98 protein-coding genes, 2 tRNA genes and 3 riboswitches (1 of these 103 cut by a window edge) are annotated in these 115,343 nt (G+C 55.0%); of the genes, 37 read left to right on the top strand and 63 right to left on the bottom strand.

All coding sequences use genetic code 11. The features are described 5' to 3' along the window. The 3 genes in view from leuB to leuC are tightly spaced (at most 23 nt apart) and all read right to left on the bottom strand, a layout consistent with a single transcriptional unit that may run on beyond the window. Nucleotides 1–111 carry the start of a 3-isopropylmalate dehydrogenase gene (gene leuB, locus ACQKLP_RS07160; RefSeq protein WP_427321427.1) on the bottom strand. 969 nt of this gene lie to the left of the window's left edge, so the window shows 111 of its 1,080 coding nt (coding positions 1–111); the start codon lies at nucleotides 109–111; its stop codon lies off the left edge, out of view. Between the two features lie 8 nt (nucleotides 112–119). Continuing rightward, nucleotides 120–719, bottom strand: coding sequence for a 3-isopropylmalate dehydratase small subunit (leuD, locus tag ACQKLP_RS07155; RefSeq protein ID WP_427321425.1), 600 nt, complete (start codon nucleotides 717–719; stop codon nucleotides 120–122). Nucleotides 720–742: 23 nt separating this feature from the next. After that, nucleotides 743–2,140 (bottom strand): 3-isopropylmalate dehydratase large subunit, encoded by a 1,398-nt coding sequence (gene leuC / locus ACQKLP_RS07150; protein WP_427321423.1) that lies wholly within the window; start codon nucleotides 2,138–2,140, stop codon nucleotides 743–745. Nucleotides 2,141–2,384: 244 nt separating this feature from the next. Here leuC and ACQKLP_RS07145 point away from each other — a divergent pair, with 244 nt between their 5' ends. Further along, nucleotides 2,385–3,938, top strand: coding sequence for a hypothetical protein (locus ACQKLP_RS07145; RefSeq protein ID WP_427321421.1), 1,554 nt, complete (start codon nucleotides 2,385–2,387; stop codon nucleotides 3,936–3,938). Between the two features lie 61 nt (nucleotides 3,939–3,999). On the opposite strand, the gene ACQKLP_RS07140 is transcribed toward ACQKLP_RS07145, so the two are convergent. The 5 genes from ACQKLP_RS07140 to ACQKLP_RS07120 form a co-directional block, all read right to left on the bottom strand. After that, a complete protein-coding gene (locus ACQKLP_RS07140) occupies nucleotides 4,000–5,664 on the bottom strand; it encodes a RagB/SusD family nutrient uptake outer membrane protein (RefSeq protein WP_427321419.1) in 1,665 nt (554 codons plus the stop codon). 36 nt (nucleotides 5,665–5,700) lie between these two features. After that, nucleotides 5,701–9,135 carry a TonB-dependent receptor gene (locus ACQKLP_RS07135; protein WP_427321417.1) on the bottom strand — a complete coding sequence of 1,145 codons (3,435 nt, stop codon included), beginning with the start codon at nucleotides 9,133–9,135 and terminating at the stop codon, nucleotides 5,701–5,703. Between the two features lie 178 nt (nucleotides 9,136–9,313). Further along, nucleotides 9,314–10,369, bottom strand: coding sequence for a FecR family protein (locus tag ACQKLP_RS07130; RefSeq protein WP_427321415.1), 1,056 nt, complete (start codon nucleotides 10,367–10,369; stop codon nucleotides 9,314–9,316). Nucleotides 10,370–10,455: 86 nt separating this feature from the next. Then, a complete protein-coding gene (locus ACQKLP_RS07125) occupies nucleotides 10,456–11,016 on the bottom strand; it encodes an RNA polymerase sigma-70 factor (protein WP_427321413.1) in 561 nt (186 codons plus the stop codon). 26 nt (nucleotides 11,017–11,042) lie between these two features. Then, entirely contained in the window at nucleotides 11,043–11,441 is a 399-nt protein-coding gene (locus tag ACQKLP_RS07120; protein WP_427321411.1) for a hypothetical protein, read from the bottom strand. A gap of 55 nt (nucleotides 11,442–11,496) precedes the next feature. Continuing rightward, nucleotides 11,497–11,698: riboswitch (cobalamin riboswitch) on the top strand. 139 nt (nucleotides 11,699–11,837) lie between these two features. On the opposite strand from ACQKLP_RS07120, the gene ACQKLP_RS07115 reads away from it, so the two are divergent. From ACQKLP_RS07115 to ACQKLP_RS07105, 3 genes are all read left to right on the top strand, one after another. After that, complete coding sequence (locus tag ACQKLP_RS07115) at nucleotides 11,838–12,809, top strand: ribonucleoside-diphosphate reductase small subunit (protein ID WP_427321409.1); 972 nt, start codon at nucleotides 11,838–11,840, stop codon at nucleotides 12,807–12,809. A 59-nt stretch (nucleotides 12,810–12,868) separates the two neighbouring features. Next, on the top strand, nucleotides 12,869–15,241 hold the full coding sequence (locus ACQKLP_RS07110) for a ribonucleoside-diphosphate reductase subunit alpha (protein ID WP_427321407.1): 2,373 nt from the start codon (nucleotides 12,869–12,871) through the stop codon (nucleotides 15,239–15,241). Between the two features lie 201 nt (nucleotides 15,242–15,442). Continuing rightward, nucleotides 15,443–16,051 carry a hypothetical protein gene (locus ACQKLP_RS07105; protein ID WP_427321405.1) on the top strand — a complete coding sequence of 203 codons (609 nt, stop codon included), beginning with the start codon at nucleotides 15,443–15,445 and terminating at the stop codon, nucleotides 16,049–16,051. Between the two features lie 5 nt (nucleotides 16,052–16,056). Here the strand turns inward: ACQKLP_RS07105 and ACQKLP_RS07100 are convergent, their stop codons facing one another. Both ACQKLP_RS07100 and ACQKLP_RS07095 read right to left on the bottom strand, forming a co-directional pair. Next, the gene (locus ACQKLP_RS07100) at nucleotides 16,057–16,512 is read right to left on the bottom strand and encodes a thioredoxin domain-containing protein (RefSeq protein WP_427321403.1); all 456 of its coding nucleotides are present in this window, start codon (nucleotides 16,510–16,512) and stop codon (nucleotides 16,057–16,059) included. Beyond that, the gene (locus ACQKLP_RS07095) at nucleotides 16,512–17,102 is read right to left on the bottom strand and encodes a TrmH family RNA methyltransferase (RefSeq protein ID WP_427321401.1); all 591 of its coding nucleotides are present in this window, start codon (nucleotides 17,100–17,102) and stop codon (nucleotides 16,512–16,514) included. The genes ACQKLP_RS07100 and ACQKLP_RS07095 overlap by 1 nt, the downstream gene beginning before the upstream one ends. 95 nt (nucleotides 17,103–17,197) lie before the next feature. Here ACQKLP_RS07095 and ACQKLP_RS07090 point away from each other — a divergent pair, with 95 nt between their 5' ends. Together ACQKLP_RS07090 and ACQKLP_RS07085 are read left to right on the top strand one after the other, a co-directional pair. Beyond that, nucleotides 17,198–19,903, top strand: a complete 2,706-nt coding sequence (locus ACQKLP_RS07090; RefSeq protein ID WP_427321399.1) for an AsmA family protein — start codon at nucleotides 17,198–17,200, stop codon at nucleotides 19,901–19,903. Nucleotides 19,904–19,951: 48 nt separating this feature from the next. After that, nucleotides 19,952–20,356 carry an SdpI family protein gene (locus ACQKLP_RS07085; RefSeq protein WP_427321397.1) on the top strand — a complete coding sequence of 135 codons (405 nt, stop codon included), beginning with the start codon at nucleotides 19,952–19,954 and terminating at the stop codon, nucleotides 20,354–20,356. 3 nt (nucleotides 20,357–20,359) lie between these two features. Here ACQKLP_RS07085 and ACQKLP_RS07080 read toward each other — a convergent pair whose 3' ends face one another. After that, on the bottom strand, nucleotides 20,360–21,265 hold the full coding sequence (locus tag ACQKLP_RS07080; protein ID WP_427321395.1) for a phosphodiester glycosidase family protein: 906 nt from the start codon (nucleotides 21,263–21,265) through the stop codon (nucleotides 20,360–20,362). Between the two features lie 97 nt (nucleotides 21,266–21,362). On the opposite strand from ACQKLP_RS07080, the gene ACQKLP_RS07075 reads away from it, so the two are divergent. Beyond that, complete coding sequence (locus tag ACQKLP_RS07075) at nucleotides 21,363–22,082, top strand: hypothetical protein (protein WP_427321393.1); 720 nt, start codon at nucleotides 21,363–21,365, stop codon at nucleotides 22,080–22,082. Between the two features lie 20 nt (nucleotides 22,083–22,102). On the opposite strand, the gene ACQKLP_RS07070 is transcribed toward ACQKLP_RS07075, so the two are convergent. The 3 genes from ACQKLP_RS07070 to ACQKLP_RS07060 all read right to left on the bottom strand — a co-directional run bounded on the left by ACQKLP_RS07070 (nucleotide 22,103) and on the right by ACQKLP_RS07060 (nucleotide 24,886). Then, nucleotides 22,103–22,993: a hypothetical protein gene (locus ACQKLP_RS07070; protein ID WP_427321391.1), complete on the bottom strand. Its 891-nt coding sequence runs from the start codon at nucleotides 22,991–22,993 to the stop codon at nucleotides 22,103–22,105. Between the two features lie 141 nt (nucleotides 22,994–23,134). Continuing rightward, a complete protein-coding gene (lipA, locus tag ACQKLP_RS07065; protein WP_126247268.1) occupies nucleotides 23,135–24,028 on the bottom strand; it encodes a lipoyl synthase in 894 nt (297 codons plus the stop codon). 30 nt (nucleotides 24,029–24,058) lie between these two features. Further along, nucleotides 24,059–24,886, bottom strand: coding sequence for a hypothetical protein (locus ACQKLP_RS07060; RefSeq protein ID WP_427321389.1), 828 nt, complete (start codon nucleotides 24,884–24,886; stop codon nucleotides 24,059–24,061). A gap of 164 nt (nucleotides 24,887–25,050) precedes the next feature. Between ACQKLP_RS07060 and ACQKLP_RS07055 the strand changes: the two genes are divergently transcribed. Then, on the top strand, nucleotides 25,051–25,458 hold the full coding sequence (locus ACQKLP_RS07055) for an OsmC family protein (RefSeq protein ID WP_427321387.1): 408 nt from the start codon (nucleotides 25,051–25,053) through the stop codon (nucleotides 25,456–25,458). A 96-nt stretch (nucleotides 25,459–25,554) separates the two neighbouring features. Here the strand turns inward: ACQKLP_RS07055 and ACQKLP_RS07050 are convergent, their stop codons facing one another. Continuing rightward, the gene (locus tag ACQKLP_RS07050; RefSeq protein ID WP_427321385.1) at nucleotides 25,555–26,907 is read right to left on the bottom strand and encodes a DUF2851 family protein; all 1,353 of its coding nucleotides are present in this window, start codon (nucleotides 26,905–26,907) and stop codon (nucleotides 25,555–25,557) included. A gap of 121 nt (nucleotides 26,908–27,028) precedes the next feature. Beyond that, nucleotides 27,029–27,141: riboswitch (SAM riboswitch) on the top strand. Between the two features lie 210 nt (nucleotides 27,142–27,351). Here ACQKLP_RS07050 and ACQKLP_RS07045 point away from each other — a divergent pair. The 4 genes from ACQKLP_RS07045 (at nucleotide 27,352) to ACQKLP_RS07030 (ending at nucleotide 31,424) form a co-directional block, all read left to right on the top strand. Further along, nucleotides 27,352–28,530 carry a trans-sulfuration enzyme family protein gene (locus ACQKLP_RS07045; RefSeq protein ID WP_427321383.1) on the top strand — a complete coding sequence of 393 codons (1,179 nt, stop codon included), beginning with the start codon at nucleotides 27,352–27,354 and terminating at the stop codon, nucleotides 28,528–28,530. Nucleotides 28,531–28,532: 2 nt separating this feature from the next. Then, on the top strand, nucleotides 28,533–29,717 hold the full coding sequence (locus tag ACQKLP_RS07040) for a homoserine dehydrogenase (protein ID WP_126247278.1): 1,185 nt from the start codon (nucleotides 28,533–28,535) through the stop codon (nucleotides 29,715–29,717). A gap of 107 nt (nucleotides 29,718–29,824) precedes the next feature. Then, on the top strand, nucleotides 29,825–30,727 hold the full coding sequence (locus tag ACQKLP_RS07035) for a hypothetical protein (RefSeq protein ID WP_427321381.1): 903 nt from the start codon (nucleotides 29,825–29,827) through the stop codon (nucleotides 30,725–30,727). A 241-nt stretch (nucleotides 30,728–30,968) separates the two neighbouring features. After that, nucleotides 30,969–31,424 (top strand): hypothetical protein, encoded by a 456-nt coding sequence (locus tag ACQKLP_RS07030; RefSeq protein WP_427321379.1) that lies wholly within the window; start codon nucleotides 30,969–30,971, stop codon nucleotides 31,422–31,424. Nucleotides 31,425–31,500: 76 nt separating this feature from the next. Here ACQKLP_RS07030 and ACQKLP_RS07025 read toward each other — a convergent pair whose 3' ends face one another. The 7 genes from ACQKLP_RS07025 to ACQKLP_RS06995 form a co-directional block, all read right to left on the bottom strand. Continuing rightward, nucleotides 31,501–32,298 carry a hypothetical protein gene (locus tag ACQKLP_RS07025; RefSeq protein ID WP_427321377.1) on the bottom strand — a complete coding sequence of 266 codons (798 nt, stop codon included), beginning with the start codon at nucleotides 32,296–32,298 and terminating at the stop codon, nucleotides 31,501–31,503. A gap of 156 nt (nucleotides 32,299–32,454) precedes the next feature. Continuing rightward, nucleotides 32,455–33,324: a hypothetical protein gene (locus ACQKLP_RS07020; protein ID WP_427321375.1), complete on the bottom strand. Its 870-nt coding sequence runs from the start codon at nucleotides 33,322–33,324 to the stop codon at nucleotides 32,455–32,457. A 279-nt stretch (nucleotides 33,325–33,603) separates the two neighbouring features. Next, on the bottom strand, nucleotides 33,604–34,503 hold the full coding sequence (locus ACQKLP_RS07015; protein ID WP_427321373.1) for a hypothetical protein: 900 nt from the start codon (nucleotides 34,501–34,503) through the stop codon (nucleotides 33,604–33,606). Nucleotides 34,504–34,556: 53 nt separating this feature from the next. Then, a complete protein-coding gene (locus ACQKLP_RS07010) occupies nucleotides 34,557–35,126 on the bottom strand; it encodes a Maf family protein (protein WP_126247284.1) in 570 nt (189 codons plus the stop codon). Between the two features lies 1 nt (nucleotide 35,127). Then, nucleotides 35,128–36,069: a geranylgeranylglycerol-phosphate geranylgeranyltransferase gene (locus tag ACQKLP_RS07005; protein ID WP_427321371.1), complete on the bottom strand. Its 942-nt coding sequence runs from the start codon at nucleotides 36,067–36,069 to the stop codon at nucleotides 35,128–35,130. A 34-nt stretch (nucleotides 36,070–36,103) separates the two neighbouring features. Beyond that, a complete protein-coding gene (locus ACQKLP_RS07000) occupies nucleotides 36,104–36,625 on the bottom strand; it encodes a KdsC family phosphatase (protein ID WP_427321369.1) in 522 nt (173 codons plus the stop codon). A 78-nt stretch (nucleotides 36,626–36,703) separates the two neighbouring features. Then, nucleotides 36,704–37,465: a Rossmann-like and DUF2520 domain-containing protein gene (locus ACQKLP_RS06995; protein WP_427321367.1), complete on the bottom strand. Its 762-nt coding sequence runs from the start codon at nucleotides 37,463–37,465 to the stop codon at nucleotides 36,704–36,706. Between the two features lie 210 nt (nucleotides 37,466–37,675). On the opposite strand from ACQKLP_RS06995, the gene topA reads away from it, so the two are divergent. Both topA and ACQKLP_RS06985 read left to right on the top strand, forming a co-directional pair. Further along, a complete protein-coding gene (gene topA / locus ACQKLP_RS06990; RefSeq protein WP_427321365.1) occupies nucleotides 37,676–40,027 on the top strand; it encodes a type I DNA topoisomerase in 2,352 nt (783 codons plus the stop codon). A 44-nt stretch (nucleotides 40,028–40,071) separates the two neighbouring features. After that, nucleotides 40,072–40,941: a transglutaminase-like domain-containing protein gene (locus ACQKLP_RS06985; protein ID WP_427321363.1), complete on the top strand. Its 870-nt coding sequence runs from the start codon at nucleotides 40,072–40,074 to the stop codon at nucleotides 40,939–40,941. Between the two features lie 72 nt (nucleotides 40,942–41,013). Here ACQKLP_RS06985 and ACQKLP_RS06980 read toward each other — a convergent pair whose 3' ends face one another. The 3 genes from ACQKLP_RS06980 to prmA form a co-directional block, all read right to left on the bottom strand. Continuing rightward, nucleotides 41,014–41,820, bottom strand: a complete 807-nt coding sequence (locus tag ACQKLP_RS06980; protein WP_427321362.1) for a M48 family metallopeptidase — start codon at nucleotides 41,818–41,820, stop codon at nucleotides 41,014–41,016. A 140-nt stretch (nucleotides 41,821–41,960) separates the two neighbouring features. After that, nucleotides 41,961–42,602, bottom strand: a complete 642-nt coding sequence (plsY, locus tag ACQKLP_RS06975; RefSeq protein ID WP_341843327.1) for a glycerol-3-phosphate 1-O-acyltransferase PlsY — start codon at nucleotides 42,600–42,602, stop codon at nucleotides 41,961–41,963. A 118-nt stretch (nucleotides 42,603–42,720) separates the two neighbouring features. Then, the gene (gene prmA / locus ACQKLP_RS06970; RefSeq protein ID WP_427321360.1) at nucleotides 42,721–43,542 is read right to left on the bottom strand and encodes a 50S ribosomal protein L11 methyltransferase; all 822 of its coding nucleotides are present in this window, start codon (nucleotides 43,540–43,542) and stop codon (nucleotides 42,721–42,723) included. Nucleotides 43,543–43,638: 96 nt separating this feature from the next. Between prmA and ACQKLP_RS06965 the strand changes: the two genes are divergently transcribed. Together ACQKLP_RS06965 and ACQKLP_RS06960 are read left to right on the top strand one after the other, a co-directional pair. Continuing rightward, complete coding sequence (locus ACQKLP_RS06965; protein ID WP_427321358.1) at nucleotides 43,639–44,214, top strand: hypothetical protein; 576 nt, start codon at nucleotides 43,639–43,641, stop codon at nucleotides 44,212–44,214. Between the two features lie 86 nt (nucleotides 44,215–44,300). Next, nucleotides 44,301–44,975: a DUF6624 domain-containing protein gene (locus tag ACQKLP_RS06960; RefSeq protein ID WP_427321356.1), complete on the top strand. Its 675-nt coding sequence runs from the start codon at nucleotides 44,301–44,303 to the stop codon at nucleotides 44,973–44,975. A gap of 193 nt (nucleotides 44,976–45,168) precedes the next feature. On the opposite strand, the gene ACQKLP_RS06955 is transcribed toward ACQKLP_RS06960, so the two are convergent. The 3 genes from ACQKLP_RS06955 to ACQKLP_RS06945 all read right to left on the bottom strand — a co-directional run bounded on the left by ACQKLP_RS06955 (nucleotide 45,169) and on the right by ACQKLP_RS06945 (nucleotide 48,691). Further along, a complete protein-coding gene (locus ACQKLP_RS06955; RefSeq protein ID WP_427321354.1) occupies nucleotides 45,169–47,526 on the bottom strand; it encodes a polyribonucleotide nucleotidyltransferase in 2,358 nt (785 codons plus the stop codon). An 86-nt stretch (nucleotides 47,527–47,612) separates the two neighbouring features. Next, nucleotides 47,613–47,885, bottom strand: coding sequence for a 30S ribosomal protein S15 (gene rpsO, locus ACQKLP_RS06950; protein WP_341843323.1), 273 nt, complete (start codon nucleotides 47,883–47,885; stop codon nucleotides 47,613–47,615). A 113-nt stretch (nucleotides 47,886–47,998) separates the two neighbouring features. Beyond that, a complete protein-coding gene (locus ACQKLP_RS06945; protein ID WP_126247308.1) occupies nucleotides 47,999–48,691 on the bottom strand; it encodes a cell division ATP-binding protein FtsE in 693 nt (230 codons plus the stop codon). A gap of 379 nt (nucleotides 48,692–49,070) precedes the next feature. Here ACQKLP_RS06945 and ACQKLP_RS06940 point away from each other — a divergent pair, with 379 nt between their 5' ends. The 4 genes from ACQKLP_RS06940 to ACQKLP_RS06925 all read left to right on the top strand — a co-directional run bounded on the left by ACQKLP_RS06940 (nucleotide 49,071) and on the right by ACQKLP_RS06925 (nucleotide 52,152). Then, complete coding sequence (locus ACQKLP_RS06940; protein ID WP_341843322.1) at nucleotides 49,071–49,460, top strand: BlaI/MecI/CopY family transcriptional regulator; 390 nt, start codon at nucleotides 49,071–49,073, stop codon at nucleotides 49,458–49,460. Then, a complete protein-coding gene (locus tag ACQKLP_RS06935; RefSeq protein ID WP_427321351.1) occupies nucleotides 49,457–50,782 on the top strand; it encodes a M56 family metallopeptidase in 1,326 nt (441 codons plus the stop codon). The genes ACQKLP_RS06940 and ACQKLP_RS06935 overlap by 4 nt, the downstream gene beginning before the upstream one ends. A gap of 106 nt (nucleotides 50,783–50,888) precedes the next feature. Continuing rightward, nucleotides 50,889–51,380: an energy transducer TonB gene (locus tag ACQKLP_RS06930; protein WP_427321349.1), complete on the top strand. Its 492-nt coding sequence runs from the start codon at nucleotides 50,889–50,891 to the stop codon at nucleotides 51,378–51,380. A gap of 25 nt (nucleotides 51,381–51,405) precedes the next feature. Continuing rightward, nucleotides 51,406–52,152 (top strand): TonB family protein, encoded by a 747-nt coding sequence (locus ACQKLP_RS06925; protein ID WP_427321347.1) that lies wholly within the window; start codon nucleotides 51,406–51,408, stop codon nucleotides 52,150–52,152. A 65-nt stretch (nucleotides 52,153–52,217) separates the two neighbouring features. Here ACQKLP_RS06925 and ACQKLP_RS06920 read toward each other — a convergent pair whose 3' ends face one another. Further along, a complete protein-coding gene (locus tag ACQKLP_RS06920) occupies nucleotides 52,218–53,396 on the bottom strand; it encodes an AIR synthase related protein (protein WP_427321345.1) in 1,179 nt (392 codons plus the stop codon). A 98-nt stretch (nucleotides 53,397–53,494) separates the two neighbouring features. Here ACQKLP_RS06920 and ACQKLP_RS06915 point away from each other — a divergent pair, with 98 nt between their 5' ends. After that, entirely contained in the window at nucleotides 53,495–54,430 is a 936-nt protein-coding gene (locus tag ACQKLP_RS06915; RefSeq protein ID WP_427321343.1) for a bifunctional riboflavin kinase/FAD synthetase, read from the top strand. Here the strand turns inward: ACQKLP_RS06915 and holA are convergent. Both holA and ACQKLP_RS06905 read right to left on the bottom strand, forming a co-directional pair. Then, a complete protein-coding gene (gene holA, locus ACQKLP_RS06910) occupies nucleotides 54,419–55,417 on the bottom strand; it encodes a DNA polymerase III subunit delta (RefSeq protein WP_427321341.1) in 999 nt (332 codons plus the stop codon). The two genes, ACQKLP_RS06915 and holA, sit on opposite strands and share 12 nt — an antisense overlap. 30 nt (nucleotides 55,418–55,447) lie before the next feature. Further along, nucleotides 55,448–56,047 (bottom strand): ribonuclease H-like domain-containing protein, encoded by a 600-nt coding sequence (locus ACQKLP_RS06905; protein WP_427321339.1) that lies wholly within the window; start codon nucleotides 56,045–56,047, stop codon nucleotides 55,448–55,450. A gap of 233 nt (nucleotides 56,048–56,280) precedes the next feature. Between ACQKLP_RS06905 and ACQKLP_RS06900 the strand changes: the two genes are divergently transcribed. Both ACQKLP_RS06900 and ACQKLP_RS06895 read left to right on the top strand, forming a co-directional pair. Continuing rightward, nucleotides 56,281–57,240, top strand: a complete 960-nt coding sequence (locus ACQKLP_RS06900; protein WP_427321338.1) for a hypothetical protein — start codon at nucleotides 56,281–56,283, stop codon at nucleotides 57,238–57,240. A gap of 270 nt (nucleotides 57,241–57,510) precedes the next feature. After that, complete coding sequence (locus tag ACQKLP_RS06895) at nucleotides 57,511–57,903, top strand: response regulator (protein ID WP_341843314.1); 393 nt, start codon at nucleotides 57,511–57,513, stop codon at nucleotides 57,901–57,903. 101 nt (nucleotides 57,904–58,004) lie between these two features. On the opposite strand, the gene ACQKLP_RS06890 is transcribed toward ACQKLP_RS06895, so the two are convergent. Next, nucleotides 58,005–59,645: an ABC-F family ATP-binding cassette domain-containing protein gene (locus tag ACQKLP_RS06890; protein ID WP_427321335.1), complete on the bottom strand. Its 1,641-nt coding sequence runs from the start codon at nucleotides 59,643–59,645 to the stop codon at nucleotides 58,005–58,007. Between the two features lie 140 nt (nucleotides 59,646–59,785). Between ACQKLP_RS06890 and ACQKLP_RS06885 the strand changes: the two genes are divergently transcribed. Beyond that, on the top strand, nucleotides 59,786–60,352 hold the full coding sequence (locus tag ACQKLP_RS06885) for an HdeD family acid-resistance protein (RefSeq protein ID WP_427321334.1): 567 nt from the start codon (nucleotides 59,786–59,788) through the stop codon (nucleotides 60,350–60,352). An 88-nt stretch (nucleotides 60,353–60,440) separates the two neighbouring features. On the opposite strand, the gene ACQKLP_RS06880 is transcribed toward ACQKLP_RS06885, so the two are convergent. The 8 genes from ACQKLP_RS06880 to ACQKLP_RS06845 all read right to left on the bottom strand — a co-directional run bounded on the left by ACQKLP_RS06880 (nucleotide 60,441) and on the right by ACQKLP_RS06845 (nucleotide 70,050). Continuing rightward, nucleotides 60,441–62,564: a S9 family peptidase gene (locus ACQKLP_RS06880; protein WP_427321332.1), complete on the bottom strand. Its 2,124-nt coding sequence runs from the start codon at nucleotides 62,562–62,564 to the stop codon at nucleotides 60,441–60,443. Nucleotides 62,565–62,640: 76 nt separating this feature from the next. Beyond that, on the bottom strand, nucleotides 62,641–64,029 hold the full coding sequence (locus ACQKLP_RS06875; RefSeq protein ID WP_427321330.1) for a Gfo/Idh/MocA family protein: 1,389 nt from the start codon (nucleotides 64,027–64,029) through the stop codon (nucleotides 62,641–62,643). Between the two features lie 208 nt (nucleotides 64,030–64,237). After that, nucleotides 64,238–64,981: a succinate dehydrogenase/fumarate reductase iron-sulfur subunit gene (locus tag ACQKLP_RS06870; protein WP_427321328.1), complete on the bottom strand. Its 744-nt coding sequence runs from the start codon at nucleotides 64,979–64,981 to the stop codon at nucleotides 64,238–64,240. A gap of 29 nt (nucleotides 64,982–65,010) precedes the next feature. Then, nucleotides 65,011–66,984, bottom strand: a complete 1,974-nt coding sequence (locus tag ACQKLP_RS06865) for a fumarate reductase/succinate dehydrogenase flavoprotein subunit (protein WP_427321326.1) — start codon at nucleotides 66,982–66,984, stop codon at nucleotides 65,011–65,013. Nucleotides 66,985–67,005: 21 nt separating this feature from the next. Continuing rightward, nucleotides 67,006–67,689, bottom strand: a complete 684-nt coding sequence (locus tag ACQKLP_RS06860) for a succinate dehydrogenase cytochrome b subunit (RefSeq protein ID WP_427321324.1) — start codon at nucleotides 67,687–67,689, stop codon at nucleotides 67,006–67,008. 104 nt (nucleotides 67,690–67,793) lie between these two features. Beyond that, nucleotides 67,794–68,357 (bottom strand): hypothetical protein, encoded by a 564-nt coding sequence (locus tag ACQKLP_RS06855; protein WP_427321322.1) that lies wholly within the window; start codon nucleotides 68,355–68,357, stop codon nucleotides 67,794–67,796. A gap of 21 nt (nucleotides 68,358–68,378) precedes the next feature. Next, complete coding sequence (gene murQ / locus ACQKLP_RS06850) at nucleotides 68,379–69,191, bottom strand: N-acetylmuramic acid 6-phosphate etherase (RefSeq protein WP_427321320.1); 813 nt, start codon at nucleotides 69,189–69,191, stop codon at nucleotides 68,379–68,381. Between the two features lie 4 nt (nucleotides 69,192–69,195). Next, a complete protein-coding gene (locus ACQKLP_RS06845; RefSeq protein WP_427321318.1) occupies nucleotides 69,196–70,050 on the bottom strand; it encodes an N-acetylglucosamine kinase in 855 nt (284 codons plus the stop codon). A gap of 114 nt (nucleotides 70,051–70,164) precedes the next feature. Between ACQKLP_RS06845 and ACQKLP_RS06840 the strand changes: the two genes are divergently transcribed. Further along, entirely contained in the window at nucleotides 70,165–71,778 is a 1,614-nt protein-coding gene (locus ACQKLP_RS06840; protein ID WP_427321316.1) for a S41 family peptidase, read from the top strand. A gap of 149 nt (nucleotides 71,779–71,927) precedes the next feature. After that, on the top strand, nucleotides 71,928–72,209 hold the full coding sequence (locus ACQKLP_RS06835; RefSeq protein ID WP_427321314.1) for a GldL-related protein: 282 nt from the start codon (nucleotides 71,928–71,930) through the stop codon (nucleotides 72,207–72,209). A 192-nt stretch (nucleotides 72,210–72,401) separates the two neighbouring features. On the opposite strand, the gene ACQKLP_RS06830 is transcribed toward ACQKLP_RS06835, so the two are convergent. The 10 genes from ACQKLP_RS06830 to ACQKLP_RS06785 all read right to left on the bottom strand — a co-directional run bounded on the left by ACQKLP_RS06830 (nucleotide 72,402) and on the right by ACQKLP_RS06785 (nucleotide 79,294). Beyond that, a complete protein-coding gene (locus ACQKLP_RS06830) occupies nucleotides 72,402–72,821 on the bottom strand; it encodes a hypothetical protein (RefSeq protein ID WP_427321312.1) in 420 nt (139 codons plus the stop codon). Between the two features lie 81 nt (nucleotides 72,822–72,902). Next, nucleotides 72,903–73,445, bottom strand: a complete 543-nt coding sequence (locus ACQKLP_RS06825; RefSeq protein ID WP_427321310.1) for a hypothetical protein — start codon at nucleotides 73,443–73,445, stop codon at nucleotides 72,903–72,905. Nucleotides 73,446–73,555: 110 nt separating this feature from the next. Then, nucleotides 73,556–73,771 carry a hypothetical protein gene (locus ACQKLP_RS06820; protein WP_427321309.1) on the bottom strand — a complete coding sequence of 72 codons (216 nt, stop codon included), beginning with the start codon at nucleotides 73,769–73,771 and terminating at the stop codon, nucleotides 73,556–73,558. Nucleotides 73,772–73,885: 114 nt separating this feature from the next. Beyond that, nucleotides 73,886–74,089 carry a hypothetical protein gene (locus ACQKLP_RS06815; protein ID WP_427321307.1) on the bottom strand — a complete coding sequence of 68 codons (204 nt, stop codon included), beginning with the start codon at nucleotides 74,087–74,089 and terminating at the stop codon, nucleotides 73,886–73,888. A gap of 80 nt (nucleotides 74,090–74,169) precedes the next feature. Further along, nucleotides 74,170–75,483, bottom strand: coding sequence for a ribosome biogenesis GTPase Der (gene der / locus ACQKLP_RS06810; protein ID WP_427321305.1), 1,314 nt, complete (start codon nucleotides 75,481–75,483; stop codon nucleotides 74,170–74,172). A 25-nt stretch (nucleotides 75,484–75,508) separates the two neighbouring features. Then, nucleotides 75,509–76,384, bottom strand: coding sequence for a GTPase Era (gene era / locus ACQKLP_RS06805; protein ID WP_427321303.1), 876 nt, complete (start codon nucleotides 76,382–76,384; stop codon nucleotides 75,509–75,511). Nucleotides 76,385–76,583: 199 nt separating this feature from the next. Beyond that, nucleotides 76,584–76,655: transfer RNA gene (locus ACQKLP_RS06800), tRNA-Met, on the bottom strand. A gap of 547 nt (nucleotides 76,656–77,202) precedes the next feature. Further along, nucleotides 77,203–77,274 (bottom strand) — tRNA-Met (locus tag ACQKLP_RS06795). Nucleotides 77,275–78,138: 864 nt separating this feature from the next. After that, the gene (locus ACQKLP_RS06790) at nucleotides 78,139–78,372 is read right to left on the bottom strand and encodes a YgiT-type zinc finger protein (RefSeq protein ID WP_427321301.1); all 234 of its coding nucleotides are present in this window, start codon (nucleotides 78,370–78,372) and stop codon (nucleotides 78,139–78,141) included. A 514-nt stretch (nucleotides 78,373–78,886) separates the two neighbouring features. Next, a complete protein-coding gene (locus ACQKLP_RS06785) occupies nucleotides 78,887–79,294 on the bottom strand; it encodes a single-stranded DNA-binding protein (protein ID WP_427321299.1) in 408 nt (135 codons plus the stop codon). 175 nt (nucleotides 79,295–79,469) lie between these two features. Then, nucleotides 79,470–79,562: riboswitch (TPP riboswitch) on the top strand. A gap of 105 nt (nucleotides 79,563–79,667) precedes the next feature. On the opposite strand from ACQKLP_RS06785, the gene ACQKLP_RS06780 reads away from it, so the two are divergent. Further along, on the top strand, nucleotides 79,668–82,040 hold the full coding sequence (locus ACQKLP_RS06780) for a TonB-dependent receptor (protein ID WP_427321297.1): 2,373 nt from the start codon (nucleotides 79,668–79,670) through the stop codon (nucleotides 82,038–82,040). Nucleotides 82,041–82,103: 63 nt separating this feature from the next. Here the strand turns inward: ACQKLP_RS06780 and ACQKLP_RS06775 are convergent, their stop codons facing one another. After that, nucleotides 82,104–83,111, bottom strand: coding sequence for an AraC family transcriptional regulator ligand-binding domain-containing protein (locus ACQKLP_RS06775; protein ID WP_427321295.1), 1,008 nt, complete (start codon nucleotides 83,109–83,111; stop codon nucleotides 82,104–82,106). A 153-nt stretch (nucleotides 83,112–83,264) separates the two neighbouring features. Between ACQKLP_RS06775 and ACQKLP_RS06770 the strand changes: the two genes are divergently transcribed. Beyond that, nucleotides 83,265–83,639: a hypothetical protein gene (locus ACQKLP_RS06770; protein WP_427321293.1), complete on the top strand. Its 375-nt coding sequence runs from the start codon at nucleotides 83,265–83,267 to the stop codon at nucleotides 83,637–83,639. A gap of 75 nt (nucleotides 83,640–83,714) precedes the next feature. On the opposite strand, the gene argH is transcribed toward ACQKLP_RS06770, so the two are convergent. The 10 genes from argH to ACQKLP_RS06720 all read right to left on the bottom strand — a co-directional run bounded on the left by argH (nucleotide 83,715) and on the right by ACQKLP_RS06720 (nucleotide 95,118). Then, nucleotides 83,715–85,046, bottom strand: coding sequence for an argininosuccinate lyase (gene argH, locus ACQKLP_RS06765; RefSeq protein ID WP_427321291.1), 1,332 nt, complete (start codon nucleotides 85,044–85,046; stop codon nucleotides 83,715–83,717). Between the two features lie 11 nt (nucleotides 85,047–85,057). Continuing rightward, nucleotides 85,058–85,636, bottom strand: a complete 579-nt coding sequence (locus tag ACQKLP_RS06760; protein ID WP_427321289.1) for a GNAT family N-acetyltransferase — start codon at nucleotides 85,634–85,636, stop codon at nucleotides 85,058–85,060. Nucleotides 85,637–85,641: 5 nt separating this feature from the next. Further along, complete coding sequence (locus ACQKLP_RS06755; RefSeq protein WP_427321287.1) at nucleotides 85,642–86,715, bottom strand: M20 family metallo-hydrolase; 1,074 nt, start codon at nucleotides 86,713–86,715, stop codon at nucleotides 85,642–85,644. Nucleotides 86,716–86,719: 4 nt separating this feature from the next. Beyond that, entirely contained in the window at nucleotides 86,720–87,517 is a 798-nt protein-coding gene (gene argB / locus ACQKLP_RS06750) for an acetylglutamate kinase (protein WP_427321285.1), read from the bottom strand. After that, entirely contained in the window at nucleotides 87,517–88,470 is a 954-nt protein-coding gene (locus tag ACQKLP_RS06745) for an acetylornithine carbamoyltransferase (RefSeq protein WP_427321283.1), read from the bottom strand. The genes argB and ACQKLP_RS06745 overlap by 1 nt, the downstream gene beginning before the upstream one ends. After that, complete coding sequence (locus ACQKLP_RS06740) at nucleotides 88,470–89,606, bottom strand: aspartate aminotransferase family protein (RefSeq protein WP_427321281.1); 1,137 nt, start codon at nucleotides 89,604–89,606, stop codon at nucleotides 88,470–88,472. The genes ACQKLP_RS06745 and ACQKLP_RS06740 overlap by 1 nt, the downstream gene beginning before the upstream one ends. 75 nt (nucleotides 89,607–89,681) lie before the next feature. Beyond that, nucleotides 89,682–90,656, bottom strand: a complete 975-nt coding sequence (gene argC, locus ACQKLP_RS06735) for an N-acetyl-gamma-glutamyl-phosphate reductase (RefSeq protein ID WP_427321279.1) — start codon at nucleotides 90,654–90,656, stop codon at nucleotides 89,682–89,684. Nucleotides 90,657–90,660: 4 nt separating this feature from the next. Next, on the bottom strand, nucleotides 90,661–91,857 hold the full coding sequence (gene argG, locus ACQKLP_RS06730) for an argininosuccinate synthase (protein WP_427321277.1): 1,197 nt from the start codon (nucleotides 91,855–91,857) through the stop codon (nucleotides 90,661–90,663). A gap of 49 nt (nucleotides 91,858–91,906) precedes the next feature. After that, nucleotides 91,907–92,692, bottom strand: a complete 786-nt coding sequence (locus ACQKLP_RS06725; RefSeq protein WP_427321275.1) for a GNAT family N-acetyltransferase — start codon at nucleotides 92,690–92,692, stop codon at nucleotides 91,907–91,909. A 398-nt stretch (nucleotides 92,693–93,090) separates the two neighbouring features. After that, nucleotides 93,091–95,118 (bottom strand): alpha-L-fucosidase, encoded by a 2,028-nt coding sequence (locus ACQKLP_RS06720; RefSeq protein ID WP_427321273.1) that lies wholly within the window; start codon nucleotides 95,116–95,118, stop codon nucleotides 93,091–93,093. A 224-nt stretch (nucleotides 95,119–95,342) separates the two neighbouring features. Between ACQKLP_RS06720 and ACQKLP_RS06715 the strand changes: the two genes are divergently transcribed. The 5 genes from ACQKLP_RS06715 to porV all read left to right on the top strand — a co-directional run bounded on the left by ACQKLP_RS06715 (nucleotide 95,343) and on the right by porV (nucleotide 108,014). Further along, nucleotides 95,343–96,740, top strand: coding sequence for a Gfo/Idh/MocA family protein (locus tag ACQKLP_RS06715; RefSeq protein ID WP_427321271.1), 1,398 nt, complete (start codon nucleotides 95,343–95,345; stop codon nucleotides 96,738–96,740). 430 nt (nucleotides 96,741–97,170) lie between these two features. Beyond that, complete coding sequence (locus tag ACQKLP_RS06710; RefSeq protein WP_427321269.1) at nucleotides 97,171–100,023, top strand: SusC/RagA family TonB-linked outer membrane protein; 2,853 nt, start codon at nucleotides 97,171–97,173, stop codon at nucleotides 100,021–100,023. Nucleotides 100,024–100,044: 21 nt separating this feature from the next. After that, nucleotides 100,045–101,364 (top strand): RagB/SusD family nutrient uptake outer membrane protein, encoded by a 1,320-nt coding sequence (locus ACQKLP_RS06705; protein WP_427321267.1) that lies wholly within the window; start codon nucleotides 100,045–100,047, stop codon nucleotides 101,362–101,364. Between the two features lie 78 nt (nucleotides 101,365–101,442). Then, on the top strand, nucleotides 101,443–106,866 hold the full coding sequence (locus ACQKLP_RS06700) for an MBG domain-containing protein (protein ID WP_427321265.1): 5,424 nt from the start codon (nucleotides 101,443–101,445) through the stop codon (nucleotides 106,864–106,866). A 44-nt stretch (nucleotides 106,867–106,910) separates the two neighbouring features. Then, entirely contained in the window at nucleotides 106,911–108,014 is a 1,104-nt protein-coding gene (gene porV, locus ACQKLP_RS06695) for a type IX secretion system outer membrane channel protein PorV (RefSeq protein ID WP_427321263.1), read from the top strand. A 70-nt stretch (nucleotides 108,015–108,084) separates the two neighbouring features. Here porV and galK read toward each other — a convergent pair whose 3' ends face one another. Continuing rightward, nucleotides 108,085–109,251, bottom strand: a complete 1,167-nt coding sequence (gene galK / locus ACQKLP_RS06690) for a galactokinase (RefSeq protein ID WP_427321261.1) — start codon at nucleotides 109,249–109,251, stop codon at nucleotides 108,085–108,087. 140 nt (nucleotides 109,252–109,391) lie between these two features. Then, the gene (locus ACQKLP_RS06685) at nucleotides 109,392–110,693 is read right to left on the bottom strand and encodes a sugar MFS transporter (RefSeq protein ID WP_427321259.1); all 1,302 of its coding nucleotides are present in this window, start codon (nucleotides 110,691–110,693) and stop codon (nucleotides 109,392–109,394) included. A 184-nt stretch (nucleotides 110,694–110,877) separates the two neighbouring features. Between ACQKLP_RS06685 and ACQKLP_RS06680 the strand changes: the two genes are divergently transcribed. The 4 genes from ACQKLP_RS06680 (at nucleotide 110,878) to ACQKLP_RS06665 (ending at nucleotide 115,342) form a co-directional block, all read left to right on the top strand. Then, complete coding sequence (locus ACQKLP_RS06680; RefSeq protein WP_427321257.1) at nucleotides 110,878–112,506, top strand: MFS transporter; 1,629 nt, start codon at nucleotides 110,878–110,880, stop codon at nucleotides 112,504–112,506. Next, entirely contained in the window at nucleotides 112,478–113,443 is a 966-nt protein-coding gene (locus ACQKLP_RS06675) for an ROK family protein (protein ID WP_427321255.1), read from the top strand. The genes ACQKLP_RS06680 and ACQKLP_RS06675 overlap by 29 nt, the downstream gene beginning before the upstream one ends. A gap of 24 nt (nucleotides 113,444–113,467) precedes the next feature. Then, nucleotides 113,468–114,508, top strand: coding sequence for a N(4)-(beta-N-acetylglucosaminyl)-L-asparaginase (locus tag ACQKLP_RS06670; RefSeq protein ID WP_427321253.1), 1,041 nt, complete (start codon nucleotides 113,468–113,470; stop codon nucleotides 114,506–114,508). Between the two features lie 75 nt (nucleotides 114,509–114,583). Further along, on the top strand, nucleotides 114,584–115,342 hold the full coding sequence (locus ACQKLP_RS06665) for a copper homeostasis protein CutC (protein ID WP_427321251.1): 759 nt from the start codon (nucleotides 114,584–114,586) through the stop codon (nucleotides 115,340–115,342). Nucleotide 115,343: the final 1 nt, after the last annotated feature.

Genomic DNA, 115,343 nt, shown 5'->3' with positions numbered 1-115,343 from the left:
TGTATGATTGAAATTCACCGCAATCGTTTCCAGCACTTTCTTACCCCACGCGGTTACTTCCTGTCCGATCCCGTCTCCGGGTATTACCAGTATTTTCTTTGAAACTCCCATAGATTGTTTTAGAAATTAAAAGGTCTTGTTGTTTCGTATGCTTCGATCTCGTTGCGGAGACTGAGGAGATAATCGATATCGTCGTACCCGTTGAGCAGGCATGTTTTTTTGTAGGGATTGATGTCGAAGTTTTCCTTCTCCCCCGTTGCCTTGATTTCGATGAACTGCTCTTCCAGGTTCACTTCGATGGCGGCGGAAGGCACTTTCTCGACGGCGCGGAAGATCTTCTGCAGAAAATCTTCGCTCACCTGCACGGGCAGGATGAAGTTGTTGAGCGCGTTGTTCTTGAAAATATCGGCGAAGAAGCTGCTCACCACTACTTTGAAGCCGTAGTCGCCCAGCGCCCAGGCCGCATGTTCGCGGGAGGAGCCGCAGCCGAAGTTCTTGCCGGCCACCAGCACTTTGCCTTTGTAGATATCGTTATTGAGCACGAAGCCGGCCTTCGGCGTATTGTCTTCATTGAAACGCCAGTCGCGGAAAAGGTTTTCACCGAAACCGTCGCGGGTGGTGGCTTTCAGGAAACGGGCCGGGATGATCTGGTCCGTATCGATGTTTTCTATCGGTAAGGGTACCACGGAGGATACCAGGTTTGCGAATTTTTTGTCCATGTTGATGGTGCTGTTTCAGGGAATTAAATCATTGCGCGCACGTCTGCCACTTTGCCGGTGATGGCCGCTGCGGCGGCGGTCAGCGGACTTGCCAGGAAGGTCCGGGCGTTGGGGCCCTGCCTGCCTTCGAAGTTGCGGTTGGAGGTGGCGATGCAATATTTTCCTGCCGGGATTTTGTCTTCGTTCATGGCCAGGCAAGCGGAGCATCCGGGCTGGCGCAGCTGGAAGCCTGCGGCTTCGAAGATCTTGTCGATCCCTTCTGCGATGGCCTGTGCTTCTACCTGCTTGGAGCCTGGCACGATCCAGACGGTTACGTCGTCGGCCTTTTGCTTTCCTTTCACGAATTCGGCCACCATACGGAGGTCTTCGATGCGGGAATTGGTGCAGCTGCCGATGAACACATAATCCACTTTTTTGCCGAGGAGCTGGCTGCCCGGCTGAAGGTCCATGTACTGGAGGGATTTGGAGAACGAAAGCTGTTCTTTCTCTTCGATATCCGCCAGCGCAGGGATGTTGCCGGTAACGCCCATGCCCATGCCGGGATTGGTGCCATAAGTGATCTGCGGCTCGATGTCGGCGGCGTCGAAGGTCAGTTCGGCGTCGAACACGGCATCATCGTCGGTACGGAGGGTGTTCCAGTACGCGAGGGATTTTTCCCAGTCTTCGCCTTTGGGGGCGAATTCCCGGCCTTTGATATATTCGAAAGTAGTGTTGTCGGGAGCGATGAGGCCGCCGCGGGCGCCCATTTCGATAGACATGTTGCAGATGGTCATGCGGGCTTCCATGCTGAGGCTCCGGATGGCTTCGCCGGCGTATTCCACGAAATAGCCCGTGCCGCCTGCGGCCGTGATCTGCGAAATGATGTAGAGAATGATGTCTTTGGATACGACGCCTTTCTTCAGCTGGCCGTTTACAGTTATGCGCATCCTTTTGGGTTTGTACTGCAGAATGCACTGGGTGGCCAGTACCTGTTCCACTTCGCTCGTGCCGATCCCGAAGGCTACGGCACCGAAGGCGCCGTGGGTGGAGGTGTGGGAGTCGCCGCAGACGATGGTCATCCCCGGCAGGGTGATCCCCAGTTCGGGGCCGATCACGTGAACGATGCCCTGGTAAGGATGGCCGAGGCCGTATAATTCCACGCCGAACTCGGCGGTGTTTTGCGTGAGCATTTCCACCTGCTTGCGGCTCAGGGCTTCCTTGATGGGCAGGTGCTGATCGAGGGTGGGAACGTTATGGTCTGCCGTGGCCCGCGTTTTTGCCGGACGGAACACGGGAACGCCCCGCTTCCGCAATCCGTCGAACGCCTGGGGGCTCGTTACTTCATGTATGAAATGCGTGTTGATGTACACCGCGTCCGGATGGCCCGGCCGGCTCGCCACAATGTGGCTGTCCCAGATCTTGTCGAATAATGTTTTCCCCATGCGAATTTGACTTTATAAACCGGGTGCCAATACATGCATTTTGACAATTATATGTTAAATATTAACTCTCAACATGCATTTATCTTCAAACCCTTATATTTGCTTTTCCTATCACTTTACATCTTCAAATCTAATTGACACTTTTAAACCTCAGTTCGTTAAATTTGTCAATATTACGATTAGCAACTGTCGCCTGAGGCCATTAACTTATTGAAAGTCAAATTATTATAATCCAATAACAACGATGTCCAACACGCAGAACGATGCCTTGTTCATACTTATAAAAACGCTCACCAAAGCAGAAAAAAGGAACTTCCAGCTGGCTTTTAACCGGGACAATACGAAAGAAGACGTTCTTTTCATACAGTTGTTCAATGCGCTCGACAAGATGAAGGAGTACGACGACGAGCAGATCCTCCGCCGTGTGCCCGACATCAAGAAGCAGCAGCTGAGCAATATCAAGGCACATCTGTACAAGCATCTCCTTACCACCCTGCGGCTGCTCTACAAAACGAAGGATGCGCTCATCGAGCTCCGGGAGCAGCTGGATTACGCAAGGGTATTGTATAACAAGGGTTTATACAATCAGAGCCTGAAAATCCTCGCCAAAGCGAAAGTGTCTGCCCGCGAGCAGGAAGAAGTGATGCTGTACTTCGAGATCGTGGAGTTCGAAAAGCTCATCGAAACCCGTCACATCACCCGCAGCCTCGACAACCGCGCGGAAGAACTGTCCGAAGAAAGCCGCCTCATCAACGAACAGCTCAACAACGTATCGCGCCTCTCTACCCTGGCGCTCCGCATGTACGGGCTCTATCTCAAACTCGGCCACGCGCGCGACGAGAAAGATACCCTCATGCTCAAATCGTTCTTCGACACCAACCTCCCGCCCGTCCATCAGCAGCAGATGAGCTTTTACGAGCGCATCTACCTGTACCAGGCGTATTGCTGGTATTATTACATCCTGCAGGATTTCGTCATGTATTACAGGTACACGCAGAAGTGGGTGGACCTTTTCAGCGAATACCCCACTCTGAAGGATACGGACATGGACTTGTACATCAAGGCCATGCATAACCTGCTGACGGCGCACTTCCATACCATGAACCACGACAAGTTCACCGAAGTGCTCCAGGAGATGGAAAATTTCATCACCGAAAAAGAGGAAAGCCTCAACGAGAACACGCGCACCAACGCGTTCGTGTACCTCTACACCGGCAAGATCAACCGCCATTTCCTCGACGGTACTTTCTCGGAGGGCTTGAAGCTGGTGGAGGAAGTGGAGGAAAAGATCAGCGAGCATCAGTTGACGGTAGACCAGCATCGCGTGCTCGTTTTCTACTATAAGATCGCGTGTTTGTATTTCGGCAGCGGCGATAACGACAACGCCATCATTTATCTCAATAAGATCATCCAGCTGAAGATCGGGAACCTCCGGGCCGATATCCAGTGCTTCGCGCGGATCCTGCACCTGATCGCGCATTACGAGCTGGAGAACTACAGCCTGGTGGAATATCTCATCAAATCGGTGTATCACTTCATCGCCAAGAACAAAGACCTTAGCCAGGTGATGGAGGAAATCCTGAAGTTCCTCCGCAAAAACATGTACGCCAATCCGCGCGCGCTGCGCACCGCTTTCCGCGACCTGAAAGGCAAACTGGAGATCATCGCGAAAAACCCTTACGAACGCCGCAGCTATCTGTATCTCGACATCGTGAGCTGGCTCGAAAGCAAGATCGAGGGCATCCCCGTGCAGGAGGTCATCCAGCAAAAGTTCAGGAACAAGGTGCCGCGGATCTAGGGCATGAAAAAGGGGGCCAAAGCCCCCTTCGTCGTTTTAATTACTTTCCTTTCCAAACCTTTTACCATCCCGGGTTCTGCGGTTTCAGCTGCGGGTTGAGGTTCATTTCCTGCAGCGGCAGCGGATAGAGATATAATTTATCGTTCCAGGTACGGTTCGTGATGTCTGTGTACACGCGGATGTGATCGTCTGCATCCACCTGGATGCCTGCCACCTGCGATGCGGGATATTGCGCGCGCAGTGCGGCCGTCAGTTTCATGCCCACGATGGTTTTCGGGTTGTTGATGAGCGACCCGGCCTTCCAGCGGATGATATCGTCGAACCGGAAATTCTCCTGCGCCAGCTCAATGCGGCGCTCGCGGCGGATTTCGTCGAGCAGCACGCCCAGCGTGGGGAACGTGGAGTTCGGGTCTTTCACGAGTGCGGCGATGATCATGTGCGGCATGCCTACGCGGTCGCGGATTTTGTTGATGGTTTGATCGATGACCGCCTGCGAAGCTTCGCCCAGTTCCGCTTTGGCTTCTGCGTAGATCAGCAGCGTTTCGGCGTAGCGGATGAGGAAGAGATCGAGGGTGGATTGATTGGCCACCCACTGCACGGGGTCCGGGCTTTTGTACTTCGCGCTGGCGTAGCCGGTAGTAACGGCGGGGATGCGGGGAAGGGTGATTTTGTCGGCCGAGCCGTCTGCATTCTGCGTCACCACATAATCGCGCGTAACGATGAGCTGGGTGTATCGCGGATCGCGGTTGGTGCGCTCTTTCTCTGGGGTATCGTCTCCCTGGTACCGCGGGCTCAGGCCGATCGGCAGCCCGTCGTCGCAGAGGATCGACTCCACGAAATCCTTACTGAAGCTGGGCCATACGTCGGCGATCTGGCGGGTGGTGTTGTGCATCGACTGGTCTTTGACGAACCGCCGTGCCCACACGGCTTCCTTGTTCCCGCGCAGTTCTTCCTGGATGAACAGGTTCACGTAATCTTTCGTGGGCGTGCCCGAGGTGTAGATGGCGTAGTTGCCGCTGTTGATCACGGCTTCGGCGGCGGTGGCGGCTTCGCGGAGCCAGGCGTCCGCCCCGGCCAGGCCGCGGTATTTGCGGTAAGTACCTTCCCACAGGCAGATGCGGGCCTTCATCGCATTGGCGATATCCTTGTTGATACGGTCCTGCTCGGCGCTGGCAGGCACGGGCAGGTTGGCCACGGCGTAGTTGAGGTCTTTCAGCACGGTGTCCATCACCACGGCGCGGGGCGTTCGCGGGGCGAAGAGCTCGGGAGAATTCTCGTTCAGGTCTTTCCCGAACCAGGTCACGTCCCCGAACTGCACCACTTTACGCCACCAGGTGAACGCGCGGAAGAATTTCACTTCGCCGGCATATTTGGCTTTTACCTCCGCCGAAGCGTCGGCACGCTCGTACCTTGCGAGGAAATAATTGGCTTCGCGCTCGTTGGTCCACGTCCAGCCGCCGCCCGTATTGGGCACGGTGTATGTTCCGGCGAGGAATGCGTTGCGGTCGCGGGGCACGAAGTTGTCTGACCCCACATCGCCGGTATGCCCCTGGAACGGAACGATCGTGTAGAAACGGTTGGCGTATATTTTCAGGTCGTTTTCATTCTTGAAGAAAGTGGCGTCGCTGAGCCGGTCTTGCGGCAGGCGGTCCAGCAAATCCTTTTTGCAGGCTGCGCCGAAAACGAGGGCGAGCATGGCGATTGATATGATGCGCGTTTTTTTCATTTCTTGCTGTTTTTTGATCAACGGATTCGGATGCGGTTACAGGCCCAGTTGCAGGCCGAACGAGATGGTGCGGCTCAGCGGGTAGCTTTGCGCCCCCAGCAGTTCGGGGTCGAACGCCTTGTGCATTTTGGTGATGGTAAACAGGTTCTGACCAGTCGCGAATACGCGCAGGCGCTGGATTTTCGCCACGCGCAGCCATTCTGCCGGCAGGGTGTAACCCAGCGTCAGCTGCTTCAGGCGCGCATAAGCTGCGTTCTGCAGGTATTTCGTCTGTGCCTGGAAGTTGCCGCCGCCTTCGAAGCGCAGGCGCGGATAGTAAGCATTGGTATTGTCGGGGCGCCAGTAATCGGTGTGATATTCCATGGGCACATCCCACTCGCTGTTGAAGCCCCAGAAATAGTTACCGCCCGGCATCCAGTCGCGCTTGCCTACGCCCTGGAAGAACGCGGTAAAGTCGAAACCCTTGTATTCGACGCCGAGGTTCACGCCGTAGGTATAACGGGGAGTCGTGTTGCCGATGATCTTCTGATCGCCGGGGTCAGACAAAGTGCTGCTGCCGCGGGTGATCTTTTTATCGCCGTTCAGGTCTTTGTAACGGATATCGCCTGCGAGCCATTTACCGGCCCAGATCTGCGTCTGGTCGGTTGCCGCCGCTTCTTCGTTGGAAGTAAAGAATCCGTCGGTCTCGAGCCCCCAGATCTCGTTCCATTTCTTGCCCACGTAATGATCGCCGATGTTGCCGGTCGGATTGTTTTCGTACCGGGTGATCTCTGCCTGGTTGTCGGCCAGCACGAGCGACACATTATACCGCACATCGCTTCCGATCTTGTCTTTCCAGCCGATCGCCAGTTCCCATCCCCTGTTCATCAGGTCGGCCGAGTTGCGGGCGGGAGAGCTGGTACCGAGGATAGCGGGCAGCAGGCGGCCTGCGGTGATCATGTCCGTCGTTTTGCGGCGGTAGATATCGAAACCGAGAGTGAGCCGGTCGTTGAGCGAAGTGAGGTCCAGCCCGAAGTTCAGCGTCGTTACTTTTTCCCAGGTAAAATCCGCGCTCACCAATGCCGGGGCGCCCACAATTACACCGGGGTTGTTGCCGAACAGGTAGCCGGTGGTGCCGGTGGGCATGAAAGTGATGTAGGGATACGGGTTGTCGCTCAGCTGGTTGGGCAGCATGCCGTAGGAAGCGCGCAGCTTCAGATCGTTCACCCAGGTTTTCGCGCCGGCGAAGAAATTCTCTTCAGACACGCGCCAGGCGGCAGATACCGAAGGCGAGAACACGTTCCGCTTGCCGCGGGCGTAGCGGGAAGTTCCGTCGTATCGGCCCGTCAACTGCAATAAATATTTTTCCTTGAAATCGTAATTGGCGCGGAAGAAACCACCGCGGACGGCCCATTCGGAGATCGAATTGGCGACCGATTGCGATGTGGCGGTAGGATCGTTGTTCGGCGTGAGGCTTTCCATCGTGGGATCGAGGAGATTGCGGCCGGTGGCGCTGAACGAGAGATTCTGCTTCAGTTCTTCGTTGTAACCCGCCATGAGCTTCAGGTTGTGGTTACGTGCGAAGGTGGTGAAGTATTCGGAATAGATGTTGATGGCATGATACCCGTCGTTGGAAGCCCGGCGGATGAGGCGGTCGGGGTTCGTCCAGGGATAGGTGCCGATGAGCCTTCCGTCTACCCCGTATTCCTTGAACGCTTTGTAATGGATGCTTCTGCCCGCACCGTAATTGTTCCAGGTCAGATCGCCGATGATGCGGAGGTTGCGGAGCAGTTTCACGGTGAAACCGCCGGTGAGCCAGATATCGGTTTTATTTTCCTTAACGCGCCCGTTTTCCGCCATCACGGCGAAAGGGTTCGTGAAGCTGCCCTGTCCTGCCCAGTTCCCGTCGGGGTGTTTGACGGGCATGATGGGACGGAGGTCGCTGGAAATGAACGCGAAATCGTTCACATTGCTTTCCGCGAACTGGGTAGCGTTCGGCGTATTGTAATCGGACCGGTTCAGGGCCGCTTTGAAATTCAGGTCGAGCCAGGAAGTGGCTTCCGCGTTGAGGCGCAGCGATGCGTTGTAGCGTTTGTACCGCTGGTCGGCCGCTTCGATGAGCCCGTCCTGCTTGAGATATCCCAGGCTGGCCACGTAGGATATTTTCCCGGAGCCGCCGCTGAGGGAGAAGGAATTGTCCCACATGGGCGCCCATCCGGGATAGAGCTCGTCCAGCCAGTTGGTATTGCCCACGTAGCGGTATTTGTTCGGATTGTTGGGGTCTACGTATACGGGCGAGGTGTTGGCGGGATTATTATAATATGCCGCGGCGCGGATGGAATCCTCGGTCGTGAAAGGCTCCGAAGAAGTTCTGCCGCCGTCGGCGCCGGTCCTGTCGGCCTCGCGGAACATGCGGATATAATCAACGGAGTTGATGTATTTCGGCAGGTACGTGGGGCGGTTGAAGGAGTAGGTGCTGTTGACGGACAGCCGCATGGGCTGATGTTTGTTGGGGTTCTTGGTGGTGATGAGGATCACGCCGTTGGCGGCGCGGGAGCCGTAGATGGCGGCGGAGCCCGCGTCTTTGAGCACGGTAACGTTCTGCACGTCTGCCGGGTTGATGAGGTTGGGGTCCATCACTACACCGTCTACCAGCACGAGCGGCGCGTCGTTGCCAGACGTGATGGAACCGGTGCCGCGGATATTGAAAGTGGCTCCCCGGCCGGGGGCGCCGTTGTTCATGTTCACGTTCAGGTTCGGCACTACGCCCTGGAGCCCCTGGGCCAGGTTCACGAGCGGCCGGCTTTCCAGCACTTCGCCGCCGACGGAGGCTACGGCGCCGGTGAGGTTCGCTTTTTTCTGGGTACCATATCCCACTACCAGCACTTCCTGCAAACCGGCAACATCGGCTTCCAGGACGATGTCGAGCTGATCTTTGCCCGCTACCGGCACTTCCTGTTTTTTGAAGCCCATCATGCTGATCACGAGCACATCGCCGTTGTTCACTTCTATTTCGAAGCGGCCGTCGGCATCGCTGGCCACGCCTTTGGTGGTGCCTTTGATGACGATGGTGGCGCCGGGAACGGGGCCGCCCTTGCTGTCTGTCAGCTTACCGGTCAGGCGCTTGAACTGTTTGTTCCCGATATCGTTGCCGAGCACTACCAGGCGGTCGTCCATCACGCGGTAGCGCATGTGGCTGGCGAGCACGAGCGACATCACGTCCGCCAGGCTGCTGTTGGTCACGTTGAGCGATACCGGCGGGAGTTTGCGAAGCTCGTCGCTGTTATAGAAAAAACGGTACGACGTTTTCATCTCGATCATGGCGAGCACCTGGCTCACCGGCAGCCTGTCGGCCTGCACGCTGATACGTTTTTGCGAATAGACGCCGGCATGTACCTGCAGGAAAAGGCAGGTCAGCACAAAACTCATCTTCATGATCAGCAATAGTTGATGCCACTGCCTGTTGGCAGCGTGTTTTGTAAATAATTTCATAGATTTGATTGTTAAGTCAAGGCAATAGGAAACCCGTTGAAATCCAAAGCAGACGGATTTCCTGCATACTTACTGAACGGGGAATGTTGGCGCATTTCCCGTTCCTATTTCCGGACGGTGGGCGTCAGGAAGGCTGGAAAGTGGAACGTGGTAAACTGTACATTGTTAGCAATTTTTGTTAGTAAATGATGATCTTGGTCGCGGTGACTTTGTATTTTATCGGTTTGATCGTGGTCAGAATTTCCAGTATCTGCGAGACCGGTTCATTTTCTACGCTGCCGGTGAAGCGGGTTTGTTTAAGGGCTTCGTCCTGTATCTCCACCTCCACGTTGTACCATCGTTCCAGGCGGCGCGCGAGGATTTCGAGGGGCTCGTCGTTGAACACGAGCCTGTTTTCGACCCAGGCGCCGGCGGTGAGCGAGCTGTCGCGGTCGTCGGTATCAGCGGCGAGGAGCGCAACTTTGGGCGGAGCGGGCTCGTTCCGGACGGCTGCGGGGCCCGTTTTGGCCGGCGGCGGATTGCTGACCACGGCCAGTTTCTGCCGGGGTTCCAGGAGATAGCTTTTCCCTTCTTTTTTCACGGTCACTTCTACTTTACCCGAAATGAGGGTGGTTTCCGTTTTCGATTCGGAATCGTACGCCTGGAGGTTGAATTCCGTGCCCAGTACGCGTACTACGACTGAATTGGTGGTTACAATGAATGGATGCTCGGCGTTTTGCGCCACTTTGAAATATCCTTCTCCGTTGAGGCGCACTTCGCGTGCCCCGTCGCGGAAGCCTTCTGCGTACGATAGGGAGCTGCCGGCGTTGAGCACCACCTCGGTGCCGTCTGGCAGGGTGAGCTTCGATTTGCTGCCTTTGCGCGTTTGCACGGTGCTCCAGCCTTTATCTTCCGACTTGCCGTTCCCGATCCAGAACCAGGCGCCGGCGCAGAGGGCGGCGGCGAGGGGAACGGCGGCGAGCCAAAGTTTCCGCCAGCGGGGCGGGCCGGGCATTTCGGCCGGTAATGCTTCGGCCGGGTCTGAGGCTGCGGCGAATATGCGGCCCAGCAGTTCTTCTTTCCTTTCAGGAGGCGTTTCTGCGCTCCTGAACTGCAACGAACCTAATATTTCGTATTGCCTGGCGGCTTCGGGGAACTGCTTTTTCAGGATGTCCAGCTCCGGCCGCTCTTTCTCGGTGAGCCTGCCAGACAATTCCTTGCCGAGTAATTCCCAAAGCTTTTGTTCTTGTTCCATGCTGGAAAAAATCAGGTGGTTAATTAGTTAGACACGGTTTTTCGACCGTCCAGTTAAAAGACTTGAAAAAATATTTTGACGACCCGTCATTTACGGAGAAGGGGGATGCGGAACGGCTTGCGCAGGTCGATGGCGGAGCCGAGTTTTTTGAGGGCGATGGTGATCTGGGCGTTAACGGTGTTGACGGAGATATCGAGCACTTCGGCCACTTCGCGGTACGACAGCCCGTCTTCCTTGACGAGCTTGAAAATGAGCCGGCAGCGGAGGGGCAGCCCGTTTACCGCTTGTTCTATCTGGCGGAGGTTTTCGCGGCTGATGAGGGATTCTTCCGGAGACACTACGCAGGGCATGAGGGCGGCGTGCTGGTCGTCCAGTTCTTCGTGCGGGAAAAGCGAGCGGGATTTGTGGTTGAGGGCGGTGTTGCGGACGGCGGTGTAGAGATAGGTCTGGAAGTATTGGATTTCCAGGAGGCGGGCGCGGTTCTGCCAGAGTTTCACGAACACGTCGGCCACCACTTCTTCGGCTTCTTCGCGGGAGCGGACGAGCGCCGCGGCGAAATAAACGAGCCGGTCGCTGTAATGGGAAAAGAGCTGGCCGAAAGCCAACTGGTCACTGTTTTTCGCAATTCGGTCCAACAACTGCTCCATCCGCGGAATTTAACGTTACCTGCAAGTTACGGGAGGAAGCGACACGCTCGTGATACGATCTTCACATTGAAATCCTGTTTTTTAACCCTTTCCCGCGATTGCGGTTTTTCCACTTCCGTTCCAATGCGGGAACGTGGATAAGCCGGAGTCCTCACGGTCCCTGTTTTTCGGGTGTGGATATTGAAAAATGGAGATCGCTGCTCCGATACCTCCCATCCACCGGAAAGAAATGCATTTTTCCATGAATGTGCAAATAATTGGGTTTCAGTGCCCGGATCGACATACATTTTAACTGTGCTAATATGTGCCAGAAAATCAACACATTGTAAGAATTCCTCATAACAAATACCTGCATTTACGTGTGTAAAAGCCCCGATCCGCCGCCCCTGCGGCGTCTCCAAAGTTGTTGAGTTCTTTATCCACATATGGGGGTAACTTATGAATTTGTGCAGGGGGTTTGATCATTACATTTGCAGCAGTTCTTGACAACGATGTGCTGGCTTCCGGACGTGTCCGACGCGAGGAATTAAAAGGGAACCGTGTGCAAATCACGGGCAGACGCGCTACTGTAACCCCCTGTCAATGCCGGTTTCTACAAATTATGCCACTGTTCCGCGAAAGCGGGGCGGGAAGGCCCCCGGCAAGGGATAGCCAGGAGACCTGCCAGCACTTCGGACAACGTCAAAACCTTCGCGATCCAAGGTATTGGCTGACGGCCCCGCTACTTTCCTTACGAGGATGAGGGACCTTCGTCGCCCTTCGGATCACGTTCAATCACAAAACTGGCAACTAAAACTGGTTAACCATATAAAAAAACTTGTATGAATAACGAGAACGAGATATTACTGAAGGAAAACAAGGACAGGTTCGTACTCCTGCCCATCAACTACCCCGCTATCTGGGAACAATACAAACGCCATGAAGCCAGCTTCTGGACCGCGGAAGAGATCGACCTGTCGGGCGACCTGGCAGACTGGGCCAAACTGAACGACGGCGAGCGCCACTTCATTTCCCACGTACTGGCATTCTTCGCCGCATCCGACGGGATCGTGAACGAGAACCTGGCCGTGAACTTCATGAGCGAAGTGCAGATCCCCGAGGCCCGCTGCTTCTACGGGTTCCAGATCATGATGGAAAACATCCACTCCGAAACTTACGCCCTCCTCATCGATACATATGTGAAAGACCCCTCCGAAAAGGACCGTCTTTTCCACGCCATCGAAACCGTACCGGCCGTGAAGAAAAAAGCCGAATGGGCCCTCCGCTGGATCGAGAACGGTACCTTCGCCCAACGCCTCGTAGCGTTCGCGGCGGTAGAAGGCATCTTCTTCTCCGGCTCCTTCTGCTCCATCTTCTGGCTGAAAAAACGCGGCCTCATGCCCGGCCTCACCTTCTCCAACGAGCTCATCTCCCGCGACGAAGGCCTCCACTGCGAATTCGCATGCCTGCTGTACTCCATGCTCGAAGGCAAGCTGAGCGAAAAAGAAGTGCACGAGATCATCGCCGACGCCGTTACCATCGAGAAGGAATTCATCACCGAAGCACTGCCCGCAGCCCTCATCGGGATGAACGCCGACCTCATGAAACAATACATCGAGTTCGTAGCCGACCGCTGGCTCCAGGCACTGGGCGCAAGCAAGATCTACAACGCCACCAACCCCTTCGATTTCATGGAAATGATCTCGCTCCAGGGCAAAACCAACTTCTTCGAAAAACGCGTGGGCGACTACCAGAAAGCCGGCGTAATGGGCAACAAGGAAACACAAACCTTCAGCCTCGACGAAGATTTCTAGTTCATTCGTATAACCTCAATCAGCCATATTCATTTTTCACCCACTAAATTCATCACACTATGTTCGTTATAAAAAGAGACGGCAGAAAGGAAACTGTCAAGTTCGACAAGATCACGGCAAGGGTAGAGAAGCTGTGTTACGGACTGGCGCCGGAATACGTAGATTCAATAGATGTAGCGAAGAAAGTGATCCAGGGACTGTACGACGGTGTTACCACGAGCGAGCTGGACAACCTCGCCGCAGAGACCGCCGCCTCCCTGACGACCAAGCATCCGGACTATGCGCAGCTCGCTTCCCGCATCGCGGTGAGCAACCTGCATAAAAATACTTTGAAGTCGTTCTCCAAAACGATGAAGAAACTCTACGAATACGTTGACCCCAAAACCGGCAAAAACGCCGGTCTGCTGGGCGACGATGTTTGGGAGATCATCAAGGCGAACGCCGACATCCTCGACTCCACCATCATTTACGACCGCGATTTCGCGTTCGATTACTTCGGGTTCAAGACGCTGGAGCGCTCTTACCTCCTGAAAGTGGACGGCAAGATCGCCGAGCGCCCGCAGCACATGTTCATGCGCGTAGCTGTCGGCATCCATAAAGAAGACATCGACTCCGCCATCAAAACGTACAACCTGATGAGCGAGCGCTGGTTCACACACGCTACCCCTACCCTGTTCAACGCCGGTACGCCGAAGCCCCAGATGAGCTCCTGCTTCCTGCTGACCATGAAGGGCGACAGCATCGACGGCATTTACGATACCCTGAAGCAGACCGCCAAGATCTCCCAGAGCGCAGGCGGCATCGGCCTCAGCATCCATAACATCCGCGCTACCGGCTCCTACATCAGCGGCACCAACGGTACCAGCAACGGCATCATCCCCATGCTGCGCGTATTCAACGACACGGCCCGTTATGTAGACCAGGGCGGCGGCAAGCGCAAAGGCGCGTTCGCCATTTACCTGGAGCCCTGGCATGCAGACGTGTTCGAGTTCCTCGACCTCCGCAAAAACCACGGTAAGGAAGAAATGCGCGCCCGCGACCTCTTCTACGCCCTCTGGATGCCCGACCTGTTCATGAAACGTGTGGAAGAAAATGGCGACTGGAGCCTGTTCTGCCCCCACGAAGCACCCGGACTGGCCGATTGCTGGGGCGAAGAATTCGAGAAACTGTACGAAAAATACGAGTCCGAAAACCGCGCCCGCAAAACCGTGAAGGCGCAGGACCTGTGGTTCGCCATCCTCGACGCACAGATCGAGACCGGCACGCCGTACCTGCTGTATAAAGACTCCGCCAACCGCAAGTCTAACCAGCAGAACCTCGGCACCATCAAATCCTCCAACCTCTGCACCGAGATCATCGAATATACTTCCGAAGACGAAGTAGCCGTGTGCAACCTCGCCTCCCTGGCGCTGCCCCGGTTCGTGATCGACGGCAAGTTCGACCATCAGAAACTCTTCGACGTTACTTACCAGGCTACCATCAACCTGAACCGTATCATCGATCAGAACTATTACCCGGTTGAAGAAGCCCGCAACTCCAACCTCCGCCACCGCCCCATCGGCCTCGGCGTGCAGGGCCTGGCAGACACGTTCTTCCTCCTCCGCTATCCCTTCGAAAGCGAGCCGGCCCAACAGCTGAACAAGGAAATCTTCGAAACGATCTATTTCGCTTCGCTGACCGCTTCCAAAGACCTCGCCATCACCGAAGGCAAATACGCTTCCTACGAAGGATCGCCCATTTCCAAAGGCATCCTGCAATACGATATGTGGAACGTGCAGCCGTCTGACCGTTGGGACTGGACCGGCCTGAAAGCCGAGATCAAAAAGCACGGCGTGCGCAACTCCCTGCTGCTGGCGCCCATGCCTACTGCATCTACTTCGCAGATCCTCGGCAACAACGAGTGCTTCGAGCCGTACACTTCCAACATCTACACCCGCCGCGTATTGAGCGGAGAGTTCGTGGTAGTGAACAAACACCTGTTGAAAGACCTCGTAGAGCTCGGCCTGTGGGACAACGACATGAAGAACAAGATCATCGCGGCGAACGGTTCCATCCAGGGCATCCCCGAGATCCCGTCCAACATCAAGGAACTGTACAAAACCGTTTGGGAGATCAAACAGCGTACGATCATCGATATGGCGGCCGACCGCGGTGCGTTCATCTGCCAGTCGCAATCGCTGAACCTGTTCGTAGACAAGCCGACGGCTTCCAAGCTTACTTCCATGCACTTCTATGCCTGGAAGAAAGGCCTCAAAACCGGCATGTACTACCTCCGCACGCAGGCTGCAGCGCAAGCCGTTCAGTTTACGGTGGAAAAACAGGGCGGCCAGAACATGGTGCCCGTTATGCCTGCCGAAGGCTCCGGGGAAATGGAGATCGTGGAAGGTGCGGTTTGCACCATGGAAGAAGGCTGCGTAACCTGCAGCGCCTGATCCGGTTATTCATTGCAGATAATAAAAACCCTGCCCGGGAGCGAAAGCTTCCGGGCTTTTTTGTGCCGTGCATTTCGCCGGAAAGCCCCGCAGCCCGAAGCCCGCTTTTGATATTCCGCCCGCCTCCCACGCCAGTTTGCGCCCTGCTGCCAAGCTACAACGGTTTTATCCGGTAACTTTCCGTACCCCAACAATTAACCCATGATGTTACCTGATAAATTAAACGGGCTGGGCGGCCTGCAGATCATGCAAACGCTCTACCAGGGCGTTCGCGGCACGCACCCCTCACTCGTAAAGTGGATAGAGACCGATTTCGATTCGGCCGAGATCGATAACGCTTTCGTGATGGACATGGTCCTCCATTCCCTGCAATTCCTCGAAGAAGCATTGGTACTTTCGGCCGACGAATCGTTGCTGCGCAGCAGCGAGCCCGACGTCCGCGCCAGCCTGGCCGATATGGATATGGTGGCGCATTGGGTGAAGGAAATCCGCCAGTCGCGGAACCTGTACCGCTCCGAAGCGGCCATCAAATCCATCCAATGCCTGTACAAAACCATCGCCGCGTATTATTTCGACGCGGGGCCCGGGTTCCCCGACGAAGTGGCGGGAACGGCGCTGCTGGCGGCGTTCGCAGGCAGCGGGCTCGTTAATGAAAATACCGCGGCCAACATCACAGCGCTGTTTGTCGATCGCGGCAAAATCACGGAAAAAGATTGGGCGGAATGGGACGAGATCACCCGGGCAGAGGGGCTCGACGGGGTTTTCCGCGCGTATGTGGAAGACCAGGTGAGGAAGGCCCGGATGATGTGAACATGCTATTCTGTCATTGCCCCCACTTCCCGCATCACCGCCCCCTCATCCATCGCGCCCTGCACGAACTTCCGGGATTTCTTCCCGGGATGGATGAACAAAGTGGCCGGCAAGCTCCCCTTCCACGACGCGTCTATCAGCGAAGCGAATTTATTGGCGTTGGTTTCCGCCATCCACCACACTTCCCCGCTCAAGCCGATCCGGTTCACGAACGAATCGATCTGCCGGGGATAGGCTTCATCCAGATCGAGGCTGAGATACACGAACTTCACACCCGGAAATGCTTTGGAAGCTTTTTCGAAATGCGGCAGCTCCTCCACGCAGGGCCCGCACCAGGTAGCCCAGAGGTTCACCACCATGGGAGAACCGGTTGCGGCCAGGCGCGCCTCCAGCTCCGCTGGGCTAACCCGCTCCACGGCCGGTCCGGCCAGCATCGCCAGTATGAAAACGAAAACGTTCATTATTCATCTTCTTTGTAGCCCCATTCGGCGAGCAGCCCGTTCCGCTGCGCGTCCGGCAGCGAGGGGGCCGCGTAATGCCCTGCCAGGCTTTTTTGCCGCATGGCTTCGTAAATGCTCACTGCACAGGCCACCGAAATATTCAGCGAACGGATGATGCCCATCATGGGGATCACGAAATTGCCGTCGGCCAGCGCCCTGATCTCGGCGCTCACGCCCGTTTGCTCATTGCCGAACACCAGGGCCACCGATCCCGAAAAATCGATGTCGTACAGGCTCATGGCCCCGTCTCCCAGGTGCGTGGTATACATCTTGTCGTATTTCGCGCGGAGCGCGGCCGCCAGTTCGTTCGTATCCGTGAACTGGTGAACGGTGAGCCACTGGGCGGCGCTTGATGAGCTTTTCACGCCCCAGCGCTTGTGGCGCGGTACTTTAGTGGTCAATACGTATACGTCCTGGATGCCGACGGCGTCGCAGGTACGCAATACGGCGGAAACATTATGCGGATCTTCCACATTTTCCAGCACCACCGTAAGGTTGGCCTGACGTTTGTTAATTACCGATAAAAGCCGTTCTTTCCGTTCCGGTGTCATGCCGTTATATATATTTGTGTCAAAAATAACGAATTTACTACCGATATGATCCGTAGCTTCATTTGCCAACACGTAAACCACAACAACATCACCCTATGAAACTCAAGAAGATACTGAAAGGTATCGGCATCGGGCTGCTGGTGCTCATTGCACTGCTCGTTGCCATTCCGTACCTGTTCAAAGGCCAGATCATGTCGAAGGTCAAAGCCGAGCTGAACAAGAACCTGAACGCCAAGGTCGATTTTAAGGACGTGAACATCAGCCTCTTCCGCCGCTTTCCGCGGCTGGCCGTAGCCCTCGAAGAGCTCCACATCACCGGCGTCGACCACTTCGCCGGCGATACCCTGCTGGCCGTTCGCCGGCTCGACCTGGCCGTAGACCTCATGAGCGCCATCCGCGGCGAAAAGATCAACGTACACAACGTTTCTCTCCTCCAGCCCCGCATCTATGCCCTGGTAGATGAAGAAGGCCGCCCGAACTGGGACATCGTGAAACCGGACACCACCACCACCGGCGCGCCCGCCGATACTTCGTCCAGCGAATTCGCCTTCAGCCTCCAGCAATACAGCATCGAAGACGCGACCGTGAAGTACGACGACCACCAGGGCCATATGCACCTGGCCATCGCCGGCCTCAACCACAAAGGGAAAGGCGATTTCACACAGGATAACTTCACGCTCAGCACCAGCACCACCGCAGGCGCGGTGAGCTTCGCACAGGGATTCATCCCCTACCTGCTCGACGCCAAAACGGAAATCCTCGCCGATATCAACATCGACAACAAAGCCGGGAAATACACCTTCAAAACCGACAAGATCTCCGTCAACAACCTGAAACTCAGCACCGAAGGGTTCTTCCAGCTGCTGAACGACAGCTCCTATAACATGGACGTCCGCTTCCAGGCGCCCAGCACCGATTTCAAAGACATCCTTTCCCTGGTGCCTGCCGTGTACAGCAAAGATTTTTCCAGCATCAAAACCTCCGGGAACGCGACGCTCAACGGCTTCGTGAAAGGCGTTTACTCTGAGCAGCAGATGCCGGCATATGAAGTGCACCTCGGCGTGAAGAACGGCTTCTTCCAATACCCCGATCTTCCCAAACCGGTTAAGAATATCAACCTCGCCGTAAACGTCACCAACCCCGACGGCGTACCCGACCACACCATCGTAGACGTGCCCCAGGCGCATCTTGAAATGGACGACAGTCCGGTGGATTTCCGCCTCATGATCAAAACGCCCGTGTCCGACCTTTACCTCGACGCCGCCGCCAAAGGCCGCCTCGACCTCGGCAAGGTAACCCAGATCGTGAAGTTCGAAAAAGGTACCAAACTGGCCGGCCTGCTCGATGCGGACCTCCAGGCACGCGGGTACATGAGCGCCATCGAACGGGAACAGTACGAATCGTTCAACGCCTCCGGCAAAGTTGCCCTGTCGAACCTCGAATATCAAAGCAAGGATTACCCGGACGGCGTGAAAGTTTCGTCGATGCTCATGTCTTTCAACCCGAAAAACGTCACCGTTTCCGACTTCAAGGGGCAGTACCTCGGTACCAACTTCAACGCCAACGGCGAAGTGAACAACCTCCTCGCCTACCTCTTCCGCAACAGCGCCCTCAATGGCAAACTCGCCCTGCAAGCCGATCAGATCAACCTGAACAAGTGGATGGGCACCCCGGAAGCGGACGCCTCCGGCAAACCGGCAGACACCTCGTCCAGCGCGCCTTTCGCCGTACCGAACAACCTCGACTTCACCTTGCAGGCGCAGGCCGGGAAAGTGCAGTACGACAACCTCGCCCTCAGCAACCTCAACGGCACGCTGCTCCTCCGCGACGAAGCCGTGATCATGAAAGACATCAAAGCCAACGCGCTGCAGGGCTCCATGGAAATCGACGGATCCTATTCCACCAAAAACGATAAAGACCATCCCGATATCAATATTTCTTACGACGTAAAGGAGCTCGACGTGCAGGAAACGTTCAAGACCTTCAACACCGTACAGAAACTCATGCCCATCGCGCAATTCCTCAGCGGGAAAATGAGCTCGCAGATGACGGTAACGGGCAAGCTCGGGAAGGATATGTCGCCCCAGCTGAATACGCTTACGGGCGACGGGAATCTCCTGCTCATCCAGGGTTTCCTGAAGAAGTTCGCACCGATGGACCAGCTGGCCAACCAGCTGAACGTGTCTGCCCTGAAAGACATTTCCATCCGCGACATCAAGAACTACTTCGCGTTCCAGAACGGCCGGATGACGGTGAACCCCTTCCGCGTGAAACTCAACAATTTCAACATGCTCATCGGCGGCTCCCACGGTTTCGACCAAACGATGGATTATACCATGCAACTGGCCCTGCCCCGCACTTTGCTGGGCTCGCAGGCCACCGGCCTGGTGAATAACCTCGTGAAACAGGCCAGCAGCAAAGGCATCAACGTGAACGTGGGCGACACCGTATATCTCAACGTGCTGCTGGGCGGCAATATCATGAAACCGTCCGTAAAAACCGATCTGAAGGAAGCGGCCGGCAAAGCGGCAGACAACCTGAAAGACCAGGCCACGGCCATGGTGAAGAACAAGGTCGATTCCGCGAAGCAAACCCTGAAAGATTCGCTGACGCACGTGAAAAACGAAGCGGTGAATGCGGCGAAAGATGAATTGAAAAAGCAGTTGCTCGGCGGAAAAGATTCCACCGGCTCCGGCGGCGGCCTGCAGGGAGCGGGCAAAGCGGCGGAAAAAACGTTGAACAATACCCTCAAAGGCTTGATCAAACGCAAAAACACCGCACCGGATTCAACAAAGCAGTAAATTCGATTGTATTTATAAGCGTGGCACATTTTGTGCCGCGCTTTTTTTATGGACAGCATTTTACAAAGCCCCTTCTGCAACGCCAGTCTGCTGGCCGGATTGCTGTTCCTGTTCATGGGTTACATGATCCGGCGCTATCCTCCCCGCAGCATGAAAACCTGGTATGGTTACCGCACTTTTTCTTCCACCATCAACCAGGACACCTGGAACGAAGGCAACCGTTATGCCGCGTATATCTCGCGGTGGCTCGGCTGGCTCCTCGTACCGTTCGGGATTTTGATGGGGATTGTCTTCCGGCGGCAATCAGAGCTTTTCCTGTACCTGACCGTAACGCCCGTGATCGTGGGGGCCCTGCTGCTGGCGGGCTTCACGGAATGGCATTTGCTCCAGGTCTTCGACGAAGACGGCCTTCCGCGAAATAAAAACGGCGGGAACCAGAAGCCCGCCGTGTGATCGTTATTTTTTGTGCAGAACCAGCACCGCCGGCACGGGCCGTTGGCCCGCGGGGTCGGAGGGTTTGATGGTATTTTCATCGTTCACGTATAATGCAGACGAGCCGCCGCCGTCGAGATTGAGGGCTTCCACGCAACCGAGGTCCGTAAAGATCTTCGCCATCTCCTCAAAATTGGCACCTTCCGCCACCCCTTTATTCCTCCCTTCGATCACCATGAGCAAAATGGTACCATCTGCCCGGTAACCCACCGCCGAGCGCGGATGCAGCGCAGCGATACTTTTCCCCATGCCTTCCGGCTCGTTGGTAATGAAAGGCTGGCCGTTCTGCACGAGCACCGGGCCGCCGCCTACGGCCTCCCGCACTTTCCAGCGATGCGCGCCGGCAGGTGAATGGCGGGTAGGTTCTTCGCCGGTAACGGGCGCGTTGTAGGCGTAGGGGGTTTTCTTCTTGCCGACATTATAAACCCAGGCGATGTCTGGCTCCCCCTTCCGGTTGATCCCGAAGGCGCCGCGGGTCACGTAGCGTTTGGGAGACGCACCGGCCGCGGGTTGGGGATTGACGGCGAATACTTTTCCTTTTTTCACGACGATGTTCAGGTTGCTGTTGTCTTTGAACGAAAAGAAAGTGGTGTTCATGATGGCGAGGGCGGTAGGCCCGAGGATGCTGTCGTACTGAACCGGCGTATACCGTTTTCCGGGAAAGGCTTCGACGGAAAGGCGGAGATCTTTTGCCCGGGGATCGATCTCAAGATAGAACGCCCGGAACGGACGGCCGGAAACGGAATCGGTAGTTTGATAGACGCGCGCACCTTCAGGAAGGCCTTCGTTGTGGGCGGCGGAGGGCTGCCAGCGGAGTTGCGCCATGGCAGCGGCGGGAAGCATGGTAAGGATTAGCAGCAGTGGTTTCATGAACGAAAAATATAAAAACTATGTAAATAGTTTCCCGGAATCTGTAAAGCCCGCGGGCAGGGCGCGCCCTAATTTTGTCCTTACAAAACACACTAAGATGAACACTTACCAATTGCACCTGAACGTAACGAAACCCATCATAGCCGGCCGCGAAACCGCGTACCACTTCAGTACGGCCACGCCTTTCCGCCTGCAGGATTCCCATGAGCGGAAGATCCATACCATCATCGTCAACAACGATCTTACTTTCTTCACACATATCCATCCCGTAGAAAACGGTGATAGCTATTCCGTCCACACGACGCTCCCCCATGGCGGCCGGTTCTGGCTTTTCGCCGATTATGTCCCCGAAGGCCAGCACCAGGTGATCAATACATTTGCTTTGGAGGTGGAAGGAGAGATCCCCCCACCGCAGGTCCCTTTCCATCCGCGCCTGACGGCCGTTTCCGGGGAATACAAACTGGAGTTGCACCTCGATCATGGCCCCCTGCACCAGGGCCACGCCATGCTCTCTGCCGAGCTCACGAAAAACGGAGCGCACATCGACCCCGCACATATCGATAATTACCTGGGCGAAAAAGCGCACGCCGTGCTCATCCACCAGGATTCGAAAGCCTTCGTGCACGTACACCCTGAAGTCCGCAACGGGCGCTTCGTATTACATGCGGAGCTGCCGCAGGAAGGGATTTACCGCGCCTGGATCCAGTTCAAAATCCACGGCATCGTCCACACGACGGATTTCGTGCTCGAAGCGAAAGCTGCGCAGGCGGGAACGCCGGCGCACGGGCATCATCATGCGCATGGGCATCATCACTAAGAATTGAGACGGTAATGATTTTAAAGTTGTGCAATTACATCCAATGCAGATGTTCGGGCAATCTCCCTCCTATATTCGATTTCCTGACTATTATTAATTCTACCACTGAGAACGGAAAGCGAATCTTCATACTTCAGGTATTGCGTCTGGTTCGCAGGCATTAAATTTAATAATCCTGATTCGTTAGCAGGAATATGCACTAAGATGATAACTGAGTTATTATCCGGAATGATGATTTTCTGTTCGACATTAAATAACGTATGTAGAAGTTTACCGTCCTCAAACACTATTTCAGTATCATTCTTTAAAAAATGAATGCGTTTTTGAAAAACAGCTTTCCCATTTTGTTTGATTGATAGGAACCATTCGCCACTTAACTGCATTCTTGTTATCTTTTCCGCTCTTTCCCGCTTTTTTCTTTCGAACTGAGTCAATTCAGCTTCTGCGGTTTTTAGCTTTGTTGTGAGTTCGCTGACTTTATTCTTTAGTGAGCTTTCCGATTCAATTAAATCTGCGTATTCATTCGATAAATCATCGTATCTCTCTTTATGTGAAATGTATTTTTCAACAGGAATAAATGCTCCTTTTGAAATTGCCTTATTCCATCTGCTGCTCCTTCTTCTGAAGTATTCATTCAAAGCCGAATTCAGCATTTTGATTAGCGGATTAATAATAACATACGCGAGTCCAAGCAATATGGGAAGCGCAATAAGTCGCCATATTCCTTGCATCTCTACGAACTGGATATAGGAATTCGCGTTCGATCTAACTAAATCCTTCGGTGTATAACCAATTAAGGCGATCACGACTCTCCAATTCACAAGCAGCCAGGAAACGGCAACCGATCCAAAGAACGGATTTTTTAATCGATCTGCTACGGGAGTAAATATTTCCTTGAGGTCTTTTACCATAACGTCGGCGGGATTATTAAGGGATAATACCGCAATATACTCAGAAAGGTAGTTATGATTTTGTTATTCTGTTGAGTTGGTCGAAGCAAAAAAAACCCGGGGCCTTCTGGCTCCGGGTAACTATTAAAATGTCAGATTGCCTTATTTTCTGCCGCTGAAAATGTGTTTTTCGGCGTGGTAAGACGAGCGAACGAGCGGGCCGGCTTCTACATAGTCGAGGCCCATGTTGTAACCGATCTCGCGGAGCTCGGCGAACTCGTCGGGATGCACGAAGCGCACCACCGGGAGGTGTTTGGGCGTAGGCTGGAGATACTGGCCGAGGGTTACGACGTCGCAACCGTTATCGTACAGGTCTTGCATGGCTTGTACCACTTCTTCCTTTGTTTCTCCGAGGCCGAGCATGATACCGGATTTGGTACGCATGCCGCCTTGTTTGAGCCGGCGGATCACTTCGAGGCTGCGGTGGTATTTGGCCTGGATGCGGACCTGCTTGGTGAGGCGTTCCACGGTTTCCAGGTTATGCGATACCACTTCGGGAGCGGCTTCGATCACGCGGTCCAGGTTTTCCCAGATGCCCCGGAAGTCGGGGATGAGGGTTTCCATGGTGGTTTCCGGGTTGAGGGCGCGCACGGCCTTGATGGTATTGTTCCAGATGATGGAACCGCCGTCTTTCAGCTCGTCGCGGTCAACCGAGGTGATCACCGCATGTTTGACTTTCATGAGATAGATGGCTTCCGCCACGCGCTGGGGCTCATCCCAGTCTACAGGTTCGGGGCGGCCGGTGGCTACGGCGCAGAAACCGCAGGAGCGGGTGCAGACGTTGCCGAGGATCATGAAAGTGGCGGTGCCGGCACCCCAGCATTCGCCCATGTTCGGGCAGTTGCCGCTTTCGCAGATGGTATGGAGTTTATGGGTGTCTACAAGGTTCCTGACCTGCCTGTAGTTCTCTCCGATGGGCAGCTTCACGCGAAGCCAATCGGGCTTTTTCACTCTGGGCGCTGCCGGTCCGGCGGCGATTACGGGTAATTCTTGCATCGCAAATCCTTTCTTTAATAAAGTACAAAGTTACTTATTCCAACGTTTACCTAACTGCAAACCTACATAAGCGTTGAAAAAGAAGGACTTACCGTCCTGATCCACCATAATTTGCACCTTTTTCGTATAATATTCCGCGTTTACCCCTACTTCCAGGGCGGAGATCACGTCGTTGAACTTGGCCCAGTCGAACCGGAAGCCCAGTTTGGCATGGAGCCCGGGGGTGAATTTCACTTCGCCCCAGCCTTTGGAGAACCCGCCGGCGCCGTAGATATTCGTTTTATCGAGGAATTCGTCGTTGTTTTCGGGTGTCCATTTCTGGAGTTTCCGGGAATCCGGGTCGCCCGCGTCGTTCATCAGCTCCAGGTAATAGGGCTTCACGAGCCCGGCGGAAATCCCTCCGTAATAAATCGCGTTCACTTCTACCCCGTTCTTATTGCCTTTGCCACCGATGAGCCGCTTCTGGCCGAGGCCCAGTTTGGCCTGGTAGAAGTTGTTCATCTTACCGTAAACGTAAGGGGAAGTGCTGATATAATAGCCCATAACCGGTACGAAGGTGGAGGAACGGTCTTGCTTAGGGTCTTTCTTCTCTGAAAATTCGAACTGGAAGAAATTCACTGTGGATGCGCTTTTGCGGAAACCCATCTCCAGGAAGCCCGTCCACCCGTCGGTATTGAGGCGCGCGCCACCGGAGAATTCGCGGTTGTAAAGGTTTTCGCCTTCTTCGATCTCACGGAACAGGGAAATTTTCCGAAGCTTTTTCTGTTCCCTTTCCGCTTTTTTGTCGGAGCGGTCAGACTGAGCGTGCAAAGCGAAGGAAGCCAGCAGGAGGAGTAAAAGTGTGTTGAATTTTTTCACCGTGTTGCGCAATTATGATTATTAAACGCGGGATATCGTTTTATGTTTTATTCCTATACAAACATACACAAATTTGTTCGTAGTTGCCCGGCCCGTCCGCTATTCCCGGGACCCGGCGGCCATTCTTAAAAATACGCTTATTTTTACATCAAAATTCATTTACAATGCATACCGCTGCCATCCTTTACAACGGCGAACTCAGAACTACCGCTACCCATCCCCGCTCGGGCTCCGTTATCGAGACCGATGCGCCGGTAGACAATAACGGCAAAGGCGAACGTTTTTCCCCGACCGACATGGTAGCTTCGGCCCTCGGTTCCTGCATGCTCACCATCATGGGCATCAAAGCCCGCGACAAGGGTTGGAACATCGACGGCACTACCGTGAGCATCGACAAGATCATGGGTACCGATCCCCGCCGCATCACCGGCGTGAAAGTGCTCATCGCGGTGCCGCAAACCGCCGGGCTCGACGATACCGCACGCAAGATCCTCGAAAACGCGGCCCTCACCTGCCCTGTTGCCAAAAGCCTCCATCCAGACATTCAGCAGGACGTGACTTTCAACTGGTAACCGTACAACGGCGCTCCCGGGCAAGGGGTTACAGCCTCCTGCAAAGTCTCTCCGGAAAACGAATACGGCCGCCCCGCGAAGGGCGGCTTTTTCGTTTCACCATTCAAGCCCGGCATCTTCATCTCCCCAATCCCACCCCGCTTCTTCGCCAAGCTCGGACGAGAGCCAATGTTCGTCTCCCAGCAAACCCTTTCCTATCCTGCAATCCAGGCATTTTTTTTCATCGCAGAACTGTTGCCGCAGCTCGATGAGCGCCTGCGACTCCCCGGCCGAGCGCGCTTCCACGCCTTCCCGCGCCCATGCGCGCAGAATGCGGTTGCTTTCCGCGCCCAAAGCCTGCCATAGCGCCAGCGCCCGCCGTTGGAGCGTCTCGCTTTTCAGGTATTGCCCGTAGGCGTACAACAGCGGCGCCACGGCATTGATCAGCACATGCCTCACGGCCTGCCGGCCCATGGAAGCCGTGCGGACAGACGGTATCCCGAACCGGTAATGATCGTCCCAATACGCGGAGGGCTGAACGATGAGGAGGGCTTCCAGGCTTTCGGGGCTTTCATTGTCGAGCATGGCGGAAAAGAGATGGGGCTCCTTGTGCAAAAGCGCCGCCAGGCAGGCGATGCGCATGGTCGGGAACGACGAGGGCCGCATCCGGAGCCAATGCCAGGCATGGGGCGCCATGGATTCGAGGCCGTACTTGCGGCAGAGGAAGCGGTATTCTTCACCGAGCTTCGCGGGCCAGGGCTCTTTGGGATCTTCCGGCAACAAGCCCGCCTGGCCGAACAGCAAGGCTTCCAGCGAAAGGGCGTTGTGTCGGCTCCGCGAAAGCGCGCGCCAGGGCGTGGCGGCCATCAGCTCGCGGAAAGCGTCGGTGTTGACCGGCATGCCGAAGCAGGCGGCCACGGCGCGGAGGCACACTTCCTCCCAGTTGGAACCGGTTTGCTTCAGCCAGCCGAGGTACACGCCGGCCTTGCGCTCCATCCGCCCCGCAGCCAGCCGGGCGAGCCAGTCTTCCCAGGCGCTGTCCGGCACGCGCGCCAGCAGGCGCGAACAGGGCAGCTCATCGGCATTGTCCATCAGCGCGCGGTAGCGCCGCAGCAGGATTTTGGGAATGCGGGGCTGAAGCTCCAGCACGGGAATGTTCCCCGTATCGGCATCGTGCTGGAAAACGACGTGGAGGATTACCCGGTCGTACCGCCGGTCGTGCTGATGGCCGTGCCGCAGCCAGTCGGACGTGCGGTAATGGATCTCCACATTTCCCGCCCACAGGAGCGGGCCGATGCGGATCCGGGCGGCGGAAAAATCGGGCCCGGCGTGGCGGTTGAGCTGGCCGGGATGGAGGATTTCGAGCGGCTCGCCGGCCACGGTGGCCAGGCGTTCCGTGTTAAACCTGCCGGAAAGCCAGATGAACTGCAGGAGGGATTCCGGGCAGAGGGGGTCAACAAACGGTTTCATGAAAAAAGTATTAGATTTCGTTCAAAATTTACCATAAAAAATAAAGCAAAAACGAAAATCACGGCAGGAATTTGGAAATCTGGCCTTCGTCGCCTTACCTTTGCGATCAGTTCTTAAATATCACTTATCCAGAAAGGCAGAGGGTACTGGCCCTGTGAAGCCTTAGCAACCAATTCCGCCCACGGCGGGAAAAAGGTGCTAATTCCGGCCCCGGATTACGGGGAAAGATAAGTTGGCAGAGATTTTCCTTGTAGCGCAACTATCATGTAGCGATATGCTCTTCCAACTCCCGGAAGGGCTTTTTTGTTTCCGACTGACATAATGTGAATTTAACCTGTACGTTTGCAGTGAACGTTGCGGCACGGCCGTTTCGTAAAAACAATGATCAACCATGCCCGCCGCCAGCAGGGGAATGCCGGAGCGGACAAACAAAACCAAACACAGATGAAACCATCTACGCAATTGATCCACAGCATCCCGGTAGACGAACTGACCGGTGCGATTTCGGTACCTATCTACCAATCGTCCACCTTTGTGCAGGAAAGCCCCGGGATCCACAAGGGCTTCGAATTCTCCAGGGCCAACAACCCGACGAGAAAAGTGCTGGAAGACATCATCACCAACCTCGAGGAAGGCTACGCCGGATTCGGGTTCGCCAGCGGCATGGCCGCCATCGACGCGGTGCTGAAACTCCTCAAGAGCGGAGACGAGATCATGGCCGTGGAAGACACTTACGGCGGTATCTTCTCCATCTTCAACCACATGTTCGAACGGTTCGGCATCAAGGTCAATTTCGTGGACATGAGCGATACGGACAAAGTGCTCGAAAAGATCACCCCCAAAACGCGCATCATCTGGCTGGAATCGCCCACCAACCCTACGCTGAAGATCTCCGACATCAAATCCATCAGCAAGATCGCGCGGCAGCACAACATCCTGCTGGTGGTAGACAATACTTTCAGCACACCGCTCCTGCAAAAGCCCATTCCCCTGGGTGCAGACATCGTGATCCATTCCGCTTCCAAATACCTGGCCGGGCATACCGACGTGATAGCGGGGCTCGTGGTGGTGAACAGCAAGCCACTGGCCGATCAGCTGAAGTTCAACCAGAACATTTCCGGCAGCATCCTCAGCCCCTTCGAAGCCTGGCTCACTATCCGCGGCATCGAAACGCTCAGCCTGCGGCTGGAAAAACAGTGCGCCAACGCCCTGGCCGTCGCCAACTGGCTGGCCGAGCACCCGGCGGTCGATAAAGTTTTCTACCCCGGCCTGGCCACGCACAAGAACCACCACATCGCCAGGAAGCAGCAGAAAGCCTACGGCGGGATGGTCAGTTTTTCGCTGAAGGAAGATCTGATCAAAAACGCCATCCGCATCGTCAACACCACCAAGCTCTTCAAACTGGCCGAAAGCTTCGGCGGCGTGAAAAGCATGCTGGCCCACCCGGTCACGATGACGCACCGCAATATCCCTGAAGAGTTCCGCCGCAAGGCAGGCCTCCAGGATTCCTGCATCCGCCTGTCTATCGGTATCGAAGACGCGGAAGACCTTATCAACGATCTCAAACAAGCTTTAGATAAACTTAACCAGCCTATCGGCAAACAAATTACCGTACTGCAATAAATATGGAACAGAAGACTATCAATCTCGGCATCTTCGGCTTCGGCTGTGTTGGCCAGGGCCTCTACGAAGTGCTGAACAGAACGAAAGGCATCAACGCCCGGATCAAGAAAATCTGCATCAAAGACCCGAACAAGCCGCGTCCCATCGACATGAGCTATTTCACGACAGACGCCAACGAGATACTGAACGACCCTACCATAGATGTGGTGGTGGAGCTGATCAACGAAACCGAGGCCGCCTTCGAGATCGTGAGCACCGCCCTTCGCAACGGCAAAGCCGTAGTGAGCGCCAGCAAGCGCATGATCGCCGAAAACCTGCCTGCGCTCTACCAGCTGCAGGTAGAGAACAAAGTGCCCTTCCTCTACGAGGCTTCCAGCTGCGCCAGCATTCCCATCATCCGCAACCTGGAGGAATATTACGATAACGACCTCCTCAACGCCGTGGAAGGCATCTGCAACGGGTCCACCAATTACATCCTCACTAAAATATTCGAAGAGCACCTCAGCTTCGAGACCGCGCTCCAGCAGGCGCAAGACCTCGGCTTCGCGGAAACCGACCCTACGCTCGACGTGGAAGGCTACGATCCCAAATTCAAGATCGTCATCCTCCTGCTGCACGCATTCGGCACTTTCGTGAAACCCGAAGAAGTGTTCAACTTCGGTATCAATCACCTCAACGATTTCGATATCAACTTCGCGCGCCAGCGCAATTGCACCATCAAGCTGATCGGCAATTGCCGCCGCCAGAACGGCAGCGTGAACGCCTACGTGCTGCCGCACCTCATCCGCGAGCACAACCTGCTGTACGATGTGTACAACGAATACAACGGCGTGCTCCTCGAATCCGCATTTACCGACAAACAGTTCTTCGTAGGCAAAGGCGCGGGCGGCACCGCTACAGGCTCCGCCGTGCTGAGCGACATTTCCGCGCTGCTCTACAATTACCGTTACGAATACAAAAAGATCAAACAGCAGAACCAGCCCTCGTTCACCAACGATGTGCAGCTGAAAGTATATCTGCGCTTCAAATCGCCCGACCAGGTAGACCTCGCCTCGTTCTACAACATCTCCGAGAAATACGAATCCCCGGAATGCCGCTACGTGGTAGGCACCATCAACCTGCAGAAGCTGAAAGAAGCGAAATGGCTGAAAAATAAAGATGTGAACCTGCTGGTTTTGGAACAATAGTCTCCATCACCAGATACTAAACGGTCCGTTTAACCAGGCGGACCGTTTTTTTTATATCTTGACCTCCGGAAACCAAAACCCATTTTTTACCCATTCCCACATACATTATGAAATATTACCCAATTCCAGGAAAATGCTGGCATACCCTCAAATCCCTGTTCGCGTCCACACGCTTCCCGTTGGTGGCCACGTTATTTTTGATGACGGCATGCACGGCTTCAAAAGATGATCCCAAACCCGTCATCGACCCGCCGGTCCCCGCATACAGGCTGGATTACGAGGTTAGCTGGACAGCCGACAACCCCGACGTAAAAGACAAAACCCATTACATTTATAACAACGCCGGCCAGCTGGTCCGCATTGCCAGCATTGACGCCAACAGGTTGAACGATACATCCTACTACAATTTTGCATTTGAATACGACAGCAAGGGAACGGTAGTTGAAAGAAGGGTAAGGTATCCCGCCAACGACCCTTACAGAAAGTACGTTTACAGAACCAGCGGTAACCAGATCCTCATGAATATCTATACTTTCGACGGAGCCTTTGACTATGCCGACAAGTACTATCTGAACGAAGTAAACCAGCCCATTTACATGAACGATACCACCGTCGCGCAGGCCAATCAATATTCAAAATTAACCTGGACGGAAACAGACGTCCGGGAATTTACGAATTACAGGTGGAACGGAACAGCGCATTACGCATTCTCAAACTCAAAATATACTTACGATCCTACCAGGTTCAACCCTTACTATATTGCACGGATAAATTGGCAACGGGGGATCAGCGATTTCGGGATCATGAATTATTCGAACTTCAGCCAGCATATCATCAAAAAGCAGGAAGGCAAATACTTCGACAATGACCTTTCCTACACCCGGAACTTCGAATGGACATTTAGCCCAGAAGGGCTCCCGATTAAATGTACACAAACAGAAACCAGCAGCTTGCATCCGGATAAGGTTTTAACGACCTACTTCGAGTACTATTTCAGTGCTCGACAATAATGCCGGCGAACCAGATGGGTGGCCGCACAGATACTGTGCGGCCACCTTTTTTTTCATAAAGGAGTGCCGGAATGAAGCATCCCGATGATGTTAATCCGCCGGATCAGGATGTTAATTTACCTTATCAACCATGTCGGCTATACGCTATTCGCATTGAAAAATGAGGTAGCCTTTGCAAACATGTATGTTTATCCGGGTAGTATCTTGTTACTACATAATTCCTCACCCAAAACCCTTTATTATGCTTAGAAAAGTTTGTGCAACCTTCGCCCTTTTGGCAGCGTTCGCTGTTTTCACCTCCGAAAGCTCCGCCATCCAGCCCGCCAAGACAAAAGTGCCCGCTCCCAGGTTCAGCTGCTCGTTTACCCAGACAAATTTCAGCCTTTCCCTGACCGGCAACCCGGCTACGTCGTACACGTATACGATGATCAATTTCGCGGCGCATTATTTCGCTACCAATCCGTACACCCAGGCCCAATGGGAAACCGGTGTTGCGATCGGTACCATCTCCGGCTGCACCTCCTCTACCCGGGTGCGCGGCTCCAAAGTGCAGGCCGATGGCCGCCTGATGGAATGCACCATTTCCACATCCGGCACCGTGGTGATCCGCTGGCTCTCCGGCCCGCCCATGCCTTCTTCCGGCCCCACGGGCTCGTATGCGGTTGAGTTCTCGAATGTGCCCATGTCGGCGTATTAATGAAAGTATTTTCCCAACAAAAAACCGGTAAGCCTATGGCTTCCCGGTTTTTTTATTGCATACGGACAGGGTGATGTTATTGTGTTTGATATAGTTGATAGGCGAATTGACGGGCGAAGTTGGCCGTTGCGGGAGCGGAGAAATCTTCGCGGCGCCAGTTCATGCTTTCCAGCCGTCCGCCCGTGAGATAAGCATGGCCGTAGGAATTGCGCCAACGGAGGGCGCCGGTAGCCGAAGTCCCTTCTTCCACCGACCGCTCGTTTTCACTGAGGGCCGCAAAATCGCGGCCGGTCCAGATGAAATAGCACCAAGGCGGGAAAACGCGCGCCAGTGCCGGCTGGTCTGTATACTGATATTTAATGGCACCGGTGAGCACCAGCGTTTCGGCGATGACGTCGAAGCTTTCACAGCGCGCAACGTTCCCTCCTTCCCAATGCAATTTGAACATCTGATTGCGGGCGCCTGCATTCACGACGTGCAATTCGGCCAGCCGGTTGTCGCTGTACACGAGGGAATCGTAGTCGGTGACGGTCCACTGGCCGCTATGATCGAAATTATGATACTGGACCCGGGTGAGGCGATCGGCGGTGTACAGGAAAGAACGGTCGATCCGTTGCTGCTGACCGAAGAAAAGGTACGTGAAGACGAGCTTCCCTCCCGCCCAGGCCACTGCTGAGGAGTCTGTCCCCGAGGCCGTGCGGGTAGCCCACGCGGAGGGCTCTCCGGTATTGTTGTAGTAAAAAAAGGTGGATTCACCGGCTCCGGCGATTTCCGTCAGTTTCCAGACGGGCGCAGTGGGGCGGGGTGTTACTGGTGCATCTTTCTTACTGCATGCCGCCAGCATCATCAGCGCGGCGGGTAGCATTTTCTTCATAGGTGTTCGGTTGACTGAACGCGGTTTCCGGGCACGCGGGTGTCGGTCGGCTTCCATGCGTCAGGCTGACGAAGATATTGTATAATTTCAAAATACATCGTATTCCTCCGTCAAACTTCCCTTTTCCCGTAGTTGTACGTATATACCGGTGATTTTTTATTGGGGCAGATGCTTCCTGAATCCGAAAGTTTTATGCCGCGCCCAATAGCTGCCGTCGTTGGCGTTTTTGCTGATATACTTTTGTTCCAGCGTTTGGGGAAACCCGTTTTCGGCGAAACTATATTGAAAATACATCGTGTCGGTCATTTTCAGATCGCCCACGAAATTGATCCGCTTGCTACAGAGGTTGCGGCTCTGGTAATGAACATCCTGTATTGGCTGGCTGCCAGACAGCAACATGTAATCGGCTTTCAGGTATTTCGCGTAAAAGTTTTCCTGCGCAGTATATTCAAAAGTATAGTTGTATACCAGTTTTGCATCCCGGTACGATTTCGCCGACGTAACATTTTCTCCGGTCCAGGTAAATTCTGTCAGTGTCCGCACTGGCGCCGCATCCTTAGGCAGCTTATGCTCTATATGGCTCGTGAGCTTGCCGGCGTTGTTGTAAAAAAACGAGTCGATCCGTTCCAATGCCAGCGCGGGCCCAGGGAACGAGGCAAAATGTTTGGCCCTCATGAGGCGGCCCTCTTTATGTTCGTATTCTACGGTTGAATAGGGCGAAACATTGCCCAGATAGGTGTCGTACTTCACGATCCGGCCATCGGAATAAGCGGCATCGTCAATCGCGCCCATAAAGTCTGTTTCTGCAGGGCCGTCATAATGCACCACTTTATCGACCGTAGAATCGGTGTTGTAGATGATTTTGCTGAGATTGCCGGGGCCGGTCATGTCGTCCAGGTCTCTTTCCTGCCAGCCATAGAGGTACCAACTTTCTTTGGGCGTTTCAGGTGTTGCAGGCACATCGTCGGAGGAAGTGCAGCTTGCCAGCAACACGATCGCTGCAAGGCACGTCAGTGAATTTTTCATAGGGATTCAAAGTTTTAAATAAGGGATTATGATTTATGAATTCGGCGGAAATGCCTTGTTTATGATGTCATGTCTTCGGGTTTGACGGCTGCTTTGTTACAGGATGGACCCGGTATTGTAGATACCGTCAATGTTGGTAAAGTGAATTTCTTCATAGGTGGGTTCGGTGGTCTTAACTTGGTTTCCTTTCACTCGGGTTTCAGGCTGCAACTTTCCATTGGCCGAACGAAAATATAGAATATTTTAAAAATATCTATACAATTAAGCTGAAGTCCAAATTCAATCATTATAAATAAATGTGAAATACCTGACGCGCTCTTTATCAGGATCGAAACCGCCCAACTTATGATACCATTGCTGATTGATCTTCCATTGCATCCAACGGCGCGGTTGTGATCCGCCCCGGTTGTCGTAAATAAACGTATGCGTTTTCCGATAATTAAGCCCGGGGCTGCTCGGATACCTGTAATCATAGTAGTTGACGTCCCTCGCGCTCAGCAGGCACATTTCATTGGAAAATAATTCGCGGATTACATAGAGATTCTCTGCCATTGATTTGAAAGGCATTTTATTTACTGAGCTCTCACTCCGATATGCATACACGATTTCATCCTCCAGCTGAAGGTTGCCATTCTCCGGTTGATAAAAATATTGGCTATTCCAGAGGTTTCCGTCACTCCAATCATATTTCGATAACATATCAGCGTGGCTATCTTCCAATACCTGCGAGATGTTGCCTTCTTCGTTGTATTGCAGCAGGAATCTAACAGTACTAAGCGAGCTCATAGTCCGCAAGCGTACAAGGCGATCCTTTTCATATTCAAAAAACGTTTTCCATGAACTTGATCCGGGAAATTCCTGGACATTGACATATTGCAGCATGCCCTGTTTATACGTGAAGTCCATTACCCGGCCCTGCTTATCCTGCAAGTTACCGTTCTGACTTCGGATGATCCGGCGGATGGTTTGGTCTGCATTGAAGGTAAACTGGCATTTCTCCCTGAAAGTATCGCGCTGGATATTCCCTGAGCCATTGACGAATGCACGATAAACGACAGATTCCCAACCTGCGAAATTATCCGGCCCCGGCCCTTCCGGTCCTTCGGGCGCTTTATCTTTGGAACATCCGATCGCGCTCAGGCACACAGCGGCGAGGATGAATTTGATGTATGATTTCATGGCAAAGGATTTCAGGAATTAATTGGGTTGGAGACGGCATTCCGGGATAGGGGCTACAATTTCGCCAACCGCTCCGCCACCTGGCTGATAGGCAGCCCCATCACGTTGTAGAAATCGCCGTTGATACCGTCGATCCCCACAGCCCCGATCCACTCCTGGATAGCGTAAGCGCCGGCTTTATCGTACGGCTGGTAGTTGTCTACATAAAACTCGATCTGCGCGGTGGTCAGCGGTTTGAAATGCACTTCCGTGGTCTGTGAAAACGCCTGTTCCTCGCCGTTGCGGACGATCACCACGCCCGTGATCACCGTATGCACCCGGCCGCTCAACCGGCCCAGGATATGGATGGCATCGGCCCGGTCTGCCGGCTTGCCGATCACATCACCATCCAGCACCACAATGGTATCTGCGGCCACGATGATATCGTCTGCACTGTAATGCGCCTGCACCGCCTTCGCTTTCTGCCGGGCGATGTGCTCCGGTACTTCGGGCACCGGCATGCCTTCGGGCCACGATTCGTCGGCCGCGCTTACTTTCACTTCGAAGGGGATGCCGGCCTGCTCCAGGAGTTGCGCGCGGCGGGGGCTCTGGCTGGCCAGTATAACGGGTTTACGGGAATACATGCTACATGATTTTAAAAAACACCATAGACAGGATGCCGGTCAGCATCACGATCTTGATCCAGGTGGAAATGGAATGATAATGCTCCGGCTGGTACGCCTTCGCCAGCGGCCGCTGAATGAACCACGCGAGCGGGAAAACGACGAACAGGCCCACATATCCCACCGCAGCATACCAACCCCGCGCAAAAGTCACGCCCATCAGCACGAGCAGCAGCAGTTCCAGCACCAGTATCAATACCATGGTAAAATGCTTCGTTTTCTTTACGCCCCAAACGATAGGCAGCGTGCGGCAACCGTCTTTACTGTCGCCGATCATGTCTTCCATATCCTTCACGATCTCCCGGATCATGGACAACAGGAACGCGAACAGCGCGTAAATGCCGATGACCTGGATGAGCTTCCGGCCTGCGGGCGACAGGATCGCCTCGAAGCTCTCATAAATCTGTTTCTCGTAAAAACCCACCACCACAACGCTCAACGCCGTCAGCAGCGAAATCACGACATTGCCGATGATCACCTGGCGCTTGAACGACGTGGAATAGAACCACAGCAACATGGTGCAGATCACCTGGATGAAGCCCAGGTAAAACTGGCCGATCTTGAACGCCACGAGGAAACCGATGGAAACCCCGGCCATGTTGAGCATGGTATGCCAGGCCATGGCCCAGCGGCGGTTGATGATCTTTTCCACCACCATTTTTTCCGGCTTGTTGACCAGGTCTATATTGATGTCGAAATAATCGTTGATGATATAGCCGCCTGCCGCCACCATGAGGGTAGAAATGCAGAGCAGCACGAAATGCGGCCAGGTAAGGGAGGGCTCGAGCCCGCTTTTCTGCAGCACGGGCGTCACTACGCAAAACTGCAACAGCAACTGCGTGAGCGCGATGTAGATCAGGTTCGGATACCGGATCATCCTGAAAAAAGCTGCGATAAGGGTCATTATATATTTTTATGGATGGAGATTTCGGATTGGGCTACCTGGCACGGATACCCTCGTCGAGCTGCCAGTCGCCATTGAGCTTCAGCACCTTTTCGATGACATCGCGCGCGCATCCTGCCCCACCGGTGATGGGTGAAATGTAACGGCTGATGGATTTGATCTCCGGCGCCGCATCTGCCGGACAGGCCGCCAGGCCCACCAGCTGCATGGCGCGGTAGTCGGGTATATCGTCTCCCATGAACAGGATCTCGTCCCAGACAAGATCGTGCTCCAGGGCATAGGCTTCCAGCCTTTCCACCTTGTCGGCCACGCCGGTAAACACGTCGCTGATCCCCAGTCCGTTGAGCCTCGATACCACACTTTCCGACCTACCGCCGGAAATAATGGCGATCCGGTAGCCTTTCTTCACCGCCAGTTGCAGGGCGTACCCGTCGCGGATGCTCATTTTACGGCTCAGTTCGCCGCCGGGCAGCAGCTGGACCGTTCCGTCCGTCAGCACGCCATCTACGTCGAACACGAAAGTGCGGATGCGGGAAAAATGTTCCAATACGTTCATAACTATCAATCTGTCGTTTCTGCGTTGGCCGGCCGGGGGCCGGTGCGCAAAAATATTCGTTAATCGGGAGACCGCCAATCATTTATGGAACTGGAGAATACTTTCCGACAGCAACGGGTAAATTTGGGCCATGGAGGGGTAATTGACGAGCAGGGATTCGTGCAGGGCCATGGTTTTTTCGTCGTTCCTGACCGCCGGGCCGGTTTGTACGCTTTCGGGCGGAAACTTGTCGAGCCGCTGGAAAGTTTCCCGGATGAGGGGGGCCAGCAACTGGAAATCGCGCCCTTCCTGTTCGCAATAGAATTTGGCGAGGGCGATGAGGTGGTTGGTGAAGTTATTGCAGAAAACGGCGGCCAGGTGCATCTGGAGCCGTTGTTCGGAATTCATGATGGAAATGGAGCCGCTGATGCTCTGGGCCAGGGCCAGGAGGCGCTTCTGCACTTCGTCGGACGAGGCTTCCAGCATGAGGGGGATTTCGGGGTAGGACTTATTCTCTTTCCGGATGCTTTGCAGGGGGTATAATACGCCCGTGTTGGTGGAAATATTGCCGATGGCCGACAGGGGAACGGCGCCCGCAGTGTGCACCACGATGCGGCGGCCCAGGCGGAGATCGTTGTTCAGCCGGGCGAGGGCATCGTCTCCCACGGCCAGGAGGTACACGTCTGCCTCCATATGAATGTCCATCAGGTCGCCGGAAGATTCGGCGCCGAGGGATTCCGCCAGCACCCGGGCGTTGTCCTTGTTACGGCTGATCACCTGCTTAACGGGATGGCCGTGCAGCTTCATGAGGTGACCAAAACAATGCGCTACGTTCCCTGATCCGATAATGACGATGTCCATGGCGTTCGATGTAAGTAAAAATGAATATGTAATATAAGCGTCTTTCGGCGAAAAGGAGATAACATAATAATATGGAGACTGTTGTGCGCTGGAATTCAAGTATTTAACCTTATCTATTTTTTATATCATCCTACTTTTATATAATTGCATCGATCGGATTTGTAATATTGATACAAATTTCAGCGTAATTACAGACATAAAAAGGCGTTCATGGCTAAAAATCTCGTGATTGTAGAATCCCCGGCAAAGGCGAAAACGATTGAGAAAATATTAGGAAAGGATTTTGAAGTGAAATCTTCCTTCGGTCACATCCGTGACCTGGAGAAAGACGACATGGGAATCGACATTCAGAATAATTTCAAACCGAAATATATAATACCGGAAGACAAGGAAAAGGTTGTCAAGGAATTGAAAAAACTGGTGAAAGACTCCGAGGAGGTTTGGCTCGCAACGGATGAGGACCGCGAAGGGGAAGCCATTTCATGGCACCTTTGCGAAGTGCTCGGCCTCGATCCCTCCTCTACCAAACGCATTGTATTTCACGAGATTACGAAACCCGCCATCGAAAAAGCCGTTCGTACCCCCCGCCTGCTCGACATGAACCTGGTGAACGCCCAGCAGGCCCGCCGTATCCTCGACCGGATCGTGGGCTTCGAGCTGTCTCCCGTACTCTGGCGCAAAATGAGCATGCGCAATTCCCTGTCTGCCGGCCGCGTACAATCCGTTGCCGTTAGGCTGATCGTGGAGCGCGAACGCGAGATCAACCAGTTCGAGACCACCAGCTCCTTCAAAGTGGAAGCCTGGTTCATGGCCAAAGACATCCAGGGCCGGACCATCGCCTTCAAGGCCGACGGCCCCTCCCGCTTCAAAACCGCGGAAGACGCCGAAAAGTTCCTCGAACAATGCGTCGGCGCCGCCTATACGGTGAAAGACGTGACCGTGAAGCCAGGGAAAAAATCCCCCGCCGCCCCGTTCACCACTTCCACCCTCCAGCAGGAAGCCTCCCGCAAACTCGGGTACAGCGTGTCCAAAACGATGCTCCTCGCCCAGAAACTCTACGAATCCGGGCAGATCACCTACATGAGAACGGACTCCGTTAACCTGTCAGACACCGCCATGGAAGATATCAGCAAAGCCATCCACAAAAACTGGGGCGACCGCTACTATCAATCCCGCAAATACAAAAACAAGAACGAAAACGCCCAGGAAGCGCACGAAGCCATCCGTCCCACTTACATGGAAAACGCTTCGGTAGACGATTCCGACCTCAAACGCCTCTACGAACTGATCTGGAAACGCACCATCGCCAGCCAGATGGCCGACGCGGAACTGGAGAAAACCATCGCCAAGATCGATATCTCCACCAACCACGAAGAGCTCACCGCCAGCGGCGAAGTGCTGAAATTCGACGGCTTCCTGAAAGTATATATGGAGAGCCGCGACGATGAAGATGCCGACGAAGAGGACCAGGAAGGCGTATTGCCCCCCCTGGCCGTGAAACAGGCGCTGGAACTGAAGGAAATGAAAGCCACCGAACGCTTCACCCGCCCCGCTCCCCGGTACACGGAAGCCTCGCTGGTAAAGAAACTCGAAGAGCTCGGCATCGGCCGCCCTTCCACCTACGCCCCCACCATCACCACCATCCAGAAACGCGGATACGTGGAGAAGCGCGACAAGGAAGGCGTGAAAAGGGATTTCCGCATCCTCTGGCTGAAAAACGACAAAATCAGTAAACAAACCGACCAGGAAAATACCGGCGCCGAAAAAGCAAAACTCTTTCCGACCGACCTCGGGATGCTGGTGACCGACTTCCTGAAACAATATTTCGACCGGGTAATGGATTACGGGTTCACCGCCCGCATCGAAGAAGAATTCGACGAAATCGCCGGCGGCAAGAAGAAATGGAACAAAATGCTGTCCGACTTCTACGCCCCCTTCCATAATAATGTGGAAGAAACGCTGGAAAAAGCGGAAAGGGTGAAGGGAGAACGCCTCCTGGGCGAAGACCCCGCCTCCGGCAAGCCCGTTACCGCCCGCATGGGCCGCTTCGGCCCCATGGTGCAGATCGGGAAGGTAGACGACGAGGAAAAGCCCCGTTTCGCCAAACTGAAACAGACCCAGAGCATCGAGACCATCACGTTCGAAGAAGCCATGGACCTGTTCCGCCTCCCCCGCAACCTCGGCCTGTTCGAAGGCACGGAAGTTTCCGTGAACATCGGCAGGTTCGGGCCTTACGCACAACACGATAAGAAGTTCTATTCCCTCAAAAAGGAAATGGACCCTTACACCGTGGAGCTGGAAGAAGTTGCGCCGCTCATCGTCGAAAAACGCCAGGCCAAAGACGAACGCACCATCAAGGTTTTCGAAAAGGAAAAGATCCAGGTGCTGAGAGGCCCCTACGGTCCGTACCTGAAAGTAGGCCTGCGCAACTATAAGCTGCCGAAAGAAAAACATGAGACCGCCGCCGATATCACCGTGGAAGAAGCCAAAGCCATCATCGAAGAGCTGAAAGCCAACCCACCCAAGAAAAAGGCGCCGCCCCGCAAAAAGAAAGCGGACTAGGCAAAAATTCGTAACTTAAAGACAAGAATCCTTAACTCATTCCATTGCACGAAACAAGGGAAATAAACGCGTTATTCCATCTGCTGGACGATCCTGACCAGGAAGTGTTCGACACCGTGGCCAACAAAATCCTCATGTTCGGGAAAGAAATCATCCCCAACCTCGAGCATTTGTGGGAAACGACGGTCGACGAACATATCCAGGAACGCATCGAAATGCTGATCCATCGCGTCCATTACCAGGACTTGCAGGAGGATTTCCGGGTTTGGCATTCCGGTGGCTCGCAGGAGCTCATCAAGGGTGCATTGCTCACCGCCAAATATCAATACCCCGACCTCACGGAGCAGTCCGTCCACACCGAAATCGACCGCATCAAACGCAATATCTGGCTCGAACTGAATAATTACCTCACCCCGCTGGAACAGATCAATGTCCTCAACAGCATGATCTACAACTATTTCGGCCTTAAAGGGGAAGAAGTAAGCTACCAGCGCAAAAACCAGTTCTTCATCAACCAGGTGATGGAAGGCCGCAAAGGCAATCCCCTCACAAACGGGATTGTGTACCAGGCCCTTTGCGCCATGCTCGATTTGCCGGTGTACGCCGTCAACATTCCCCGGCAGTTCATTCTCGCATATTTCGATACGTTTTATGATTTCACGGAGCCGGCCGACCCGGGAGACTATCGCATCCTTTTCTTCATCGACCCCATCCAGGGGCAGATTTATACGCAGCAGGATGTGGATACCTATCTCAAACGCGTAAACGTGCCCGTAAATCCCGACTTCTACAAACCGCAGAGCAATGCCCGCATCGTCCAGTTTTTGCTGGAGGAAACGGCGAAATGCTTCCGCAACGACAAGGAACAGTATAAGCACGACGAGCTGCTGAACCTTGCCCGCATTCTCGACTGATGCGATACCGAAGTATAAAAAAAGCGGTCCTGGCATAGCCGGGACCGCTTTTTTTATGGATAAACCTTCAGATTATCTCGAAGAAGGATTGTAGTACTTCATGGCTTCGGGCATGAGCTTTTGCAGCTGCGCGATGCGTTTTTCGTCGCTCGGGTGGGTGCTCAGGAGTTCCGGGGGTTTCTGTCCGCCGCTGGCTTGCGCCATACGGCCCCAGAAGGAGATGGATTCCTGCGGGTTATAACCTGCCATGGCCATAAAGATCACGCCGAGATGGTCTGCTTCCAGCTCATTCTGACGGCCGTAGGCCATGAGGCCGAGCGGGCCGCCAACGCCCACGGCTTGCATGAAGATATTCTGGGCCTGGGGGTTCTTGTTGAGGGCCACGGCGCCGGCGATCTGGATGCCCTGTGCCACGAGGCCCTGGCTCATACGCTCGTTACCATGCCGTGCGATGGCGTGGGCGATTTCGTGGCCCATTACGCAGGCGAGCGCCGTTTCGTTCTGGGTCACGGGAAGCAGGCCGGTGTACACCACCACTTTGCCGCCGGGCATGCACCAGGCGTTTACCTGTTTATCGTTCACGAGGTTGAATTCCCATTTGTAGCTGGCCACTTCATTGCCCATGCCATGCTGGGTCATGTAAGTGGTTACCGCCTGTGCGATGCGGCCGCCAACCCGTTGTACCATGGCGGCATCCTTGCTGGTGCCCGGCGAAACGGCTTTGTTCTGGGAAAGGAAAGACTGGTATTCCTGTAGCGCCATGGATTGCATGGTGGCTTCGGGAATGAGGTTTAACTGGCTGCGGCCGGTGATGGGCACTCTCGAACAGGCGTAAATAAGACCGGTTCCTGCAACCAATAACAACGCAATTTTTTTCATCGGGTCGATAGTTTAAAAGAAGAAGGTGATAGTCGCTGCGCAATACAATAACACGTTGCTGCCAACGGTTGTTGCGGCGAATTTACCAATTCCTGAAAGAAGAATACAATCGTTGTGCCGGATTTGCGGGAACGGGGAAATTACAGGTCGCTGCCGTGCCTGTTTTTCCTGTTTTTGAAGAGGGGAACTTTGGATTCGTTACCGCTGAGCAGGCGAACGATGTTCTTCTGGTGCGTGAGCACGACCATCACTGCAACGGCAATGGCGAATATGCGGTAATACGTCTCCTCTTCGCGGAACACGAAGAGAATGAGCACCGGGAACGCGATGCTCGCCAGGATGGAACTGAGCGATACGTACCGGGTGAGGAAGAGGATCATGAGGAAAACACCTACGCAATACAGGGCTACGAGCGGTTGAATAGCGAGCACCATCCCAAAGAGGGTGGCAATGCCCTTACCGCCGCGGAAACCCGCCCAGATGGGGAATATATGGCCAACAACGGCAGCCAGGCCCAGGCCCACCTGCAGGTTGATCAGTTGCTCGGTTGAATCGTGAGGCATAAGGTAGGATAGTCTGACAGCCAGCACGCCTTTCAGCATGTCTACCAACATCACGAACGTACCGGCCTTGGGGCCCAGCACGCGGAACGTGTTGGTAGCGCCGGCATTACCGGAACCATGCTCGCGGATATCGATACCGAAAACCCCCTTGCTCACCCACACAGCGGTAGCAAAAGAGCCAATCAGATAGGCGCAGATAATTAGCAATAATTCTGTCATCACAATAAGTTAGAACTGCTAAGGTAGCAATTAAAGTGTTAAAATGAATGTAAATTTCACTGCAATGATAAGGTAATTACGCTGAAATCAGCAATTAAAATATGATAATTTTTCCACATTAACTGGCGATAAATGATAAAGCCAGCCAGTGCTCCCTCTCTGCCCGTTTTTCGGGACGCAGCCCCTCTGCCTGGGCCGCCTTAACAATTGCAGGTTCGTCTTCCTGCAATATACCACTCAAAATCAATATACCGTGCTTTTTGAGGATTCTTTTCATCTCCCCCATATTGGTTAACAAAATGTTACGGTTGATATTGGCCAAAACCACGTCGAACCGGCCGCTTTCTTCGCCGGAAAGGCTATCGGCCTGGCTAAAGCGCACATTCCCCGAAGCATTCATCTCCGCATTCTCCGTTGCGTTCTCCACCGCCCAGTCGTCGATATCGATACCTTTCGTTTCCGCAGCGCCCAGCTTATCCGCCAAAATCGCCAGGATACCCGTGCCCGACCCGAAATCGAACACCTGTTTCCCCCTGAAGTCCACATCCCGCATGAGCCGCACTACCGAAAACGTGGTGGCGTGGTGCCCCGTGCCGAAAGACATCTTCGGCGTGATGATGATCTCATGCGCCACCGCATCGCCCAAAGGCGCGTGGAATCCCGCGCGGATCCCGCAAAAATCGTCTACGAGCACCGGTTCGAAGCTGCTCTCCCACAAAGCGTTCCAGTTCGCCTGCTCGATCCTTTCCTTCGTATAATCCACCCCGTGAGCACCCACGAGCCCCTGCAGATCGTTCTCGACAAAATCCCCCTCGGGAATAAACGCGACCAGCGCATCCGGGCGCTCCTCGAAACCTTCGTAACCCATGTCGCTCAATTGGGCGACCAGCACATCCCGCAGCTCTTGCGGCGCGGGAATCGTTATGGCAATGTAAGACATGGGCGCAAGATACATTTTTCTCCCCCCACCTCAATTTTCTTGGCCAATTCCCCGACTGTATTTATATTTGATTTTTATTAAATATAACCTTATCCTATGAAAAAGCTCATCATCCTCGCAGCCTTACTGGGCGGCACTTTCGCCGTATCCGCCCAAACTACCATCGTACCACACGAATACGAGAAAAAAGACTCCGTCTTTTACCAGGTGCCTAACGCGGTGCTGGTGATCGACAAACTCGACATCGAAGATTATTTTAAAAACCTCGACACCGTGTTGGTCCAGAAGCAGTACGCCAAAACCGTTTTCCGCAATATCCAGTTCTCCCCGCTGAACCCCGAAGAGGTGCAGCGCCATTACAGCCTCGCCAGCAAGTTCTGGACCGCGTCCAAAGCCAATCCGCTCAGCTACAGCACCGACAAGATCACGCTGTTCTGGAACGATAACGAAGGCATCATCCTCCCCTATATCGACGAAATCATCCCGGACCTGCTGGAAGCCGGCAAAGTGCAGGTGGTAGACCGTTCCACCAACAAACGCGTGAAACTCTACAAGCTGGATTATGAGGACGTGAACGGCAAATCGTTCCGGATCTTCAAGCTGGAAAAAGGAAAAGTGATCTGGCGCGAAAGTGAGGTATTCGTGGAGCAGGTGTATAACGCCGGCCGATAAACGTTAATCTTACCCTAAAACGACCAACGCTGCTTCCGGGCAGCGTTTTTTTTGCTTATTTTTTGAGAGTTAAACAGATCGTCGTCATGAAAGCCTCCCCCGCCACTACCCTCGCAGCGATGCTGATAACCTTTGCTGGTGCTGCCTTTCCGCAAAACGCTCCCCGCAATCCCGCCCTGGCAGACACCCTGGCCCGGATGCATAAAACAGACCAGGTGGCGGCATTCGTCCGGCAGGGCGAATATCTGAAAATGAGCGCCGAACAGTGGAGCCAATTCAAGGACAGTGTCTTCCGCGCCCACGGTAAAAAATTGCAAATGATTTTCAGGGAATTCGGCTATCCGGGGTACGATCTCGTTGGCAAAGCCGGATCGCAGCATTATTGGAATATGGTACAACATTGCGATTTCGACCCGGATTTCCAGCAAAGGGTACTGACGGCTATGGAAAAGGAAGTGAAACGGAAGAACGCCGATGTGCAGCATTTCGCGTACCTCACAGACCGGGTAGCGCTGAATACCGGCAGGAAACAGGTGTACGGCACGCAGGTCACGTACAATACCGACAGTTGCCAGGCCTATCCCAGGCCCGTAGCGGACTCCAGCCGGCTGAACGCACGAAGGGCCGCCGCAGGACTGGAACCCGTCGAAAATTACCTGAACGATATGAGCGAAATGCACTTCGAGATGAACCGGAAATCGTATGAAGACCGGGGCATCCGGCGGCCGAAGCTGTACGCCGTTCCCCGCAGCAAACCATGATCCCGCAAGACGGCCGCGAGCCAGGTTACCCATCTCCTTAAAACTAAGCTGGGGCCGTAGCAATGCTGCCTGGGCACATCAAAGCAAAATCTTCTGGAGGCAACGCTGACAGCAGTTCTCCGAAAAGATATCACCAAATGAAAACGCCCCCGTTTCCGGAGGCGTTTTCTTATGTAAGCTATTCACACGATTCTTATTGCTCGTCGAACACAGGGCCCAGTTCAGGACCGTCGTTCTGTTCGGTTTGCTGGGAAGGACGGGGTCCGCGATCGCCACGGTCTCCGCGGTCACCACGGTCGCCACGATCACGACGGTCGCCTCCGCGGTCACGATCGCCACCGCCACGGCGGTCTCCGCGATCACCACCACGGTCACGACGATCGCCACGGTCGCCGCGGTCGCCACGTTCTTCACGTTCGGGGCGTTCTACGTAACCTTCGGGTTTCGGCATGAGGATCCTGCGGCTCAGTTTGAATTTACCGGTTTTGGGATCGGTGCCTACCAGTTTCACTTTCACTTTATCGCCTTCGCTCAGCACGCCGTCCATGTTCTCGAGGCGTTTCCAGGAAACTTCGGAGATATGGAGCAGGCCTTGTTTGCCGGGGAGGAATTCGACGAATGCGCCGTAAGGCATTACGCTTTTCACTACGGATTCGTATTCTTCGCCAACTTCGGGCTGGGCAACGATGCCTTTGATCCAGCGAACGGCCTTGTCGAGGTTTTCTTTCTGGGTAGCGAAGATGGAAACTTCACCATGCTGGCCAACTTCTTCGATGTTGATGTTGGTGCCGGTTTCGCGCTGGATTTCCTGGATAACTTTACCGCCGGGCCCGATCACCGCGCCGATGAATTCACGGTCGATGGTCATTTTCTCCATGCGCGGAGCGTGCGGTTTCGGTTCAGGACGGGCGGTACCGATTGTGTTGTACATCGCGTCGAGGATGTGCAGGCGGCCTTTACGTGCCTGGGCGAGCGCTGCGCGCATTACGTCCATGCTGAGGCCGTCTACCTTGATATCCATCTGCACGCCGCAGATGCCATCGCGGGTACCGGTTACTTTGAAGTCCATATCGCCGAGGTGGTCTTCATCGCCCAGGATGTCGCTCAAAACGGCCCATTTGCCGTCGGAAGCGCGGGAGATGAGGCCCATTGCGATGCCGGATACGTGTTTGGGCAGGGGCACGCCAGCGTCCATGAGGGCGAGGGAGCCTGCGCAAACGGTAGCCATGGAGGAGGAACCGTTGGATTCGAGGATATCGGACACTACGCGCACGGTGTAGGCGTAATCGCTGCCGGGCATCATGATGCGCAGGGAGCGCATGGCCAGGTTACCGTGGCCCACTTCGCGACGGCCGGGGCCGCGCATCATCTTCACCTCGCCGGTGGAGAAGGGGGGGAAGTTGTAGTGGAGGATGAATTTTACGTAGTTGGAAACGGCTGCGGATTCTACCAGCAGTTCGTCGTCGGGCGTACCGAGGGTCACTGTGGTGAGGGATTGCGTTTCGCCGCGGGTGAACAGTGCGGAGCCGTGGGGGCTGGGCAGCAGGTCTACTTCCATGGCGAGGGGGCGCACCTGGTCGAGCACGCGGCCATCGAGGCGGATGCTCTGATCGAGGATCATGTTGCGCACCACTTCTTTCTCCAGCTTGTGGAAGTATTTGCCGACGAGCGGGGCGTCTTCTTCGGAAAGTTCGCCGAGGTGCTCTTTCAGTTCTTCTTCGATTTTGCCGAAAGCATCGCCGCGCTCGTGTTTGCTGAGGGCGGATTTGGAAACTTCGAGGATTTTGCCGGCGGCAAAGGCTTCGATTTTCGCTTTCAGTTCTTCGTTGGCGTAAGGCAGGGCGAATTCGCGTTTGGCGGGGTTACCGATGAGGCCGCGGAGCTCTTCCTGTGCTTTCACCTGGATGCGGATGGCGTCGTGCGCGAGTTCGATGGCCTTCACGAGGTCTTCTTCCTGGCACTCTTTGGATTCGCCTTCCACCATCATGATATTTTTCTCCGTAGCGGCTACGATGAAGTCCATATCGGCTTCAGCGAGCTGGGTACGGGTGGGGTTGATGATGTATTCGCCTTTGATGCGGCCGATGCGCACTTCGGAGATGATCTCCTGAATGGGCACGTCGGACACTGCGAGGGCGGCAGACGCTGCCAGTGCGGCGAGGGCGTCGGGCATTACTTCGGGATCGGAGGAAATGAGGGTCACCAGCACCTGCACATCACAGAGATAATCATCGGGGAACAGGGGGCGCAGGGCACGGTCGATCAAACGGGATACCAGCACCTCGGAGTCGCTCAGCTTGCCTTCGCGTTTGAAGAAGGAACCCGGGATACGGCCTGCAGAAGCGAATTTCTCCTGGTAATCTACGGTCAGGGGGAAGAAAGACTGCCCGGCTTTGGGCTCTTTATTGGCCACCACGGTAGCCAGCAGAATACAATCGCCGCAACGAACGGTAACGGCGCCATCGGCCTGTCGGGCCAATTTGCCGGTCTCGATCGTCACTTCACGACCTCCGCCTATATCAAATTTAACCGAAGTAGGTGTGAGATTCATACTTGTGTGAGGATTAAAATGGTACACATACAAAAAAACTATTCCCAACCAGAATAGTTGGGAATAGCGCTATCAATAAATTCGGATTATTTTCTGATACCTAACTTCTCGATGAGGGCACGGTAGCCGGAGAGGTTGGTTTTGGACAGATAGGAAAGCAGGCGCTTTCTCTGACCTACCATCTTCATCAGACCGCGGTGAGTGGAGAAGTCCTTTTTATTTTGCTTCAGGTGAGCGGAAATGCTGTTGATACGCTCGGTAACCAGGGCGATTTGCGCTTCCACAGATCCGGTATTCTTTTCGTTACCACCGAATTCCTTGAAAATATTTGCTTTCTTTTCTACAGTTAAGTAAGACATCTTTGATAAAATAAATTATTACTCGCTATTTTTCCGGTGCAAAGGTAAGAAGTAATATGGCAAGTTCCAAATAGAATTATTTGGACCACCTCTACTGTAAACCAATGCTTTACTTATGCAAAATTTACTGCTGCATTGTCCGTCACCTGCCCGTTTTCCGTCCGCAGCACCCGCGACGGGAACTTCTGCAACACAATATAATCATGCGTCGCCATCACGATCGTAGTGCCGTCTTCCCGGCAGATACGGAACAGCAGCTGCATGATCCCGTCGGAAGTTTCAGGGTCCAGGTTGCCCGTAGGCTCATCCGCCAATATCAGCTTCGGCCCGTTCAGGAGCGCCCGGGCAATGTCCACCCTTTGCTGCTCCCCGCCCGATAACTCGTACGGCATCTTGAACCCCTTGGTAGCCAGCCCCACCTTCTCCAGAACGTCCGCGATCTTGTCCTCGATCTGCTTCTGGTCCGTCCACCCCGTGGCCTTCAACGCAAATTTCAGGTTCTCATGCACGGTACGGTCCGTCAACAACTGGAAGTCCTGGAACACCACACCGAGGTTCCGGCGCAGATAAGGTACCTTCTTCCAGTCCATCTTCGTAAGGTCGAACCCCGCCACCTGGCCGCTCCCCTCCCGCAACACGAGATCTCCGTAGAGCGTCTTGAGCAGGCTCGACTTCCCCGTCCCCGTTTTCCCGATCAGGTACACAAACTCACCCTTGTTGATCGAGATATTCACGTCAGACAGGATCAAAGAACTTCCCTGGTATATATTAGCGTTCGTCAGCTGAACTATCGGTTGATCGACCATCAATTTCCTGTTTTAAAATCCAAAAATAATTAAATCCCTGGCAAAGACCCGCATACGTTAATAACTATAAAATTAGTTTGTAAACTAAAAAAATAGTTATACATTCGTATCAGCAACCGAAATACCTTCCTTCGCCGCCGCTTCGATGAAACACGCCAAGCGGGAAATCGTTAAAAACCGGCAGACGGAAGCATTGCGCCACAATATAACAACGAAGGCAGAAAGCGGGCGAAAAATCAGGTAAATAATTACAGAAGACCGACAGACCGAAGATCAAAGCATACAAATCAAAGAGAAGCAACGATAATCGAGGACCTATCAGCAACACCAGGAGTACACCAACATCACACAACTAACGGACTCCGTAAACAGCGATACAATGAAAACACTGACAAAAGCGGAAGAACAGATCATGCAGGCCCTTTGGGAGCTGGGCCCGTCTTTCGTGAAAGACATCATCACCTTCCTCCCAGAACCGCAACCGCATTACAACACCGTATCTACGCTCGTGAAGATACTGGTCGACAAAGGGTTTGCCGGTTACAAAGCCTTCGGGAAGAGCCACCAGTACCATGCGCTGATCTCCAAAGACGAATACAGCAGCCGCACGGTGAAGAACCTCGTGAAAGGGTACTTCGGCGGCTCATTTTCGAACCTCGTTTCGTTTTTCGTGAAGGAGAAAAACATGTCGGTTTCCGACCTGCAGCAATTGCTGGACGAGATCAAGGAATCCAACCCTACAGAACCACCTAAAAACGACGCGCCATGAGCATGATCCTGCTGTACCTTGCAAAAGCGGCCCTTTGTTCCGGCCTGCTGTTCGCCTATTACTGCCTGGCGCTCCGCAACCAGCGCCAGCATCGCTGGAACCGGGCTTACCTGCTGGGCCTCACGGCCGTGAGCCTCCTGCTGCCGCTCATCAGCATCCCCCTGCCCGGAAACTCCACCGGCTCTGCCGGCATCCTTCAATACACCGCATCCGCGTTCACCGTCAACGGCAACGCCGGCAGCCATACCACAAGCTCCTGGCACTGGACGTATTTCGCCTATGCGGCAGTGGCGGCGGCTTTGCTGGCGCGCTTCGGATATGCCGTCTGGCAGTTGCACCGCCTCATCCGCGGGGGCCGCAGGCAGGACGGCCAGCATTACCAGCTCATCCTCCACCCTGCCGTTTCCTCGCCCTTCAGCTTTTTCCGTTTCATCTTCTGGAACCCGGGCGCAGAGCAGCAATCCGCCGAAAGCCGCCATATTTTGCAGCATGAGCAAACGCATGTGCGCAAAGGCCATAGCTGGGATACGCTGTTCATGGAGCTCGTCACCGCGCTCTGCTGGCCCAATCCCGTCTTCCATTTCGTGAAACGCGAGCTGCAGGTAGTCCATGAATTCGAAGCAGACGAAGTGCCCGCGGGCAACGGCCAAACGAAAGCCTACGCGGAAAACCTCCTCCGCCAGGTGCTTTGCGCCCCTTCCGCCAACTTACTCATTCACCACTTTTCCCAACCTCCCGTAAAACGCAGAATCATGATGCTTACCCGTAAAAACGACACCCGTTATGCCGCCGTCCGCAAGCTGATGGCCTTACCCCTCGCCGCAGGGCTCATTTTCGCCGTATCCTGCACGCAGCACAAAGAAGATGTGGTAGCAGCCAAACCAGAGGAAAAGGCACAAACGCCGGTTGACCGCACCCTCCAAAAACCGACAAATGAAATCTTCACCGTCGTGGAAAACCCGCCTGTTTTCCCCGGTGGCGACGAAGCGCTGAACAAATATCTCAGCTCGCAAATCAAATACCCGGATGAAGCAGCGGAAAAAGGCGTGGAAGGCACCATATTCGTGAAATTCATCGTCAGGGAAGACGGTTCCATTACGGACGTTACGACCGTAGGCAACAAAAAAGGGGCAGGACTGGAAGAAGAATCCATCCGTGTGGTGAAAGGAATGCCGAAGTGGAACCCGGGCGTACAAAACGGACGTAAAGTGGACGTTGAGTTCAACCTGCCCATCCGCTACACACTGGTGGATGACGACAAAAGCACCTCATTCTGGCCCGGCCAGTCGCCCTTCATGCCCGGCCAAAAAACAAAATGTTAGATTTTTTCCGTTACTATAATTAGCAAACAATTACTGGCGCCGCATTCCTGCGGCGCTTTTTTTGTGGAAATGCACCGCAAACGCATCTGGATGTAAACGGCCTTCCATGACGATCCGATCTATTATCCCCATCTACCTGATGTCCATATTTGCAGCTTGCTCCCCGAAAGATAAAAACGTTGCGCCCCCGGCAGATGGGACGAAAGTTACCTACACTTCAGGCGAGTGCATAGTCGAACCACCACCGCCGCCGACCACGGATGAAATTAGCTGTTACTTTCCTTGCGAGCCCATGCCCCAATTCCCCGGTGGAGAAGAAGCTTTGCGAGACTTCCTGGAAAAAAACATGCAATATCCCGAAGCAGCGCTTCGCGAAAAAAAATCAGGTACCGTTTTCGTAAAATTCGTCGTGCAGGAAGATGGAAAACTTTCCGGCTTCGGGACCATAGGTAAATCGCCTGGTTTCGGGATGGACGAAGAAGCGTTGCGGGTGATAAAAATGATGCCGGACTGGGTGCCGGGCGTAATGAACGGGAAACCCTCCGCCACCGTTTTCAACCTTCCGGTAAGATTTTCATGCCCGGCGGAAAATCAGTAGTTTCAAACCATCAACCGCTATCAAAATGATTGCCTCCACACTCTTGCTTTGCTTATCCATGTTGACTCCCGGCACAATTGCGGATACCATCCCGGATGAAAAAATGGTATTTGTCGACAGAAGCCGCATGCCCCAGTTCCCGGGCGGCATGGATTCGCTGAACGCTTACTTTGGCCGCGTTGCCCGCTATCCGCCCGAGGCGCTTGCGGCAGGCCGGCAAGGCACCGTGTGCGTCCTGTTCGTGTTGCGGCAAGACAGCAGTATTTCTGACATATCTGTAGATGGGGTGAATCCTGGTTTTGGCATGGATGCGGAAGCGGTCCGCCTTGTAAAGCTGATGCCCAAATGGAAACCGGCGCTTCAGGGCGGAAGGCCCGTTCATTGCTATTGGCGGCTCAATTTCCAGTTCAATCTGCAAAACAGGTCGATCGCAGTCGACGAATTCCCTCCAGACATAATATTCACCTACCTCGAAATTCCTCCCTACTTCCCCGGCGGCGAAGCAGCATTCCATATGTTCCTTTCCCAAAACCTGGCATATCCGGCCGAAGCGAAGGCGCACGGCATACAGGGAACCGTGCGCGTCGCTTATGTAAATACCCGGTTCCGCGTGAAGACCAACATCCACGTCGTAAGCCCCAGGTTGGGCCATGGTATTGAAGAAGAGGCGTTGCGACTCGTATCTTCCATGCCGCCGATGAAAGGTTCGACCAACGGTGGACGAAGGGTTGCGGCATACGATACGCTGGATATTCCTTTCAAATTGCCATAACGGGTAAAAGAAAAAAGCCGGCGACCAACGGTCCACCGGCTTTTTTCGTATATGCCTTGATGCTATTATTTGTATTCGAACGTGCCGTATTCGCTTTTCACCGTCACTTGCTCGCCTTCGCTGGCTTCCACGCGGCCCACGATGCGGGCGTCGATGTTGTAGGTCTGGCTGATGCGAATGAGGTCTTCCGCGATTTCGGCAGGCACGTACAATTCCATACGGTGGCCCATGTTGAACACCTGGTACATTTCCCTCCATTCTGCGCCCGACTGCTCGCGGATCAGCTGGAACAGCGGGGGAACGGGGAACAGGTTATCCTTGATGACGTGGAGGTTTTCGATAAAATGCAGCACCTTGGTCTGGGCGCCGCCGCTGCAATGCACCATTCCGTGGATTTGCGGGCGGAATTGCTCCAGCATATGGCGGATCACCGGCGCATAGGTGCGCGTGGGCGACAATACCAGTTTGCCGGCCGTGATCTGTCCGAATCCCGGAACGTCGATCATATCCGTGAGGGATTTTTTGCCGGCAAAAACCAGCTCCTGCGGGATAGCGGGGTCGTAGGATTCAGGATATTTCTCCGCTACGGATTTATTGAAAACGTCGTGACGGGCGGAAGTGAGGCCGTTGCTGCCCATGCCGCCGTTGTATTCGCGCTCGTAGGTGGCCTGGCCGTAGGATGCAAGCCCTACTACCACGTCTCCCGCCTGGATGCGGTCGTTCGAGATCACGTCTGCACGTTTCATGCGGGCCGTTACGGTGGAGTCTACGATGAGGGTGCGGACGAGGTCTCCTACATCCGCGGTTTCCCCGCCGGTGCTGTAGATGCCCATGCCATAAGAGCGCAGTTCTTCGAGGATTTCTTCCGTGCCGTTGATGATGGCCGCGATCACTTCGCCGGGGATGCGGTTTTTATTGCGGCCGATGGTGGAAGACAGCAGGATGTTGTCTGTTGCGCCTACGCAGAGGAGGTCGTCCGTGTTCATGATAATGGCGTCCTGCGCGATGCCGCGCCAAACGCTGATATCGCCCGTTTCCTTCCAGTAGGCGTATGCGAGGGAGGATTTGGTGCCCGCCCCGTCTGCATGCATGATGTTGCACCAGGCTTCGTCGCCCCCGAGCAGGTCGGGGATGATCTTGCAGAATGCGCGGGGGAATAATCCCTTATCGATATTCCGGATGGCGTTGTGCACATCTTCTTTGCCGGCTGAAACGCCTCTTTGGGCGTAAAGGTTCTGATCCACGGTAGGTTCCTTTGTTTGCGATTAAAGTGCAAAAGTATTGTAATCCCGTCAAAACATTTAGATTTGCACGGCGTTTTTGCAAATATGACCGATCCACCATGCAGGTTCACAGAGATTTAAAGAAATTACCCGCTTTCCGGAACGCCGTGATCACCATCGGCACTTTCGACGGGGTGCATACCGGCCACCAGCACATCCTCCAGCAACTGCAGGAAGCCGCGCACGCCTGCAACGGGGAAACGGTCATCATCACTTTCGACCCGCATCCGCGGGAGGTGCTGGCGGGCGATAAATCGGTCCGCCTGCTCACTACGCTCGACGAGAAGATTTCGCTCCTTGCGCACTGGGGCATTCATCACCTGGTGGTGGTCCCCTTCACCCGGGAATTCTCGGAACGCTCCGCCACGGCCTATCTCGAAGATTTCCTCATCGAAACTTTCCGTCCACACACCATCATCATCGGCTACGACCACCGTTTCGGCCACAACCGGGAAGGCGGGCTGGAGCTGCTGGAGGCCGAACAGGAAAAATACGGTTTCAGGTTGCTGGAAATCCCCCAGCAGGTCATCCAGGACGCCGCCGTATCCTCCACCCGCATCCGCAAAAGCCTCCAGGAAGGCGATGTAAGGCTGGCCAACGAGCTGCTCGGCTATCCCTATTTCCTCAACGGCATCGTGGTGCATGGCGATAAAATGGGCCGCCAGCTTGGTTTCCCCACCGCCAACATCTCCCTTAACGATTACCGCAAGCTCATTCCCGCACAGGGCGTTTACGCCGTGACGGTGACCGCCGGCAACGACGGGCAGCTGTACAAAGGCGCGCTCAACATCGGCACCCGGCCTACGTTTAACGGCACGGAGCTGCGCATCGAAGTGTTCATCCTCGATTTCGACAAAGAGATCTACGACGCGCCCATCCGCGTCGATTTCCTGGAATTCATCCGTTCAGACAGGAAGTTCGACAGTGTGGAAGGGCTCGTGGCGCAGATGAAAAACGATGTGGAGCAGGCCCGGGCGGTTGCCTCAAGGCCGTAAAATGCGGTAAACCATTTCCTTCATCAATTCCCCGTCTTCATTCCCTGCGTCGCCGATACCGATGCTGCGCAGGTTGTATTGCGCCAGGAGCAGAATGGCGCGCTCGGTGCCGTTGGGCCCGAAATTGCGCGCGGCCGACATATAATCTTTCAGGAAAAAGGGATGCACGCCCAATGCGGCGGCCATTTCCTTCTCGCCGCCCTTGGCGCCGAAAAGCAGGTTGATCTTGGAAAAATATCCGTAGAGGGAAGGGATCACCACCTGTATGGGCGCGGCTTTGGGATTGGCGGAGAAATACCTGACGATGCGCATGGCCTTGGTCATGTCCATCTGCCCGATGGCGTTTTGCAGCTCGAAAACATTGTATTCCTTGCTGATGCCCACATATTTCTCGATGTCGGATTCGTCGATTTTTTTGCCTTGCGGAAGGTTGACCATCAGTTTCTCGATCTCGTTGGCGATGCGGCTGAGATCGTTGCCGATATGATCGGCCAGCATGACGCAGGCTTTTTCGGAGATGGCGAGGCCCTGGGAGCGGACGTAAGCCTCCGCCCACTGGGGGATCTGGTTGTCGTACAGTTTTTTGGTGGACAGCATGACGCCGCGCTCCTTGACGAGCTTGGCCATTTTGGAGCGGCCGTCGAGCTTGCCCTGCTTGTGGGCTACGACGAACACGGTGGATTCGAGGGGTTTATCGATGTATGGCTCGATCTTGAGGAGGTCGCGCATGGCCTGTGCTTCCTTGAGGATCACGACCTGGCGGTCGGCGAACATGGGGTAGCGGCGGCAGGCGTTGATGATGGTGGCCCAGTCGGTGTCTTTCCCGTACAAAACGGTGAGATTAAAACCCTTATCGGCTTCGGAGAGCAGGTTATGCTCCGCGTAGTTGACCACCTGGTCTATAAAAAAGTCTTCCTCCCCTTCCAGCCAGTAGAGGGGCTTGAACTTGTTGTTTTTCCAATCCTTGATGATGTCCTGGTAATCCATAACCCTATCTGTTTCTAACGATCCAACAATTTACGCGACCACGGCCACGCTGTCTTTTTCCATGAGCGGGAGCCCTTTGAAGCGGAGCAGGAGCTGGCCAACGGTGAGCACGTCTTTCTGACAATACTCCACGATGCGGCGGAGGTCCTTTTCCTCCCAATATACCTTCCCTACCTGGCTGCCGTCGATATCGTCTTTCGGCGTGGGAATGCCCAGCACGGCGGCCAGGAGCTTGAGGGAGGTGTAATTCCGGAAGTCCCCGAAGCGCCAGATCTGGAGGGTGTCGAGCATGGGCTGCTCCCAGGGTTTAAGCTGGTGGAGCAGCAGCGGCGCCGGCAGCATGAGCCCGTTGATGACCGCGCGGCGGCAAATATAGGGAATATCGAACTCGCGGATGTTATGCCCGGCGAATTGAAAACGTTGCATTTTTTGGTGAAATCTGGAGACGGTGTCGAGGAAACCGGCGAGCAGTTCCTTCTCGTCGTCCCCATAAAACGATTTTATACGTAATTGATACTGACCGTTTTCCGTAAAGAAAAACCCGGCGGAGATGCAAACGATCTTTCCGAACTCCGCCGTGAGGCCGGCGCGATCGAAAAAGTCGGCCGAAGGATTTTCAGAATCTGGCAAAGTTTTTGCATTCTTTTCCAACCAGAGCGCCTGTAACTCGGCCGGAAGCTGATCCAACGAAGGTGTTAGCGGGGTGGTTTCTATATCAAGCAATAATAACTGGTCGAGCGCAACGGTATATAACACAGCCTACAATTTTAAAGCGTGTAATTTAGTTAAATTTTAACGTTTCAATTTCGAGGGAAAAATTTTACCCATATAACAACAATCAACTTAACAAAACATCAATCATTATGGCGGAAAACACCTTTAACGCTGGTACGCCCAATCCCGGGCCCGAAAAACCGAAAAGTAACAAGAACGGCCTCATATACGGTATCCTCATCGCTGCACTCGTAGGCACCTGGGGCTATATGTATTATGACAAGAGCCAGACCAGCAAGGAGATCGCTATCAAAGAAAACCAGCTCGATACGATCTCTAATTCCCGGAACGAACTGCAGGCAGAATACGATGCCGCACAAGCCCGGCTGGACGATCTGATCTCCCAGAATAGCCGGATGGACAGCCTCGTGAAAAGCAAGGACAAAGAAATTGCCGACATGAAAGGCCGTATCACCAGCATCCTCAGCAACAAAAACGCTACCGCAGCACAGCTGGCAGAAGCCCGCAGGCTGATCGAAGAACTGAAATCCAGGACCGAAGGCTATGTAGCCACCATCGAACGCCTGGAAGGCGAAAAGATCGTCATCACCGGCGAGCGCGACTATGCCCGCAAAGAGCGCGATTCCGTAGTGGTGGTGAAAGACAGCCTCGGCAAACGGGTAGACCTTGGCTCCGTACTGCATGCAGACAATATCAAACTGTCTCCCATCAACGTGCGTAAAAACGGGAAGGAAGAAGTGACGTCCAAAGCGAAACGTGCGGATATGATGCGCGTGTCCTTCGACCTGAACAACCGCATCGCTACCAGCGGCGACAAGGAGATCTACGTAGCCATCACGGCTCCCGATGGTGCTCCCCTCGCAGTAGAAGCCCTCGGCAGCGGCCGCTTCACCCTGGAAGACGGTACCGAGAAACTCTACACCGTTAAGAAAACCGTTTCCTACGCAGCCGGTGGCAACACCCCCGTTAGCATGGACTGGAAACAGAATTCCGACTTCAAGCCCGGCGATTACAGCGTGGAAATTTACCAGGACGGGTATAAAATCGGTGCCGGTAAAGTAAACCTGAAAAAAGGCGGCATCTTCTAAAAAGTACGATAGACAATCCAACATTCATAGAAAAAGGGTGTGGCCGCGGCCATACCCTTTCTTTTTTATACCGGCTTGTTAAAGTTTGGTTATTGCAGGTTAAAAAATATTAATATTAAAATAAAATTAACTTTCTTTGCGGAGAAATTATGAAACGGCTTTAGATGGAATGCTTTGTGGGGCCCTATACGATGAGTACCTATGCTAACGGAAAATGGAATTGCGGACAGTAAACGGAATATTATGATGCGATTCGATAATATAATTGACATGGCACAGCATAAAGTAGTTTATGTGATCGACGACGACGAGATTTTCCACTTTATCGTGAAGAAGATGTTCGGTTTGCAAGGGTGGGACGTCAGGGTCAATTCATTCCTGTCTGCAGAAGACGCCATCGAGGACCTGAACGATTTCGCGGCCCGCCGCCTCCCCTGCCTCATCATCCTGGACATGAACATGCAGCGGATGAACGGCTGGGATTTCATCGAAGCCTTCCGGAAGCTCAAAACGAAGCTGACGCAGGATGTGCCCATCATCATGTGCTCCTCGTCCATGAACATCCAGGATATGGAAAAAGTGGAACGGACACCGGAACTGATGGCTTACATCACCAAGCCGCTGGACAAACATAAAATGAAAGTAATCGAAGAATACCTCTAAAAAATCCCTCAGCAAGAGGGAGCTAATACCCAAAAAAGTAACCCATAAAAAAAGAGCGGATAATTTCCGCTCTTTTCTATTTTCTGTTGATTTCAATCTTGTTACGCATTCACCGGCTCCCCGTACATTTCGGCACGGAGGGCTTTCACGCGCTCATCTTCCAGGTACTCGTCGAACGAGCAAAGTCGGTCGATGATGCCTGAAGGCGTGATCTCGATGATGCGGTTGGCCACGGATTGCATGAACGTATGGTCATGCGTGGTGAACAGCACGATGCCCTGGAAGGTTTTCATGCCTTCGTTGAAAGACTGGATGGATTCCAGGTCGAGGTGGTTGGTAGGTTCGTCGAGGATCACGACGTTGGGGTCTTGCAGCATCATGCGGCTGACCATGCAACGTACTTTTTCGCCACCGGAAAGCACCGTGGTCTTTTTCATGATCTCGTCGCCGGAGAAGAGCATTCTTCCGAGGAAACCGCGGAGGAAGGGCTCGTCTACGTCCGTTACGTGCGCCGGAACGTACTGGCGGAGCCAGTCGAGCAGGTTGAGGTCGCTCTTGAAGAACGCGGCGTTATCGTCGGGCAGGTACGCTTTGGTAACGGTGGTGCCCCATTCGAGCTTGCCGCTGTCAGCCTGTTGATCGCCGTTAATGATATCGAAGAAAGTGCTGAGGGCCAGGTGATCTTTAGACAGGAACGCGATCTTGTCTCCCTTGTTCACGGAGAAGGTCACGTCGCTGAAGATTTTGCGGCCGTCGATGGATTTTTCGAGTTTTTCGATGTTCAGGATCTGGTTGCCCACTTCGCGCTGTTGCTTGAAGATGATGCCGGGGTATTTACGGCTGGAGGGCTCGATGTCTTCGATCACCAGTTTATCGAGGGCTTTCTTACGGGAAGTAGCCTGTTTGGATTTGGAAGCGTTCGCGGAGAAGCGGGCGATAAAGTCCAGCAGGTCTTTCCGTTTGTCTTCCATTTTCTTGTTCTTATCGGAAATCTGGCGGGCGATCAGCTGGCTGGATTCGTACCAGAAGGAGTAGTTACCGGTGAAGATTTTGATCTTGGCGCGGTCTACGTCGGCCACGTGGGTACACACGGCGTCGAGGAAGTGACGGTCGTGGCTCACTACGATCACGATGTTTTCGTAATCGGCCAGGAAGTTCTCAAGCCAGCCGATGGTTTCCACGTCGAGGTGGTTCGTCGGTTCGTCGAGCAGCAGGATGTCGGGGTTGCCGAAAAGCGCCTGTGCCAGGAGCACCCGCACTTTCAGGGCGCCGCTCAGGTCTTTCATGAGGGTTTGATGCAGGTCTTCCTTCACGCCCAGGTCGCCCAGGAGCACGCCGGCGTCGCTTTCTGCGGTGTAACCGCCCATTTCGCCGTATTCAGCCTCCAGTTCACCTGCACGCATGCCGTCTTCTTCGGTAAAGTCTTCCTTGGCATAGATCGTGTCGCGCTCATGCGCGATGTCCCAGAGCTTCTTATTGCCCATGAGCACGGCGTTGAGCACGGTCACCTCGTCGAACTCGTAGTGGTTCTGTTTGAGGACGGACATGCGCTCGCCGGGGGTGATTTCCACGGAACCCTTGTTCGGCTCGATCTCGCCGGACAGGATTTTCAGGAAGGTGGATTTGCCGGCCCCGTTGGCGCCGATCACTCCGTAGCAATTGCCTTTCGTAAAGTTGATATTCACTTCATCGAACAAAACCCTTTTGCCGAAAGAAAGCGTGACGTTTTTAACACTGATCATACCTGGCTTGAATAAATTTGAAGCCGCAAAGATACGAAATCCCCTCCATAAGTCCATGCTTTCCCCAACTACCGTAACCTGCGGTTATTGAACATTTTAGGGATATGTATTGTTATCAATGACAATCAAATCATATTACCATGATCCATGAACTGTCCAAATACTGGGGTTATATCGTTTTCAGGGGCGTCATCGCCATCATTTTCGCCATTTTCGCGTTCATCTGGCCCGCCCTGACCCTTTCCGTGCTCGTCATCTTCCTGGGCGCCTATTTCCTGGTGGACGGGATTTTCTCCATCATCCATGGTTTCCAGATCATGAAGAAAGACGAAAGCTGGTGGACGTTCCTGCTGATCGGCCTCATGGGCATCCTTGCCGGGGGGATCATGCTGTTCATGCCGGGCATCACGGCGGTGTTTCTCGTAACGCTGGTGGCGATTTGGGCCGTTGTAACAGGTATTCTGGAAATTATCGTGGCCATCCGCCTCCGGAAAGAGCTGACCAATGAGTGGATGCTCATCCTGGCGGGGATCCTGTCCGTCGCGTTCGGGGTACTGCTCTTCATGCAGCCGCTCGCCGGTGTGGTGGTGCTGGCCTGGTATATCGGGTTTTACGCCCTTTTCCTCGGCTTTTTCCTCCTGTCGGTGGGCTTCCGCCTCCGGAAAGTGCATAAAAGCTATGAAAACCACCACGGTAAACATGCCTGAAAGATTTTGCCATAGATATAGATAACGTTAAAGGGTAAACAAAAGGGCCGCATATGATGCGGCCCTTCCTTATTTCCAGCGAAAGAATCTATTTGTCGATGCCCAGCAGGTAGAACATGAACGCGTATTGCAGCGCCACGTCCTTCAACGCCTTGAACCGTCCGCTGGCGCCGCCATGGCCGGCTTCCATATTGGTTTCGAGGAGCAGGAGATTGTCTCCCTTCTTCATGGCGCGGAGGCGGGCCACCCATTTCGCCGGCTCGAAATATTGCACCTGCGAATCGTGCAGACCAGTGGTTACCAGCATGTTGGGATATGCTTTCGCTTCTACGTTGTCGTAGGGCGAGTAAGATTTCATGTAGAAATAGGAGTCCTTGTTCTTGGGGTTCCCCCATTCGTCGAACTCACCGGTCGTCAGCGGAATGCTTTCATCGAGCATAGTGGTCACCACGTCCACGAAAGGCACGGCGGCGATCACGCCCTTCCAGAGCTCGGGCCGCATATTCACGACGGCGCCCATGAGCAATCCACCGGCGGAACCGCCCATGGCAAAGAGGTGCGCGGAATCGGTGAATTTATTTTCCACGAGGAAATCGGCGCAGTCGATAAAATCGGTGAAGGTGTTTTTCTTCTTGAACATCTTCCCGTCTTCGTACCAATGCCGGCCCAGCTCCTGTCCGCCGCGGATATGCGCGATGGCGTAGCAGAAACCGCGGTCGAGCAGACTGATGCGGTTGCTGTTGAAGTTCGGTTCCATGGTGTTGCCGTAAGAACCGTATCCATAGAGCAATAGCGGCTGTTTACCGTTCTTCTCGAACCCTTTTTTGTATACGAGCGAAATGGGCACTTTTGTACCGTCGGTAGCCGTGGCGAAGAGGCGTTCCGTCACATAGTTTTTCGGATCGTACCCGCCGATCACTTCCTGCTGTTTGCGGAGCGTTTTTTCCTTCGTTTCCATGTTGTATTCGTACACGGAATTGGGCGTGGTCAGCGAGGTATAGCTATAGCGCAGTACTTTGGTGTCCAGCTCGGGGTTGGAGATCACATAGGCGACGTAAGCGGGCTCACCGAAATCGAGATAATGTTCCTGGCCGTTTTCGGGGATGATGCGCACCTGCGAAAGACCGTTTTTGCGCTCGCTGAGCACGAGGAAGTTTTTGAACAGCGTAAAGCCCTGCAACAGCACGTCTGGCCGGTGCGGGATTACTTCTTTCCAGTTGTCCATCGTTGTTTTGCCGACGGGCGTTTCCATGAGCCGGAAGTTCTTGGCGTCGAGGTTGGTTTCGACATAGAATTTATCGCCGCGGTGATCGATGTTATAGAGCATGTCTTTCTGCCGGGGCTGGAACACGCGGAAAGCGCCGTCAGGTTTGGATGCGTCGAGGATGCGGGTTTCGGAGGAAAGGGTGCTTTCGCTGTTGATGGTGATGTAATCGCGCGAGCGGGTACGGCCTACCCAGGTGTTGAAAGTTTCGTCGGCTTCGTGGAAGATCATGACGTCTTTCGCGGGGTCCGTTCCCAGCACGTGACGGTATATTTTCTCGACGCGCAGGGTTTGCGGGTTTTTCGTTCCGTAGAAAAAGGTTTTGTTATCCTTCGCCCAGGCGATGCCGGGGTCGGCGTTGGGAATGGATTCGGGATAAAGTTCCCCCGTTTCCAGGTTCTTGATGCGGAGATTGTACAACCGGCGGCTCACGGTGTCTTGCGCGTAAACGAGCAATTTATTGTCGGGGCTGATATCGGCGCTGCCAACCTGGTAGTAAGCGTGCCCTTTGGCCAGGTCGTTCACATCCAGGTACAGTTCTTCCGGCGCGGAAGCTTCCCCCTTTTTACGGCAATACAACGGGTATTCCTTGCCTTCTTCGTAACGGGTGTAATACATGTAACCGTTTTCGAGGATGGGCGCGGATTCGTCTTTCTCCTTGATGCGGCCTTTCAGTTCGTTGAAGAGCTGGTCGCGGAGGGAGCGCACGGGCGACAGCATCGTGTCGGTATATTTGTTTTCAGCTTCGAGATAGGCGATCACTTTTGGATTGTCGCGCTCGTTGAGCCAATAATATTCATCGTTCCGGGTGTCTCCGTGGATCGACATTTTATGATCTATCTTTTCCGCGACGGGTGGCGGCACATTCACTTTTTCCATCTTTTTTTCTTTTTGCGCGCAGGCCGACAACACGAGGGCTGCACAAACGGTAAGGGGCTGGAGTCGCATATGAGTGGTTTAGAATGATTGAATATAAGGAAAACCCCGAAATAAAACCGGGGCCGCGCGGGCCCCGATTTTACAATTATTTGATTTTCATCTTTTCCGGATCCCACTGGATCAGTTTCTTCTTGAAATAGCTTTCATTTACCGCCAGGGCCGGGCCTGCGGCGCGAAGGCCGAAGGTGGCGTCTTCCACTACGGGTTTGCCGTTGCGGATGGATTCGAAGAAGTTGGTGAAGTGGTCGAGGCGATCGTCGTACCCTGCCGGGGCGTGGTATTTGATCTCTTCGGCTTTCGCCTGTGCGCGGTCTGCCTCGCTGTATTTGGACATATATTTTTTCACGAAGGCTTCCTGTTCGCTTTGCGTGAAGGTGTTGTACGTGTCCCAACCGCCGTACCCGGGGGCTTTGGGGAGCTTGTGCTGTTTGATGGTAAAATCGTTCCAGCCCATTTCCATGACGCCTTCGGTGCCGATGAGGCGGGTGTATTCACCTCCGCCGCCGCCGTCTGCGAAGTTTACGCGCAGTTGCATCTGGAAAGCCGGATGCTCGGGGGTTTCAGGATATTCGAAGATCGCCACCATCAAATCCGGCACATCGCGGCCATCCTGCCATTGAACGAGGTTGCCGCTGGCGAAGATGCGATTGGGGCCTTTGGAGCCGGTGATGAAGTGCAGGCCGGTGATGAGGTGTACGAACAGGTCGCCGGGAACGCCGGTGCCATAGGCCTGGTAATTCCTCCAGCGGAAGAAGCGCACCGGGTCGAAGGGCATTTTGGCGGTATCTTTCAGGAACGTATCCCAGTCGATCGTTTTGGGTGATGCGTCCGTCGGGATGGAATATTGCCATGCGCCGAGGGCGGAATGCCGGTCGATCTTGGCTTCCACGAGGTTCAGCCGGCCGATGTCGCCCGCCTGGTACCTGCGCTTTGCTTCTGCCATGGCTACGCTGCTCACGCGCTGGCTGCCTACCTGGAGGATGCCTTTGGTGCGCTGCTGGGTGGCGATCACTTTATGCCCTTCCTCGATCTGCTGGGTCATGGGCTTTTCGCAATACACGGCTTTGCCTTTTTCCAGTGCGGCGATGCTTTGCGTATCGTGCCAGTGGTCGGGCGTGGCGATGATCACGGCGTCGACGTCTTTCCTTTCGAGTATTTCGCGGTAATCGCGGGTGGTGTAGAGATGATTGCCGTAAACGGATTTCGCTTTTTCGAGGTGGCCATCATACAGATCGGCCACGGCTACCAGTTCCACTCCGGGAACTTTCAGGGCGCAGGAAACGTCTCCGAAGCCCATGATGCCCATGCCGATGCCGGCGATCCGTATTTTGTCGTTGGCGCTCACGCGCTTTTCGGGATGAAGGAGTACCCTGCGGCCGGGTGCTGCTGCGAGGCCCGCGAGGGGAGCCGCGCCGATGAGGGCGGCGGTGCTGCCAAGGTCGCGGATGAATTTGCGACGGGAATTATTTGCCATACCCCCAAGATAGGAAAGCGGCGCAGGAAAAACAAGGCTAAACGCCTGCTAAAACGCGCCCATACTGCATCTCCGGCCAAATACAGGGATCAGTGGACGATACATTCGCTGAACGGTGAGCGGATTTCCCAAAGTGAAAAGCCGGCCCGGGACGTTCCATCCCAGGCCGGCTTTTGCAATTGCCTTATAGTCAGTGTTACCTGTCAGATCAGGAGGTGAACCCTGCGCCGAAGAACTCGCGGTTCATCCGCGCGATATTGCTGATCGAGATGCCTTTGGGGCACTCGGCCTCGCAGGCGCCGGTGTTGGTGCAGGAACCGAACCCTTCCTTGTCCATCTGCATCACCATATCTTCCGCACGGGAAGTGCGCTCGGGGTGGCCCTGCGGCAGCAATGCAAGTTGGGAAACCTTGGCCGAGGTGAAGAGCATCGCGGAGGAGTTCTTACAGGCCGCTACGCAGGCGCCGCATCCGATACATGCCGCAGCAGCGAACGCCAGGTCGGCGTCGTGCTTCTCGATGGGGATGGCGTTGGCGTCTACCGCGTTACCGGTGTTCACGGAAATGTAACCGCCGGCCTGGATGATACGGTCGAACGCGGAGCGGTCTACCGTCAGGTCTTTGATCACGGGGAAAGCCGCAGCGCGCCAGGGCTCCACCACGATGGTATCGCCATCGTTGTAGGCACGCATGTGCAGCTGGCAGGTGGTGGTTTGTTCCCACGGGCCATGCGCACGGCCGTTGATATACATGGAGCATGCGCCACAGATGCCTTCGCGGCAATCGTGATCGAATGCGATCGGTTCTTTTCCTTCGTTTATCAAACGCTCATTGAGGACGTCGAACAGTTCCAGGAACGACATGTCTTTCGAAACGTCGGATACTTCGTAGTTTTCGAAGCGGCCTTTGTCCTGGGCATTTTTCTGGCGCCAAACTTTTAATGTGAGCTTCATAATTTACAGTTTTATATCCCTTATCAAACTTATTTATAGCTACGCTGGGTCGGATGAACGATCTCGAATTCCAGTTTTTCCTTGTGCAGGTCGAAGTTGCTGGGGCCTTTGTATTCCCATGCGGCAACGAACGCAAAGTTCTCGTCGTCGCGTTTGGCTTCGCCTTCGGCGTCCTGGTATTCTTCACGGAAGTGACCGCCGCAGGATTCGTTGCGCTGGAGGGCATCGCGGCACATGAGCTCGCCGAGTTCCAGGAAGTCGGCGACGCGGCCGGCTTTTTCCAGTTCGGGGTTCAGTTCGTTCTGTTCTCCGGGGATGCGCACATCTTTCCAGAACTCTTCGCGGAGCGCCTGGATTTCCCTGATCGCTTCTTCCAGTCCTTTGGCGTTGCGTGCCATACCGCATTTGTCCCACATGATCTTACCGAGGGCTTTGTGGAAGTGGTCCACGGAGTGTTTGCCCTTGATGTTCATGAGTGTGTCCAGCGTGCCTTTCACCTTGTTTTCCGCTTCAACGAAAGCGGGGTGGTCGGTGGGGATGGCTTTGGTATGGATATCGTCTGCCAGGTAGTTGCCGATGGTGTAGGGGATCACGAAGTAACCGTCTGCGAGGCCCTGCATGAGTGCGGAAGCACCGAGGCGGTTGGCGCCGTGGTCGGAGAAGTTGGCTTCGCCGAGGGCGTACAGGCCGGGAACGGTGGTCATCAGCTCATAGTCTACCCACAGGCCGCCCATCGTGTAGTGCACGGCGGGGTATATGCGCATGGGGGTTTCGTACGGGTTTTCGCCGGTGATCTTGGCGTACATATCGAACAGGTTGCCGTATTTCTCGGCTACCACGCTTTTGCCCATTTTGATGATCTCGTCTTCGGAAGCGTTCTCTTCGCCGCGTTTACCGGCTTCGATGGTGCCGTAACGTTTGATGGCGTCGGCGTAATCGAGGTAAACGGCCATTTTGGAAGCGCCTACGCCGAAGCCGGCGTCGCATCTTTCCTTGGCGGCGCGGGAGGCCACGTCGCGGGGAACGAGGTTACCGAAGGCGGGATAGCGGCGCTCCAGGTAATAGTCGCGCTCTTCTTCGGGAATATCGGTCGCTTTCCGGGGATCGTCCTTTTTCTTGGGCACCCAGATGCGGCCGTCGTTACGGAGCGACTCGGACATGAGGGTGAGTTTGGACTGGTGATCGCCGGAAACGGGGATGCAGGTGGGGTGGATCTGGGTGAAGCAGGGGTTACCGAAGAAGGCGCCGGCTTTGTGGGCCTTCCAGGCGGCGGTAACGTTGGAGCCCATGGCGTTGGTGCTCAGGAAGAACACGTTGCCGTATCCGCCGGAGCAGATGAGGACGGCATGGCCGAAGTGGCGTTCCAGTTTACCGGTGGTCAGGTTCCGGGCGATGATGCCGCGGGCCTTTCCGTCTATTTTCACCACTTCCAGCATTTCGTGGCGGGTGTATTGTTTTACGGTACCGAGGGCTACCTGGCGCTCCAGGGCGGAGTAAGCCCCGAGCAGCAGCTGCTGGCCGGTTTGGCCGGCGGCGTAGAAGGTACGCTGCACCTGGGTGCCACCGAACGAACGGTTGCTGAGCAATCCGCCATATTCACGGGCGAAGGGGACCCCCTGCGCCACGCACTGGTCGATGATATTGCCGCTCACTTCAGACAGGCGGTACACGTTACCCTCGCGGGCACGATAGTCGCCACCTTTCACGGTATCGTAGAAAAGACGGAAAACGGAGTCCCCGTCGTTTTGATAGTTCTTGGCTGCGTTGATGCCTCCTTGCGCCGCGATGGAGTGCGCACGGCGTGCGCTGTCCTGGAAGCAGAAAACCTTTACTTTATACCCGAGCTCGCCGAGGGATGCGGCTGCGGAAGCGCCGGCCAGGCCGGTACCTACCACGATGATCTCGAGTTTCCGTTTGTTGGCCGGGTTTACCAGCTTCACGGTGCTTTTATATTTGCTCCACTTGGTCTCCAGAGGGCCAGCAGGAATTTTTGCGTTCAACATAATATCCTTGCTTTAGCTTTATCAGATTTGATTAATGTAAATGTACACGGGGATCACCGCGAAAAGAACCGGGATCAGGATGCCAAAGATCCAGAGGCCAATGAAATTGATCATGCCATTGTACTTCGGGTGGTTAAAGCCGAATGTCTGCATCGAGCTCTTGAAACCGTGGATCAGGTGGAAAGACAGTGCGATCATGCCGAGCACGTACAACACCACCAGCCAGACGTTCCCGAACGTAAACCATACGGCCGCGTACAGGTCGCCCACTTCTTTGCCCTCGTAGACGGCAGTGTCCAGAGAACCATAGTGCATCTTCCACCAGAAATTGGCGAGGTGGATCACGAGAAAAACGAGGAGGATGCTGCCCATGATCGCCATCTGGCGGCTGAACCAGGACGAAGTTTTATTGCCGGGCTTAACGGCATACTTCACCGGCCGGGCGGCCTGGTTGCGGATGGTGAGCTGAATGGCGAGGAAAGCGTGGATGAGGATCACCACTTTAAGCCCCCAGGCCAGCGTCTGGATCAGGGGATTGTGTCCCATGAAATCCGCATATAGATTAAAGGCCTGACCACCATCGTGTTTCATCAGCGAGAGGTTGCCAGCCAGGTGCACGATCAAAAATGTGCACAGAAAAAAACCGGTGGCGCCTACCAGCAGTTTCTTACCGATGGAGGTTGAAAAGAATTGCGACCATTTCATAAGATACGTTCTAAGCTTCCTTTAGTATGAATAAATAAGTGAAATGTCGGGCAAATTTATAACATGAAAAATTAAAACCAAATGATAAATGTCACGAAAAATGCTTATTCCAGCCGCTTCATCACCCAGTTATCCACGAGATTAAACAAGTGTTGCGGCAGAAAGGTTCGCCATTTCGGCTCGTCCAGCAAATGGACATAATTCTCCAGCCGCGCGCTCTCGAACTCTTCCCGCGTCTGCTGCGGCAGGTTCAGCAACACCACCCAGCCCCCGTCGTCCCGGATGTCATCCCACCACTCTTCATAATAACAGTCGTCGGAAGAATAGAAATTGAGGACGTTTTCACCGATCAGTATGAATTTATTGATACCATGTGAAATGAGCAGGTCGATCACATCGCGCTTGAGCGTCATGATGTTGTTCTCCACCGCATCGTTCCACTCCCCGATCAGCTCGATGATGGCGTAATTGAACTGGTAATCGGCGAACAGGAGCTTCATGTACAGGTTGGGCGCGCCGAAATCGTCCCATTGCGGGTGGACGTAATAGTTATAAACCGTATTGGTAAATTCGAATTCGCTGTATTCGCGGCCATAGAACGGCGACAGCTCGTCTTCTTCCGCTGTGTACAGATGTCGCCAGTTATAAAAGGGTTCTATCTCATGCATGGCGGCAATTTATGTAATTTTTTACTTCCTGCTTTCTACCGCGCGCTTCACGCTGCCGTATTCCAGGAGCAGGCTTTTGGCCGTTTCATAATCGCTGAGCTGGAGTTGCTCCATCACCATTTTCACCCCGCGGTCTACCAGCTTTTCGTTGCTGAGCTGCATGTTCACCATTTTATTGTCTTCCACGCGGCCGAGCTGGATCATAACGGTGGTGGAGATCATGTTGAGGACGAGCTTTTGTGCAGTGCCGGATTTCATTCTTGTGGAGCCGGTCACGAATTCGGGGCCCACCACTACTTCAACGGGGAAATCCGCATGTTCGGAAACGGGCGAGGCGGGGTTGCAGGAGATGGAGCCGGTCACGATGCCGTTTTCGCGGCAGGCCTTGAGGGCGCCGATGACGTAGGGCGTGGTGCCGCTGGCGGCGATGCCGACTACGACGTCTTTATCGGTGATGTTCCACTGCTGGAGGTCGCGCCAGCCCTGCTCGCGATCGTCTTCCGCATTTTCAACGGCGCGGCGGATGGCGGAATCCCCCCCGGCGATGAGCCCTACTACCAGCCCCTGGGGCACGCCATACGTGGGCGGGCATTCGGAAGCATCGAGGATGCCGAGGCGGCCGCTGGTGCCGGCGCCCATATAAAAGAGGCGTCCGCCCGCCAGCATTTTGTCGGCGATGGCGGCCGTCAGTTTGGTGATCTGCGGGATGGCCTTTTCCACGGCCAGGGGAACGGTTTTGTCTTCGTTGTTGATATTGGTGAGCACTTCCTGAACGGTCATGGTTTCCAGGTGGCGGTATTGGCTCGGCTGCTCTGTGACTTTAGTGAATGCCATAAGGTTAATCTTGATCTTCGTGATACAATGCCAGTCCGTCCATCGGGTTTTTGAGCACCCTTCCCAGCTGCAGTTCGTAAAGGTTGCAGAGGGTTTCGAGGACGTCGCGGAAGTGGAAGGCAACGCTGCCCGTGAAGTGCAGGGGCACGGTCCAGCTTTCGCGGTATTTATAGAGGTGATTGAAAAAAAACTCGTTGAGGCTGTCTTCCAGGATATTTTCGACCAAGAAATGCCCGCGGTTTTCGGCCAGGAAGGGCGTGAAAGACGCGAGGTAGCGGTTGGGCAGGGGTTTGCGGTAGACGTTATCGAGGATTTCGTCGCGCTGGACGCCGAACTTCTGGTCGAACCGGTAGCGGAGGTCCCCGTCGAAGGTATCGTACAGGTAATACTGGAGCACTTTCTTCCCGAGAAAGGCCCCGGAGCCTTCGTCGCCCAGGATGAACCCCAGGCCCGGGTTGTTCTTTTCTATCTCTTTACCATTATAATAGCAGGAATTGGAGCCGGTGCCGAGGATGCTCACGATGCCGGGCTCGTGGCCGCACAGGGCGCGGGCGGCCCCCATCAGGTCGTGGGTAACCTCCACTTTGGCCTTTGGCCACACGGTATGGAGGGCTTTGTGGACCAGTTTCACGTTGTTCTCCGCCTTGCAGCCCGTCCCGTAGAAATAGACCTGGTCGGGCAAAACATCGTCCATCTGCGGCAGCAACTCCGCCCGGATGGCTTCCTCTATCTGTACGCTGGTGAGAAAATACGGGCTGAGGCCCTGCGTCATCCAGGTCTGCCGCTTCTTGCCGTCCGTCAGGCACCATTCCGTTTTGGTGGACCCACTATCCGCCACCAGCTTAACTTTCGAAGGCATATCCGATCGTTTATGAAATTAAGATTGAGATGTAGATGTTTTGCTTGTGAATATGTTATTTTTGTCACAAGTTAAACAAAAGGGTGGATTCCCCTCAACGTTTTAAATAATCATATGTCGGACAACAGAAGAATAAAAGTTTGGCTGCCCCTGATGTTTGCCGGTGTGCTGGCACTGGGCATGTACCTGGGGCATAAGATGCCCGCGGCCCGGAACGGTGATTCCGTCAGTTTTTTCGTCAATAGGAGAAGCTCCCTGCAGGAAGTGATCGACCTCCTGAAATATAATTACGTAGACACGCTCGACGTGGCCACCATCCAGGAAGACGCCATCGAAGGGCTCCTCTCCCACCTCGATCCCCACTCGGTATATATTCCCCCGGCAGACGTGCAGGAGGTGAATGAAGACCTCGACGGCAACTTCGAAGGCATCGGGGTAGAATTCAACATTATCAAGGATACGGTCAACATCCTCAGCGTGATCGCCGGCGGCCCGTCGGATGCGGCGGGCGTGCTTACGGGCGACAAAATCCTGAAAGTGAATGATTCCGTGAACGTGGCCGGGAAGAACATCACGGCGGAAGCCATCCGCAAACTGCTGCGCGGCCCCCGCAATTCCACCGTTAAAACCCGCATGCTGCGGGGCGCCCGGGAACTGGACATCACCATCAAACGCGGCGTTATTCCCCTCAACAGCGTAGACGCGGCGTATATGACGGCCCCCACCGTGGGATACATCAAGATCAGCAAATTCGCCGCCACCACCTACACCGAATTCCTCGAAGCTACCCGCAAACTGGAAAAACTGGGCATGAAGCAGCTGGTGATCGACCTCCGCCAGAACGGCGGCGGCTTGCTGGATGCGGCTACCCGCCTGGCCGACGAGGTGCTCGACGGCAATAAACTCATCGTCTATACGCAGGGCAAAAACTCCCCGCGCCAGGATTACACCTGCTCCCGCCCCGGCACGTTCGAGAAAGGGAACCTGGCCATCCTCATCGACGAAGGCTCCGCTTCCGCCAGCGAAGTGCTGGCCGGCGCAGTGCAGGATTGGGACCGTGGCATCATCATCGGCCGCCGGAGCTTCGGTAAAGGCCTGGTACAGGAGCCCTTCGAGCTGGATAACGGCGCTACCCTCCGGCTCACCATCGCGCGGTATTATCTGCCTTCCAACCGCAGCATCCAGAAAAGCTACGAAAACGGCCGCGAAGCCTATGAAGAGGATATCGCCAACCGATACAGCCACGGCGAATTCGTGAACGGCGACAGCATCCGCCCCGTAGATTCCAGCCTCAAATTCCGTAAACCCGGCCCCAGCGGCGCGATCGTTTACGGCGGCGGCGGCATCACCCCCGATATTTTCATTCCCTTCGACACCACCCGTTATTCCGAACTGCTCACCGAACTGTACAACCGTAACGTTTTCGGTGATTACGTATATCAATATTATACCGCCAACGCCGCCGAATTCGCCGCTTTCAAGGACGCGTCGTCGTTCAACCGCGACTGGCAGGTGAATGATAAGATGATGGCCGGTTTCCGGACATTGGCCACGGAAGAGGGCGTGAAAATGGACCGCGCTTCGGCGAAAGACAACGAAGAGATCCGTACCCGTATCAAAGCCCTGCTGGCACGCCAACGCTGGCGGACGGAGGGTTTCTACGAAGTAGCGAACGCCGGCGACCCCGCGATCACCCGTGCGGTGCAGGAACTGCAGAAAACCAGGTAGTTATCCCGATAACAAGTCAAAAGCCGGAGCGGAACCCTTCCTCTCCGGCTTTTTTCGTAATTTGGCAGCATGTCCCCCTATATCATTCGCATAATTTTCGCGATATACTTTATTTACATCCTGCTTCCTGATAAAAAGAAAAAGCAGTCATGAAAATCCTTTACCTCATCCTCTCACTGATCGCCATTTTCGTTGGCGCTGTTTTCAAAATCCTGCACTGGCCGAATGCCAATATCTTACTGTTCGCTGGCCTGGGCCTGTTCCTGGTTTTCCATTTGATGGTGATCATGCAGATCTTCCGCCAACAACAGTTCCGGTTCGGCAACAACATCCTGTGGCTGGCCCTGGCCGTCAGCCTGCCATACCTGGGGAGCATCCTCTTCCTGCTGTTCCATCCGGAAAAAGGGCGGACCGGCGCCGTAAAAATTTAACTTCCGGGCGACATAAATCCCGCCGGCATGCATTTATTTTGCAGCACGATGAAGTATTACGTGACCTTATCCGCCTTAATCGTGTTTGTTTCGTTTATCATTTTTTATCTTTTACCGGATAAAAAACGATAGCGCCCGAAAGCCTTTCCACATCAATCGATTTACCATGCTAAGTCCCGTTGCTGCAGCATCTCAACGCTGACCGGTGATTCCCAGGAGGCGTATGTACCGGATGCAGAACAGGGTCGTGAGCAGATAGACGCCAACCAGCCGGAGGTAAAACCACGGATCAGCGAGCACGTCAGACCGTAAAATCACCCACAGCATTAAAAAGTTAAACGCCAGCACGAACGGCGCGCAGCGCGAAGCGTAGCTTCTCAGTTCCGGCTCGCCCGCCCCGGTGGCGAATTTGCGTGCCATCAACCATCCGAAAACGAATAGCGACGGGAGCCCGAAAAGCATGGACACGGCCAGCAACAATATCGACAGCACAAAATCGAGCAGGATGCTGCCCGGCATGCGGTCGAAAATAGTGATAATGAAAATGAGCGGCGAAATGGCCACACTGGCCAGCCATATGCGCAAGGCATACCAGAAGGGTGCGGATTTCATAGGCGTACGGTTCGGTTATAGGGTATTCTGACCCAAAAATAAGGGTTCCCGGTTACCGGGCCTATGACATGAAAGGGGGAATCAACGATGCCGGACGCGCGCCCGTTCCTCTTCGTAATCTTTGCGGAGATCGCGCAATTCCTGTTCCAGCTGGCGTTTGGCCATTTTCTGCTCCCGGTCGCTGCTGTAGGAGCGCAATTCGAACTCCCGGGTGCGGCGGGCGCGATCGTTTTCGTAGGTCTGCTTCAGCTGTTTGAGCGCATCTTCCTCGATGATATTTTCCTGGACTTCATCCATTTTCCGCTGGAGAACGGACATTTTGCGGTCCATTTCGCCGGCGGACGAAGGGTCGCGGATGACGGTGCGTACCGTTTCCATCATATCCATGAGCACGGAGCGCAGCGCGGCGCCGTGTTGCGGGGAAGCCTGCGAGAAATCGAGCGTGGCGGGGTCGAAGCGGGAGAAAGCCGAAAGGATGCTGTCGCGCGTGGCTTGCGGGAGCTGGGCCAGGCCGCGGAGGTCTGTACCGGGGAAGCGGAACACATAGTTCCCGGGGTCGTTCTGGGCGGTGGCAAACACATGCAGGCTGCATAGCAGCAACATCGTTATCAGGCTTCGTTTCATTGCTCGTTCCGGTTAGTTAGTTCCCCATCTGAACAATTGCTGTGCCAAACAAGCAAAAATCCTCCCGGCCAGGAGCCGGGAGGATCTATATGCGTTTTCAACGTACGAACCTATTGCTTCGGTGCAGCAGCACTGTCGGTAGCCGGCGTCTGGTTCAGGCTGGTAGAGTCAGTAGCTTGCATGGATGTGTCCGGCGGCAGGGGCGTTGTTTCTTCCATCGCCGGAGAATCGGTCGGAACAGCAGTAGAATCAGCGTTGTTGGATGCGTTGTTGTTGCAGGCCGCGAAAAGTCCGGCGGCGAATGCGAGCAGGAATAACTTTTTCATCTGAGATATGGTTTTGATGGTTTAATATTCCAAACCCGCGCAATGACTGTGCCAAACAAAAAAAAGTCCTTCCGGTTTGCACCGGAAGGACCATATACTTTCATCAAACGCTAATTAGTGTTTGTGAGTGCTATCAGCTACAACAGCAGAATCAGCAACTACAGCGGAGTCAGCTACAACAGCGGAATCAGCTACAACCGGAGCAGTAACAACCGGAGAATCGGTAGCTACGTTGGTAGAGTCGTTAGAAGTGGTAGCAGCGTTGTTGCAAGCTACGAATGCGCCAACAGCGATAGCGAGTACGAATAATTTTTTCATGTTGATGTTTGTTTTAAAACGCCGCAAAGGTATTCAAAATTCCTGTATTACAAAATAAATTTTAATGTAATACGGAGAAATTATTTCTTCCGGAAGAAAATCCGGATCGGAACTCCCTGGAAATTAAAGTTTTCGCGGAGTTTGTTCTCCAGGTAATTTTTATACGGCGTTTTGATATCGTCGGGCAAATTGGCGAAAAACGCGAAGGCCGGCGTATGCGTGGGCAGCTGCGTCACGTACTTGATTTTGATGGCCGTGCCGCGTACTACCGGCGGACGGTGCGCTTCGATCGCCTTGAGCATGACATCGTTCAACACGGAGGTCTGCACCTTGCGCTGGCGGTTGTCATACACTTCCAGGGCGGTTTCCACGGCTTTGAAGATACGCTGCTTCTCGATCACGGAACCGAAGATGATGGGCACGTCGGTAAACGGCGCGATGCGCTCGCGCAGTGCCTTTTCGTAATCGCGGGCAGTGTTCGTCTGTTTATCCACCAAATCCCATTTATTCACGAAAATCACCAGGCCCTTGCCTTTGCGGGCGGCGAGGCTGAAGATGCTGAGGTCCTGCCCTGCGATGCCTTTTTCGGCGTCGAGGATGAGGAGGCATACATCGGCTTCGTCCAGCGCCTTGATGGCACGGATCACGGAATAGAACTCGAGGTCTTCGTGCACTTTGGCCTTGCGGCGGATACCGGCCGTGTCGATCAGCATGAAATCCTTCTGGAACAGGCGGTAGCGGGTATGGATGGTATCGCGGGTAGTGCCGGCGATGTCGGAAACGATGTTGCGCTCTTCGCCGATGAGGGCGTTGAGGAGCGAGGATTTACCTACGTTCGGCTGGCCAATGATGGCGATCTTGGGGATGCCGTCGTTTTCATTGGTCGCCTGTTCTTCTTCGGGGATGAGGGCGGCGATATCGTCGAGCAGTTCGCCCGTACCGCTACCGGTCATGGAAGAAAGGAAATGTATGTTTTCGAAGCCCAGGGAATAGAATTCGGTGGCTTCGAGCTGGCGTTCGTGGTTGTCTACCTTGTTAACGGCGAGGTACACGGGTTTGGAGGAGCGGCGGAGCAGGTCGGCCACATCGGCGTCGAGATCGGTGATGCCGGTGGTCACGTCGCACATGAAAATGAGCACGTTGGCTTCTTCCATGGCGATTTTCACCTGTTTGCGGATCTCGCGTTCGAACACGTCTTCGGAGCGGGATACGAAGCCGCCGGTGTCGATGACGTTGAAGGTTTTGCCGTTCCAATCGGCGATGCCGTACTGGCGGTCGCGGGTAACGCCGCTGACGTCGTCGACGATGGCCTTGCGTTGTTCGAGCAGGCGGTTGAAGAGGGTGGATTTCCCAACGTTCGGGCGTCCGACGATGGCTACTGTGAACCCTGGCATATTATTCTGATTTTAAAGTCGTTGTTTACAATAATCCGTATTCACGGAGGTAATTATCGTTATCGCGCCATTTGTCGCGCACTTTGACATGGAGCTCGAGGAAAACTTTCCGGTCGAGGAATTTTTCGATTTCCTGTCTGGCGCGTGACCCGATTTCGCGGATGGACCGTCCCCTTTCGCCGAGGATGATGCCTTTTTGCGTTTCGCGGGTTACGACGATATCGGCGGATATTTTGGTCAGTGTTTGTTTTTCCTGGAAGAGGGTGACTACCACGGCGGTGTGATAGGGGATTTCGTCTTCGAAGAGGTGGAAGATCTGTTCACGGACCATTTCGGCTACGAAGAAGCGGGTAGAGCGGTCTGTGAGCGTGTCTTCCGGGTAGAAGGGCTCGCTTTCGGGGAGGAGCTGAACGATTTCCTTTTTGAGGAGGTCGATATTTTTCTTCTGGATGGCGGAGATGAAGACGACGGATTTGGCTTTGCCCCAGGCGAGGCATTTGGCTTTGATTTCTTCGATGGCGGGGGCTTCGAGGTTGTCCATCTTGTTGATAACGAGGATGGAGGTGCCTTTTAGCTTGAGGGAACCGAAGAGCTCGAGGCATTCGTCGAGGTTATCGCGGCCGTCCATAAGGAGGAGGGCAACGTCGGCGTCTTCGAGGGCGGATTTCACGGCCGACATCATTTTCTCGTGCATTTTATACTTCGGGTCGATGATGCCGGGGGTGTCCGAGAAGACGATCTGGTAGCCGGGCTCGGTGAGAACGCCGGTGATGCGGTGGCGGGTGGTTTGGACTTTAGGGGAAACGATGGCGAGTTTTTCGCCGAGGATGGCGTTCAGGAGGGTTGATTTTCCTGCGTTCGGTTTCCCGAAAATATTGACAAAACCTGCGCGATGCATCATTATAAAATTTAATTCGTTGAACGGCCTCGGGGATGTGATACCGGGGAGTTCGGCTGCAAAGGTAGCACAAATAAAAAAAGCCGAAGCGGTTCGGCATGATTCGATAGACGGTGCATTTTTGCGGATATCCGTACGTGTGGCCCTGATGTTTATAAAAAAGTGAATCCCGCTCCGGGAGCGGGATTCCGACTTTCTTTCGTAGCGAGGAGGGGATTCGAACCTCTGACCTTCGGGTTATGAGCCCGACGAGCTACCTCTGCTCTACCTCGCAATGTGGTTGCAAAGGTAAGGGAATTATATTGGTTGACAAATATTTTTTGGGAATTAGGGGATTACTGTTGTTAGTGATTGGCCGGGGACGCTTCCCTACGGCTGGTTACAAGGGAATAAAAAAATTTTACAAGCTGTACGATTTTGTGAGGTGGCGGGTGCTAACAATGGCATTATGACACATTTAGATAGCTTTTGCCATGTAAGCTTTCAAACCCTGTAAAGCTAATCTTTGAAGTATTCGAAATTGCTATTTAACACCTTGGCCCATCCCATCGAGTACGTTTTACCTGTTGTACCTACGCCTTCCGGATTTAATAAGAAAGAATCGGGAAGGATATCAAGTCACACTGGCTTTGGCAATTAACGGGTGAGTTCATTATTTCTGGCGGTGTATTTTCTATAAAACCAGTTCCATTACGAAAAGAACCGGGATAGCCGTAAAGAAATGCTCCATCTATTCGGGCATAGGATTGTAATTGGGGCTTGCGAAAAAATGCAACAAAAAAAACCGCGAACACTTATTACTGTGATCGCGGTTTCCGCTGTAGCGAGGAGGGGATTCGAACCTCTGACCTTCGGGTTATGAGCCCGACGAGCTACCTCTGCTCTACCTCGCAATGTGGGTGCAAATGTAAGTGAAAATATTTCCTAAAGCGAAATTTATTTTTCATTCCCCCTGGAGAAATAAATTCTAATTACACCAAAACCATCCACCACAAAAGGTTACAGCCGAAAATATTTTTTCTTCCAAATCCATAAAAGCATGCTGTTAGCAACCGTTGACACCTGAAACAACCCTGACTACAACAATCTCATTTGTGTTTCCCGCCGAAGGCTAACGGCAATTTCCCTTTCCATGAAACAATACATTCATGTGAAGCAACACATTCATGCCACAGCCGTCTCCGTCAACATGGAAATTGATTACTGGCACTGTCATTCCTGTTTGGAAATTATACCGCCAAATCGAAAATAAATGTATGCATTCCACAAGTCAAGATTACTCCTGTTGCCAGCGCTCGCCGTGCAGCACCAGGCCGAAATGAAACAATTTCAACTGTGTTCATCTAAGATGAATGACTGCAGTCACTTCCATTATGACGATACATTCATGAAACAATATAAATATACCATGATCATCTTTATCGACTCGGAAAATGGGTACCGGCACAACTATTCCCACCTGTAAGTCATACAGACAAATCGGAAATAAATGTAAGTGTTCCACAAGTCGGGCCGACCGCAGTTGTCAACATTCGCCTTGTAAAATCATGCCGAACTACAACAATATCCGTTGTTTTCCTTGTTACGGACGACAACAATATCAATTGCTATCAAACCATGTATCCTTACCGCTGTCATCTCCGTTGACGCGGTAATCAAATACAGGCCTAACCATTCCTGTTTGATGTTATACAGCCAATTCAGATATGAATGTATGTGTTCCACCCACCGGATTTACCGTAGTTTATCACAGCCAGTTATGCCGATCCCGGCCGCAAATGCATTAACTTCATATGCGCTTCCTGTTGGAGAATGTTCGTTGCTTTCTTTTCCAGTATATCCATAATTTCAGGAGACACGTCGTAATATCCACATGCGTCGCAGATATCCGCGGGAACGCCACGAACTACGAATACGGCGTCATCTCTTTCAAGATAAACGCTGACTTGTCCCCGTTCTCTTTTTCCTTTGCTGCATTTCGTACATTCCATATTGTCTAAATTTTCGGTGAATAAAGCTCGTTTCCTTACCGGCTCCTTTTACCGAATTCGCTCTTAACAAACAGGTACATCCCATATAGCTGGAATGACTTTCCTTTCGACTTCACACTTCAACTTTCATCACTGCACATAAAACGCAATATCACCTACCCGATACTTTCATTTTATTTCCCTATCAGTCAGCTTTTTTAACCATCCATTACATCAACTCATTCTCATATTCCTTCCACCCACCTTTGAATCGGCTGTTTCAATAATCAATCTTCCATTTAATACTCAATCAATCAACACATTTTACTGTTCTTTCGACCCGCTTAATCTAAATTCTAACCGTCCGCCATTGAATTGGCTATATCACCCATCATTCCCCCTCCCCCCCGAAAGCACACACCTCTCCCACCCCAAGCCGCGCACCGGCCCAGGGGTATGGATGCAGGCAGCCGGGCCGTTCCAGCCGGCTGCCTGTACTTATCATCGAAATAACATGGATCAGTTTAGTGACGCATCAAAACGGCAGCTCCTCCGTCACGTCTTCCGGCACCGGGGCCGCCAGTCCGCCCTCCTGGGAACCCTCGCCCCCGGGCTTCCCCTCCAGCCGCGGACCGTGATTCAACAACTGCACGTTCGTGACCCGCACCTTCAGCGCACATGCCGGCGAACCACTCTGCGTCGTGTACATATCCAGGAATGGCACCCCCTCCACATACACGTACGTCCCCTGCAGCAGATAAGCCCCCACCGCATTCGGCGCCCACATCGCACAGTCGGCCCAGATCGTGCGCTCCTGCGCCACGCCCTGCGCATTCTTGTAACGCTCATTATGCGCCACACTGAAATTCAGCACCTGCTTACCGTTCACCTCATGCAAAACAGCATTCTTACCCAGGTGACCGATCAATTGAATCTTAATCATTGTTTGTGATTTAGGTTAACAAATAAAAAAGTTGGCTATGGGAATTATTCTATCAGAAAGCAGTATCGGGTTAACGAATCGTAAGTTAAGGCAATTTTCAAAACACGAAAAATTATTTCGGCTTTTTTCGGGCGCTATAGCTACCTTTGCCCAGAATACGGGCCCGTAAACGGCCCTTTTCACCTCGGGGTGCCTTACTATCAGGCTGAGATCAAACCCGTTGAACCTAACCAGGTAATGCTGGTAAGGAAAGGTAAGCGGCACATTTCCTACTTACCTGTTTTTATTGCGATAGTACATCGGCGCGGCCTTCACCGGCCCAGCTCCGCTATTGGTCATCGAACCTTTAAACCGTCATAAACAGGAACCGATCATGAAACATCTCCTGCTCTTTGCCCTGCTTTGCTGCACCACCGCCGCACTGGCACAAAGAACACTCTCCGGCACCGCCACCGACGCGCGCACCGGCCAACCACTGGAAGGCGCCACCATCGCCATTCTTAACGGCCCCTCCGCTATCACCGACGCCAGCGGCCGATTCTCACTCCCCCTTCCCAAACAACAGCCCGCCATCGTACAGGCCAGCTTCCTCGGATACGCCCCCGCCAGGGACACCCTCCGTAAAGGCACCTCCACACTGCATTTCACCCTCTCCGAAACCGGACTGTTCGTGAAACCCGTGGAAATCACCTCCCTCCGCGCCGGCACCAACTCGCCCTTCACCAAGTCCGAGCTCCGCCGCGAAGACATCGCCAAACAAAACCTGGGACAAGACCTCCCCCTCCTCCTCAACCAACTCCCGTCCGTCACCACCAACTCCGACGCCGGGGCCGGCATCGGATACACCGGCCTGCGCGTCCGTGGCTCCGACATCACCCGCATCAACGTCACCGTTAACGGCATCCCCATTAACGACGCGGAATCACAAGGCACTTTCTTCGTCAACATGCCCGACTTCGCCTCCTCCGTTTCCAGCATCCAGCTGCAACGCGGCGTAGGCACCTCCACCAACGGCGCCGGCGCTTTCGGCGCATCGCTCAACCTGTCCACCAACGAATTCCGCGATAAAGCATACGGCGAAATCAACGCCTCCTACGGCTCGTTCGACAGCTGGAAAACCACCGTCAGCGCAGGCTCCGGGTTGATCAACGATCACTTCACCGCCGATGTGCGCCTGTCGAAAATCTCCTCAAACGGGTATATAGACCGCGCCACCTCCGACCTCAAATCTTTCTACACCTCTTTCGCCTACATCGCCGGTAAATCCTCCATCCGCCTCAACGTCTTCTCCGGCAAGGAAAAAACCTACCAGGCCTGGACCGGCTCCACCGACGCCGAGATCAAGGAATACGGCCGGACGTACAACCCCAACGGAAAAATGGATAAAGGCGGGTTCTACGACAACGAAACCGATAATTACCAGCAAGACCATTACCAGCTGCTGTTCAACCACGCCTTCCGCTCCAACCTCCATTTCAATGCCGCCCTGCATTACACCCGCGGCAAGGGTTACTATGAAAACTGGCGGGAAAACGACTGGTACGCGGATTATGGCATCACCGGCCCCGTACACGATGGCGATACCACGCATCAAAGCGACCTCATCCGCCAGTTGTGGCTCGACAACCACTTCTACGGCGGCATCTTTTCCATCCGTCACGACCTCAAAAGGTTCACCTGGACGGCAGGCGGCGGCTGGAACAAGTACGAAGGAAACCATTATGGTAAAGTGATCTGGGCGGAAAAAGGCGGATTCGACAAAGACTTCCGCTGGTATGACCTCGACGCGCTCAAGACCGACCTGAACGTTTACTGGAAAGGTGAATACGCGTTGACCAGCAAACTGAAACTCTTTGCCGACCTGCAATACAGGCACGTGAACTACGAGCTCGACGGTTTCCGCAAGAACCCGGGCATCCGTCAACATAAAAAATACGATTTCTTCAATCCCAAAGGCGGCGCCACTTTCACGATCAACGAACGCCAACACGTTTACGCTTCTTACGCCATCGGCAACAAGGAGCCGAACCGCGACGATTTCGAAGTGGGCGGCGCACAGGCCCCGCTGCATGAAACCCTCCGTAACCTCGAAGCAGGCTACGTTTGGCGCGGCGCCAACGCTGGCGTTCAGGCGAACGTGTACTACATGAACTACCGCAACCAGCTCGTGCCCACCGGCCGTATCAACGACGTAGGCGCATATGCCCGCACCAACATCCCGGAAAGCTATCGCCTGGGGATCGAAGTGGAAGGACAATACACGCCCGCCGCATGGTTCACCGTTCAGGCGAACGCTGCTTTCAGCCGCAACCGCATCAGCGCATTCACGGAGTACCTCGACGATTGGGACAACGGCGGCCAGAAACCGCAGACCTACGAAAGCACGGAAATCGCGTTCTCCCCTTCTTTCGTGGGCGGCGCTACGCTGACGTTCCGGCCGTTCAAAGGATTTTCGGCAGACCTCGTCGAGAAAGGCGTAGGCCCGCAATACCTCGACAATTCAGGCGATAAAAACCGCCGGCTCGATGGCTACGCCGTTACCGACCTGCGCCTCAACTACACCGTTCCGCAGCGGATCTTCCGCGAGCTGGGACTCCAGTTCATCGCCTACAATCTTACCGATAAACAATACGCGCCCAATGGCTACACCTACGGTTACCTGGAAGGCGGCACCATGAAAGCGATCAATAATTATTTCCCTATGGCGGGCATTAATTTTATGGCCGGTGTGAAAATCGGTCTGTAACGTTCATGAAAACCATATCCGAACCAAGTATTGAAGCCGGCGCACAACGCCGGCTTCGTCTTTTTATGCCATGCGCATTTCGCCGGGCGTCTTGCCCGTCCACCGTTTGAAGGCTTTGAGGAAGGCGCTCGACTCGTTGTAGCCAAGCATATACGCGATGTCTTTGACGGAATGATGGCCGGAACGGAGATAGTCCAGCGCCAGGGCCTTGCGGACTTCGTCCTGCACCTGCAGGAAAGTAACACCTTCTCCGGCGAGCTTGCGTTGCAGGCTCCGCGGGCTCATGCTGAAATTTGCCGCCACGGATTCGAGGGACGCGGAATAGAGATAAGAATTGGTAAGCAGGTATTGAAAGATGCGCGCATGAAAATCCCCCGCCGGCTGGGCGCCCGCTTGCAGCGCGTGGACCTGTTGCAGCAGGATGCTTTGCAGTTCGTAATTGGCCGACAGGATTTCCTGGTGCAGCCAGCTGTTGTCGAACGTAAGGGTGAGCGTTTCGCCCTTCTTTTTCAGCGGGCAACGCAGCACCCGTTCGAACTCCGCCGTTTCTCCCACATCGTAAGGCAATTGCACGGCGACCGGCGACAACCGGCGCATGAGCAGGCCGTCCAGCTCATGCACCGCGAACATGGCGATGAACGCGCTGAAATGTTTGAAAGTATGGGGATGATCGGCGGCTTTGACGGGATCGGCCACGAAGCGCATGGAAAACTGTTGGGCACCGTGATCGGTATGCATGCGGAACATATCGGTGAGCAGCGGCGTCAATGCGCCTGCGTGCGCCACCGCTTCGCCTATGGAATTGCTGGTCTGGATGATCTGTCCCACCACGCCCAGGGCCGCCAGTTGCATGGATTCGCCGAAGTGCAACCCGAAGAGCGGATCTGCTGCCGCATGGGCGGCGTTTTTCCAGAGACTGTTGATTTGAGCGGCGGTTACCGCCACGGGGTGCCCCTGTTGTAATATGCGCGCATCGATGTTGGAAAGGGCACATAGCCTTTTGGGATCGGCGCCGCGTTGCGTAGCGTAGGCCAATAATGCGCGAAGTAATTGTTGCTGATGGTCCTGCATGGCGGAAGTTTTCACCAAAGTTAGAGCGGCGTGGCGGGAAGATACGACGGTTGTCGTGAAATGACAATTGATAGTCGCCTGCGGATAACTCCCGGGCGGGTGGGCCGCGCTACTTTTGTATCATTAAATCAAACAAATCAAAACACAAACACCATGATACCTTTAACCACCACCTTACGCATCAATGGCATTTCTTCCCTCGCAACCGGCCTGCTGCTGGCGATTTTCCCCGGTGTAGCCGCAAACATTTTCGGCGTAACCGCCACCGCGCCCTTCGTGGCTGTAGGGCTGTTCCTCGTCGTTTTCGCTTCGGGCGTGCTGTTCGTGGCGCAACGCCCTTCTCCTGCCTCGGTAAAATGGATCATCCGGCTGGATACGATCTGGGTGATCGGCAGCGCCGTGGCCATTCTCTTTCTCTTTTCGCTGATCTCCGGGATCGGCATCTTACTGATCGCCGGCGTAGCGCTGTGGGTAGCCGCCATGGCCATTCTCCAGCAAAAAGGGATGCGCAGCTTCGCCACCGCCTGACATCAGGATATACACATGAAAAAAGGGACGTCTTCAGCAGGCGTCCCTTTTCTATTTCCGGAAATACTTTCGAGATTATTTAACGAGCGCATCGATCGCCGCGTGTACCGAGGCGAAGGGGAATCCGCCGATCACCGCGTCCATCTGGGCTTTGATGGCATCGTTCTGCAAGTTGCCGATGCTGCCTTCGTGGGTATGGCGGATGTCTGTATCCGGTTCGAATTTGCCGCTTTCGATGTCGAGCCCAACCTGTTTATACGCTTCGCGGAACGGCGTGCCTTCCAGTACGAGGCGGTTCACGACTTCCACGCTGAACAGGTAACGGTATTTTTCATCTTTGAGGATATCTTCCTTGATGCGGATGTTTTCCAGCATGAGGCGGCTCATCCGCAGGCAGCTGCGCAGCGTTTCGAACGCGGGGAACAGGTTTTCCTTCAGCAGCTGCAGATCGCGGTGGTAGCCGGACGGCAGGTTGACCGTCATCATGGCGATCTCGTTGGGCAGCGCCTGCAGTTTGTTGCAATGCGAGCGGATGAGCTCCCAGACGTCGGGGTTCTTTTTGTGGGGCATGATAGACGAACCGGTCGTCAGCTCGTCGGGGAAACCGATGAACCCGAAGTTCTGGTTCATGAACAGCGTAGCGTCCATTGCCATGCGCGACACGGTAGCGGCGATGCCTGCCAGCGCGAAGGCCACCAGTTTCTCCGTTTTACCGCGGCCCATCTGTGCGTACACCACGTTGTGGTTGAGCGCCTCGAAGCCCAGCAGCTTCGTGGTCATCGTCCGGTTTAGCGGGAACGACGAGCCGTAGCCGGCCGCCGAGCCCAGGGGGTTTTTGTTCACCACCCGGTAAGCGCCCTGCAGCATGATCAGGTCGTCTACCAGGCTTTCCGCATACGCGCCGAACCACAGCCCGAACGAACTGGGCATCGCGATCTGGAGATGGGTGTACCCGGGCACGAGGAAGCCTTTATACTGCTCGCTCTGCTGTTGCAAAAGGTCGAAAAGTTCCTTCGTTTCGCCCACGATCGTTTCCAGTTCATGGCGGAGGAACAGCTTGAGGTCTACCAGCACCTGGTCGTTGCGGGACCGGCCACTGTGGATCTTCTTGCCGGATTCGCCCACGCGGCGGGTGAGCAGCAGCTCCACCTGCGAGTGGATGTCTTCCACGCCGTCTTCCAGCACAAAATTCCCTTCGGCGATTTCGCGGTAGATATTCTTCAGTTCCTTTTGCAGCACGGCCAGGTCTTCCGCGGGCAGCAGCCCTACGGATTCCAGCATGGCGATATGCGCCAGCGAGCCGAGCACGTCGAAGGGCGCGAGGTAAGCGTCCATTTCGCGGTCGCGGCCTACGGTGAACTGTTCTACCGCCGCAAGGGAGGCTTTATCTTTCTGCCAAAGTTTCATCGTCAATCAGTTTAAAAATCATATTTGCCGAAAATCCGCTGGCGGACGTCCGGCCATTCTTCGCGGAGCATGCTGAAATACACGGAATTGCGCAGGTGGCCCGTCCATGTAACCATATGATGCCGCAAAATCCCTTCCTGCTTGCAGCCGATGCCCAGCATGGCGTTGCGGGATTTTTCGTTGCGCTCGTCCGTTTTCAGCTCTATCCGGTTCAGCCCCCAGACTTCGAATGCGTATTGCAGCATGGCGAATTTCATGGCGCGGTTGAGGCCGGTGCGCTGAAAATCGGGATGGATCCAGGTGTACCCGATCTCGGCGCGCTTATGCTGGCTCGAAATCGCTGCGTAGCGGGTGCTGCCGGCGATCCGGCCGTTTTGCTTGTCGATGATCGTAAACGGGACAGACTCCCCGCGCTCCCTTTCGGCCAACGCCGTCTGGATGTAGCGTTCCAGCTCTGCGCGGTCGCGGATGGCCGTAGAGCCCACCGCCCACATCTCCGGTTCTAGCGACACTTCCAGCAGGCTGTCGGTATCCTCCATTTCCAGCGGACGCAGCAGTACACGTTTATTTTCGAGGATGAGCTGTTTCATTGCCACTAATTTACGCCATTCACGACAGACAGCAGGCGGATGTAGGTATCGATGCCCTGGCGGATCTCGTCGAGGTAAATGAATTCGTCGGCCGAATGCGAGCGCGCACTGTCGCCCGGGCCCACTTTCACCGAAGTAGCCGGTATCAGCGCCTGGTCAGACGTGGTGGGCGAGCCGTACAGCTGTTTCCCCAGGCCGATGCCCGCCTGCACGAGCGGATGCTCTTTCGGGATGAAGGAAGGCCGCATGCGCATGGAGCGCGGCTTTACATCGCATTTCACGTTCGCGCGGACGGTTTCCAACATTTCTTCCAGGGTGTACTGGTCGGTAGCGCGGCAATCCACCACAAACGAACATTCCGCCGGCACCACGTTATGCGCCTTGTTGGAAGTATGGATCACGGTCACGCTCATTTTCACCGGCCCCAGCGTTTCGCTCACGTTGGGGAAGCGGTAATTGCGGAACCAGTTGATATCGTCGATCGCATGATACACGGCATTGTCTCCCTCGTCGCGGGCGGCGTGCCCGGCTTTGCCATGGGCCACGCAATCCAGCACCATCAAGCCTTTTTCGGCGATGGCAAGGTCGGTTTTCGTGGGCTCGCCTACGATGGCGAAGTCGATTTCCGGCAGCAGGGGCAATACGCTTTCGATGCCGTTGACGCCGCTGATTTCTTCTTCCGCCGTGGCGGCGATGGCGATATTGTAAGGAAGATTTTCCGTTTCGTAAAAATGCAGGAACGCCGCGATGAGGCTCACCAGACAGCCGCCGGCGTCGTTGGAGCCGAGGCCGAAAAGCTTGCCGTCTTCCACGGTGGGGGCAAATGGATCGCGGGTATATTGCGGGTTGGGCTTAACGGTGTCGTGATGGGAATTGAGGAGGATGGTGGGTTTTGCCGGATCGAAATGCTTATTGAGCGCCCAGACATTGTTGAGATGACGATGGTACTTTACCCCGTGATCTTCCATGAAGCCCGCCAGGATAGCGGCGGTGCCGTCTTCCTCTTTGGAAAAGGAAGGCGTGGCGATGAGCGTTTTCAGTAGCTGAACGGCGCCTTCATAGCGTTGTTGATTCCACATATAGTCAGCATATTAAGGTACCGGCCACGGCATCGGTGGTGTTGCGGCGCAGATCGTCCGCATGGCCGATCAGCACTTCTTTCACCCCGTTCCCGATGGCCGCGAAGGCGTTCTCCAGTTTGGGAAGAATGCCGTCTGACAGTGCGCCGGCGGCCAGCAGCTCGCGGTACACGTCCTGGTTGATCAGGTTGATCACCGAATCATCGTCGTTCGCATCGCGCAGCACGCCTTTCTTTTCGAAACAGAAAACCAGGCGAACGTCGTAATGCGCAGCGAGGGCCACGGCCACCGAAGAGGCGATGGTATCGGCGTTGGTATTGAGGATTTGTCCTTTCCCGTCGTGCGTGAGCGGAGACAGGACCGGCGTGAGGCCTGCGTCCAGCAGGAGTTGCAGCGGAGCGGTCTGCACGGTGCCGGCGGGGATGTCTCCCACGAAACCGTAGTCGACGTCTTTCACGGGGCGCTTCACTGCGGGGATGATATTGGCATCCGCACCGGTGAGGCCGATGGCGTTGGCACCGTTGGCCTGCAGTTTGGCGACGATCTGTTTATTGACGAGCCCGCCATACACCATCGTCACCACGTCTACCGTTTCGGCATCGGTGATCCTTCTGCCGTTGAGGTATTTCGATTCGATGCCCAGTTTGTCACCGATCCGGGTGGCGATTTTTCCGCCGCCGTGGATGAGGACCTTCCGGCCCGGGACTTTCGCGAAATCGGCCAGGAACGTATCGAGGAGGGCGGGATTGTCGATGACATTCCCGCCCACTTTCACGACGAATACTTTTTCTTTTGCAGCCATCAGCGGTTTTTTAAGATTTCACTGATCACGGCCTGCGCGGCCCAGGTGCGGTTGCCCGCTTCGGGGATCACGATAGACTGCGGTCCGTCGAGCACTTCGTCTGCGATCACCACGTTGCGGCGTACGGGCAGGCAGTGCATGACTTTGGCGTTGCTGGTATTTTTGAGCGTCTCGTTGGTCACCATCCAGGCGGGATCGGAGTTGAGGATCTTGCCGTAGTCGGTGTAAGACGACCAGTTCTTCACATACACGAAATCGGCCCCTTCCAACGCTTCCTGCTGGTTGTGATAGATTTTCGCGTTGCCGGAAAATTTCGGGTCGAGCTCATAACCTTCGGGATGTGCGATGGAGAAATCCACTTCGTCCCAGGCGTTCATCCACTGCGCGAAGGAGTTGGGAACGGCCTGCGGGAGCGGTTTTACGTGGGGCGCCCACGTCATCACCACTTTCGGCTTGCGCGGCTGGTTCCACTGTTCGCGGATGGTGATGGCGTCTGTGAGGCTCTGCAGCGGGTGCAGGGTGGCGCTTTCCAGGCTGATCACCGGTTTGCCGGCGTATTTGATGAACTGGTTGATATATTTTTCCGTATAGTCTTCTTCCTTGTTCTTCAGTCCGGGGAAGGTGCGGATGGACAGGATGTCGAAATACTGGCCCATCACGGCGGCGGCTTCCTTCACGTGCTCGGTGGTGTTGCCGTTCATGACAACGCCGTCGTTCATTTCCAGCGCCCAACCTTCTTTATCGATATTGAACACGACTACTTCCATGCCCAGGTTCCGTGCGGCTACCTGCGTACTGAGGCGGGTGCGGAGGCTGGGATTGAGAAATATCATGCCGAGGGTTTTATTTTCCCCCAGGCCTTTTTCTTTGAAAGGATTTTTCTTGTAATCCAGCGCGATATCCACCATCTGTGGCACGCCGGGCACATCCTCCACGGAAATAAACTGTTTCATTACGCGTGTACCGGTTTTAAAGCTTGTTTGAATGCGGTTAGGAACTGATCGGCCTGGTCTTTCGTCAGCGCCAGCGAAGGCAGCAGGCGGATGACGTTCGGCTTGGCTTCGCCGGTGAAGATCCTGTATTTGAAGAGCAGTTCTTTTCTTACATGCGCCAGTTCTTCCGGCAGTTCGATCCCGATCATCAGGCCCTTGCCTCTTACTTCCTTCACTTCGGGGAATTTCCGCAGTTCATCCATGAGGTAATTGCCCACATTTTCCGCGTTGGCGATGAGGTTATCCTTTTCGATCACTTCCAGCACCGCGAGCGCCGCCGCGCATGCCAGGTGGTTACCGCCGAAAGTGGTGCCCAGCATGCCGTAAGCAGGTTTGAATTTCGGGGCGATGATGATGCCGCCGATGGGGAAACCGTTGCCCATGCCTTTGGCCATGGTATAAATGTCTGCATTCACGCCGGCATGGTCGTGGCTGAAGAATTTACCGCTCCGGCCATATCCGCACTGCACGGAATCCGCGATGAACACGGCATTGTGCTGGTCGCACAGGCTGCGGATCTTTTGCAGGAAAGCAGCCGACGCCACGTTGATGCCGCCCACGCCCTGGATGCCTTCGATGATCACGGAAGACACTTCATATTTGTCGAAAGCAGCTTCCAGCGCGGCGAGATCTTCCCAGGGGAGGAACACCACGTTGTCGGTCTCGTTCACCGGCGCCACGATCTTCGGATTGTCGGTAGCCGCTACGGCGAGTGAGGTCCGCCCGTGGAAAGCCTTTTTGAAAGCGATGATCTTCTTTCTGCCATTGTAGAAAGACGCGAGTTTCAGCGCGTTCTCATTCGCTTCCGCACCGGAATTCACGAGGAACAGCTGGTAGTCTTCTTTCCCGGACACTTTGCCCAGCTTTTCCGCCAGCTGCTGTTGCAGGGGGATGTGGATGGAGTTGGAATAGAAACCTACTTTGTTCAGCTGGTCGGTCAGCCGCTGCACGTAATGCGGGTGGGTGTGGCCGATGGAGATCACCGCGTGGCCGCCGTAGAGGTCGAGGTATTGATTGCCCTGGTCGTCCCAGACATGCGAGCCTTCCGCTTTGGTGATGGTGATATCGTTGACCGGGTATACGTCGAATAATTTCATTTTGTTCGTGTTTGTCTCATTTAGTTGCCAGATGTAACCTTGCTTTGGCCCGGTTCCATGTTGCAACCAAAGTGTTTAGAATACGATGGATTTCAGTTTGAGGCCGGCCGTTTCTTCGAGGCCGAGCATCAGGTTCATATTCTGGACCGCTTGTCCTGAGGCGCCTTTCACCAGGTTGTCTTCGATGGAGTGGATGACGAGCTTGCCGTCCTGTTTTTCCAGCTGCACGAGCACTTTATTGGTGTTGACAACCTGTTTGAGGTCGATTTGTTTGCGGCTGACGTGGGTGAAGGGGTGGCCTTCGTAATACGCTTCATACAGGGCGTAAGCTTCGTCGAGCGATAGGTTGCAGTCCAGGTAGGAAGTGATCCAGATGCCGCGCGGGAAATCCCCGCGAACGGGCACGAAGTGAATACCTCCGCCGAAAGCAGGCTGTATGGCCTGCAGGGTTCGTCGGATTTCCTTCAGGTGCTGGTGCTGCAATACTTTATACGTCGAGATGTTGTTGGCCCTCCAGGTGAAGTGCGACGTGGCCTGGAGGCTCTGGCCGGCGCCGGTGGAGCCGGTGATGCCGGTGGTGTGCACTTCGGTGAGGAGCCCTGCTTTCGCCAGGGGCAGCAATCCGAGCTGGATGGCCGTGGCGAAGCAACCGGGATTGGCGATGTTGGAGGCGGAACGGATGGCATCGCGGTTCGCTTCGGGCAGGCCGTACACGAATTCGCGGCCTTTCACGGATTCTCCCAGCCTGAAATCCTGGCTGAGGTCTACCACCTTCACGGAAGCGGCGATATCGTTGGCTTCGAGGAACTTTTTGGATTCACCGTGGCCGAGGCAAAGGAAAATCACGTCCACGGAATTATCGATCTCACCGGTAAACAGCAGGTCTGTTTCGCCGAGGAGGTCGCCGTGAACGGCATGGAGCGGATTGCCCGCGTTGGAGCGGGAATGAACGAATGCCAGTTCCACATCGGGGTGGTTGAGCAGCAGCCGGATGGCTTCGCCGCCAGTGTATCCCGCCCCGCCGATAATGCCTGCCTTTCTCGTTTTCATGCCTTTATTTTTTGTTGGATTCGTTAACCTGGTTCCAGATCATGGTCTGGTTACCGAAAATCTTGCTGAAGCCTCTCACGTCTTCGCCGCTCCATCCGCTGTTCATTTCTCCGTACTTGCCGAATTTGCTGCTCATGAGGTCGTACGGCGATTCGATGCCCGTTACCTGGAAACGGTACGGCATCAGTGTAACGAACACTTTACCAGTCACGTTTTCCTGGCTGTGCTGGAGGTATGCTTCGATGTCGCGCATCACGGGGTCGAGGATCTGGCCTTCGTGCATCCAGTTGCCGTAGAAAGTAGCCAGCTGGTCTTTCCAGGTGAGCTGCCATTTCGAGAGCACGTGCTTTTCCAGGGCGTGGTGCGCTTTGAGGATCACCATGGGCGCGGCGGCTTCGAAGCCTACGCGGCCTTTGATGCCGATGATGGTATCGCCCACGTGAATGTCGCGGCCGATGGCGAAACCGCCGGCCAGGCTTTGCAGGTATACGATCGCATCGGTCGGGTGATCGAATTGCTTATCGTTAACACCGGTCAGTTCGCCTTTCTCGAAAGTCAGCTGTACCTGCTCGGGATCGTTTTTAGTGAGTTGTGTGGGCCAGGCTTCTTCCGGCAGCATGCCGTTGGAAGTCAGCGTTTCCTTACCGCCCACGGAAGTGCCCCAGATACCTTTGTTGATGGAGTACATCGCTTTGGTGAAGTTCATTTCCACGCCTTTGGACTGGAGATAGGAAATTTCTTCTTCGCGGGAGAGCTTCAGGTCGCGGATGGGGGTGATGATTTCCACGCCGGGGATCATAATGTGGAAGATCATATCGAACCGCACCTGGTCGTTGCCCGCGCCGGTGGAACCATGTGCCACGGCGTCTGCGCCTACTTCCTTCACGTATTCCGCGATGGCGAGGGCCTGGCTCATCCGCTCTGCGCTCACGCTGAGGGGGTAGGTGTTGTTTTTGAGAACGTTACCAAATACGAGGTAGCGGATCACTTTATCGTAATAAGAGCGGACCGCATCTACGGCCTTGTGACTTTTCACACCCAGACTGTAGGCGCGTTTCTCGATCTCCTGCAGTTCTTCCGCAGTAAAACCGCCCGTATTCACGATCACGGAATGTACTTCATAACCCTTTTCTTCGGTCAGGTATTTCACGCAGTACGATGTATCCAATCCTCCGCTGAAACCCAGTACAACTTTTCTCATGGTAATTTTTTGCTTGTATTTGGTAATTCGTAAATAGTTTCCAATCGGATCAGAGCCAGCTGAAAAGGAAGAACCTTTTCCGGGAAGCTCCCGCGCCACCGCTGCCCGATTTCCGGGCGGCCTTCAGCAAGATGTATTTTTTATACCGCATCCACCGCTCGAACAGGGAAAAGTTTCCTTTAAATTTCCGTTTCCGGGATGGCGGCTCCACCGCTACGGCCGCTGCTTTAACGGCCGGCTGGGCCTGCTGGGCGGCCAGCAGTTTGGCAGCGCGCTCTTCGATCTCCTTCGCCTTCTCCACCGGGTCGTACAGCATGGCGGTGCACAGGCAGTTTTTCCGGTTTTTGGACATGAGCACTTCGTAGTTCACGCAGCTGCGGCAGCCTTTCCAGAACTCCTCGTCGTCAGTAAGCTCGGAATAGGTAACGGGCTCGTATCCCAGGTCGGAGTTGATCTTCATCACGGCCAGGCCGGTGGTAAGACCGAAGATCTTGGCGTCGGGGTATTTCTTTCTCGACAGTTCGAAGATCTTCTCCTTGATGGCTTTGGCCACGCCATGCCCGCGGAACGCGGGGTTTACGATCAGGCCGGAGTTGGCGACGAACTTCTCGTGCCCCCAGGCCTCGATGTAGCAAAACCCGACCCATTCTCCCGATGCGGTGAGCGCGATAACGGCCTTTCCTTCGTCCATTTTCAGCTGCACGTATTCCGGGGAACGCTTGGCAATGCCGGTCCCACGCGCTTTAGCAGAAGCCTCCATCTCGTCTGTGATGGTTTGAGCATAATGCTTATCGTCGGCAGTAGCTGCCCGAACGATGATATCCTTGTTTTCCAACTTTTTACAATTGAAAATTGTGATGCAATAAATTGATTGGAGGTTCCCATTGCCGGGATGGGCCCATGACGGGTGCCATGGTTGGGTTATACGACCGGAGTATGGCCGCTATCAAATACGAGGTCGTCGGGAAAGATATCTAAAGACAGGAAACCCAATAGCATAAACACCCTCTTCGAGAGACGGATGAAAAGCGAGTACGTTGGTATGGGTCGCGGTATATTCCAACTTCAGTTCGACGTTAAATTGTGATAAAAAAGTGTCTTTAGTTTTAAAGTATCTGCAAAGTTATAACTTATTTACATATGCAACCGATTTTTTTTTGACATGGACGAAAGAAGGGAAACCCAGGCCCAGCCTAAGTTTCCCTTCCATTCCGATCGTCCGGCCCGGCCGGATTAATATACTTCCAGTTCCGACACGGACACACGCGTATCCTTCGGGTCTGCCGACTCCAGGGCCACGAACTTGATATACTTGCAAGTGACTGGAGATGAAAGTTTTATGTATTGAGGAATCGGATTATTCAAAACGTTGGCAAAAGTGCCCTCCGCCGCGGGTTTCCCCCACTCCTTTCCGTCTTTGCTCACATACAGCGCATATTTGTACACGATCCCGCCGTGGGTATTGGGCGTGTAGGAAAAGGCCTTCACCTGCTGTTCCCTGCCCAGGTCTATCACCAGCTCTGCCGGGTAAGCGTTTTCCTTGGTGGTCCAGGCACGGCGGGACGCATCGATCGCCGCATCGGCGCCGGGCGTTACGGCCTTAAATCCGGCAGGCGCGATCCCGAAAATGGCGTCGATCACCGTGCTCCCCTCCTTGCCATTGTTCACGAACGCTCTGGCAGACACGGTGCCGGCTCCCGGCATGGAAAACGGCTGTTCGTATCGGGGCGATGCCGTGGTGGGTTCTGAACCATCGAGCGTGTAATGGACCACGGGGTCGGGGGATTGCGTTTTGATGCTCACCATCCCGTTTTTATCGCGGCTCACTTCCGGATCGGCGATCAGTTCGGGCGCGCGGAACAGCGCTACTTCGCTGATCACCGGGCTCGCCTTGGCGTCGAGGATGGAAATGCGGATGGATTTGGCGGTCGTCAGCGGCAGGCGCAGGATGCGCTTGTAGCCGACCGTCGTTTCCCGCGCGATCTCTTTCCACTCCTTCCCCTGCAGCACGCTCACGGAAAACGACCGTACGCGCTGGCCCAGGGGGATGAATTCCTGCACGGAAACGCGGTTGAACGTCACGGGATTGGCGTAGCTGAGGGTGATATCCCCGGTGGTTTTGCCATCGGCTGCGGCCCAATAGGTATTGTAGTTCCCGTCTGCCAGGTATACCGCGCTGATCATGGTATTGCCCTGGCGGGTATTGGTGGCGGAAATGCGGGCCTTGCGGGCCAGGTTCTCCCTGAAATCGGCGTCCAGCGCGCGGCGCAGCTCCATCAGGCGGGTAGAGTCGTTGGCATGGATGCGGCCGCGGCGGTCTACCGGGATGTTGAGCAGCAGGTTGGCATTGCGGCCAACGGAGCCATAGTAAATGTCGAGCAGATGGGGCAGTGTTTTCACCTGGCCGTCGGTAGCGGCGCTGTAGAACCATCCCGGGCGGATAGACACGTCGGCTTCGCCGGGCACCCAGTGCGTGCCGTCTTCCTGCCCTTTGTTCAGCGTTTCGGTGATGCCGCCCATGCCGGGCTTGAAATCGGCACGGTTGAGCGTGCTCCAGTTGGTAACGCCTGCATATCCGTTTTCGTTCCCGATCCAGCGGCAACCGGGGCCGGCGTCGCTGAAGAAGATCACGTTGGGGTGGATGTTGGTAACGGTGGATTCGAACAGGTTCCAGTCGTACACCTGTTTCTTGCCGTTGGGACCTTCGCCGTTGGCGCCGTCGAACCACTGTTCGAACACGTCCCCATATTTAGTATGCACTTCCTTCAGCTGGTTGGCGAACACCTGGTTATATTCCGGGGTCCCGTAGGCCGGATGGTTGCGGTCCCACGGCGAAAGGTACACCCCGAAAAGCAGGCCGTATTCGCGGCAGGCGGCGGAAAGTTCCGCCAGCACGTCGCCCTTCCCGTTTTTCCAGGCGCTTTCGCGCACGGTGTGCTTGCTGAATTCGCTGGGCCAGAGGCAGAACCCGTCGTGGTGCTTGGCCGTGATGATGATGCCTTTCATTCCCGCCAGCTTCGCCGTGCGGGCCCACTGGCGCGCGTCCAGCTCGGTGGGGTTGAAGACTTTGGGGTCTTCGTCCCCATGTCCCCATTCCTTGTCCGTAAAGGTGTTCGGGCCGAAATGGATGAACATGTAATATTCGAGCTGCTGCCATTTCACCTGTGCAGCCGAAGGCAAAGCCCCTACCGGTTTGATTTCCGGCTGCGCCCACGCTTTGCTCCCGGCCAGCAGGAGTGCGAGAAGTATCGTTTTTTTCATAATTCGTGCTTGTAGACGTGATATCCCTCAAAATAAGTATCCGGCGCGCATTTCGCGAACATTGTCAATATCATGAAAAAGAATGAGAAAATACTATGGGAACGGCCCTCCGGATTTGCCGTCCATCACACGAATGTCACAATTTTCGGGTCCGGTGGAAAGTGTTTTGTCTGAAAACGCTACATTGTATCCCGTTACTCTTTATTTATAACAATCGAGCTGATATGAACAAGCCATTGCATCGCAGAAAATTTCTCCGCAACACCGTGGCCGCAGGAGTGGGCCTGGGTTTGATGAATACGCCGGCACGTATTTTCGCCGGGATCAAGAAAGAAAAAGTAAGACTGGGCGTGATCGGCGTGGGCGCCCGCGGGATCGAGCACCTGAAGCTGTGCCTCAAGCGCAGCGACGTAGACGTGGTTGCCGTTGCCGACCCCGACAACGATTTCGCCATGCCGCTGGTCCGCAAGGAAATCCAGGCTGCGTACGGCGCCAAGCGCAAGGTGGCGGAGTACACGAATGGGCCGCACGACTATAAAAACCTCCTCAAGCGCGGCGACATCGACGCCGTGATCATCGCCACGCCCTGGGAATGGCATACCATCCAGGCCGTAGCCGCCATGCGCGCGGGCGTTACGCCGGCCGTGGAAGTTTGCGGCGCGGCAGACATCCAGGAGTGCTGGGAATTGGTGAACACTTCCGAATCTACCGGCATCCCGGTGTTCGGCATGGAAAACGTGAATTACCGCCGCGATGTGCTGGCCGTGCTGAACATGGTACGCCAGGGCCTTTTCGGCGAACTGTTGCACCTCCAGGGCGGTTACCAGCACGATCTCCGCGCCGTGAAGTTCAACGACGGCAAGCAGTATTACGGCGGCGGCGTTGAATTCGGGGAGAAAGGCCTGTCGGAAGCGAAATGGCGCACCAACCACAGCGTGCACCGCAACGGCGACCTGTACCCCACGCACGGGCTGGGGCCGGTGAGCAACATGATCAACATCAACCGCGGCAACAGGCTGCTGTCGCTCACGAGCGTAGCCACCAAATCGCGCGGGCTCCACAAATACATCTTAGACCATCCGCAGGGCGGGCCCAACCACCCGAACGCCAAAGTGGAATTCAAGCTGGGCGATATCGTGAGCACGCTCATCAAAACCAATAACGGCGAAACCATCATGCTGTCCCACGACACCAACCTCCCCCGCCCCTATTCGCTGAACTTCCGGGTACAGGGAACGAACGGGCTGTGGATGGACGATTTCGACAGCATCCACATCGAAGGAACGAGCAAGCCGCACAGCTGGGAAAAAGCCGGCAGCGAGAAAGATCCGGAGAGCTATATGGGCAAATACGACCATCCGCTGTGGAAGCGCTATGGCAACGACGCTTCCGGCGCGGGGCATGGCGGTATGGACTGGTTCGTCATCAATTCCTTCATCGAATCGATCAAGCGCGGAACGGATTACCAGATGGACGTGTACGACCTGGCTACCTGGTATGCGATCACCCCGCTGAGCGAGCAGAGCGTACTGGAGGGAGGGAGCGTTCAATACATCCCCGACTTTACGCGTGGCAAATGGATCAACCGCAAACCGAACTTCGCGCTGAACGGAGAGTACTGATCCGTAAAGGCTAACATATTGAATTACAGCCCCGGCACCATTGCCGGGGCTTTTTCGTTTCCGGCGAAAAACCGCCTTAACGATATTTAATTAACGACAAGCCCCTCCATTCGACGGACGAAACGTCAAATCCCCCACCCCTCGTTTCCCTATCCGCCCTTTTCAGCCATCAAATCCGCCATTTCAGTCATTTCATCCCGCAACTCGCATCCGCCACAAATTCCCGTAGGCGGGGCGGAGGTTACATTTACAACTTATCTGACCCTGAAGGAATAAATATCAGCCAATACGAAAGGACCATGCGCCCTAATCATGCAATCACATAAGCCATACACTGGTAAATGATTCATCGCTTCAATCAAAAAAAACGCAAATGAGAAAAACGCTCAAAGGCATCCTATCACTCTTATGCCTGTTACTTCCGCTTGTCATGCAAGCACAAAATCAAACCGTTAAGGGGAGGGTCACGGATGTGGCCGGAAATCCGTTGCCGGGCGCCAGCGTGGTAGCGCAGAAAGGCCGCCAGGGCGCGGTTACCAATGCCGAAGGCCGGTTCGAGCTGGACGTGGCCGCGGGCACCAGGCTCACCATCAATTTTACGGGTTACAAATCAGTTACCGTTGCCGCCAATCCTGCCGAACCGTTGCAGGTGGTACTGGAAGACGACATCGCCAAGCTGGACGAGATCATCGTGACCGGCCTGGCCACCACGGTAAAAAGAAGGAACGCGGCGAACTCGGTGGCTACCATTTCCGCGAAGGAACTGTCGGGCGCCGCGCCTGCACAAACTTTCGACGCGGCGCTGAGCGGCAAGATCACCGGTGCGAACATTACCGCCAACTCCGGCGCTCCGGGCGGCGGCCTTTCCATCAAACTGCGCGGGGTATCGTCTATCTACGGTACCATTCAGCCGCTGTTCGTGATAGACGGGGTGATCGTGTCCAACCGTGCCTCGTCTACCGGTCTTAACGTGATCACGCAGGCCAGCGGCCCCACCAACGCCACTTCCGCGCAAGACAACGCGGCTTCGCGTATCGCCGACATCAACCCGAACGACATCGAGAACGTGGAAATCCTCAAGGGAGCTTCCGCTTCCGCCATTTACGGTTCGCAGGCATCGGCCGGCGTGGTGATCATCACCACCAAAAAAGGCCGTTCCGGCAAAACCTCCTTCCATGTGGGGCAAGACCTCGGCGTGGTGACCGCCCGCAAGCTGCTGGGCACCAAAATGGAACTGACCGATCAGGAAATCACGGCCAGGGGATGGAACGTCAACACCGTGCGCACCGCCATGGCCGCCGGCAAGTTTTACGATTATGAAAAAGAAGTGTTCGGGGAGAAGGGCTTTATCCGCAACAGCACCTTCAGCATGAACGGCGGGAGCGACAAAACCACCTTCCACCTCTCTGCCGGCCTGAAGAAGGAAGAAGGCATCGTACGGAATACCGGGTACAGCAACGCCAACGTCCGCCTGAACCTCAACCACAAGGTTTCCGACCGCATCAAGGCGGGCTTCACGAGCGCGTACATGAACACCAACGCCGACCGCGGCCTCTTCGGCAACGAAAATACCGGCAACACCGTAGGTTACGGCATCACGGCCACCCGCCCCTGGATCGATCTGCATCCGGACGCGAACGGCGTATATCCGAACCCGCGCAATGGGGCGAACATCCTCCAAACGATCGCGCATTCCGAGAACAGCGAAAAAGTGAACCGCGTGCTGACCGGCGCCAACGTGGAAGCCATCCTGCAACAGAACGCCACTTCCACCACCCGCCTCATGGGCCGCGCGGGCCTCGATTTCTACCACACGAAATCCGTCGCCCTCTTCCCCGCCCTGCTGCACTTCGAAGCAGAAACCGGCGGCCGCAATATCCGCGGCAATACTTATGAAATGAACACAAGCTGGGCCGGGTTCCTCGTCAATACGTTCACGCCTGGCCAGGGGAACCTGTCGCTCACCACCACCGGCGGCATCACCCACGAAGCCGGCGAGTACGACCAGCTGCTGAACATCGCTTCCAAACTCATCGGCAACGAAACCAGCCAGGGTCAGGCCGCGGCCATCAGGGCGCAGCAGCTCCGCAGTTCATACCGGAACGACGGGCTTTTCTTCCAGGAAGAACTGGCATATAAGGAATTCCTTAACCTCACCGCCGGCGTGCGTTTCGACAAGTCTACCAACAACGGCGACTACAGGAAATACAACATCTACCCCAAAGCCAACGCCTCCTGGAACATCGCCAAAATGGGCCAGTGGGACGGGGCGATCGTGAACGACCTGAAATTCCGTATCGCTTACGGCGAGAGCAGCGGCTTCCCCACGTTCAACAGCCGCTTTACCAATATGAACGCCTCCGTGATCGGCGGCAATCCCGGATCGCTGGTGAGCCTCACGCTCGGCGACCCGAACATCAAATCCGAACGCCAGACAGAACTGGAAGGCGGGTTCGACATCAGCCTGCTGAACGGCAAGCTCAACTTCGAAGCCACCGCTTACAATAAAGTCATCAAAGACCTGCTCGTAGCGGCCGACTGGCACGGCTCTTCCGGATTCAACGCCCGTTGGGTGAACGGCGGACAGCTGCGCAACCGCGGGATGGAACTGAGCCTCCGCGCCACGCCCGTCAACAACCGCAACATCCGCTGGAACTCCACCGTCAACTACTGGCTGAACCGTTCCCGCATCACGAAGCTCAACGTTCCGGCGTTCGACCAGGGCGACAGCTTCGGCGCAGGCCTCGGCACCATCTGGATCGAAGAAGGCAAATCGGCCACGCAGCTCGTGATAGAAAGGGAATCCGGGCTGGAAGTGCTGGGCGACATCGAGCCGAAATTCCAGCTGAGCTGGTTTAACGACGTGAATTTCCTCAAGCACTTCACTTTCCGCGCCATGCTGCATTGGAAGAAAGGCGGCTCCAACGTGAATCTGACGGAATACCTCCGCGACGTGGGCCGTCTTTCCAAAGACTGGGACGAAATGAACGACAAGGGCGTTCGCCTGGGCGTTGCCCGCCGCCGCGACTTCGGGCTTTACACGCAAGACGCTTCTTACCTGCGTATCCGCGAAGTGGCGCTGTTCTACCAGATACCGGTGAACCCGCGCAAGATCAGCAACCTGACCGTAGGCGTTTCCGCGAACAACTATTTCACCTGGACGAAATACAGGGGGTATGATCCCGAAGTGTCCAACTTCGGCGCCACCTTCGGAACGGGCGTCGACGTAGCGCCATATGCAGCTACGAAACGCCTGCAGTTCCACCTGTCCGTGAATTTTTAATCCATTAAAGAAGCAGAAAAAATGAAACTGAAAATAGCAAGTGCCATCGCACTGATGGCAGGTTTCGGGATGTTCACTTCCTGTAAGAACGAACCGATCCTCAATCCCAATGCTCCTTCTATGGAGGATATCGTTAAAAATCCCACGCTGAGCCAGCTGAACAGTCTTGTCACCGGTGCGGAAAGCGGCATGCGCAACCGCATGGAAACCTATACCGACGTGGCGAACGTGTTTGGCCGCGAGTACTACCGTTTTTCCGGCGCCGATCCGCGCTGGATGGACGTTTTGCTCGGTGAAGACGATCTCGTGCCGGCAGCTGGCGGATTTTATACTTCCATCCCCTGGGATACGCGTTACAATGTCGTGAAAAACTGCAACCTCCTGCTGCAGGGCGTAGACAAATCGGTGTACGTGCCGAACGATAAAGTGAAGAAAGGATATATGGCGTTCGCCAAAACGATCATGGCGTACCAGATGCTGCTGATCCTGAACGGCACGCATGATAACGGCATCCGGCTGGACGTGGCCGATCCTTACAAACCGGGCCCGATCGTAAACCGCGCAACAGCCATGGAAGCCATCGCCACGATGCTCAACGAAGCCGACGGCATGCTGGCCGACGCGGAATTCCGGTTCACTTTGTCTGAAGGGTTCGCCGGTTTCGACGACCCCGCCAACTTCCGGAAGTTCAACCGCGCCATCGCCGCCCGCGTAGCCGTATACCGCGAACAATGGGCCAATGCGCTGACCTACCTGCAAAACAGCTTTCTGTCGCTCGCGCCCGGCGCCAACCTCAACGCTGGCCCGAAACATATCTTCTCCCTCGCTACCGGCGATCAGGTGAACCCCTTGTTCCTGGCGCCCGACAACGAAGACGAGATCCAGATGGCGCATCCCTCCTACATTACCGACATGGAAGCGAACGACGACCGCATCGGTAAAGCCCGCGACCGTGGCGCCGAGTTCGACATCGGCGGTATCAAGGGCCGCTACGAAATGCGGCTTTATCAAACGCAGACGGATCCCATTTCCATTATCCGGAACGAAGAGCTGGTGCTCCTGTTCGCAGAAGCCAGCGCGCAAACCAATGCCCTGCCGGCTGCCGCAGATGCCGTTAACAGCATCCGCACCCGTCACGGGATCACCGCCCGCGCCGATCTTGATACGAAAGACAAGCTGATCAACGAAATCCTGAAACAGCGCCGCTTCTCCCTCTGGGGCGAAGGCCACCGCTGGATAGATATGCGGCGGTATAACCGGCTCAACCAGTTACCGATCGACCGTGCGACAGACAATATTTTCGCACAACTGCCCATTCCGCTGTCGGAAAGCAGTAAATAAAATCCCGTCAACAACAATCAAAACAGAAGGCTGCCTCCGTGCAGCCTTCTGCCATAACCCCAGTCAAACACATCTCTCATGAAGCATCTACTACTACGGATCCTCCCGTTGGTGCTGCTGCTGTTCGGCAGCCTCACGGAAACACATGCAGCAGCACCTACGCTGCCATCCACCAATGTTGTCTGGAACGGCATTGAAGGGAATTACCTGAACTTTTACTGGACACGCGGCGACGGTGCCCGGCGCATCGTCATCGCCCGGGCGGGCCAGCCCGTATCTGCCCGTCCGCAAGACGGCAAAACGTACACCGCCAATGCCGCTTTCGGGCAGGGAGAGGCCATCAAGCCCGGCGAATTCGTGATCGGCGACGGCAATATCAACCAGATCAGCCTGACAGGGCTGACGTCCGGTGTGGAATACTACATCGCCGTGTTCGAGTATAACGGTACCGGCACTACGACCGAATACCTGAATTCAGGCTTCCTGACCGCCAACAAAGCCACCGTGGCGCCTCCCACTCAACAGGTTTCCGCACTTAATTTCACCAATCTTACCGGTAACAAAGCCACTTTCAACTGGACGAACGGGAATGGGTACGGCCGGATCATCGTAGTGAGGGAAGGAAGTGCGGTGGATGCAACTCCTGATGAATTCAAATACTACAATGCAGACTGGACATTCGGCCGCGGGCACCAGGTAGGTACCGGCAACTACGTGGTGTACAACTGGTACGGCGCTTCCCAGACACAAACTATTTACGGGCTGAAAAACAACACCACCTACCATGTGGCCGCATACGAATACAACGGCTACAGCGCTCCGGCATATATAAGGCCCTCCGCCACCACGTCTTTCAAAACGCCCTCCGAGCCCACACAGCCGCCTACCAACCTGTATTCCGACAGCCACGAGCCTAAACAGTTCCGCTTGTTGTTCCCCGCCGGCAACGGCAGCAAGCGCATCGTAATCGGCCGTAAAGGTAGCGCCGTTACCACCGCGCCACAGGATGGCGTTACCTACACGCCCAATGGCGTGTTCGGCCAGGGCTCGAAGCTGGGGACGGACGAATTTGTAGTCTATGCCGGAACTGACTGGATCTCAACGGTGAGCGGACTGGAACCAGGGACCATGTATTATTTCCGGGCTTTCGAATATGAAGATGGCAGTTCGCCCGATTACCTGACCTCCGCATTCAGCGAAGGTTCCACCCGGACACTTACTACCCCTGCCACACAATCTTCCGCCATATCTGCCGACGACATTCGAGCATTTCAAATGACGCTCAAATGGACAAAAGGAGACGGCAGCAACCGTATCCTCATAGCGAAAGCGAATTCACCGGTAGACGTTTCCCCGGAAGATTTTCAGACCTATAACGCCAACAACAATTTCGGCAACGGGCAACAGATCGGGAACGGCAACTACGTGCTCACCTGGGGTACCCATACGCAAGCCACCATTTACCAGCTGCAGCCGGGCGTCACCTATCACTTCGCCCTGTTCGAAGCCAACGGGTACGGAGCCCCCATGTACCTGAAACCCGCCGCCACATTCAGCACCGCCACAGAAGCGAAACCGACCACACATCCCAGAGACCTCCAGATCGACACCCGGCTCATCAATTCGCTTCGCGTGTATTGCAACATGGGCAACGGGACGAAGCTGCTCGTGATCGGGAAGAAAGGTTCCCCCGTCACCGCAGTCCCCGTCGACAAAAAAGTTTATCGTCCCAGCTGGAAATGGGGAGACGGCGAGGAAATAGCACCCGGCGAGTTCGTCATTCATGCAGACACCTGGAACGCTCCCACCGTCAACACCCTGGAACCCAATACCACTTATCATTTCCGCGTGATCAACTACAACGAGATCAACGGGGAACCGTTCTATTATACCGCCGATCCCATGACCGACGGCAGCGGCACCACTATTGATTACGCACGCCCGCAGGCGAGCAACCTCACTTTCTCCGACATCGCCCATACCACCATGAAACTGAACTTCACCGTTGGCGGCGGAGCACGGAGGCTCGTGGTTTACAAGATCGGTGCGCCGGTGGACGCGAACCCGCAGGATGGTGCCGGCTACGGCAGCGGAAGCTCACTCGGCAACGGGAATTTCGTATTGGGATATACTTCGAACGGCGAGTTCACGGCCACCGGCCTCACGGCAGGCACCAACTACCATTTCGCCGTGTACGAAATGCTGCCGAACCTCTATTATTACACGACACCGCCGCTGCGGGGCTCCGCCACCACAACCGGGACTACGCAAACCATCACCTTCCCCGATCTTCCCACACTGACGTACGGCGATGCCGACTTCGACCCACAGGCCACCGCCAGCTCGAACCTGCCCGTTTCGTATGAGTTCAGTACCCCCGGATACGCGGAAGTCGTTAACGGGAAAGTCCACATCCTCAAAGCCGGCACCATCACCATCACGGCAAAACAGGACGGAGACGCCACCTATGCCCCGGCCACGCCCGTCAGCAAAACCCTCCGCATCGGCAGCGCACCGCTGACCATCCGGGCAGATAACCAGACCATCGAATTCAACGCCCCCATTCCGGCGCTTACCGCGAGCTACACCGGGTTCGTGTTGGGTGAAACGAGCGCGGTGCTGCGGACCCAGCCAGTCCTGGCCACCACCGCCAAAGCCGGCGACGCTCCGGGCGATTATACCATCAGTATCTCCGGCGCCCAGGCCGCGAATTACGCCATCACCCACATCCCCGGCATCCTCACCATCAAGCCGCCGCCGCGCAAGCCGCAAACCATTACGTTCCCGACCCTCGCCGCACTTCGTTACGGCATGGCGCCGGTGGCCCTTCGCGCAAGCGCCAGCTCGCAATTGCAGGTATTTTACCAAAGTGATAATACCGCCGTTGCACAGATCGTGAACGGGGAATTACAGATCAAAGGCGCAGGAACGGCGAAGATCACGGCCAACTGCCCGGGCGACCAAACCTGGGAAGACGCGCCGCCGGTGAGCATCACCGTTACCGTCAACAAAGCCGATCTGACCATCCTCGCAGAAGATAAAGTGATGACCCAGGGCCAGGCCGTGCCTGCGCTCACCGCCAGATATATCGGGCTCATGTATAACGAACAGCCGTCGGTACTGACTACGCCTGCCGTGCTGGCCACAACAGCCACCAGCAGCTCCGCTCCCGGTTCGTACGACATCACGGTAACCGGCGCCACGTCTCCGGACTACACGATCACCATGACCAAAGGCACGCTGCTCGTACAGCCGCGCCCCAAACAATCGCAAACGATCACACTGACGGCCATCGCAGATAAGACCTATGGCGACGCGAACATCCCGCTGGACGGCACTTCCAGCTCCAGGTTGCCTGTTAGCTACCGTACTACCACTCCTGCTGTTGTTGCCATCACAAACGGACAGGCGAGCATTATCGGCTCGGGCAATGCGGTGATCATCGCCAGCCAGGCCGGTGACAACGATTACGAAGCAGCGCCGGACGTGAGCCGCACTTTCGTGGTGCGCCGCGCCACGCTGGAAGTGAAGGCAGACAACAAAACCAAAGTGGAAGGCGCCGCCAATCCCACGCTCACCGTGTCTTACACCGGATTCGTAAAAAATGAAACGGTGAACGTCCTCACACAAAGGGCCACGCCCACCACTGCAGTTACCACCAGTACACCGGCCGGCAGCTACCCCATTTACCCGGGAAGCGCAGCAGCCGCCAACTACACCATGCAGTACGTGAACGGGACGCTCACGGTAACGGCTAAACCGAAACAACCGCAAACCATCACCTTCCCCCAGATGACCGCCAAAACATACGGCGACGCAGACTTTGCGGCGGGCGCTACCGCTTCCTCGCAACTCGCGGTACGCCTCGTTTCGCTCACGCCCGCGGTGGCCAGCATCGTGAACGGACAGGTCCACATCCTGAAAGCCGGTACAGCCACCATCCGCGCGGAACAGGACGGCAATAACGATTACCTGCCCGCAACGGCGGTAACCCGGTCGGTCGTGGTCGCCAAGGCAACCATCACCGCCAGCCCGCAGAACGCCAGCAAGGTATACCTCGATCCCATGCCCGCTATCGATATCCGGTATGCAGGTTTCGTGAAAGGCGAAAATGCAGGCGTGATCCTGACCGCGCCGATCGTCAACACACCGGCCAACCAGCAATCGCCCGCAGGCGTTTACCGCATCCGGTTAACGGGCGGCACGGCTGAAAATTACCAGTTCAACTACACCGAAGCCAATCTTACCATCACGCGGCGCGCCCAACAGCTCCAGTTTACCGCGCCTGCCAATAAAGTGTACGGCAGCGCCAATTTCGTGCTGACCGCCACCGCTACATCCAACCTGCCCGTTCGTTTCGTGAGCGAAACGCCGGACATTGTGGAAATCACCGGCGCAACGGTCCGCATCCTCAAAGCCGGTACCGCACGGATCAAGGCGGAACAGCCCGGCGACAACAACTGGGAAGCCGCCACTCCGGCCACTCACTCCTTCGACATCGCCAAAGCGCCGCTGACCGTGACCGCCGAGGATAAAACGAAAGTACAGGGTACCGACAATCCCCCGCTGACCGTTCGTTACACCGGTTTCGTGAATGGCGACGACGCCGGCGATCTGCAAACCGCGCCCGTCGTTTCCACTACCGCCGACCGCAACTCCACACCCGGTAACTACCCGATCACCGCGGCCGGCGCAGCTTCCGGCAATTATATGCTGACCTACGTTCCCGGCACGCTGACCGTTACGCCGCGCTCACGGACGCAAACCATCACCTTCCCCAGCCTCGCGACGAAGACTTATGGCGACGGAGATTTTGCGGCGGGTGCGAGCTCGTCTTCGAACCTGGTGGTGACGTACACCAGCGGCAACCCGAACGTGGCCACCATTACCAATGGCCAGCTTCACATCGTAGGTGCGGGCACCGCCGTGATCACTGCGCGCCAGGCCGGTAACAACGAATGGCTGCCTGCAACGCCCGTTACGCGGACGCTCACGGTAGCCAAAGCGCCGCTGACGATCCGGGCGGCCGACAAAACCAGGGAAGTAGGTACCGCCAATCCGGCCCTCAATGCGACTTACGTCGGGTTTGTGCTGAACGAAGGCCCCTCCGCGCTCACGACTCCGGTGATCATCCGGACGACCGCCACGGAATACAGCCGCCCGGGGAACTATCCCATCACCATCACCACCGGCATCGACCGGAACTACAACATCACCACCGTGGCCGGTGTGCTGAGGGTGACGGAAAAACCGAAAGATATCGTGAAAGCCTGGGCCAGCAGCCGCAGTACGCTGCAGGTAAATGTTACCGTCGTGGAAAGACAGAAAGCGAGCATCATGCTATTCACCACGTCGGGCCAACGCGTGTACCATGAATACTTCAGCCTGGAAAACAAGACCAATACCTTCCAGCTGGATGTTTCGCATATACCGACCGGTATGTACATCCTGCAGATCGTGGGAGACAAGACCAGGCTGACCCAAAACGTAGCGATTAACTAAAACTAACAGCCGGGCCCGCGTGGCCCGGCTTCAAAAAGAGATACATGAAAAAGATACACCTGTTCCGCCATTCGATCGCTGCGCTGCTGCTGACCTGCGCCGGCGCCGCCAGCGGACAATCAACGAACAATCCCATCGATATCACCTCATCCGCCGTTCCTTTCCTTCGCATTGCGCCGGATGCGCGTTCGACCGGCATGGGCAATATGGGCCTCGCCACCAGTCCGGATGCCAACAGCGGCCTGTGGAACCTCGCCAAAACGCCCTTCGCCGACAGCACCGGATCGCTGGCCGTGAATTACAGCCCTTGGCTGCGCGAAATCACCGAAAGCGTGTACCTCCTGCATGCCGGCGGGTATTACAAATTGGACGACAAACAGGCCATCTCCGCCAACATCCGCTATTTCAGCCTGGGCAACCTGCCGCTGACCGATCATAACGGCCAGTTGCTGAAGACTTCGTATCCGCGGGAAATGTCGTTCGATATTGGGTATGCACGCAAGCTGACCGGCCGTTTCGGCATCGGCGTGGCGTTCCGTTACATCAATTCCAGCCTCGTGCGTGGCAACCTGAACGCGGTCCGCTACAAAGCCGCCACGGCCGTAGCGGGCGATGTTTCGCTGTTCTATTCCGGGTTGAACGATGCAGGACAGGGCTTTACGGCAGGCCTGGCCTTGAGCAATCTCGGTTCGCGGATCGCCTACCGCGGCGATTCCGACCAGAAGGAGTTCCTTCCCGCGAACCTCGGCCTGGGCGCGGCTTACACCTTCGCCATGCAGGAAGATCATAAACTGATGCTGGGCGCGGAAGTGAACAAACTGATGGTGCCGAAGATGACGGACGTGAAGGAATATTATGAAACGGGCGCCATGGAAGCCTGGTTCAAATCTTTCAGCAATAATACCTGGCGCTTTTCGGGCGGTGCGGAATATTCGTACCGGAATGCGTTCAGCGCAAGGCTGGGTTATGTTTCCGGCAGGAAGCGCGAAGGCAGCGTGCATGAGATCACGGCCGGTATCGGCGGGCGCTACCGCATGGTGGGCATGAATTTGTCGTACCTCGTGCCAACCGGCAACGGGACCAACCGCAACCCGCTGTCCAACACCCTGCGCATCGGCCTCACCGTCGATTTTGCAGCGCAACGTTAATGCGACTTTTGTACATTAAAAAAAGCCGGCCGCGATCTGCAGCCGGCTTTTTTGTTGCCTTAAAGATTTTTTATGCCACGGCTTCGGCAGTCAACTGGACTTTGGCGCCGTCTTCGATGGAAGTGATATAGATTTCAGGAGAAACGCCGTAACGCTGCCGGAATTGTTCCTGCACGAAATCGCAGAAATCCGCGACTTTGTCTGTTTGAACGAGGTTGATGGTGCATCCGCCGAAGCCGCCGCCCATCATGCGTGCGCCGGCCACTTCGGGGCGTTGCGCGGCCAGTTGGGCCAGGAAGTCCAGCTCCGGGCAGGATACTTCGTAGAGTTTGCTCAATCCTTCGTGGGAAGCGAACATGAGCGCGCCGGCTTCTTTCAGCTCGTTGCGCTGCAAATGTGCGCAGGCTTTTTCCACCCGCTCGTTTTCCTGGGTCACGTAGAGGCAGCGGTCGTACACTTTGGCGGGCAGTAATTGTTTTTGCAGGATGATCTGTTCCGACGTGAGATCGCGGAGGCTGTTGATACCAGGGTACACATCCCGCAGGATGTTCACCCCTTCTTCGCACTGCGCGCGGCGGACGTTGTATTCCGAAGACGCGAGGGAATGGTGGACCATCGAGTTCACCAGCACCACTTTCACTTCGCCGGAAAACCGGAAGGGGAAATATTGATAATCGAGGCTGCGGCAGTCGAGCAGCATGACGCTGTCTTTACGGCCGTGCAGGTTCGCGAACTGGTCCATAATGCCGCATTTCACACCCGGGAAGGTATGTTCCGCCAACTGACCGATGCGGGCCATTTCCATGCGGGAAAGGTTGAAGTGAAGGAGATGGTCGAGCCCTACGGCCAGGCCGCCTTCCACGGCGGCGGAGCTGCTCATGCCAGCGCCGATGGGGATATCGCCGGTGATGACGCAATCGAACCCTTTCACTTCGTGCCCCTGTTGCTGCAGATGGTACACTACACCTTTGATATAATTGATCCAATCGCCGCCGGGCTCGATGTTTTCGAGGGAGAACGACTGTGTTTCGTCGTTGAACAGGGCGTGGGCGTTGCAGGTGTCCGTACCGTTCAGGGCAATGGCGTACACGATACGCTTGTCGATGGCGGCGGGCAATACGAACCCTTCGTTATAGTCGGTGTGTTCTCCGATGAGGTTGATCCTTCCGGGGGAGCTGACGATGAGGGGCTCCCGGTTGAAACGCTTGCGGAACTCGGCTGTGGCTGTTGCGATCATTTATAAGGGTAAATTTTACACCTAAAAATAATAAAAAGGCGGAGAATTCTGAAAATTGTTGGGCGCGGGTGGTCGGGGGAACGGAAAAGCCCCCGGGACCGTGGTCTCCGGGGGCTTACCATATAATATCCTTACCGGGTTTATTTGGCAGGCAGTCCTTTTTTGTGACCGGCTACGGCGAAATACAGGATCACCAGGTAGCAGGGGATCATGATCGCGTAGGGGATCTGGCGGTTACCGCCCATGGCGTCTACGATGGCTCCGTAGATCAGCGGCAGGATGGCGCCACCGCCGATACCCATTACCAGCAATGCGGAACCGGTTTTGGTGAAGCGGCCGAGCTTATCGATCGCCAGGGGCCAGATGCCGGGCCACATGAGCGAATGTGCGAAGCTGAGGAGGATGATGAAGACGATGGAGGTCATACCACTGGTCAGCAGTGCGCCGGCAGTGAATACAATGCCCATGATCGCGCAGATCATCAATGCGTTTTTCTGGGACAGGACTTTGGGCACCAGTGCCACGCCGAGCATATAGCCTACGCCGAAAGCGAACAGGCAGTAGATGGCGAGGTGGGAAGCTACGTCTTTGGCCAGGCCCGTGTAAGTTCCGTAGTTGGTGAGGGTGTCGATCGCCAGTACTTCCACGCCAACGTAGAGGAAGATGCTCAGTACGCCGATCAGCAGGTAGGGAATGTCGAACACGGATTTGCGGCCGTATTTGTCTGCGCCTCCGGCCTGAGCGGCATCTTCGTCCTGGTTGATTTCAGGCAGATGGGAGCGGCGGACGAAAATGGCGAGCAGCACGAGCACACCGGCCATTACAGCGTAGGGAACTACGAGGCGGCTGGCCAGCAGGTCGAGCTCCGCTTCGCGCTCAGCGCCCACGAGGGTGGCAATTTTGGCGGAAACGGCTTCGGTGTCGCTGAAAAGCAGCTTCGCCAGCACGAAAATACCGATGATGCCGGCCAGTTTATTACAGATACCCATGATGCTAATACGTTTAGCGGCGCTTTCGATGGGGCCGAGGATCGTAACATAAGGGTTGGAAGCGGTCTGCAGGAGCGCGAGGCCGGTGCCCTGGGTGAAAAGCCCGACCAGGAACAGCGGGTACGAACGCATCTGCGCCGCGGGAATGAAGATGAGCGAACCGGCAGCGATGATCAGCAACCCGAGCGACATGCCCCTGGGGAAGCCTATCTTCTTGAGGATCACGGAAGAAGGGATCGCCATCACCACATAGGAAATATAAAAGGCGAAAGTAACGAGGTAAGCGACGGTGTCCGTCAATTCACAGGCCTGTTGCAGGAACGGGATCAGTACGGAGTTCAGCCAGGTCACAAAGCCGAAAATAAAGAATAGCGCCGCGATGATCACCATCGCCTGGGCGTAGTTGTTACGTTGCGCGGCCACGGGAGGAGCTGCAGCTGTCTGATTACTCATGAATGACAAAGGTTGATTGTTCAAGAATGCCACGAACATAATGAACAATTCGCTAAATTCATAAATATATTAGCTAAAACGTTTGAGCAATGTAAAAAAATAAGGTGTTCCGGTTACTTTTTGACCTTTTCTCAAAAAAATAATTATACATTTAGACCCTAATTTTACCAAAATTTAACGGTATATGTCCACGCCACAAAAACAGGGTACGCATCCGTCGTTTTCCGTACTGGTCCTCGTTTTCTTTTTCTGGGGATTCGTAGCGGCCTCCAACAGTATACTCATTCCTTTCTGTAAAGCGCACTTCGAGCTGACGCAAATCCAGTCGCAGCTGATCGACTTCGCCTTTTACGGGGCTTACTTCGTAGGGTCCCTCATCCTCTACCTCCTTTCCGCCATGAAAGGGGTCGACATCCTGAACCGCATCGGTTTCAAGAAAGGGATCATATATGGCCTGATCATTTCCGGCGTAGGTGCCGCCGCCACCATCGGCGCAGTGAACCTCGGCCTGGGCATGACCGACAAAACCGCAGCCTTCTACCTGATCCTGGGCGCCTACTTCATCGTGGCCCTCGGCTTCTCGCTCCAGCAAACGGCCGCCAACCCCTTCGCCATCCTCCTGGGCGACCCCGCCGGCGGCGCGCACCGGCTCAACCTCGCGGGCGGTGTGAACTCTTTCGGCACCACCATCGGCCCCATCATTGTATCCATCCTCCTGTTCGGCTCCGCCAAAGTAAGCGGCGCGACCGGAGACACCGATATCAGCAAGATCAACGTACTGTACCTCACGCTCGTAGGCCTCTTCCTCGCAGCGGCAGGTATTTTCGCAGCTACCAAAATGCCCAAGGGCACGGAAGACGATCATTTCGAATCTTCCCCCAAGGCTACGCGCTCCCTGCTGGGCATCACCCTGATGTTCGTCGTGATCGCCATCGGGACGGGCGTTACCACCCATCCCCTGCCCTACTTCATCGCCGGGATCGTTGGTATCCTGGTGATCCTTTTCTACAGCCAGTTCACGGCCCGCTCCAACGGCGACGGATGGGGCGCCATGAAATATCCGCAGCTCATCATGGGGATGATCGCCATCTTCGTGTACGTGGGCGTGGAAGTGAGCACTTCCTCCAACCTCGGCGAACTGCTGAAAACGCCCGGGTTCCTCACGCCGGAAGGCCTGCATGAATCCGAGATCAGCCCCTATATCTCGATTTTCTGGGGCGGTTTGATGATCGGCCGTTGGACGGGCGCCATCAGCGTGTTCAATATTTCGAAAATCGCCCGCCAGGTGCTGTCGGTAGTGGTACCCTTCATCGCTTACGCCGTCATCCTCGGTGCCAACGCCATGAAAGGGAACGACATCACCATCCTGTACCCCTTCGCGATCTGCATCGTGATCCAGATCCTGGGTTTCTTCTACGGTCAGGAAAAGCCGGCCAAAACGCTGCTCACCTTCGGTGTGATGGGCGTGGCCGCGATGATCATCGGCCTGTTCACAACCGGCCAGGTGGCTACCTTCGCTTTCATCAGCGGCGGCCTGTTCTGCTCGGTAATGTGGCCCTGCATTTTCAGCCTCTCCATCGCCGGCCTGGGTAAATACACCGGCCAGGGATCTTCTTTCCTCATCATGATGATCCTCGGCGGCGCGCTGGTCCCCCCGTTACAGGGCGGTATCGCAGACTCGATCGGCATTCACACATCTTATATCGTGCCGGTGGCATGCTTCGCATACCTGGCATTCTTTGCATTACGCGTAAAATCAATTTTAAAATCCCAAGGAATAGACTATGAGTCAGCAACTAGCGGTGGGCATTGATATCGGTGGAACGAACACTAAATTCGGTATTGTAGACCGTCGTGGCAACATCCTTTGCCAGGACCGCATGTCAACCAAAGCACACGAAGAAGTTACCATGTTTCTCGAAGAGCTGCACCAGCGGCTCACCAAGCTGATCGACCAGGTCGGCGGCATCGAAAACATCCGCGGTATCGGCGTAGGCGCCCCCAACGGCAACTACTATACCGGCAACATTGAATACGCTCCGAACCTGCGCTGGAAAGGCATCGTGCCCCTGGCGCAAATGCTGGAAGACCTCTTCGGCCTTCCCACGGTCCTTACCAACGACGCCAACGCGGCCGCCCTCGGTGAAATGACCTACGGCTCCGCACGCGGCATGAAAGATTTTATCACCATCACGCTCGGCACCGGCGTAGGCAGCGGCATCGTTGCTAACGGACAGCTGATTTACGGCCACGACGGCTTCGCCGGCGAGCTCGGCCACGTGATCGTAGTACCCGGGGGCCGTCTCCATCCCGGCACCGGCGCCCGTGGCTCCCTCGAATCGTACGCTTCCGCTACCGGTGTTACCAATACCGCGCTGGAGCTGCTCGAAGCCCATCCTGAACTGGATTCCATGCTTCGCAACCACAGCCGTGAGGAGATCGATTCCAAGCTCATTTACGAAGCCGCCATCAAAGGCGATAAACTGGCCATCGAGATCTACGAGTTCACCGGTAAGGTGCTCGGGGAAGCGCTCGCCAACTTCGTGATGTTCTCCAGCCCCGAAGCCATCGTGCTGTTCGGCGGCCTCACCCAGGCAGGCGACCTTATCATGCGCCCCGTTCGCGAGCACATGGAAGTAAACCTGCTCCCCATCTTCCAGAATAAAGTTAAATTGCTGTTCTCCGAGCTCAAGGAAAGCGACGCCGCCATTCTCGGCGCCAGCGCCATGGCCTGGGAAATGAAAGATTAACAGTGACATAACCTTTAGTGTAGTATGAAGAGCAGAAGGAACTTTTTGAAAACCGCCGCACTGGGCGCCGCCGCACTTTCGCTGGACGGTATCCCCGCAGCGGCCGCACCGCGCGGCAAGGGCCGTAAACCGATCGTTGTTTCGACCTGGGATTTCGGTATCGCCGCCAACCGTGCCGCATGGGGCGTGCTGGGCAAAGGCGGCCGTGCGCTCGACGCCGTTGAAGCCGGCGTGCACGTGCCCGAAGCCGACGAAAAGAACGTAACCGTAGGCTACGGCGGTTATCCCGACCGCGACGGCCGCGTTACGTTGGACGCCTGCATCATGGACGAGTTCGGGAACTGCGGTTCCGTGGCTGCCATCGAGCACATCAAGCACCCGATCTCCGTGGCCCGCAAAGTGATGGAGAAAACACCGCACGTGATGCTCGTGGGCGACGGCGCACTGCAATTTGCGCTGGAGAACGGTTTCCAGAAAGAAAACCTCCTCACCCCCGAATCCGAAAAGGCGTGGAAGGAATGGCTGAAGAAAGCGGAATATAAACCCGTCATCAATATCGAGAACCAGTCGTACGAAGGCAAAGGCACCACGGCGTTCAACCCGCTGCGCCTGCCCGGCAACGCCTGGAACCACGATACCATCGGCATGGTGGCGCTCGACGCGGCCGGGAACCTTTCCGGCGCCTGCACTACCAGCGGCATGGCCTTCAAAATGCACGGCCGGGTGGGCGATTCGCCCATTATCGGTGCGGGATTGTATGTCGACAATGAAATCGGCGCCGCCACGGCAACCGGTGTGGGAGAAGAAGTGATCCGTGTGGTAGGGAGCTTTCTGGTGGTGGAACTCATGCGCCAGGGATATTCACCCGAAGCCGCCTGCAAGGAAGCGGTTTTGCGCATCGTGAAGAAAAAACCCGCCAAGGCGAAAGAGATCCAGATCGGCTTCCTCGCCCTCAACAAAAAAGGCGAGCACGGCGCGTACTGCCTCCATCCCGGTTTCAGCTACGCCTGCACCACCGGCGAAAAAGAGGAAGAACTCATCAAAGGAAAATATTACTTCCAATAATTTATTGTTGAAACTTTGGATCGGCTACCCGGCAAACGCAGGTAGCCGATCCTTATTTTTGTAAAAATCTGGACTTTGAAAAAGATCACGCTGGAAATATGCGCCACTTCCGTGGCTTCCTGCATTGCCGCAGAAGAAGGCGGTGCGGACAGGATCGAACTGTGCGACAATCTTCTCGAAGGCGGCACTACGCCCAGCTACGGCATGATCGCCGCGGTGAGGGAAAAATGCGGATTGAAGATCTACCCGATCATCCGGCCGCGCGGAGGCGATTTTCTGTATGACGATGCCGAGCTCGATATCATGCAGCGCGATATCCGGGCCTGCAAAGACCTGGGTTGCGACGGTGTCGTGATCGGGTTGCTGACTGCAGATGGAAAGGTGGATGTGGAGCGCACCCGCGCGCTGGTAGAGCTTGCCAGGCCCATGGGCGTTACGTTCCACAGGGCTTTCGATATGACCGACGATCCGTTCCAGGCGCTGGAAGACGTGATCGCCACCGGTTGTGAGCGCATCCTTACTTCCGGCCAGCGCAATACCGCCCTGGAAGGCGCCGCCCTCATCCGTGAGCTGGTGGAAAAATCGGCCGGGCGCATCCGCATCATGGCCGGTTCCGGACTGCGCGCCCACAACGCCGAAGCCCTCGCCAAAGCCAGCGGCGCGCCGGAATACCATTCCACCGCCCGCGATTATATCGACAGCCGCATGGAGTACCGCAATCCCAACGTGAGCATGGGCGGCATTCCCGGCGTGCCGGAATACGGAATTTCCGTGACGCAGGCCCCCATCGTCCGCGCAATTCGCGAAGGCGCTGAAGCCGGCTTGAACGGTTGAT

Source organism: Chitinophaga sp. NPDC101104 (assembly GCF_050277495.1).
Lineage (GTDB): Bacteria > Bacteroidota > Bacteroidia > Chitinophagales > Chitinophagaceae > Chitinophaga.
This window is presented reverse-complemented; position numbering and strand designations above follow the sequence as displayed.

Bases quoted from the DNA above. Each gene is read 5' to 3' on its own strand.
- leuD (WP_427321425.1), bottom strand. From the start codon at position 719: ATGGACAAAAAATTCGCAAACCTGGTATCCTCCGTGGTACCCTTACCG.
- leuC (WP_427321423.1), bottom strand. From the start codon at position 2,140: ATGGGGAAAACATTATTCGACAAGATCTGGGACAGCCACATTGTGGCG.
- ACQKLP_RS07145 (WP_427321421.1), top strand. From the start codon at position 2,385: ATGTCCAACACGCAGAACGATGCCTTGTTCATACTTATAAAAACGCTC.
- ACQKLP_RS07140 (WP_427321419.1), bottom strand. From the start codon at position 5,664: ATGAAAAAAACGCGCATCATATCAATCGCCATGCTCGCCCTCGTTTTC.
- ACQKLP_RS07135 (WP_427321417.1), bottom strand. From the start codon at position 9,135: ATGAAATTATTTACAAAACACGCTGCCAACAGGCAGTGGCATCAACTA.
- ACQKLP_RS07130 (WP_427321415.1), bottom strand. From the start codon at position 10,369: ATGGAACAAGAACAAAAGCTTTGGGAATTACTCGGCAAGGAATTGTCT.
- ACQKLP_RS07125 (WP_427321413.1), bottom strand. From the start codon at position 11,016: ATGGAGCAGTTGTTGGACCGAATTGCGAAAAACAGTGACCAGTTGGCT.
- ACQKLP_RS07120 (WP_427321411.1), bottom strand. From the start codon at position 11,441: ATGTGGATAAAGAACTCAACAACTTTGGAGACGCCGCAGGGGCGGCGG.
- ACQKLP_RS07115 (WP_427321409.1), top strand. From the start codon at position 11,838: ATGAATAACGAGAACGAGATATTACTGAAGGAAAACAAGGACAGGTTC.
- ACQKLP_RS07110 (WP_427321407.1), top strand. From the start codon at position 12,869: ATGTTCGTTATAAAAAGAGACGGCAGAAAGGAAACTGTCAAGTTCGAC.
- ACQKLP_RS07105 (WP_427321405.1), top strand. From the start codon at position 15,443: ATGATGTTACCTGATAAATTAAACGGGCTGGGCGGCCTGCAGATCATG.
- ACQKLP_RS07100 (WP_427321403.1), bottom strand. From the start codon at position 16,512: ATGAACGTTTTCGTTTTCATACTGGCGATGCTGGCCGGACCGGCCGTG.
- ACQKLP_RS07095 (WP_427321401.1), bottom strand. From the start codon at position 17,102: ATGACACCGGAACGGAAAGAACGGCTTTTATCGGTAATTAACAAACGT.
- ACQKLP_RS07090 (WP_427321399.1), top strand. From the start codon at position 17,198: ATGAAACTCAAGAAGATACTGAAAGGTATCGGCATCGGGCTGCTGGTG.
- ACQKLP_RS07085 (WP_427321397.1), top strand. From the start codon at position 19,952: ATGGACAGCATTTTACAAAGCCCCTTCTGCAACGCCAGTCTGCTGGCC.
- ACQKLP_RS07080 (WP_427321395.1), bottom strand. From the start codon at position 21,265: ATGAAACCACTGCTGCTAATCCTTACCATGCTTCCCGCCGCTGCCATG.
- ACQKLP_RS07075 (WP_427321393.1), top strand. From the start codon at position 21,363: ATGAACACTTACCAATTGCACCTGAACGTAACGAAACCCATCATAGCC.
- ACQKLP_RS07070 (WP_427321391.1), bottom strand. From the start codon at position 22,993: ATGGTAAAAGACCTCAAGGAAATATTTACTCCCGTAGCAGATCGATTA.
- lipA (WP_126247268.1), bottom strand. From the start codon at position 24,028: ATGCAAGAATTACCCGTAATCGCCGCCGGACCGGCAGCGCCCAGAGTG.
- ACQKLP_RS07055 (WP_427321387.1), top strand. From the start codon at position 25,051: ATGCATACCGCTGCCATCCTTTACAACGGCGAACTCAGAACTACCGCT.
- ACQKLP_RS07050 (WP_427321385.1), bottom strand. From the start codon at position 26,907: ATGAAACCGTTTGTTGACCCCCTCTGCCCGGAATCCCTCCTGCAGTTC.
- ACQKLP_RS07045 (WP_427321383.1), top strand. From the start codon at position 27,352: ATGAAACCATCTACGCAATTGATCCACAGCATCCCGGTAGACGAACTG.
- ACQKLP_RS07040 (WP_126247278.1), top strand. From the start codon at position 28,533: ATGGAACAGAAGACTATCAATCTCGGCATCTTCGGCTTCGGCTGTGTT.
- ACQKLP_RS07035 (WP_427321381.1), top strand. From the start codon at position 29,825: ATGAAATATTACCCAATTCCAGGAAAATGCTGGCATACCCTCAAATCC.
- ACQKLP_RS07030 (WP_427321379.1), top strand. From the start codon at position 30,969: ATGCTTAGAAAAGTTTGTGCAACCTTCGCCCTTTTGGCAGCGTTCGCT.
- ACQKLP_RS07025 (WP_427321377.1), bottom strand. From the start codon at position 32,298: ATGAAGAAAATGCTACCCGCCGCGCTGATGATGCTGGCGGCATGCAGT.
- ACQKLP_RS07020 (WP_427321375.1), bottom strand. From the start codon at position 33,324: ATGAAAAATTCACTGACGTGCCTTGCAGCGATCGTGTTGCTGGCAAGC.
- ACQKLP_RS07015 (WP_427321373.1), bottom strand. From the start codon at position 34,503: ATGAAATCATACATCAAATTCATCCTCGCCGCTGTGTGCCTGAGCGCG.
- ACQKLP_RS07010 (WP_126247284.1), bottom strand. From the start codon at position 35,126: ATGTATTCCCGTAAACCCGTTATACTGGCCAGCCAGAGCCCCCGCCGC.
- ACQKLP_RS07005 (WP_427321371.1), bottom strand. From the start codon at position 36,069: ATGACCCTTATCGCAGCTTTTTTCAGGATGATCCGGTATCCGAACCTG.
- ACQKLP_RS07000 (WP_427321369.1), bottom strand. From the start codon at position 36,625: ATGAACGTATTGGAACATTTTTCCCGCATCCGCACTTTCGTGTTCGAC.
- ACQKLP_RS06995 (WP_427321367.1), bottom strand. From the start codon at position 37,465: ATGGACATCGTCATTATCGGATCAGGGAACGTAGCGCATTGTTTTGGT.
- topA (WP_427321365.1), top strand. From the start codon at position 37,676: ATGGCTAAAAATCTCGTGATTGTAGAATCCCCGGCAAAGGCGAAAACG.
- ACQKLP_RS06980 (WP_427321362.1), bottom strand. From the start codon at position 41,820: ATGAAAAAAATTGCGTTGTTATTGGTTGCAGGAACCGGTCTTATTTAC.
- plsY (WP_341843327.1), bottom strand. From the start codon at position 42,602: ATGACAGAATTATTGCTAATTATCTGCGCCTATCTGATTGGCTCTTTT.
- prmA (WP_427321360.1), bottom strand. From the start codon at position 43,542: ATGTCTTACATTGCCATAACGATTCCCGCGCCGCAAGAGCTGCGGGAT.
- ACQKLP_RS06965 (WP_427321358.1), top strand. From the start codon at position 43,639: ATGAAAAAGCTCATCATCCTCGCAGCCTTACTGGGCGGCACTTTCGCC.
- ACQKLP_RS06960 (WP_427321356.1), top strand. From the start codon at position 44,301: ATGAAAGCCTCCCCCGCCACTACCCTCGCAGCGATGCTGATAACCTTT.
- ACQKLP_RS06955 (WP_427321354.1), bottom strand. From the start codon at position 47,526: ATGAATCTCACACCTACTTCGGTTAAATTTGATATAGGCGGAGGTCGT.
- rpsO (WP_341843323.1), bottom strand. From the start codon at position 47,885: ATGTCTTACTTAACTGTAGAAAAGAAAGCAAATATTTTCAAGGAATTC.
- ACQKLP_RS06945 (WP_126247308.1), bottom strand. From the start codon at position 48,691: ATGGTCGATCAACCGATAGTTCAGCTGACGAACGCTAATATATACCAG.
- ACQKLP_RS06940 (WP_341843322.1), top strand. From the start codon at position 49,071: ATGAAAACACTGACAAAAGCGGAAGAACAGATCATGCAGGCCCTTTGG.
- ACQKLP_RS06935 (WP_427321351.1), top strand. From the start codon at position 49,457: ATGAGCATGATCCTGCTGTACCTTGCAAAAGCGGCCCTTTGTTCCGGC.
- ACQKLP_RS06930 (WP_427321349.1), top strand. From the start codon at position 50,889: ATGACGATCCGATCTATTATCCCCATCTACCTGATGTCCATATTTGCA.
- ACQKLP_RS06925 (WP_427321347.1), top strand. From the start codon at position 51,406: ATGATTGCCTCCACACTCTTGCTTTGCTTATCCATGTTGACTCCCGGC.
- ACQKLP_RS06915 (WP_427321343.1), top strand. From the start codon at position 53,495: ATGCAGGTTCACAGAGATTTAAAGAAATTACCCGCTTTCCGGAACGCC.
- holA (WP_427321341.1), bottom strand. From the start codon at position 55,417: ATGGATTACCAGGACATCATCAAGGATTGGAAAAACAACAAGTTCAAG.
- ACQKLP_RS06900 (WP_427321338.1), top strand. From the start codon at position 56,281: ATGGCGGAAAACACCTTTAACGCTGGTACGCCCAATCCCGGGCCCGAA.
- ACQKLP_RS06895 (WP_341843314.1), top strand. From the start codon at position 57,511: ATGGCACAGCATAAAGTAGTTTATGTGATCGACGACGACGAGATTTTC.
- ACQKLP_RS06890 (WP_427321335.1), bottom strand. From the start codon at position 59,645: ATGATCAGTGTTAAAAACGTCACGCTTTCTTTCGGCAAAAGGGTTTTG.
- ACQKLP_RS06885 (WP_427321334.1), top strand. From the start codon at position 59,786: ATGATCCATGAACTGTCCAAATACTGGGGTTATATCGTTTTCAGGGGC.
- ACQKLP_RS06880 (WP_427321332.1), bottom strand. From the start codon at position 62,564: ATGCGACTCCAGCCCCTTACCGTTTGTGCAGCCCTCGTGTTGTCGGCC.
- ACQKLP_RS06875 (WP_427321330.1), bottom strand. From the start codon at position 64,029: ATGGCAAATAATTCCCGTCGCAAATTCATCCGCGACCTTGGCAGCACC.
- ACQKLP_RS06870 (WP_427321328.1), bottom strand. From the start codon at position 64,981: ATGAAGCTCACATTAAAAGTTTGGCGCCAGAAAAATGCCCAGGACAAA.
- ACQKLP_RS06865 (WP_427321326.1), bottom strand. From the start codon at position 66,984: ATGTTGAACGCAAAAATTCCTGCTGGCCCTCTGGAGACCAAGTGGAGC.
- ACQKLP_RS06860 (WP_427321324.1), bottom strand. From the start codon at position 67,689: ATGAAATGGTCGCAATTCTTTTCAACCTCCATCGGTAAGAAACTGCTG.
- ACQKLP_RS06855 (WP_427321322.1), bottom strand. From the start codon at position 68,357: ATGCATGAGATAGAACCCTTTTATAACTGGCGACATCTGTACACAGCG.
- murQ (WP_427321320.1), bottom strand. From the start codon at position 69,191: ATGGCATTCACTAAAGTCACAGAGCAGCCGAGCCAATACCGCCACCTG.
- ACQKLP_RS06845 (WP_427321318.1), bottom strand. From the start codon at position 70,050: ATGCCTTCGAAAGTTAAGCTGGTGGCGGATAGTGGGTCCACCAAAACG.
- ACQKLP_RS06840 (WP_427321316.1), top strand. From the start codon at position 70,165: ATGTCGGACAACAGAAGAATAAAAGTTTGGCTGCCCCTGATGTTTGCC.
- ACQKLP_RS06835 (WP_427321314.1), top strand. From the start codon at position 71,928: ATGAAAATCCTTTACCTCATCCTCTCACTGATCGCCATTTTCGTTGGC.
- ACQKLP_RS06830 (WP_427321312.1), bottom strand. From the start codon at position 72,821: ATGAAATCCGCACCCTTCTGGTATGCCTTGCGCATATGGCTGGCCAGT.
- ACQKLP_RS06825 (WP_427321310.1), bottom strand. From the start codon at position 73,445: ATGAAACGAAGCCTGATAACGATGTTGCTGCTATGCAGCCTGCATGTG.
- ACQKLP_RS06820 (WP_427321309.1), bottom strand. From the start codon at position 73,771: ATGAAAAAGTTATTCCTGCTCGCATTCGCCGCCGGACTTTTCGCGGCC.
- ACQKLP_RS06815 (WP_427321307.1), bottom strand. From the start codon at position 74,089: ATGAAAAAATTATTCGTACTCGCTATCGCTGTTGGCGCATTCGTAGCT.
- der (WP_427321305.1), bottom strand. From the start codon at position 75,483: ATGCCAGGGTTCACAGTAGCCATCGTCGGACGCCCGAACGTTGGGAAA.
- era (WP_427321303.1), bottom strand. From the start codon at position 76,384: ATGATGCATCGCGCAGGTTTTGTCAATATTTTCGGGAAACCGAACGCA.
- ACQKLP_RS06790 (WP_427321301.1), bottom strand. From the start codon at position 78,372: ATGGAATGTACGAAATGCAGCAAAGGAAAAAGAGAACGGGGACAAGTC.
- ACQKLP_RS06785 (WP_427321299.1), bottom strand. From the start codon at position 79,294: ATGATTAAGATTCAATTGATCGGTCACCTGGGTAAGAATGCTGTTTTG.
- ACQKLP_RS06780 (WP_427321297.1), top strand. From the start codon at position 79,668: ATGAAACATCTCCTGCTCTTTGCCCTGCTTTGCTGCACCACCGCCGCA.
- ACQKLP_RS06775 (WP_427321295.1), bottom strand. From the start codon at position 83,111: ATGCAGGACCATCAGCAACAATTACTTCGCGCATTATTGGCCTACGCT.
- ACQKLP_RS06770 (WP_427321293.1), top strand. From the start codon at position 83,265: ATGATACCTTTAACCACCACCTTACGCATCAATGGCATTTCTTCCCTC.
- argH (WP_427321291.1), bottom strand. From the start codon at position 85,046: ATGAAACTTTGGCAGAAAGATAAAGCCTCCCTTGCGGCGGTAGAACAG.
- ACQKLP_RS06760 (WP_427321289.1), bottom strand. From the start codon at position 85,636: ATGAAACAGCTCATCCTCGAAAATAAACGTGTACTGCTGCGTCCGCTG.
- ACQKLP_RS06755 (WP_427321287.1), bottom strand. From the start codon at position 86,715: ATGTGGAATCAACAACGCTATGAAGGCGCCGTTCAGCTACTGAAAACG.
- argB (WP_427321285.1), bottom strand. From the start codon at position 87,517: ATGGCTGCAAAAGAAAAAGTATTCGTCGTGAAAGTGGGCGGGAATGTC.
- ACQKLP_RS06745 (WP_427321283.1), bottom strand. From the start codon at position 88,470: ATGAAACAGTTTATTTCCGTGGAGGATGTGCCCGGCGTGCCACAGATG.
- ACQKLP_RS06740 (WP_427321281.1), bottom strand. From the start codon at position 89,606: ATGAAATTATTCGACGTATACCCGGTCAACGATATCACCATCACCAAA.
- argC (WP_427321279.1), bottom strand. From the start codon at position 90,656: ATGAAAACGAGAAAGGCAGGCATTATCGGCGGGGCGGGATACACTGGC.
- argG (WP_427321277.1), bottom strand. From the start codon at position 91,857: ATGAGAAAAGTTGTACTGGGTTTCAGCGGAGGATTGGATACATCGTAC.
- ACQKLP_RS06720 (WP_427321273.1), bottom strand. From the start codon at position 95,118: ATGAAAAAAACGATACTTCTCGCACTCCTGCTGGCCGGGAGCAAAGCG.
- ACQKLP_RS06715 (WP_427321271.1), top strand. From the start codon at position 95,343: ATGAACAAGCCATTGCATCGCAGAAAATTTCTCCGCAACACCGTGGCC.
- ACQKLP_RS06710 (WP_427321269.1), top strand. From the start codon at position 97,171: ATGCAAGCACAAAATCAAACCGTTAAGGGGAGGGTCACGGATGTGGCC.
- ACQKLP_RS06705 (WP_427321267.1), top strand. From the start codon at position 100,045: ATGAAACTGAAAATAGCAAGTGCCATCGCACTGATGGCAGGTTTCGGG.
- ACQKLP_RS06700 (WP_427321265.1), top strand. From the start codon at position 101,443: ATGAAGCATCTACTACTACGGATCCTCCCGTTGGTGCTGCTGCTGTTC.
- porV (WP_427321263.1), top strand. From the start codon at position 106,911: ATGAAAAAGATACACCTGTTCCGCCATTCGATCGCTGCGCTGCTGCTG.
- galK (WP_427321261.1), bottom strand. From the start codon at position 109,251: ATGATCGCAACAGCCACAGCCGAGTTCCGCAAGCGTTTCAACCGGGAG.
- ACQKLP_RS06685 (WP_427321259.1), bottom strand. From the start codon at position 110,693: ATGAGTAATCAGACAGCTGCAGCTCCTCCCGTGGCCGCGCAACGTAAC.
- ACQKLP_RS06680 (WP_427321257.1), top strand. From the start codon at position 110,878: ATGTCCACGCCACAAAAACAGGGTACGCATCCGTCGTTTTCCGTACTG.
- ACQKLP_RS06675 (WP_427321255.1), top strand. From the start codon at position 112,478: ATGAGTCAGCAACTAGCGGTGGGCATTGATATCGGTGGAACGAACACT.
- ACQKLP_RS06670 (WP_427321253.1), top strand. From the start codon at position 113,468: ATGAAGAGCAGAAGGAACTTTTTGAAAACCGCCGCACTGGGCGCCGCC.